Genomic DNA, 94,816 nt, shown 5'->3' with positions numbered 1-94,816 from the left:
CTGGATCTTGTCCCGCTCCTCGCGCGTCAACCGCGGTCCTGGCATGAGGATCTCCTATCAGCCGCCACCACTTGCAACAACCGATTGAGACCAGGGACCTTTCCTGGTGTTCAGGAGAGCAGGAAGTACATGGAGCTGGACAAGGCACTCGACCTGATCGCCGACGTGCCGGACTTCCCGGAACCCGGCGTGCTGTTCCGGGACCTGAGCCCGCTGTTCGCCGACGCGGCGGGCTTCAAGGCCGTCACCGACGCGCTGGCCGCCACCGTCGATCCCGAGGTCGATCTGCTGGCCGGGGTGGAAGCGCGCGGATTCCTGCTGGCGGCCGCCGTCGGTTACGCCCGTGGCCTCGGTGTCGCGCTGATCCGCAAGCCCGGCAAGCTGCCCCGGGTCGCGGGCAGGGTCGGGTACACGCTGGAGTACGGCACCGCGACCGTCGAACTGCCCGAAGGGGTCGTCGAGCCCGGCCAGCGTGTCGCGATCCTCGACGACGTGCTCGCGACCGGTGGCACGGTCGCGGCGACCTGCGAACTGCTGGAAGACGCGAAGGCCCAGGTCACCGGGGTTTCGGTGGTCATGGAACTCGGCGCGCTCGGTGGTCGTTCCGTGCTTGAGGGGCGCCGCGTGGAGGCCCTCCGGGTGTGTTGACCGGGCGTACCAAGTGAGCCGCGAGGGGGAGCGGTTACCCTTGATGTCCGAAGGCCGCACGAAGCGCAGGAGGTGCGGGTGAGCCAAGAGCTCGATGCCGCGGTGTCCTCGAAGGACGGCACCGAGCAGAACGGTGTGGCGCGACAGGGGGCAGCGCCGACGCCGTCCGCGACGCGCCGCGTGCGTGCCCGCCTCGCCCGCCGGATCACCGCGCAGCGTGCCGCACCGGTCAAGCAGGTTCTCGAGCCGCTCGCCGTCATCCACCGCGAGCTGCATCCCAACGCGGACCTCGCGCAGCTCCAGCGCGCCTACGACGTCGCCGAAGAGCTGCACCGGGAGCAGCGGCGCAAGTCCGGCGACCCGTACATCACGCATCCGCTCGCGGTCGCGACCATCCTCGCCGAACTCGGCATGGACACCACGACGCTGGTCGCGGCACTACTGCACGACACCGTCGAAGACACCGGCTACTCGCTGGAGAGCCTGAAGGCCGACTTCGGCGAGAAGGTCGGCGAGCTCGTCGACGGCGTCACCAAACTGGACAAGGTCAAGCTCGGCACGGCCGCCGAGGCCGAGACCATCCGCAAGATGGTCATCGCGATGGCGCGCGACCCGCGTGTGCTGGTCATCAAGCTGGCCGACCGGCTGCACAACATGCGCACGATGCGCTTCCTGCCGCCGGAGAAGCAGGCCCGCAAGGCGCGCGAGACCCTGGAGGTCCTCGCCCCGCTGGCGCACCGGCTCGGCATGGCGACGGTCAAATGGGAGCTGGAGGATCTGGCCTTCGCCATCCTGCAGCCGAAGAAGTACGACGAGATCGTCCGCCTCGTCGCCGATCGCGCGCCTTCGCGCGACACGTACCTGCGGTCGGTGATCACCGAGCTGACCAGCAATCTGGAAGGCTCGCGGATCACCGCCAAGGTCGAAGGCAGGCCGAAGCACTACTACTCGATCCACCAGAAGATGATCGTCCGGGGCCGCGACCTCGACGACATCCACGACCTGGTGGGTGTGCGGATCCTGGTCGAGGACGTCCGTGACTGTTACGCCGCGATGGGTGTCGTCCACGCGCTGTGGCAGCCGGTCCCGGGCCGGTTCAAGGACTACATCGCGCAGCCGCGTTTCGGTGTGTACCAGTCGTTGCACACCACGGTGATCGGCCCGGACGGCAAACCGCTGGAAGTCCAGATCCGGACCTACGAGATGCACCGCACCGCCGAGTACGGCATCGCCGCGCACTGGCGGTACAAGGAGACCAAGGGCACCCACAACGGGAACGCCATGGACGTCGACGAGATGGCGTGGATGCGCCAGCTGCTCGACTGGCAGCGTGAAGCGGCGGACCCGGGAGACTTCCTCGAGTCGCTGCGCTACGAGCTCGCCTCGCGCGAGATCTTCGTGTTCACGCCCAAGGGTGACGTGATCACGCTGCCGGTCGATTCGACGCCGGTCGACTTCGCCTACGCCGTGCACACCGAGGTCGGGCATCGCTGCATCGGGGCCCGCGTCAACGGCAGGCTCGTCGCGCTCGAGCGCAAGCTGGAGAACGGCGAGGTCATCGAGATCTTCACCTCGAAGGCCGAGACGGCGGGGCCGAGCCGCGACTGGCTGCAGTTCGCCGGTTCGCCCAAGGCCCGCGCGAAGATCCGGCAGTGGTTCGCCAAGGAACGCCGCGACGAGGCGATCGAAGGCGGCAAGGAGGCCATCACCAAGGAGGTCCGCAAGGTCGGCCTCCCGATCCAGCGGCTGGTCTCCGCCGAGTCGATGGGCGCGGTCGCCACCGAACTCCGGCACCCCGACATCAGTTCGCTGTACGCGGCCGTCGGCGAGGGCCACACCAGCGCGAAGCACGTCGTGCAGCGGCTGGTCGCGCTCATCGGCGGGGTCGACGAGGCGGAGGAGGAGCTCGCCGAACGCGCGACACCGTCCACGGTCACCCGCCGCCGCGGCTCGAACGACGTCGGTGTCGTGGTGAAGGGCGCCAGTGACATCTGGGCCAAGCTCGCCCGCTGCTGCACGCCGGTGCCCGGCGACGAGATCCTCGGTTTCGTCACCCGGGGCGGCGGCGTCAGCGTGCACCGGACCGACTGCACCAACGCCGACGACCTGCGGGCCCAGCCCGAGCGGCTCGTCGAGGTCGAATGGGCGCCGTCGGCGTCTTCGGTCTTCCTCGTCGCGATCCAGGTCGAGGCGCTGGACCGGCACCGCCTGCTCTCGGACGTCACGAAGGTGCTCGCGGACGAGAAGGTCAACATCCTGTCCGCGTCGGTCACGACTTCACGCGACAGGGTAGCGGTGAGCCGCTTCTCGTTCGAGATGGGCGACCCGAAGCACCTCGGGCACGTGCTGAAGGTGGTCCGAGGCGTCGAAGGTGTTTACGACGTGTATCGGGTCACTTCGGCTTCGTGATCTTCGGTGGGTCCCGGCTACACCCGGGCCCCGCCCCACCGCCGCCCTCAACGGACAGGCTTCGCCTGACTGATTGGATTCATGCATGACTGACGGGTTCGAGTTCACTCGCGACGGCGAGGTCGCGCGGCTGACGTTCACCAGGCCGGAGAAGATGAACGCGATCACCTACGGGATGTGGTCGGCGATCCCGGACGTGGTGGCGCGGGTGGAGGCGGATCCGGCGGTCAAGGTCCTCGTGCTGACCGGCGCGGGCGCGCATTTCTCGGCGGGCGCGGACATCAGCGAGTTCCGGGAGCTGCGCTCGACCGCCGACGCGGCCGAGACCTACGACAAGGCCGTCGACGGTGCCGTGGCGGCGCTGACGGCGTCGCGGAAGCCGACCGTCGCGATGATCCAGGGCAACTGCATCGGTGGCGGGTGCCAGATTTCGGTCGCCTGCGACTTCCGCTTCGCGGCGGAGGGCTCACGCTTCGGCATCACGCCGGCGAAGCTCGGGATCGTCTACCACTTCGGCTCGACACGGCAGCTGGTCTCGCTCGTCGGCCCGGCGCACGCGAAGTACTTCCTGCTCTCGGGTGAACTCGTCGACGCACGCCGCGCGAGGGAGATCGGGCTGCTGAACGACGTCTTCCCGGTCGATGAGCTGGAGGCCGCGACCGGGAAGTTCGTCGAGACGCTGGCTTCGCGTTCGCAGGCATCGGTGCGCGGGATGAACCGGATCATCGAGAAGATCGTGGCGGGACAACAGGAATCCGATGCAGAAGTCGACGAGATCCGGCTCGGTGCTCTGCACGGTGAGGACTACGCCGAGGGAGTGGCCGCGTTCCTGGCGCGGCGGCCGCCGAAGTTCACCTACCGCTGAGCCGGCCGCAGGCGTGAGGGCTGACGCGAGACTTGCCGTGTCGCGAGCCGGAGACCGGCCCGCAGGGGGCTGATCATGACCCAACCGTCCACAAGGGACATCAAGGCTCGCCCGATGCCCGATTTGAGCGCTTTGCGCGGGGGTCGTGAGTGGCAATGATCGTTCTAACCGTCATTACCGCTCACGAGACCCCGCGCTAGATCTCGTCCCACGGGTTGCTTTCGTACGCCTCGGTCAAGATCCGTCCCGTCTCCGGAGCGAACGGCAGCACGACGTCGTCCACCGACGCCACCGGCCACCCGACCGACTCCGAATTGGTCAGGAACATGGCGTCGAACCCGGGAAGATCGCCAGGGCGGACGTCGCGGATCTCTTGCGGGATCCCGTTCCGCTCGAGGCCGCGACGCACCAGCTGCCGGCTGATCCCGTCGAGCACCGGCGCCTGCGGCCAGACCACGGTGTCACCGTCCAGGAAACCGACGTTCCAGATCGACGCCTCGCTGACCCGGCCCTGGTGGTCGACGAACAGCGCGTCGTCGTATCCCGCCAGCTTCGCCTCGCGCGTGTGGTGGAGCAGCCCGAACGTGCCGACGTGCTTGACCTCCGGGAGAACCCGCTCGTAGCGCACGGATCGCAGGCGCAGCGGTGTCATCTCGTGCTCCCGGGGCGGCCCTGTCCGGACGAGGACATCCGGTGCCGCCGGTGCGCCGGGGCCGGCCCAGTCCAACGCCCGCGAGAAGATCAGCACCCGTACGGACAGCGCGTCCTCACCCCGGATGGCCTGCCGTACATACCCGCGCACCGCCTCGGTGTCGAGGTCGTGGGCGAACATGCGCCGCGTGCTCGTCGCGAGACGGCGAAGGTGGATGTCCAGCCCGCGGACCTTGCCGTCGCGGACCTGCATCGCGGTGAAGTGGCCATAACCGAACGCGCCCGCCAGGTCTGCCGACCGGGCGGGCGCGCCGTTGACTTCCAGCTTCACGTCAGGCGTCGACCGTGACGCCGGTGAACTTGACCTCGGTGTTGGGCGGGCCGGTGCCGTCGCCGTTGCCGGCCTGCGCGTTCGCGCCCGCCTTGGCGACCTTGTCGAGCACCTTCAGGCCCTCGTCGGAGATGCTGCCGAAGACCGAGTAGTCCGGGGACAGTTCGGCCTCGCCGTAGACCATGAAGAACTGGCTTCCGCCGGAGTTCGGCTGCTGCGTCTTCGCCATCGCGAGGATGCCGCGCCCGTACTTGATCTCCGGGAACGCCTCGTCCGGCATGGTGTAGCCCGGGCCGCCCATACCGCTGGCCTCGGGGTCACCGCACTGCAGCATCTGCAGGCCGGTGGTGCCGAGCCGGTGGCATTTGGTGTCGTTGAAGTAGCCCTGCTGGGAGAGGCTGATGAAGCTCTGCACGGCGCACGGGGCGAGCGCCCGATCGAGCGTCAGCGGGATGTCGCCCGCGGTGCTCTTCAGCACGACGTTCACCGTGCCGTTCGAGGAGACGTCCTTGCCTTCCGGCTTGTTCACCTTCTTCGAAGCGGGCTTGCTGGTGTCGTCCTTGTAGTCACAGGCCACCGGGTTCGCCAGCGGCGTCGGCCGCTTCGGCATCGGAGCGCGCTCCGTGGGGATGGTGACCTCGGGGGTCGGAGGAGCCGAGCTCGGGGAAGCGTCGGAGGCGGCATCGTCACCACTGTTGCTGCTGACGATCCACCACACCGCGCCCGCCACGATGGCGACGACACCGACGACCGCTACCGAGCCGACGATCCTGCGCCGCTTGGCCTGTTCGGCCCGTCGCACGATCTGTCGCTCGAGCTTGCGCTTCGCGGCTTCGCGGCGCTGCTGGTTGGTCGGCACCCGCCCTCCCGGTTTCCACTCGATGTCACACGTCTGAGGTAGCGGGAGTCTATTGGCACAGCCTGTGAGGCCCCCGTACAGGGGCCGCTAGGCTTACTTGATCGTGATCAGGACCATCCTGTCACCTGTTCGGCGGAAGAACTGAGGAGGCGTTTCGTGCTGGTTGTCGGTTTTCCGGCAGGCCCCCTCGAAGCCAACTGCTACCTGCTCGCCCCTGAAGGCGGTGGGGACTGCGTGATCGTCGATCCCGGGGAGGATGTCGCCGGGCCGCTCGAGGCCGCGCTTTCCACGCACGGCCTGACGCCGGTCGCGATGCTCGCCACCCACGGCCACCCCGATCACGTCGCTTCGGCGGACGAGATCGGCGTGCGCCACGGAATACCCCTCTATCTGCACGAGGCGGACCGGCCACTCCTCGGCCGGGACGCCGGAGAACGGAAGGACGGGATCGTGCCACTCGCCGATGGCCCGCTCGCGCTGGCCGGACTGGAGATCACGGTGTCGGCTACACCGGGGCACACCGCCGGTTCGGTGGTGTTCGGGCTGACCTCCGCCGAGGGCGGCCGGATCGTGCTCACCGGGGACAGCCTGTTCGCCGGTTCGATCGGCCGGTCCGCCGGGGACGGTGACGAACTCGTGCGGTCGCTCGGGGCCAAGGTGATGACTCTGCCCGACGAAACCGTCGTTCTCCCGGGCCACGGCCCGGCCACCACGATCGGGCAGGAGCGGGCGGGAAACCCGTTCCTGGCCGGGACGGGTGCGTGATGACCGAGCCGACCGGGACCCCGGAGACCCCCGAACGTCTCCCGCTGTTCCACGACGACCCCAAGCTGCGCCGCAAGCGGGGCTGCTCCAGTGTTGCCGGAGTCGTGATCTTCGCGGCCGCGTTCGGCGGGATCGCCGGGCTGATCGGCGGTGAGATCGCGGGGCTCGTGGTCGCCGGCGTGATCGCGATCCCGCTGCTCTACATCATGTTCTACAACCTCCGGCGCCGGGTCTGGCTCGAAGGCGACACCCTCATCGTGCGGACCTGGGGTGTGCGGCGGATCGACCTGAACGCGGCCGAGCGCATCGACCTGGTGATCAGCGACGTGCGTGGCACCCGGACGGTCAGCCTGCTGGTCAACGCCGGCAAGCGCCGCAAGGTCGTGAAGGTCGACCTGGCCGTCTACTCCGGCGCGGGCGGCCGGGAACTGGGCATCCTGCAGCTGCGCAAGCTGGCGAACGCGCTGCTGAACAACACCGAGGCGAACGGCCTGGTGTTCTCGGAACTGCTGGTGGCCCAGCTGAAATCGGAGGCGCGCGGGGACGCGGCGGCGGAGCGGCCGCTCTACCGGCTGGCGTCGGCGGCGCCCGCCGGGAAGTACATCCAGCGGTTCACGATGGAGGCGGTCAGCCGGTTCGTGGCGACGCTGGACTGATTGCGGACGGCGCTCTGCCTCGTGAGTGGTAAGGACGGTTAGAGCCAACGATGTCTTAGGTACCTGCCGAGGTGGGGGTCCGTGAAGGCCTCCTTGCCTACCCTGAAGGTAGGCAAGGAGGCCTTCACGGACTACGCGATCGCCATCCGCCGCCCAGGCTGCGCCACCTCCTCAGCCGAGGAAACTCTGGCTCAGTACATGAAGGCCCCCACCCTGTACCTAGGCGCAAGGGAGGGGGTCTTCATGTACTTCAAGGCGACCACAAGGCCGACGGCGGCATGGTCAGTCAAGTCTCGTGAGTGGTAAGGACGGTTAGAACCGTCCTTACCACTCACGAGGCGTCGGTGCGGGTCTCCAGCTTCTCCAGCCGCGCCTTGATCTCCTCCAGCTGGTAGACGATCTCCGGCAACTCGCCCGCGGCGAAGGTCGCCAGCCGCTCCGAGTGCTTGAGCGTCGACCGCACGTCGTCGAGCGCGACGGCGATCTTGGGTACCGCCTCGACGGCTTCCAACGTCGAGACGAGCACGCGCCGCGCGACGGCGGTCAGCTGTCTGGGGACGGCGAACACGTCGAACATGGCCCCTCCGATCACGCAGCGAACCTCGGGTGCGGCCTCTTCGTACCCGACTTCGGCCCGTGATCGCGCGGTGGGCTCGCACTTTGGGGCGTCTGTGGCTACAGGGACTCTTGGGGCTCCCGCGAGGCGATCAGCGCGGCCAGCACGGTGGTGACCGGGACCGCCGCGACGATGCCGACGCTTCCGGCCAGCGTCCGGACGATCTCCTGCGCGATGTCCTCCGCGCCGAGGATCGAACCGAGCCCGACCCCGGACAGCGACGTGTACAGCAGCACCGGCAGCGCGGCGCCCGCGTACGCCATCACGAGGGTGTTGACCGCCGAGCCGACGTGGTCGCGGCCGATCCGGAGGCCCGCGCCGTACAGCTCACGCCAGCCGAGCGACGGGTTCGCCCGCCGGAGCTCCCACACCGCGCTCGTCTGCGTCACCGTGACGTCGTCCAGCACACCGAGCGCGCCGATCACGACGCCGGCCAGCAGCAGGCCGCGCGCGTCGATCCCGTGCCCGAGCGAACCGATCAGCTGGGAGGTGCTGTCGTCGAGCCCGGTCAGTGACGCCGCGGCCGAGAAGATCGCGGACAGGACGCCGATCAGGACCAGGCTCACCAAGGTGCCCAGCACCGCCACCGACGTTCTCGCGGTCAACCCGTGCGTCAGGTACAGCGCGGCGAACATGATCGCGCCCGCGCCCGCGATCGCCACCAGCAGCGGGCTTTCCCCGGCGAGGATCGACGGCAGCACGAAGAACGCCAGCACCAGGAAGCTCAGCCCCAGCGCGACCAGCGCGGCGAGCCCCCGCCAGCGGCCCAGCACGATCACCGCGAGCGCGAACAACCCGGCGAGCAGCAGCAACGGGGTTCCGCGCTGGAAGTCGACTATCTGGAACGACGCGGGGTTGGCGACGTCGCCGCCGTTGTAGGACAGCACCACCTCGTCGCCCGCGGCGAACCGCGGCGTGCTCGGCTCGATGGGAAGCGTCAGTCTCAGCGACTTCCCGGCCCCGGGGCCGTCGGTCATCGTCAGTTCGCTGGTGAGACACGGCTTCGCGTCCGGCGGCGGCTCGCCGACCTGCACCTGCCCCTCGGCGAGACACGGGCCGGTGATCGTCCCGGTGATCGTCGCGTTCACCGGGACGCCCTGGGGGAAGACGCTCTTCGCCGGATCCTTGCCCCACGGGTAGAGCACGATCATCCCGACGACGGTGGCGACGGCGAGCGGGATCAGCAGCCACATCAGCAGGAGACGGACCCGTTTCGACGCCGGTGCGGCCGGCCCGTGGCCGTGCGAGTGCCCGTGACCGGCGGGTGGCTCGGGCTTCGGTTCGGGCTTCGGTTCCGGGGCGCGACGTCGGCCCGGCTCAGCCTGCCGCGGCCGCTGGGCCGGGGGACGGGGGCGCCGCGCTCCCTCGGGCGGCGGAGTCCGGCGCGGCGAACGGGACGTTCCGGGCGAACGATCGGACGGGGCGTCCGTAACCCGGCGAATCGGGCCGGTGTCGTCGTCGGAGATGTCGCGGCGGTTCACCCGCACATCCTCCACAGTCCACGGCGCGCGCCGCACACGGCCTAGCCGAACGCCTGCCGAAGGTGGACACGGCGATAGGCCGAAGGCGGGGTGTCGAAGTGATCGAGGAAGGCCTGGCGCAGTGTCTCGGTCGAGCCGAAACCGCATCGTCGCGCGATCGAGGTCAGCGGAAGTTCGGTGCCGCACAACAGTTTCGCCGCGTTCTCGGTCCTCGCCGCCCGTACGTACCTGCTGGGCGTGGTGCTCAGGTGCGCGTCGAACAGCCTGGTCAGCTGCCGGGTGCTGATCCCGGCCCGTTCGGCGAGGACGGTGGTGCCGAGATCGCCCGCCAGATGTTCCGCCACGTACGCGGTGATGTCGCGGACGAGCCGGTTCTCCGGCGGCGGCCCGGACAGGAACATGCTCACCTGCGCCTGGTTGCCCGGCCGTTGCAGGTAGGTCACCAGCATGCGGGCGACCTCCCTGGCCACACTCGGGCCGTGGTCGGCCTCGACGAACGCGAGCGTGAGATCGATCCCGCTGGTGACACCCGCCGCCGTGTAGACGTTGCCGTCGCGCACGTACAGCGGCACGGGATCGACGTTCACCTGCGGATAGCTCGTCGCGAGCCGGTTCGCGAACCGCCAGTGCGTGGTGGCACGCCGCCCGTTGAGCAGCCCGCACGCGGCGAGCACCGTGGCGCCGGTGCACACCGAAGCGACGCGACGGCTCTGCTGTGCGAGCCTGCGGACATGGGTGACGACCCTCGGGTCGGCGGCGGCCGCCTCGTGCCCGGTGCCGCCCGCGACGATCAGCGTGTCCAGTTCGCCGGTCACCTGGTCGAGCCGGTGCTGCGCCTGCAGCGTCAGCCCGGACTCGCAGCGGATGCCCCGCCCGTCGACGCTCGCGAGCATGATCTCGTACCCCGGCCTGCCACCGAGTTTGGTCGCGGCGTCCAGGACGTCCGACGGACCGGCGATGTCGAGCAACTCGGCGTTGCTGTAGCCGACGATCAACACTCGTCTGGGTGAACCCGGCATGATCGAACGCTACCAGTAGTGCCCGGCCGTCGGACGTTGTTCGCAGGAATCCGGACATCCGGGCCACCGCGGTCCCGCGCCTGCGACACCGTTGTCCCATGACAGACGACAAGAAGACGATCGCGTTCGTGGTGTACCCGGGGATGACCCCGCTGGACATGGTCGGGCCGCTGACCGTGCTGGACGGGATGGCGAGCACGGCGCAGGAGTACCGGACGGTCGTGGTCGGCGAGACGAAGGACCCGGTCACCACCGACAACCCGCTGAAGCTCGTGGCGACCCACACCTACGACGAAGTCCCGTCGCCGTACGCGCTGCTCGTACCCGGTGGCGCCGCGCCGACGCTGAAGGCGCTCGCCGACGAGAAACTGGTCGGATACCTGCGGACCGCCGGGGCGAACGCGGAACTCGTGACCTCGGTGTGCACGGGATCGCTGCTGCTGGGACAGGCCGGACTGCTGAAGGGCCGCAAAGCCACGACACACTGGATGTTCCGTGAGCTGCTGGGCGCTTTCGGCGCGGAGCCCGTCGCCGAGCGCTGGGTCGAGGACGGGAACGTGATCACCGCCGCCGGGGTGTCGGCGGGGATCGATCTCGCGCTGCATCTGGTCGAGCGGCTCGTCGGCGCCGAGATCGCCCGGACGATCCAATTCGTCATCGAGTACGACCCCGAGCCGCCGCAGGGGCCGCTCGACTGGTCGAAGCGGCCGTACGGGGATCTCAAGCCCCTGCTGGAGCACACGCTGAACGAAGCACTCGCGGACGAGCCCGCGTTACGGGACAAGCTGCTCGTGCACACCGGGAAGTAAGAGGCGGCCATCCGGGTGAGAAGCCGCTGTCACGGGGACGGCACCGGGTTACATTCTGGGTCATCCGTCCAGGTGATAGGTGGTTCGTGGAGTTCAAGGTGCTCGGCCCGCTCGCGGCCTCGGTCCCGCTGCCGTCGGCGGCTCAGCCCCGCCGGGTGCTCGCGGTGCTCCTGGCCCGGCCGAACGAGTTCGTCCACCGGGACACCCTCGTGGACGAACTCTGGCCGCAGGGGCCGCCTTCGAGTGCCGCCGCGGTCGTGCAGATGGCGGTCTCCAAGCTGCGCAAGGCGTTGTCGCCCGGTGTACCGGTGGACGACGCCCGGCAGCGGCTGCGGCCCGGCCGGAACGGCTACCGGCTGACGGTGTCGGACGGGGAACTGGACGTCACGGCCTTCTCCGAGCTGACCGCCGCGGCCGCGAAGGTGGCCGGTGCCGAGCGCAGGGCATTGCTCGAACAGGCGCTGGGGTTGTGGCGTGGGCGGGCGTTCGCCGACGTGCCTGCCGGTCCGCTGGTGGAGGCGCACCGGCTGTGGCTCGAGGACCGGCGGTGTTCGGTACTGGGCAAGCTCGTGGAGCTGGAACTGGTGGCGGGTGACCACAAGGCGGTCGCCGACCGGTTGGGACCCGAACTGGCCGCCCGGCCGGGTGACGAGCGCCTGGCCGGATCGCTGGCCGAGGCACTGGACGGGCTCGGGCGCCGGGACGCGGCGCTGGCCGTGCTGGACCGATGCCGCCAGGCGTTGTGGGAGCACGCCGGTGTCTCGCCGGGGGAGGATCTGCTCGCGGTCCGCCGCCGGATCGCGGGCACCGGCTGGTCCGCGGGCGGTGCGCCGTGCCGCCTGCCGTCGGCGACACCGGATTTCACCGGCAGGGTCAGGGAACTGGCGGAGGTGGGACGCGCGCTGCGCGGACCGGCGCCGGTCGTGCTCCATGGCGCGGCGGGATCGGGGAAGAGCGCGCTGGCCGTCCAGGTCGCGTGGCGGGTGCGCAAGCGGTTCCCGGACGGGCAGCTCGTCGCCGATCTGCGTGACACCGGCGACGTGCTCGCCGGGTTCCTCCGTGCGCTCGGCCTCGCGGATGCGGAGATCCCCGCCGACCGGGCCGGGCGGATCTCGTTGTGGCAGAGCCACACCGCGGACCGGCGGCTGCTGGTGGTCCTCGAGAACTGCCGGTCCGAGGCCGAGGTGCGGCCGTTGCTGCCGACCGGTCCCGGCTGCGCGGCGATCGTCACGACACGGCGGCGGCTGGCCGGGCTCGTCGGCGCCCGACCTGTCGAAGTCGGTGCGCTGACCGACGCGGAGTCACGGGACCTCCTCGGTGCGATCGCCGGAGAGGCCCGCCTGTCCGCCGAACCCGACGCGGCCGGCCGGGTGCTGGCCTGCTGCGACGGTCTCGCGCTGGCGGTGCGGGCAGCGGGAATGAAGCTCCTGCATCGGCCGAGGCTGAGCGTCGCCGAGTTCGCGGCGCGCCTGGAGAACGAGCGCCTGCGCCTCGACGAACTCGCCGCCGGAGACCTCGGCGTCCGCCCGGTGCTCGCCGACGCGCTCGCCGAGCTGTCGCCACGACAACGGAAATCCTTGCGGTTGCTCGGTTTCCCCGGTGCCACCGAGTTCGCCGGCTGGTTCGCGACGGCCGTGCTCGGCCGGTCGGCCGGCGAGGCGGCCGAACTGCTCGACGAACTGGTGGACGACCACCTGCTCCAGGCCGAGCCCGATCGAATGGGCGTCCTCCGGTACCGGCTACCGGGCCTGATCCGGCTCGCGCTCCGGGAACCGCCGGACCCCGGAGCCCTTCGGCGCGCACTGACGGTCATGGCGGCGTTGGCCGAACACGCTTCCGCGGCACTCGGCGCCGGGTACCCGCCGTCTAGACCGGCGGACGTCCCGGCGTCGGTTTCGGATCGCGTCGCGGCGGACCCGATCGGCTGGCGTGACGTGGAAACGGCGAACCTCGCGCTCGCCGTCCGCACCGCGAAGAACCACGGTTGGACCGAGCTGGCCATACGGCTCGCCGACGCCTACAGCGATCTCGTCGGCCCGGCGAAAGGCGGATCCCCGGCCTGGCTCGGGTTCGGCATCGTGCGCGATCGCGTCGATCTCCCGGCCGAGGCGGGAAAGCTGCTCAAGCTCGGGCACGCCCACGCCGACGCGGGCGATCTCGCCCGGGCGCGGACCTGTTTCTCGTTGGCGGAGAGCACGTTCCGCTCCGTGGGTGACCATCCCGGCACCGGGTCCGCGCTCATCGCACTAGCCGACGTCGACGCCGACACCGGGCGGACCGGCGCGGCGGTCCACGCGTTGAGGGAGGCACTGGACCTGTTGCGGGACTGCGGCGACCTCGCTGGGCAGGCGACGGCGTCGGCGCAGTTCGGCTCGCTGTGGGACGACCTCGGCGATTTCCGGCGGGCGAAGGAATGTTTCGACGCGAGCCTGCTGCTTTCGCTTCATTGCGAGGACGGGCGGCAGCACGACAGGTCCGCCAAACGGTACGCCGACGTCCTGCGCCGCAACGGCCGTATGGACGAGGCGGGCGAGCTGCTGACGAGCGCGCTGATCGGCACACGAACCTCGCGTGAACGCCACTGGGAGGCGCACGTCCTCCGGAGCTTCGGTGACCTCCACGCGAAGACCGGTGACGCAGGGGAGAGCGAACGATGCCTCTCGCGGTCGCTGGAGCTGTTCGAATACGTCGGACACCGGCATGCCGCCGCGTACACGCACCGGAGCTTCGGCGAATCGCTTCGTCTGGCAGGTGAACACGGCCGCGCCGCCGAGCACCTCGGCCTGGCGATGAGCACCTTCCGTGAACTCGGAGACCGCCGGGGCGGCGGATACGCCCTGCTCAGCTTCGGGCGTCTGCGGGCCGACGAAGGCGTCGCGACCGAAGCCGCCGACGGGCTCCGGACCGCGGCGGGGCTGTTCCGTGAGCTGGGCTTCCCGGTGTGGGAATTGCGCGCGCTCAAGGATCTTTCGGCCGTGGACCGGGGCGGACCCCAGCGAGATCGAGCTCGTGAAGCCTTGACGAAGATCCGCTCCGGGGTGAGACCGGCATAGCCCGGTGGACGACCGCCGGCCGCGGCGTTTGGCGAAGTTATGGCACCGGCGTGTTGACTCCAGCTCAAGTGAGCGGACTTCGCGCCGCCCCGGATTCGCGGCACTGGGGGTGGCGGCGCGTGCTCGTGGCCGGGTGACGCCTTCCGAGGGCAGGAGGCGTCACCCGGTTCGACGCCTAGGACCGGACGTGCAGGATCGCGTCGGCGTCGTTCAGGATTCCTTGGTCGAGCGGGAAGTAACCCTGCCGCGGGACCGGGTCGGTCCGGACGTTCGCGGGCGGGACCTCGGATGCGGTGAGCAGGGCCCAGTCCGTGGTGACGTGTTTCTGAAGGAACCCTTCGTAGGTATCGGGCTCCGGCTCATCCAGCGCTATTGCGTCGCTTCGGCCGAGGCTGGTCGCGACGAAGACGTAGCGGTCGCCGAGCAGCGGAGCCACCAGCGCGCCGGCGGGGAACCAGGTGGTCTCCGTTCCCGCCATCCGCATCGTGCTCGCCTGGCGGCGCAGGTGGAGATTGTGGGCGAAGACCAGCGTCCTGCCCCGGACGGCTTCGGCGGCGCGGATGTCCAGCAGATTCCGCGCCATGATGGCGTCCCTGGTCGCGACGAGAGGCGCGTAGCGCTCGTGTGGCTCCAGTGGTTCGGCGCATTGCCGGTGATAGCGCAGCAGGTCGATACCCGCCATGAGGTGGATCTCCGCCCGCGACCAGTCGTCCGTGACCGGTTCCGGTTTCCGGGAGCGAAGTGCGGCGAGCAGGTCGGCCGCGATCGCGCGCAGCCGGTAAGCGTCGGCCGAGGCGCCGGGCGACGAAGCCGCGTCCAGGACGGCTTCCGTGCGGCCCCAGCGTTCGTCGTCGCCCGCCGGGCCCGCGATATCCACGTCGAGGCCCAGGAAGTCCCGGGCGTGTTCGAGGTAGGGCCGCGGGCTGGGCGCGGAGGTGTTCTCGGTCTGGGTGTCGAAGCCGTGGAACGCAAGCCGCTCTTCGGGAGGCCGGTTCTCGTTGAACTCGCGCATCCAGGCGATCAGCCGCCTGTTCGCCTCCACGGTGCCCAAGACGTGTGAGAAGCCTTCGCTCATCGCGAGGTCGAGGGTTCCGGTGGCGTCGCGGACGAAGTCGTTCGCGGCGAGCGCGGCCACGCGATCCGTTTCGAGGGCGATCGAGCGGAAGCCGCGGTCGACCAGCTGCGCGAACAGTGCGTTGCGGACGTCCGCGAAGACCGGGGTCGCGTGCGTGGGCTCGCCCAGGGCGAGCAGGTCGCAGGAGGGGGTCACGAAGTCTCGGATGTCTTGACTCATGAGGTTCAAGCGTATCGTTGATTACTCGGTTGAAAGTTTTCCCGCCCTCTCTAGCTCATTACTTGCGAAAGTCTCAAACAGCGCTTTAGGTGCCGGGGTTCGGGTGTCGGTCCGTGAAGGCCTCCTTGAGGGACCCAGAGTCCCTCAAGGAGGCCTTCACGGACCTCGCGCCTGCCGCGACTACTCGCCGCTGGCGCTCGGCTCGCGGACCCGCGAAGGGCCCCTCAGGGTGGCAGGGAGGAATACGCGGACCAAGAGCGCGCCCGGAGCCCGGGTGCCGTGTCGCAAGAAATCCACTTCCGGACGACTCGCTCCCATTCCTTTCGTCCGCTATAAAGTTTAAGAACGCTTCGCGCGCGAAGGTGCTTCGCTTGCGAAGTGGCCCTTCGCGGAAATGCGCGAGCGCAAGTTATCAGCAGTTGAGGTGAATCACCGCGTGGCAATCACCGCGCGGCCGGAGTTCGGCCCTATTTTGGCCCGCATGGTTGAGAAGGATTCGACGGCGCGGACCCGGGAACTGGGCCACCGCATGAAGGCGTTCCGGCAGCGCAGGCACTTCAGCGGAGCCGACGTCAGCCGCCGTAACGGCTGGTTGCAGAGCAAGGTCACGAGGTGGGAACAAGGGCTGCGCGAGCTGTCCGTGGTGGACGCGGCGCTGTATCTCGCGACCTGCGGCGAGGCGGAGCCCGAACGTGACCTGCTGCTGGAACTGACCCAGCCCGGCGGAGACCTGTACTGGGTTCGGCCGTACTTCGACGAACTCGTCGACCCGATGAAATCCCTTGCCATCCAAGAGAATCTCGCGCACACGTTGGTGCGTTACGAGTCGTTGACCCTGCCAGGGCTGCTCCAGACCGAACAGTACGCCCGCACTGCCTTCGAGCTGATCGGCAACCGCGACCAGGCTCAGCTGGACCGGGTCGTGAACGCCCGGATGGAGCGGCAGCGGTTGCTGCAGCGCGATCGTCCGCCGCGGTGCCGGTTCTACGTCCACGAGCGCGCGCTGCGTTCGGTCGTCGGAGGCCCCCGGATCATGCACGAGCAACTGCTTCACCTCGTCCTGTCGGCGAACCTGCCGTATTGCTCCATTCGTATCGTCCCGGAAAGCGACGGCGTCGGCATGGTGCTCGAGAATTCGTTCTCCATCATGGAATTCACGGAACATCCGGCGGTGGTGTACACCGATTCCTATGCGGCCGGGGTGTTCATCGACGACCGGGTCGCGGTCGAGGCTTATTACTCCCTTGTCGCGAGGCTGGAAAGCGATACCCTCTCCGAGGAGAGGTCACGTCAAACACTCGCCGAATGGGCGGACCGGTACGACCGGATGGACGAGTGAACCGTCCGAGGTTTCCCTCGGCCGCTTCCTGGGGTAATCCTTCCTGGTAGCCAAGGAGAAGGAGTTCGTGGTGACGAAGACGCAGGGTGGTGCCCCGGTCGCCGAGACGGAGATCGAGCGGAAGTACGACCTGGCGGCCGATCGGCCCATCCCGCCGCTGGTCCCGGTCGGTCCCGTGGCGAACCAGGCTGAACCGAGGGTCGACGTCCTCGACGCCACGTACTTCGACACCTCCGACTTCCGGCTCGCCCAGGCCGGTATCACGCTGCGGCGCAGGCTGGGCGGGAGCGACGAGGGCTGGCACCTCAAACTCCCGGTCGGCGAAGACCGGCGAGAGGAACTTCGCCTTCCGCTGGCCGGTAAGCCGGACAAGGTGCCGGGCGCGCTGGCGAAGCTGGTCCGGGCGCACACCCTCGGCGCCAAACTCGTGCAGGCCGCGCATCTGCGCACCGAGCGCACCTCGTATGCCTTGCTGGACGTGGAGGGCCGTGAGGTCGCGACACTGACCGACGACGTCGTCACCGGGGAAGCGGGCGGGGAGAAGGCGCACCTCGACCGCTGGCGGGAGATCGAGATCGAACTCTCGCCCGGTGCCGATCCCGAAGTGCTCGACAGGTTGGACCACGCGGTCCTGGAAGCGGGCGCGGAGCGGTCGAGGTGGCCGTCGAAGCTCCGGCGGTTGACCGACGAGCTCGTGCCCTCCGCGAGGGGAGAGTCGGGGTCGGTGCTGGCGGACTACCTCGCCGCGGAGCTGGACGCGTTGCGCCGCAACGACATCGGGGTCCGCCGCGACGCCGAGGACGCGGTGCACCAGATGCGGGTCTCGAGCAGGCGGTTGCGCAGCGCGCTGCGGACGTTCCGGCGGTCACTCGATCCGGACGTCGCGGAAGGGCTGGCCGCCGAACTTCGCTGGCTCGGGGGTGAACTCGGGCCGGCGAGGGACACCGAGGTGATGTCGGCGCGCCTGCGCGACGAGGTCGAGGCGCTGCCGGCCGAGCTGGTGCTGGGCAACGTCGAGCAGCTGATGACCCGGCATTTCGCGCGCGAGGCCGAAGAGGCCAAGGCGCGGGCGATCCGGGCGCTGGACAGCAAGCGGTACACGGAGCTGTTGCGCGCACTGGAAAAGCTCGTTCGCAAACCCCGGAAGATCAAGGACGGCAAGAAGGAACTATGCGAGGCGGTCGCCCGCTCTGGCCGGAAGCTCGGCAAGGCCGTCGCCGCGGCGCGCCGGCTGGAGCCCGGCGCGGAGCAGGACGCCGCACTGCACGAAGTACGCAAGAAGGCCAAACGAGCGCGGTATGCCGCGGATACGGTCCGTCCGGTGACCGGCAAGAAACTTCGAAAATGGCGAAAGAACGTCAAGGCGGTGCAGTCCACGCTCGGCACGCATCACGACATCGTGGTCACCCGGGATGTGCTGCGGCTTCTCGGCCTGCGCGCGTACGCCGAGAATGAAAACGCCTTCACCTTCGGGGTCCTGCACGGACGCTCGGTCGCCGCGGCCGAGTCCGCGCACCGGCGCTTCCTCGGAGAATGGCAAGACTTGGGTAAAGGTTCTCGGCCGAAATGGCTCAAATGAGGTAGCCCGGGTTGACCTCTCGCCGTCGCTGAGTACCGTCGAGGGAACTTGGTGGTCTGGAGAGAGGCGCCCCCAATGTTGCCTGGCCAGCGCGTACCCGGCGAAGTACCGCCCCTGGCCGTCACCACCAGCCGCCGCAAGGACGGCGTCCTCGTCCTCACCGCGGTGGGGGAGATCGACGCCGCCACGGTCGGCCGGTTCCGTACCGAGCTCAGCGGTGCGTGTGTCAAAGGAAAGCACGTGATCCTCGACCTCTCCGGCGTCCGCTTCCTCAGCTGTGCCGGGGTGCAGGCGCTCGAGGAGGCGAACGCGGTGTCCCCCCGGTTCTCGGTGATCGTGAAAACCGCTTTGGTGTCAAGGATTCTGGACGTCAGCGGGGTCGGAGCAGATCTCGACGTCCGGTGGGACCTCGAAGACGTGCGAATCCAGCGCTAGTCGAGTTCGACCTCGTCGGCGTCGACGTCCGGCAGGAGTCCGCGCCAGCGTGGATTGCGCAGGCAACCCGCGTCGGTCCAGCCGCCGAAGACGACCTCGCCGACGATGGTCGGCCGCGACCAGCGGGCGTCCCGCGCCTGTTTGTCCGGGACGGAGTGGAACGGGGATGTCTTGCGCTCCAGGCTGAACAGCCGCCTGGAGAGCTCCGCCAATTCGTCGCCCGCGAAGCCGACGCCGACGTTTCCGATATATCGCAGGCCATCCCCGTGCGGAACGCCGAGCAGCAATGAGCTGAACGTGTCCGCCCGGCTGCCGCCACCCGGCCGCCAGCCGCCCAGAACCACTTGCTGTACCAGGGTTCCGGTGATGGCGAGCCATTCCCCGGTGCGCCTTCCCGGGTGGTACGCGGAGCCGGCCCGTTTGGCGACGATACCGGCGAGCCCGTGTTCGCGGGCCGCCCGCGCCACCACACCGCCGTCCCCGAGGTAGTAGCGCGGCACCTGCCAATGCGGCCCGGCGAGCCCGAGTTCGTCGAGGAGTTCCCGTCGTTCGACATAAGGCGTCCCGACACAGGAGCGGCCGTCGAGATGCAGGAGGTCGTTCACCAGGTAGAACGCCGGATACCGGGACGTGAGCCGTTTCGCGGAGTTCTTCGTCGCCCGTGCGCGGTGCCCGAGCCCTTCCGGACTCGGCTTCCCGCCGTCGAAGACGACGATTTCCCCGTCCAGAAACGCTTCCGTGGCACCGAGTTGTTCACCGAGGCCGCGGAACTCGGGATACAGCCCGGTGACGTCGTCGCCCGAATCGTCGTAGGCGGTGATCCGGCCCCCGGACACCCGGATCAGGGTCCGGCGTCCGGACCAGTCGAATTCGTAGGCCCAGTCCGCGTCTTCGCTCGTCGAAGGAAGCCGCCCCGGTTTGCTCAGCATGGGGGCGAGGAAAGAGGGGAGTTCCGCGCGGCCGGGGTCTGCCGGGTCGAGCCTTTTGAGCAGCCAGCCGTTGTCCCTGCCGTCCTTCTTCACGTTGAGGAACAGGTACTTCCCGCGTGCTCGTTCACCGTGGAAGACGACTTCGACCTTGTGGTCGTTGAAGTGCAGCGTTTCGTACCGGCCGGTGTCCCAGATCGTCATGGTGCCGCCGCCGTATTCGCCCGCGGGTATCTCGCCTTCGAAGGTGAGGTATTCCATCGGGTGGTCTTCGGTGTGCACGGCGAGCCGTTCGACATCCGGCGTCATCGGAAGGCCCTTCGGCACCGCCCACGAGACGAGCACACCCTCCCGTTCGAGGCGGATGTCCCAGTGCAGGCTGCTCGCGTGGTGTTCCTGGATGACGAAGAGATCGTCGGCCCCGGTGTCCCCGTCGCGGTCCGGAAGAGGTTCGGGAGTTCGTCCCGGTTTGCGCTTACGGCGGTATTCGCCGAGTTTCTCCGCCATGGCCGGCCAGCGCACCCCTCTTTCGGATCGGGTCCCGCAAGCCTAGCGCCGTCCACGCTCCTTTCGTGCGATGAAGGCCCCTTTTCCCACGGTTACAGCAGGAAAAGAGGCCTTCACGCCGATGTGGCTCAGTCGGTCTCCGCCAGTGCCTCCGCGAACTGCGCGGCGTAGAGCCGGGAGTACGCACCGCCGGTGAGCAGCAGCGTTTCGTGGTCGCCCTGCTCGACGATCGACCCGTTCTCCATCACCAGGATGACGTCCGCGTCACGGATGGTGGAAAGCCGGTGCGCGATGACGAAACTCGTCCGCCCTTCGCGCAGCGAATTCATCGCCCGCTGGATCAGCACCTCGGTCCGCGTGTCGACGGAACTGGTGGCCTCGTCGAGGATGAGGATCGCGGGTTTCGCCAGGAACGCCCGGGCGACGGTGATCAGCTGTTTCTCGCCGGCGCTGACCGTGCCGCCCTCGTCGTCGATCACCGTGTCGTACCCGTCCGGAAGGGTGCGGACGAAGCGGTCGACGTGGGTCGCCTTGGCCGCCGCGACGACCTCGTCGTGCGTGGCGCCCTCCGAACCGTAGGCGATGTTCTCCGCGATGGTGCCGCCGAACAGCCACGCGTCCTGCAGCACCATGCCGGTCTTGGCCCGCAGGTCCTCGCGATCCATCGCGGCGATGTCGACGCCGTCGAGGGTGATCCTGCCGCCGTCGAGTTCGTAGAACCGCATGAGCAGGTTGACCAATGTGGTCTTCCCCGCGCCGGTCGGGCCGACGATGGCGACGGTGTGCCCCGGTTCGACGGTGAGCGACAGGTCCTCGATGAGCGGCGTGTCCTCGGTGTACCGGAACGACACGTGCTCGAACTCGACCTGCCCCCGCACGTCCCGGACCCGCGCGGGTTCGGCGGGCTCGGGTTCCTGCTCGTCCGCGTCGAGCAGCGCGAAGACCCGCTCCGCGGACGCGATCCCGGACTGCAGCAGATTCGCCATGCTGGCGATCTGCGTGACCGGCTGGCTGAACTGCCGCGAGTACTGGATGAACGCCTGCACGTCGCCGAGCGACAGCGTCCCGGACGCCACTCGCAGCGCGCCGATCACGGCCACCAGCACGTAGCTCAGGTTGCCGATGAACATCATCGCGGGCTGGATGGTGCCCGAGATGAACTGCGCCTTGAAGCTCGCGCCGTAGAGCGTGTCGTTGTGCTCGCGGAAGACCTCTTCGGCCTCCTCGCGGCGGCCGAACACCTTGACCAGCGAGTGCCCGGTGTACATCTCCTCGATATGCGCGTTGAGCCGTCCGGTGGTGGACCACTGCTTGATGAACTGCGGCTGCGCTTTCTTGCCGATCTTGGCCGCGACGAGCACCGACGCCGGCACCGACAGCAGCGCGACGAGCGCCAGCAGGGGCGAGATGACGAACATCATCACGAGCACGCCGACGACCATCAGCAGCGACGACACGATCTGCGCGAGGGTTTGCTGAAGGGACAGCGCGAGATTGTCGATGTCGTTGGTGGCCCGGCTCAGCACCTCACCGCGCGGCTGGCGGTCGAAGTAGCTCAGCGGGAGCTTGGCGAACTTCTCTTCGATCCGCTCCCGCAGGTCGAACACCGCCCGCTGGACCAGGTTCGTGGTCAGCCTGGCCTGCAGCAGCGAGAAGAACGACGCCACGATGTAGAGCAGCAGCACCCACAACAGGACCTGGCCGACGGCGTCGAGGTCGATGCGCTGGCCGGGGACGAAGTCGATCCCCGAGTACAGGTCGGCGACGGTGTTGTCGCCCGCAGCCCGCAGCCCGGCGATGACCTGTTCCTTGCTTACGCCCGCGGGCATGTCCTTCGCGACGACGCCCGCGAAGATGAGGTCCGTGGCCATCCCGAGGATCTTCGGGCCGATGACGCTCAGCGTGACACTGGCGACGCCGAAGACCAGGATTCCGTACAGCACGGCGCGTTGAGGTTGCAGCAGGCGCAGGAGCCGTTTCAGGGATCCCTTGAAGTCCAGGGCCTTCTCGGCGGACTGACCACCCATGAAGCCGGCCGGACCGCGGCCGAAACCGCCGCCGCCGGGGCCGGGCCCCCGCGCGGCGCTCGCGCGCTCGCCCACCGGTTTGGCCGGGGTGTCCGAAGAAGACTGTGTGGATTCGGGCGCGCTCATCAGGCGGCCTCCTGCTCGGTCAGCTGGGACAGCACGATCTCCCGATAGGTCTCGTTCGTGTCCATGAGTTCGGTATGGGTTCCGCTGCCGACGACGCGGCCTTCGTCGAGCACGACGATGCGGTCGGCGTGGCGGATCGTGCTGACCCGCTGCGCGACGATGACCACGGTCGCCTCGGCGGTCTCGGCCGCGAGGGCCCGCCGCAGCGCGGCGTCGGTCGCGTAGTCGAGCGCGGAGAAGGAATCGTCGAAGAGGTAGATCTCGGGACGCCGCACCAGCATCCGCGCGATCGCGAGCCGCTGCCGCTGCCCGCCCGAGACGTTGGTCCCGCCCTGGGAGATGGGGGAGTTCAGCCCGTCCGGCATCCGTTCGACGAAGTCCTTGCCCTGGGCCACCTCCAGCGCGTGCCAGAGCTCCTCGTCGGTGGCGTCGGACTTGCCGTAGCGAAGATTGCTCGCCACCGTCCCGGCGAACAGGTACGGCTTCTGCGGCACGAGCCCGACGGCGTCGGACAGCACGGTCGCGTCCAGTTCCCGGACGTCGACGCCGTCGACCCGCACCGAGCCGTCGGTGGCGTCCATCAGCCGGGGGATCAGGTTGAGCAGCGTGGTCTTGCCGCTGCCCGTGCTGCCGATGATCGCGGTGGTCTCGCCGGGCAGCGCCAGCAGCGAGATCTCCTGCAGCACCGGCTTCTCCGCGCCGGGGTAACGGAATTCCACATCGGACAGTTCGAGCCGTCCGTGCACCTCGCCGGGGCTGACCGGGTTCTCCGGGAGGACGACGCTGGTGTGCGTGTCGAGCACCTCGGTGATGCGTTCGGCGCTGACCTCGGCGCGGGGCACCATCATGAACATGAAGGTGGCCATCATGACCGCCATCAGGATCTGCATCAGGTACGACAGGAACGCGGTGAGCGCGCCGATCTGCATGCTGCCGTCGTCGATGCGCAGTCCGCCGAACCACAGCACGGCGACGCTGGAGGCGTTCATCACGAGCATGACGATGGGGAACATCAGGGCCATCAGCCTGCCGACGACGAGCGAGACGTCCAGCAGTTCGGTGTTGGCCTTGGTGAACCGCCGCCGTTCGTGCGTGTCCTTGACGAACGCCCGGATCACGCGGATGCCCATGATCTGCTCGCGCAGCATCTGGTTGATCTTGTCGATGCGCTCCTGCATCAGCCGGAACGCGGGCCGCATCTTCGCGATGATGACCCCGACCGAGACACCCAGGATCGGCACCGCGAGCACGAGCAGCCACGAGAGGGTGACGTCCTGGTTCAGCGCCATGATGATGCCGCCGAAGCACATGATCGGCGCGGACACCATCAGGGTGAAGGCCATCAACGTCAGCATCTGCACCTGCTGGACGTCGTTGGTGGTGCGGGTGATCAGCGACGGCGTGCCGAACTGGCCGACTTCACGGGCGGAGAAGTCCTGGACCCGGTGGAAGACCGCGCCGCGGACGTCCCGGCCGACCGCCATCGCGGTCCGGGCGCCGTAGTAGACGGCGCCGATCGAGCAGGCGATCTGCACCAGCGACACCAGCAGCATGACGCCACCGACCTCGAGAATGTAGTCGATGTCGCCCTTGACCACACCGCCGTCGATGATGTCGGCGTTCAGCGTGGGGAGGTAGAGCCCGGCGAGGGTCTGGACGAACTGCAGCAGCACGATGAGCCACAGGTCTCGCCGGTACGGGCGCAGGTGAATGCGCAACAGCTTGGTCAGCACAACGGTTTCTCCCCAGTGGTGGGTACGGTGTTACTTCGGGTTCGGGCCGGTGAGCGAGGGGATGCCCGCCGCGGCCTCGTGCAGGAGGACGTCGAGCGTCTCCAGGAACGGCCTGGAGCCCTCGTCGATCAGCCAGCTGAAGAACGCGGTCTTCACCGCGGACTCCACGATCGCCGCCATGAGCCGCGCGTTCAACGCGTTTTCCACCCCGGCGCCCGCACGTTCCAGGATGGCGTCCGCCAGCACCTGTTCGACCTTGGCGTGCGCCTTGAGGAACTCGCCCTGCACGGACGGGTGCAAGAGCAGTGACCGCGCCAGCTCCACCGAGCCGCGGTTCGGTTCTCCCAGGCTGCCGTAGGCCTCCAGTGTCGCGGTACCGACAGCCTCCCACAGTGCTTCTCCCGAAGGCCGCTCACGCAGCGCCTCCCGCAGGAGTTCCTGCCGTTCGACGATGAACGAGCAGATCGCCTCCTCCTTGCTGGAGAAGTAGTTGTTGAACGTGCGTGGCGAGACCCCGACGGCGGTGGCGATGTCCTCGACGCGGACCTGTTCGACGCCCTTCTCCATGGCGAGCTTGAGCGCCGCCTCGCTCATGGCGCGACGGGCCGCGCGCTTCTTGCGTTCGCGCAGCCCCATGGGCGCGGCCGGGTCCGGGGTCATGCCGCCAGCCTAGAGAAAAGTTGCGTGCCGCGCAAATTAGTGCGCGCTCCGCACTTTTTGCCGATCACTCGTGGCGCGAAACACGCAGATGCAGCCGAATGGCCTAGCGCGCCGCGCTCACCAGCCGTAACGCGTTCGTGACCACGTCACTGCCAGCGGTTGAACGGAGACCGACTGTGGACACGGATAGTGACTTCTGCTTGCATGGCCGTCGTTGTGCTGGGGAGTGCGACACGGGTCCGGGTATGCGAAGAGAAAGAAGTGGAAGCACATGGTGACGCGGGCTCGAGGCTTGCTTGACCGCTCACGGGTTCTTCTGGACCGTTCCAGGGTCGCCGCGGCGCAGTTCCTCGCCGCCCCGCCCCGGCACGCTCCGTCGGCTCCGCCGGCCGAACCGGAGGTGGAGCAGAGGCCGGCCGTGGAGGCGCCGGACGCCGGCGCGCTGGCCGGGGTCTGCTCCAACGTCGCGCTGCGCGACCTCAATCTGCTCGACCAGTTGCTCGCGCAACTGGAGACGATGGAGGCGGGGGAGGAGAATTCCGACCGCCTCGCCGAGCTCTACCGGCTCGACCATCTGGCGACCCGGTTGCGGCGCAACGCCGAGAACCTGCGCGTCCTCGCCGGCCGCGACGCCGACGACACGACGGCCGGGATCTCGTCCGTGCTCGACGTGATGCGGGCCGCGATGTCGTCGATCGACCACTACTCGCGGATCACGATAGGCCGTGTCGTTTCGCTCGGCGTTGTCGGCTTCGCCGCCGAAGACGTCAGCCGGATCCTCGCGGAACTGTTCGACAACGCGGCGAACCAGTCTTCGCCGAGTTCGCCGGTCAGCGTCAGCGCGCACCTCACCGAGCAGGGCAGCGTGCTGATCCGCATCGAGGACGAGGGCATCGGCATGCCGCCCGACCGTCTCGCGGCACTGAACGAGCGGCTGGCGGCCGGTCCGGTGCTCGACGACGATTCCGTGCGGCATATGGGACTCGCGGTCGTCGGCAGGCTCGCCGACCGGCACGAGATCACCGTCAAACTCGACCGCCGCACCCCGCACGGCACGGTCGCGACCGTGCTGCTGCCGGTCCCGGTGGTGTCGGAACTGGCCGAGAAGCAGTGGTCCGGTTCGCAGACCGTCGTGCTGCCGCAGACCAGGATCACCAACGGGGCACCCGTGGGCGCCCCGGTCGCGACGCCGTCCGGGCTGCCGAGGCGGCGCCCGGCCCCCTCCGCGCTCCCGGAGCCGGAACGGAAGCCCAGCCCGCGTCCGCGCACGGCCTTCCAGCCGCCCGCCGACGGCGGCACCACGGCCAGCGGTCTGCCGCGCCGGGTTTCCCGCAGTATCAGGACTTTGCCCGACGAGCCGGCCCCGCCGACCACCCCGCCCGCCGACACGGCGGACGGGCACGAGGCGCTGCTGGCCGACCTCGATGCCTTCGCCGACGGCGAGCGTGCCGCCCTTGACGACCGGCACGAGCGTGAGACCGGAGGAAACACCCAGTGACCGCCCAGGACGCGACCACGGATTTCACCTGGTTGCTCGACGACTTCGTGCGCAAGGTGCACGGTGCCAGCCACGCGCTGATCATGTCCGTCGATGGTTTTCCTTTGACCGCCTCGGAATCGGTGTCCAGTGACGACGCCGAGCAGCTCGCGGCCATCGCGAGCGGCCTGCTCAGCCTCGCGGGCAACAGCGCCGCGCTGTTCGGCAAGGGCAACTGCGAGCAGATCATCATCCGGCTCACCCGCGGGTACTTCCTGTTCATGGGAATCGGTGCCGAGGCGGGCCTCGCGGTGCTCACCGAACCGGACTGCGACATGAAGGTCGTCGCCTACGAGATGACCCAGTTCATCACCAACGCCGGTCACGCCCTCACCCCCGAGGTGCGAGCGGGACTCCGGCAGGTCCTGACCGCCCGACGGCCGCAGGCCTGAGAATCCGGAGAAGAAGGGATGACCGTGTCCAGCGACCAATCTCCGGACCGGCCGGTCAAGATGCGCAGCCGCAGAATCCGGCCGTACGCGCTGACCGGCGGCCGTACCAAGAGCAGCCAGCTGCTGCTGGTGGAGACCCTGATCTCGGTCCCGCGCTACGACCCGTCACTGGCCGAGGCGCTGATGCCGGAATCGCGTTCGCTGTACGAGCGCGCCAGGGATCGCTCGTCGATCGCCGAGCTTTCGGTGGGACTGGATCTGCCACTGGGCGTGGTCCGGGTGCTCGTCGGCGACCTTGCCACCCAGGGCGCCGTCTTCGTGCACCCGACGGCCCACGCCTACAACCACGATACGAACGTGCTCGAGAGGATCCTCGATGGACTCAAGCGCCTCCCGGTCTGACCCCAGTCTGCTGGCGATTTCCGCCAAGATCGTGGTCGCCGGTGGATTCGGCGTTGGCAAGACGACCTTCGTCGGCTCCGTCTCCGAGGTCCCGCCACTGAGCAACGAGGCCTGGATGACCGAGGCGGGCGCCGGCGTCGACGAGCTGGTGCCGCCCGGAACCAAATCCACCACCACGGTCGCGATGGACTTCGGCCGGATCACCCTGCGTGAAGACCTGCTCCTGTACCTGTTCGGCACCCCCGGCCAGGCCCGGTTCTGGTTCCTCTGGGACGACCTCTCGCGTGGCGCGCTCGGCGCCGTCGTACTGGTCGACACCAGCCGGATCGACCAGTCGTTCGCCGCGATCAACTACTTCGAGAACGACTCCGAGCTGCCGTTCATCGTCGCGGTCAACCAGTTCGAGGGCATGCCGGTGCACGACCTCGAAGAGGTGCGCGACGCGCTGGCGCTGTCCCCGGACATCCCACTGGTCACCTGCGACGCCCGCGACCCGAAGTCGGCGGTCGCGACGTTGCAGGAACTGGTGTCGCACACGCTGTCCCTCGCCGTGGTCTCCGGACCGGGGCGGGAATTCGCCGCACTCGGCTGAACGGGTTCTGGGAGGAACACAGAGGATGCGCAAGGTTCTTATCGTCGGTGCCGGGCAGTCGGGGTTGCAGCTGGCGTTGGGCCTGCTCGCCCACGACTACGACGTCACGGTGATGTCGGCCCGGACGCCGGACGAGATCCGGTCCGGCAAGGTGATGTCGACCCAGTGCATGTTCCACTCCGCTCTGCAGCACGAGCGGGACCACAAGCTGAACCTGTGGGAGGAAGAGACCGTCAAGGTCGAGGGGCTCGGCGTTTCCATCGCGGGACCGGACTCCAGCCGCGTGCTGGACTGGTTCGGGCCGCTGGAGCACTACGCGCAGTCGGTGGACCAGCGGGTGAAGATGGCCGCCTGGCTCGAACTGGTGGAGGACCGCGGCGGCAAGGTCGTCATCCACGGCGTCACCACCTCGGATCTGGCGCCGCTGGCGAAGCTGTACGACCTGGTCGTCATCGCCGCGGGCAAGGGAGAGCTGGTCCAGCTGTTCGACCGGATCCCGGAGCGTTCGCCCTACACCGAACCCCAGCGCGCGCTTTCGCTGGCGTACGTGCACGGACTCGAGCGACGGCCCGAGCACCCGGACAAGGCGGCCGTGCGGTTCAACATCATCCCCGGCGTGGGTGAGCTGTTCATGATCCCCGCGTACACGCTGAGCGGGAACTGCGACATCCTCTTCTTCGAGGGGATCCCCGGCGGCCCGCTCGACTGCTGGGACGACCGGCCGACGCCGCAGCAGCATCTCGACCGGATCCTCTCGCTGATGAAGCAGTTCCTCCCGTGGGAGTACGAGCGGTCCCGGAACGCCGTGCTGACCGACGACAAGGCGACGCTGGCCGGCGGGTACACGCCGGTCGTGCGGAACGCGGTCGGCAAGCTGGACTCGGCGACCGCGGTGCTCGGCATGGCCGACGTCGTGGTGGCCAACGACCCGATCACCGGCCAGGGTTCCAACAACGCGAGCCACTGTGCGGCGTCCTATCTGGACTCGATCCTCGAACGCGGCGACAAGCCGTTCGACGAGGAGTGGATGTCCGCGTCGTTCGAGAAGTACTGGGAGTACGCCCAGCACGTGACGATCTGGACCAACGCGATGCTGCAGCCGCCGCCCCCGCACGTGCTCCAGATCATCGGCGCGGCGGGGGAGAAGCCGGCCGTGGCGCGGCGGTTCGCGAACGGGTTCTCCGATCCGACCGATTTCCAGCACTGGTTCCTGGACCCCGCGAAAGCCGAGAAGTACCTGGCCGAGGTCTGATTCCAGGAGCGCGACGGTCCCGCGATCGGGTTCGCGGGGCTGTCGCGGTGCGCCGTTTCGGGCTACCGTGGTCACCGTGTGTGAGTACGGTCGGTGACGGCAGCGGAGGTGCGGCTCGATGCGTTCGATGTGGAAGGGCTCGGTGTCCTTCGGGCTGGTGAGCATCCCGATCCAGCTCTACGCGGCCACCGAGAACAAGAACGTCTCGCTGCGCCAGGTGCACGAGGCCGACGGCGGCCGGATCCAGTACAAGCGGTTCTGCACGATCGACGGCGAGGAAGTGCCCTACGCCGAGATCGCCAAGGGCTACGAACTGCCCGACGGCGAGATGGTCGTGCTCACCGACGAGGACATGTCCGAGCTGCCGCTGGCGTCGTCGCGGGCGATCGACGTGCTCGAGTTCGTGCCGCTGGAGTCCATCGACCCGATCCAGTTCGACAAGACCTATTACCTCGAACCGCAGAAGAACGCCGTCAAACCGTACGTGGTCCTGCGTGACGCGTTGCAGAAGGCGAGCCACGTGGCGGTCGCGAAGGTCGCCATCCGGCAGCGGGAGACGCTCGCGATCCTGCGGGTCCACAGCGATGTCCTGACGATGACGACGATGTTGTGGCCCGACGAGGTCCGCGTCCCGGATTTCGGGTTCCTGCACGAGGATCCGCCGCAGGTGCGGCCGCAGGAGCTGACGATGGCGGGTTCGCTGATCGACTCGCTCTCGGAGCCGGTGTTCGAGCAGGAGAAGTACAGCGATTCCTACCGCGAGGCACTGGAAGCCATGATCGAGGCCAAGGCCGCGGGCAACCAGACGACGAAACCGAAGGCGGTCGGCGCGAAGGCCGACGTCGTCGACCTCATGGAAGCCTTGCAGGCCAGTGTGAGCGAGGCGAAGAAGAGCCGGAAGCCCGCGGCCGCGAAGAAGGCCACGGCGGCGAAGAAGCCCGCCTCGGCCAAGCGAACCCCGAAGAGCGCCTGACTCTCCCTTGTGGACGGTTGTGCCCGGTGTCACCGCACCGGGTGTCACGACACGCCGCGCGTATGTCAGGATTTGTCGTCCCTCGGTGGTAGTAAGGCAATCGAGGAGAACTTTCCTGATCGCGGGAGGCGGTATGAGCATGGAGTGCGCGTTCTGCGCCGTCGGACTCGACCACTGCCACGGCACCCTGGTGGTCCACCTCGACGGTGGTTTCACCGAATGCAGCGAAGACGGCTGCGTCGACTTCGACTTCTCCCGGCACACGCTGACGATCGACTGTTTCGACGTCGACGGAGGCTGCTCGTGCGCGGAGGTCTCGGCCCAGTCGCTCCTCCGCGCTTCTTGACCGGCGGCCAATACACCACATCGGTCTGATTCGGGCGATCGTGCCCGATTCCCACTCGAAGGTGTATGCGTTCGTGTACATCCCGGCCGGGAATGTGTTAACTATGACGGGGTCCTCCGGCTCTCCCTCCCCCTCGGAGCCGGGGGACCCCTTCATGTCACGGTGCTTCCTTCGCGGTGTCGTGGATCGGCGCCCCGTTGCAGGAGCGTACGGCCTCCCAAACGCCTTCCCCGTCCGCGTAGTCATGGGCGGGCAGCGTGCCCAAGGGGCCCAGGACGTCGTCGCCCGCCCCGGCCGCCGCGGCGGCTCGCAGGAGTTCGTCGCGTCCACACGGGTACTTCGCGTCCGTCAAGTACGGGCGAGGGTCCGTCCCTGCCATCGGCTCTCCCTCCTTCTCCTCGTCCGAGATGGATACCCGGCGGGCGGAGAACGAAAACGGCCCGGGCACCCGGCGTGAGGGGGAACGCCGGGCGCCCGGGCCGTTTTTCAGCGCCGGTACCGGGGGCTCGGTACCGGTTCGGTCCGGTGCTCAGTACCAGTGGGCGCGACCGCCGATGGCCTTCCCGGTGTTCCCGAGAACGGCCAGGATGATGCCGATGACCGCCAGCGCGATCCCGATCGAGTACAGGACGGGGATGCTGGCGATGACACCGACGACAATCAGGATGACGCCGAGAATGATCACGGGAACACCTTCTCCTTCGTAGTCGCCCGGCTCGCGTGCCGCCGGGGTGTGGCTACTAGGGGGATTCCCGCCCAGATCGGTGAGAAACAGGTCCATCCGGCCGAAGTTTTCACGCATTCGGCCTAACGGCTCCACTGGGCGCCAAGACAACGGCGCACCCAATGTGGCATCGGAGACGCTCAGCGTCCCCAATGCCACATTGGGTGCAGTCGGCCGCCGACCACGGACAAGTCCTGACCGACGGAAAATCAGTACCGGTAGTGGTCCAGCTTGTACGGGCCCTCGACGTCCACGCCGATGTACTCGGCCTGGCGCTTGGTCAGCTTCGTCAGCCGGACGCCCAGCGCGTCGAGGTGCAGGCGGGCCACCTTCTCGTCGAGGTGCTTCGGCAGCACGTGGACGTCGGTGGTGTACTCGCCCTGCTTCGTGAACAGCTCGATCTGCGCGATCGTCTGGTTGGTGAAGGAGTTCGACATCACGAAGCTCGGGTGGCCGGTCGCGTTCCCGAGGTTCATCAGCCTGCCCTCGGACAGCACGATGATCGAGTGCGCCTCGCGGTCCGCCGTCGCGGGGCTGTGTCCATCCCGGGGGGCGGCCCCCGGACCCCCGGCAGGGAAGATCCACTCGTGCACCTGCGGCTTGATCTCGATCTTCTGGATGCCCGGGATCTTCGCGAGGCCGGCCATGTCGATCTCGTTGTCGAAGTGCCCGACGTTCGCGACGATCGCGTTGTGCTTCATCTTGGCCATCTGGTCGGCCATGATGATGTCGAAGTTGCCGGTGGTGGTGATGAAGATGTCGCCGCGCTCGACGACGTCGTCGAGTTCGACGACGTCGAGGCCCTCCATCGCCGCCTGCAGCGCGCAGATCGGGTCGATTTCGGTGACGACCACGCGGGCACCCTGGCCGCGCAGGGATTCCACGGCGCCCTTGCCGACGTCGCCGTAGCCGCAGACGACCGCGACCTTGCCCGCGATCATCACGTCGGTGCCGCGGTTGAGACCGTCGATGAGCGAGTGGCGGATGCCGTACTTGTTGTCGAACTTCGACTTCGTCACCGAGTCGTTCACGTTCATCGCCGGGAAGAGCAGCTCGCCATCCTTGGCGAGCTTGTAGAGCCGCTTGACGCCGTTGGTGGTCTCCTCGGTGACCCCGCGGACCTCCTTGGCGATCCGGGTGAACCGGCTGGTGTCGCGGCCGAGGCTTTCGCGCAGCGTCTCCAGCACGAGGTGGTACTCCTCGGGGTCTTCCTCGGTCGCCTGGGGAACGGCGCCGGCGGCCTCGAACTCGACGCCCTTGTGGATCAGCAGGGTCGCGTCGCCGCCGTCGTCAAGGATCATGTTCGGGAGGCGGCCGTCGCCGAAGTCGAAGAGCTGGTCGGTGCACCACCAGTACTCGGCGAGCGTCTCGCCCTTCCACGCGAAGACCGGCGAACCCGACGGCTTCTCGACGGTGCCCTCCGGGCCGACGACGACGGCCGCGGCCGCCTCGTCCTGGGTGGAGAAGATGTTGCAGGACACCCAGCGCACCTCGGCGCCCAGTGCGACGAGTGTCTCGATCAGCACGGCGGTCTGCACGGTCATGTGCAGCGAACCCGCGACCCGCGCGCCCTTCAGCGGCTGCGAGCCGGCGTATTCGCGGCGCAGCGCCATCAAACCGGGCATCTCGACCTCGGCGAGGCGCAGCTGCTTGCGGCCGGACTCGGCCAGGGAAAGGTCGGCGACGGCGAATTCGATCCCGTTGACCTTGGACAGGGTCGGGCTCATGGGTTCTCCAATCATCAAGGAAGGCAGGGCGGAGCGGTCCTTTTCGCCGGTGGCGGGAAGGACGGTGTCAGTGCGGGGTTTCAGTGCTCGGCCTCGAAGGCCGGAAAAGGGTTCAGACGCAACAAAGGCACCTCCACAGTGGGAGGCGCCCTTACGTCCGTCGCGGCGGGCCGAGCGTGGCGGAAGAATTCCGTCGCAGCGCCTCTCGACCCGGAACCCAGAATGGCAAAACGCCGCGAGCGCTGTCAAGGCGACACGGATCGCTCCGCAGCCGAGAGGAATTCGGCGCGGACACCCAGCAGCCGGACCGGTCTCCCGAGGTCGAACATGCCGAGCACGGCCAGCGCCGCCTTCTCGATCTCGGCGGGATCGGAGGTCCGTGCGGGCAGGGTCATGCTGTGCGTATGGGTCTGGAACGGGGCGAACCGCACCTTGACCGCGATCCGAGCGGCCGGCCTGCCTTCCTCGGCGACGTCCTGTGAGACACGTTTCGCCAGCGCGACGACCTCCGCGGCCATGGCCTCGGGATCGGTGATGTTCTGCTGGAAGGTCGTCTCGCGGCTACGGGATCGCGCGACGTACGGCGTCGCGGTGACCTCGGCGTCGCCGATACCACCGGCGAGGATCCGATACCAGGGGCCGAGCTTCGGGCCGAACCGGGCCGCGAGGTCCGCCGGATCGGCGCCCGCCAGTTCCAGCACCGTGTGGTAGCCGGCCTCGGCGAGCTTCTTCGTGGTCTTGGTGCCGATGCCCCACAGGGCGTCCGTCGGCCGCGCGGCCATGACGTCCCACCAGTTGTCTTGGACGAGCCGGAAGATCCCCGCCGGTTTGGCGAACCCGGTGGCGAGTTTGGCGCGCAGCTTGTTGTCCCCGATGCCGACGGAGCACGAAAGCCCGGTCTCTTCGGCCACTTCCCGCCGGATGTCGGCGGCGAGGGCTTCGGGATCGTCGGTGGTGACGCCGAGGAACGCCTCGTCCCAGCCGATCACTTCGACCACCACGGGGAATTCCCGCAGCGTCGCCATCACCCGATCGGAGACCTCTTGGTACGCGGGTGCGTCCGTGGCGAGGAAGATCGCGTCAGGGCAGCGTTTCGCGGCGGTTCGCAGGGGCATCCCGGACCGGATGCCGAACTCCCGCGCCTCGTACGACGCCGTCGCCACCACGGCCCGTTCCGTGGGATCGCCCGTGCCGCCGACGACGACGGGCTTACCGCTCAGCTCAGGCCGCCGGGCGACCTCGACCGCCGCGATGAACTGGTCGAGGTCGACGTGAAGTACCCACTCCCCGGCGGCCATGAAACCGAGCTTAGGACCGTTCGGCGATCTCGTCGCGCATCCGCTGCTCGTTCTCCTGCAGTTCGGGGGTGAAGTTCTCGCCGAAGTCCTCGGCTTCGAGGATCTTGCGAACCTCGAGCACGGTGTCGCCGGTCGGGGGAGTGGGGCAGCGCTTCGCCCACTCGATCGCTTCGGCGCGCGAAGGGACATCGACGATCCAGAAGCCGCCTACGAGTTCCTTGGCTTCGGTGAACGGGCCATCGGTGACGGTGGCCCCGGCCGCGTTGAGCGTGACCCGCGCGCCCTTCGAGCTTTCCTGCAGCCCTTCGCCGCCGACCAGCACCCCGGCGTCGAGCATCTCCTGGTTGAACTTCGCCATGGCGGTCAACGCCTCCATCGGCGGCATCTTCCCGGCTTCGGAATCCTCGTCCGCCTTGATGATGATCATGAAACGCATGCGTCTTCCTCCCAGTGAACCGGACGTATCGCCCGGACCCTACCGGTGCACGGGAAGACGATCAGTCGCGCCCGAACCGGGAAAGATGCACGATCACCGCCGCGGTCACGGTGATCATTCCCATCAGGAGCAGGGCGGGGCTGTTGACCACGATGCCGAGCAGCATCAGCAGCCCCGCGGTGATGTCGAGGGTGAGAACGAGGGCCAACCGAAGCAGGGGAGGCCGGGCGGGCCTGCCGGACCGGAGCCGTGCGGCCAGCGCCGGCTCGGTGAGCTCGAACCAGCGCTCGATCTTCTCCAGCTCTTGCCGATCATGATGGCTCAGCATCGGTTTCTCCTTCGGCGCGCCCCGGCCGTCGACACCCACGGAATACCCAGGGGGAGGACCGGATAAGCATCGAATTTCGCCGAGCGTCGTATAACGACCTATACGGCTCGCGAACGAAGATCCTTTGCGGCCCTAAGCATTGCGCCATTAGGGGTTTCGGCGAGCCGAAAGATCGTCAAGGAAGGGAAGGGCTCGGTAGTTTCCACGCTTGTGGCCAGGGCGGCCGCGGTGCACCATCTGGGAGGACGCGAGCGATGACCATACCCACCGAACCGATCGGCAGTATTCCCCGTCCCGGTTATCTCATCGAAGCGCTCGGTGAGCACGCGGCCGGACGGCTCGACGCCGACGGACTCGGCGAGCTGCGGGAAAAAGCCCTCGCGGAGACCATCGGGCGGATGGAGGAGACCGGCTCCCCGGTCATCACCGACGGCGAACAGGGCAAGCCGAGTTTCGCCACGTATCCCTTGGCGGGCCTCACTTCGCTGGCGCCGGACGGCGTCGTCATCCCGTTCGCCGACGGGCACACCCGGCAGCTTCCGAGGCTGACCGCCGGGCCGTTCCGCTATCAGACCTATGCCGACACCTACCTGCGTGAAGCCAAGAAGTACGCGACCCGGCCGGTGAAACAGGCGGTGATCGCGGCTTCGGCGATCAGTCTGGTCTATCCCGGTGAAGAATTGGCCGGATACGACAAGGAACAGTTCCTCGCCGACCTGGTGAACGAAGCCGAGGCCGACATTCGCCGCAGTCTCGACGCGGGTGCGGACAGCGTCCAGATCGACTTCACCGAAGGCCGGTTGTCACTGAAGCTCGATCCGTCCGGCGGACTGCTGAAGTCCTTTGTGGACTTGAACAACACCGTGCTGGACCGGTTCTCCGAGGAGGAGCGGAAGAAGATCGGCGTGCACACCTGCCCCGGTGGGGACCAGGACTCCGTGCACAGCCTGGACGTCGACTACGCCGGCCTGCTGCCGACGTTGTTCCGGCTGAACGTGGGCAACGTCTATGTCCAGCTGGCCAGCGAGGCGGATCCTGAGCGGGCACTACGGGTGATCGCCGAGCATTCCCGTCCGGAGCAGCGGGTGTTCGTGGGCGTGACCGACCCGATCGACCCTCGCGTCGAAACCGCCGAAGAGGTCCGGGACAGGGTTCTCCAGGCGGCGCGGTACATCCCGCCGGACCGGCTGGGCACCTGTGACGACTGCGGCTTCTCACCGTTCGCCGACGACACCTCGACGTCGCGGGACACCGCGTTCGCCAAGATCGCCGCCCGCGTCGAAGGTACGCGCCTCGCCGCCGGATCACTCTGACGCCGGGTGATGGGCGCCTTCGGTCAGTTCTGCACCGCGACCCGGATGCCGAGGCCGACCAGGAAGGTGCCCATCACCGCGTCCATCGTGCGACGTACCCTGCCGGAGCTGAAGAACCTCCGCAGCGAACCGACCAGCGTCGCCAGGACGACGGTCCAGACGACGGCCACCGTGGTGGCCAGCACGGCCAGCTGCAAGGTTTGCGCGGTCGAGGCCGAATGCGGAAGGAACTGCGGGATCAGCGCGAGAAAGAACATCGCGACCTTCGGGTTGAACAGATTGGTGAGCAGTCCCTGCCGGAACGCCTCCCTTGGCGCGACGACGGGCGCCACCCTGTCCTTGAGCTCGCTGTAGTCGCCGCGGCGCACCGCCAGCCACGCCTTGACGCCGAGGTGGATGAGATACCCGGCGCCGAGCAGCTTCACCACGGTGAAGGCGATGGCCGACGCGGTGAGGATCGCCGCGACCCCGAGCGCGATCGCGACCACCCAGACGAAGACGCCGAGTGCGATACCGAGCCCGGCGGCGATCCCGGCCTTGCGCCCGCCGAGGATCGCGCTGCGGGTCACCACAAGGAAATCCGGGCCTGATGCCATCGCGCCGAGCAGGCAGATCATCACGAACGAGAGTGCGGTGGCCCCGGAGATCATGTCCGGATGCCCTCCGGCTCGTCGACGCCCCTGGCCATCACGGCGCCCGGTACGCCGACGCCGTCGGGTGTCGTGACGGTCACCCGCTCCACTTCGGTGAAGCCGAACGACCGGTACAGCGGGACACCGGGCAGGGTCGCCGTCAGGGTCAGCGACGTGAAGCCCTCAGCCTTCGCCGCGAGCCGGCAGGACTCGAGGATCGCGCGCCCGAGACCGCGGCGGGTCCAGTCGCCTCGGACGAACATGGCGCGTACGCGCGCGGGTTCGGTGGCCGGATCGAGCGGACGGTCGTCGTCCGAAGCGTCGCCGGCGCCCGCGTGGGTTTTGTTGCGTCTGCTCCAGCCCCCGCAGGCGACGATCTCGCCGTCCGCCTCGTGCACGAAGTAGGTGCCGTCTTCGATCAACCGCAGGTCGAGGCGCCCGATGTGGTCCGCCGCGCTCGCGGTCTGCCGCTCGTCGTAGAACCGGGGGAACAACTCCAGCACCGAGGCCCGCATCAGCGCCGCGATGGCGGGAGCGTCGGCGAGGGTGGCCGTCCGCTGCGGTGGCGTGTACGTCGTCATGTCGCGGAAGATAGCCAACGACCGCGCCCCCGCCTACCGGATAATCACGTGATGATCACCGACGACGGCTGCGAGCTGTGGACCTCGGCGAGCGGCCGGGGCGAACCGGTCCTGTGCTGTCACGGCGGCCCCGGTCTGTGGGACATGTTCGGCACCCTCGATCTCGGACCGCGTTTCCGGTTGATCCGGTGGGATCAGCGGGGTGCCGGGCGTTCGGAGGCACGCGGCCCGTACACCCTCGAACGGATGGTCGCCGACGTCGACGCCGTCCGCGAGTGGCACGGTCTCGACCGCGTCCCGGTTCTCGGGCACTCGTGGGGTGCGCACCTCGGTCTCCTCTACGCGCTCGCGCGACCGGAACGGGTGAGCGCGCTCGTGTACGTGTCGGGCGTCGGCCTCGGTCACGACTGGCACGCGGAGTTCCAACGGAACTTCGAGCGGGTGGCGGGGGAGAAGCCTCGCGCCGACGGGCGCGAACGCGCGATCTGGCAGTGGACGGCCGATTTCGTGACCGACGGCGCGCGCCATGCCGAAGCGATGGCGACCCCCTGGTTCCCGGTGAACTTCGAGGCGAACACGGCACTCGGCGAGGAGATGCGGACCGTGCCGGAGCCGGAACTCGTCTCGGCCTGCGAGTCGTCGGGGGTGCCGACGCTGATCGTGGACGGCATGGCCGACAACCGGCCCCGGTGGGCAGTCGACTCCTTGGAGCGGGCCCTGCCGTCGGTGAGGCGGGTCCGGTTCGCCGACGTCGGGCACGTGCCGTGGCTGGAGGCGCCGGACGAGTTCCGTTCTGCCGTGAGCGAGTTCCTGACCGCCCGTCGCTGCTCGGGGTGAAGGGGACTTTCCCCGCAACAGAGGCGGGGAAAGTCCCCTTCGCGCCACCTTTGCCGTGCCTCTCACGGAGAGCCGAGGTTGGTCTCTGGTGCCGTGCTCCTGGAGGCGAACGGGTTGCGAAAGCCACTTTCGCAACCCTCAACGTTGCGAAAGTGGCTTTCGCAACATCGGCGGGGCGGGTAGCCGATGAGGCGGGCGTCGATCGTGACGTCAGGTTCCGACACCGCTCGACGACTCACACCGGTCAGGCCTTGACGATCGGCTGCTGCAGCTCGGTGACCCACTTGTCCCCGTCCTCCGGGCACTCGAGGTAGAACTCCCGCGCCGGGCCGCTCGCGCGGTACCCATGGGTGTCGACCCACTTCGCCAATGCCTGGTAGCTGGAGAGCACGGTCTCCATCGAACCTCGGTGCAGGATCGTCGCCGCGGTCGCGACTTCGGCGAGGCGGACCGTCGAGAATCCTTCCGTGCCATCGGTTTCTGCCGAGATCGGGACGGCGGCGTGGATCAGCACTCGCTCGCCGTCGGCGTCGTCTTCGTAGTAGGCGATGAGCGGTCCGGACGGCGTGATCGGGCCGAGCGCGCCGAACAACTCCTGGTAGAGCCCTTGGACGACGGGCCCGATCTCTTCGTTCACGTAACCGCTCGCCGTCCCGGTCAGTTCGGCGACGCGCACCGCGGGCAGGCTTTTGACGACGACGTCTTCGGAAGGCATGGTTCCCTCGCTTTCGATGGACCGGAGTCTCGCTTCGACGGCCTTGAGCCGCGCCTCGTCGGCCTCGATGGCCGCTTCGAGTTCGGCGCGGCGCAGCCTCAGCATGCCGCGCAATTCGTCCGCGCCGATCTCCGCGTCGAGGATCTCCTGCACCTGGGTGAGGGTGAAGCCCAGATCCTTGAGCGCGATCACCCGGTTGAGCCGGGCCAGCTGCTCGCCGGTGTAGGACCGGTAGCCGCTGAACGGGTCGACGTGGGCGGGGCGCAGCAGCCCGATGGCGTCGTAGTGACGCAGCATCCGAACCGATACCCGGCCGTGCTTGGCGAAGTCTCCGATACTGAACATGAGGCCTCCAGCTCATAGCCTGACACGGTGTCACGGTCAAGCGGTTAGCGCACGAGCCGGAAGAACGAGCGCACCTCCTCGGTGAACACGCCGGGCTGTTCGAAGGCCGCGAAATGACCGCCCCGGTCGAGTTCGTTCCAGTACCGGATGTCGGTGAAGCGGCGTTCCGCCCAGCGGCGGGACGGGCGCGGGATCTCACGCGGGAAGATCGAACAGCCGGCCGGCACGGTGATCGTGTCCACAGTGGATTCGGCGAACCAGCTCGACACCTCGGCGAAACTCTCCCAGTACAGCCGGGCGGACGAGGCGCCGGTGCCCGTCAGCCAGTAGAGCGTGATGTCGTCGAGCATCGCGTCGCGGCTCAGCGCGTTCTCCGGATGGCTGCCGCAGTCCGTCCACGCCTGGAACTTCTCGACGATCCACGCGCACAGCGCGACCGGCGAGTCAGCCAGCGCGTAGCCGATCGTCTGCGGCCTCGTCGCCTGCTGGATCGCGTAACCCGAACCGTCGGCCTTGGCGTTTTCGAGGTCGGCGAGCGATTTACGTTCGGATTCGGTCAGGTCGTCGAACGTCGCCGGGTCCGGCGCCGCCAGCGGTGGGTTGAGGTGGATCCCGGCCAGCCGCTCGGGCGCTGTCCTGCCCAGGAGCGTGGTGACGCTGGTGCCCCAATCGCCGCCTTGGGCGCCGTACCGCTCGTATCCCAGGCCCTCCATGAGGCGAATCCACGCGTCGGCGATGCGCTGGATCGACCAGCCGGCACGTGCGGGTTTGTCGCTGAAGCCGTACCCCGGTAGGGAGGGGACGACGACGTGGAAGGCGTCCGCCGCGGCACCGCCGTGGGCGACCGGATCGGTGAGCGGGCCGAGCACGTCGAGGAACTCGAAGACCGAACCGGGCCAGCCATGGGTGAGGATCAGCGGCAGCGCGCCGGGATGTGGGGAGCGGACGTGCAGGTAGTGGATGCCGAGCCCGTCGATCCCGGTCCGGAACTGGGGGAACGTGTTGAGCCGCGACTCGGCGGCCCGCCAGTCGTAGGACTCGGCCCAATAGGCGCACAGCTCACGCAGGTAGGCGGCGGGTACGCCCTGTGACCAGTCGTCGACGGTCTCGTCTTCGGGCCAGCGGGCACGGCGGAGCCGATCGCGGAGGTCTTCGAGATCGGCCTCCGGGATCCGGGCTTGGAACGGCGTGCTGTCCATGCCGGCTGACGCTAACGAGGGGGTCCGACAATTCGTGGACTTCCGGAGGTCAGAGTGCTATAACCAGACTACATACTGTATACAATCTGCCGTGAGCGGGGTGGGAGCCATGCCCGATCCTCGAATCCTGCGAGACCACTACGGCCGCCGGTATCGCGTCGGCGAGAGCGACGTGGACCTGATCGGCAAGCCCCGGTCGTGGATGCTCTGGCTCGGCTGGACCGCGATGTTCGCCGCCGGGATCCAGCAATACGGCTTCGGTGTCGTCGCGCCGGTCCTGATGGACACCTACGGTTGGACGTTCCCCGAACTGATCGCCTCCTTCGCGCTCTGGACGGTGTGCCAGGCGTGCGCGGTGTACCCGGTCGCCCGCTTGCGCGAGCGCGGGATGTTCCCGCCCGCGGTCGCGGTGATCGCCGGCGGGGTGCTCTGTGCCACCGGGATGTTCACCCTGGGGCACGCGAGCAACCTGGCCGCGATGTTCATCGGCTACTCGGTGCTCGGCGGGATCGGGACGGGCGTCGTCTACGCGACCTGCGTCGGCACGGTGATGAACTGGTTCCCCGACCGGGTGCCGGCGCGGGTGGGCGCGGTCAGCGGCGCTTTCGCCTACGGCAGTGTGCTTTTCGTGCTGGGGGCGGGATTCTGGCTGTCGGAGGCCAACCGCCGCCCGCTACTGGACGTCGTCGCGGTGGCCGTGCTCATGATGATCGCCGGCACCGCGGTCCTGTTGCGCGATCCGCCGCCCCGCTGGTGGCCGGAACGGCCGGATCCGCGTGCGTGGGCGGCTGACAAGGTGCGCAATCGCGGGGTCGCGGTGAACCGGCCCGCCCTGCGCGAGTACCGGCCGGGGGAGGTGCTCCGCTGCCCGGCCGCGGTGGCGATGTACCTCATCGTCGTGCTGGCCGCCGCGGTCCTCCTGTTCGACGTCGCCTATCTCGCGACTTTCGTGGCCGCGCAAGGAGGTGGGCCGGAACTCGCCGCCGTCGCGCTCGCGGTGCTCGCCGGGGTGACCGGTGCGGGCCGGGTCCTGCTCGGCAGGCTCTCCGACCGGCTCGGCAGGCGCCGGATCCTGCGACTGGCGCTGGCCACGGGCGGGATCGCCCAGTTCGTCCTGCTCTACTCGGGTGAGCACGCGGTGGGACTCGTCGCGGGTGCCGCGCTGGCGGGGCTCGGGAACGGGAGCTGCTACTCGCTGCTGGTGTCGCTGGTCCGCGACTACTTCGGCGAGGAGTCGGCGCTGCAGAACTTCGGGGTGCTGTACAGCGCCAAGGCGGTCGGCGCGTTGCTCGGGGTCGGTCTGGCCGCGTTCGTCGTGACCACGCACGGGTATCTCGGCGCGTTCGCGGTGGCGGGCGCGCTCAGCGTTCTCGGTGCGCTGCTCGGAGGCCGGCTTTCCCAGCCGGGTCGGCCGAAGTCGTTGTTGCCGGCGATCCGCTGATGGGCCGGGTGACGAGCAGACGGCGCGTTGTCCGCGTGGTCGAAGGTGTGCCGGGCGCCCGCCCGGACACGCTGACCGTCGAAGAACCACTGGAGATCCGCGTCGGCGGGAAGCCGTTGACGATCACGATGCGGACCCCCGGGCACGACTTCGACCTCGCCGCCGGATTCCTTGTCGGCGAAGGGGTTTCGCGGTCCGCGAAGGACATCCACTCGATCCGCTACTGCGCGGGCGCGACCACCGAAGGCGCCAACACCTACAACGTGCTGGACGTCGTCCTCGCCGACGGCGTGGCCCCGCCCGACGCCTCCCTGGAGCGGAACTTCTACACCACGTCTTCCTGCGGCTTGTGCGGGAAGGCCAGTCTCGACGCCGTCCGGACCACCGCGACCTGGCCGGTGGACGGCGACGAGCTGGCGATCACACCGTCCACAGTGGCCGAACTGCCGGATCGGCTCCGGACGGCGCAGCTGGTCTTCGACCGCACGGGCGGGCTCCACGCGGCCGGGCTGTTCACCGCCGCCGGGGAGCTGTTGTGCCTGCGGGAGGACGTCGGCAGGCACAACGCCGTCGACAAGGTGGTCGGCTGGGCGGCGCGCGACGGGAGACTGCCGTTGTCCGGGACGGTGCTGATGGTCAGCGGACGAGCGTCGTTCGAACTGGTGCAGAAGGCGGTGATGGCCGGGATCCCGCTGCTGGCGGCGGTTTCCGCGCCGTCGTCACTGGCGGTGGACCTCGCCGCGGAGATGGGCCTGACCCTGGTGGGCTTCCTGCGGGGCACTTCGATGAACGTGTACACCCGCCCGGACCGCCTCGGCCTGTCCTGACCCCATGCGTTTAGTCCTCTGGATGCGGTACTTGCACACGCAAGTACCGCATCCAGAGGACTAAACGCATGAGGGGCTAGGAGACCTCGGCGAGCGTCCCCGTCCGCTCGTCGTACACGAAACCCCGCACCGAGGCGGTGTGCAGCAGGAACGGTGACGTCCGCAGCCGGGCGATGCACTGCCGGACGTCCTGTGCCGAATCGGTGAACGTCTCCGCCGCCCACGGCGGCCGGATGCCCGTGCTCGCCTCGATCTGCCGGGCGAAGTCGGTGTCGGTGAACGTCCGCATCCCGCAGTCGTGGTGGTGGATGAGCACGATCTCGCGGGTGCCGAGCAGCCGCTGGCTCACCGTCAGCGACCGGATGGCGTCCTCGGTCACCGCGCCGCCGGCGTTCCGGATGACATGCGCCTCGCCCTCGCGGAGCCCGAGTAGCCGGTACACGCTGATCCGCGCGTCCATGCACGCCACCACCGCGATCCGCCGTCTCGGCCGGCGCGGCGCCGTGCCCATGAGCTCCTTGTAGCCGCGCGCGTTCACCAGTAGCGCGTCGATCTCGCTCACCGGACGAGGACTTCCCGGACGAGCGAAGCTGTCTCGCTCGGGGTGCGGCCGACCGCGATCCCGGCCGCTTCGAGCGCCTTCTTCTTCGCCTCGGCGGTGCCGCTCGAGCCGGACACGATCGCGCCCGCGTGTCCCATCGTCTTCCCCGCCGGCGCGGTGAACCCGGCGATGTAGCCGACGACGGGTTTGCTCACCCTCGTGCGGACGTACTCGGCCGCGCGTTCTTCCGCGTCGCCGCCGATCTCGCCGATGAGCACGATCACGTCGGTCTCGGGGTCCTTTTCGAACTCCTCGACGACGTCGATGTGCGTGGTGCCGATGACCGGGTCGCCGCCGATGCCGACACAGGTCGAGAATCCGTGTTCGCGCAGTTCGTGCATCAGCTGGTAGGTCAGGGTGCCGGATTTCGAGACCAGCCCGATCCGGCCGGGTTTCGTGATCCCGTCCGGGATGATCCCGGCGTTGGACCGGCCGGGGCTGATCACACCGGGACAGTTCGGCCCGATGACTCGGGTCGGACTTTCCTTGGCGTGGGCCCAGAAAGCGGCCGCGTCATGCACGGGGACGCCCTCGGTGATGACGACCGCCAGACCGATGCCGGCATCGACGGCATCGATGACGGCGTCCTTCACCGCGGGCGGCGGCACGAACAGCACCGACACGTCCGCGCCGGTCGCGGCGACGGCTTCCGCGGTACCGCCGAACACCGGCAGAGTTCGTCCGCCGAGGGAGAGCTCCTGCCCGGCCTTGCGCGGATTGATCCCGCCGACGACGTTCGTTCCCGCGGCCAGCATGCGCGTGGTGTGTTTGCGGCCTTCGGCGCCGGTCATGCCCGCGACGACGATCCTGCTGTGTTCGTCGAGGAAGATCGCCATTTCACGCCTCCGGTTCCGCGGCCGCCAGTTTCGCCGCCGCGCCCGCGGCGTCGTCCATCGTGTCCGCCAGGGTCACCAGGGGATGCGCGGCCTCGACGAGGATCCGCCGTCCCTCGGTGACGTTGTTGCCGTCGAGCCGCACCACGATCGGTTTGGCGGCGCGGTCGCCGAGCTGGGCGAGCGCGCGCACGATCCCGTCGGCGACGGCGTCGCAGGCGGTGATCCCGCCGAAGACGTTGACGAAGACGCTGCGCACCTGCGGATCGCCGAGGATGACGCCGAGCCCGGCCGCCATGTCCTCAGCCGACGCGCCCCCGCCGATGTCGAGGAAGTTCGCGGGCCCGACGGCGCCCGCGTCCACCGCCGCGGCGGCGACGACGTCCAAAGTGGACATCACCAGTCCCGCCCCGTTGCCGATCACGCCGATGTCGCCGTCGAGTTTGACGTAGTTGAGCCCGGCTTCGCGGGCACGTCGTTCGAGCGGTTCCTCGTCCGGCGAGTCGACGAAGAGGGCGTGGGCCGGATGCCGGAACGCGGCGTTGGCGTCGAGGGTGACCTTCCCGTCGACCGCCACGACCGTCCCCTCCGTGGTCAGCACCAGCGGGTTGACCTCCACCAGCGTCGCGTCTTCGGCGACGAAGACGTTCCACAGTGCGACGACGGCGTCGGCCGCGGCCTTCGGCAACCCGGCGGTTCCGATGATCCGCCTCGCCAGGGTGCGGTCCACGCCGGCCCTCGGATCGACCGGGATCCGTGTCAGGGCCTCGGGTTTCTCGGCCGCCACCGTCTCGATGTCCATCCCGCCTTCGGCCGAGGCCATCGCGAGGAACGTCCGGTCGGCGCGGTCGAGCAGGAACGAGAGGTAGTGCTCCTCGGCGATCGCGCTCGCCTCGGTGACGAGCACCTTGTGTACGCGGTGTCCCTTGATGTCCATGCCGAGGATGTCTTCGGCCGCCTGCTCGGCGTCGTCGGGGGAGCGGACCACCTTCACGCCGCCGGCCTTGCCCCGTCCGCCGGTCTTCACCTGCGCCTTGACCACGACGGATCCGCCCAGCTCGACGGCGATCGCCCTCGCCTGTTCCGGGGTGGCGGCGACCTTTCCCCGGGGGACCGGGACGTGGTGCCGCTCGAAGAGATCTCGTGCCTCGTGTTCGAAAAGGTCCACGCGAAGTCCTTTCGCGAAGGGAGAGGAAACCTGCTTGCGGCCCTGGACACCGGGGCGTTCGAAGAGTAACTATATGCCTACCTCATACGGTATGCAATCTACAGTCCGCTGCGACCAGGGGCTTCGGACAGGGGCCGGGCGGACGGAGCAGATCCGGAAACGAGCGCACGGATCAGAGAGGTCCGGCGTGCGACAAAGAGGAGTTGAACGATGGCGCCAACGACCGGCACCGCTGCGGGGGACACCGCGACGAAGGCCACCACCAACGGTTCCGAACCCGCCCCGGACCTGATCTCCGGCGGCCACCTGGTGGCCAAGGCGCTCAAGGCGGAGGGCGTCGACACGATCTTCACGTTGTGCGGCGGCCATATCATCGACATCTACGACGGCTGCGTCGACGAGGGCATCGAAGTCATCGACGTCCGGCACGAACAGGTCGCGGCGCACGCGGCCGACGGCTACGCGCGGATCACCGGCCGTCCAGGCTGCGCGGTCGTCACCGCGGGACCGGGCACGACGGACGCCGTCACCGGGGTCGCGAACGCCCTGCGCGCGGAGAGCCCGATGCTGCTGATCGGCGGGCAAGGAGCGCTCACCCAGCACAAGATGGGCTCACTGCAGGATCTGCCGCACGTCGACATGATGGCGCCGATCACCAAGTTCTCCGCGACCGTCCCGGACACCGCGCGGGTGGCGGACCTGGTTTCGATGGCCTTCCGCGAGTGTTACCACGGCGCGCCCGGACCGTCCTTTTTGGAGATTCCCCGCGACGTCCTCGACGCGAAGGTGCCGGTGGAGAAGGCGAGGGTCCCCTCGGCGGGCCGCTATCGGGCGTCCACCCGCAACGCCGGCGACCCGGCCGACATCGAGAAACTCGCGGATCTCCTGGTCCATTCGAGGAAGCCGGCCATCTTGCTGGGCAGCCAAGTCTGGACGACCCGCGCGACCGGGCCCGCGGCCGAACTCGTGCGCGGGCTGAACATCCCGGCCTACATGAACGGTGCCGGGCGCGGCACACTGCCGCCCGGCGATCCGCACCACTTCCAGCTCTCGCGCCGGTACGCGTTCGACAACGCCGACGTGATCGTCATCGTCGGCACCCCGTTCGACTTCCGCATGGGCTACGGCAAACGGCTCTCCCCGGACGCGACCGTCGTGCAGATCGATCTCGACTACCGCACCGTCGGGAAGAACCGGGACGTCGACCTCGGCATCGTCGGCGACGCGGGTCAGGTGCTCGCCGCGGTCGCCGAGGCGGCCACCGGCCGGGTCGACAACGGCGCCGTGGCGCGCAAGGTCTGGCTCGAGGAACTCCAGGACGTCGAGACGAAGGCGAAGCAGAAGCGCTTGCCGTTCCAGCACTCCGACGCGAGCCCGATCCACCCGTACCGGCTGGTGCACGAGATCAACGAGTTCCTCACCGAGGACTCGCTCTACATCGGCGACGGCGGCGACATCGTGACCTTCTCCGGGCAGGTCGTCCAGCCGAAGGCGCCGGGGCACTGGATGGATCCCGGCCCGCTCGGGACCCTCGGCGTGGGGATCCCGTTCGTCCTCGCCGCGAAGCACGCGCGGCCGGAGAAGGAGGTCGTCGCGCTCTTCGGCGACGGCGCGTTCAGCCTGACCGGCTGGGACTTCGAGACCTTGGTGCGGTTCAACCTGCCGTTCGTCGGGATCGTCGGCAACAACTCCTCGATGAACCAGATCCGCTACGGCCAGGCGGCGAAGTACGGCCTCGGCCGGGAACGTGTCGGCAACACGCTCGGCGATGTCCCGTACGACGAGTTCGCCCGCATGCTCGGCGGGTACGGCGAGGCGGTGCGCGACCCCGCGGACATCGGACCCGCGTTGCTGCGCGCCCGCGAGTCCGGAAAGCCGTCACTGATCAACGTTTGGATCGACCCGGACGTCTACGCGCCCGGAACCATGAACCAGACCATGTACAAGTAGCCGGGAGGGATCACCGATGGGAAAGGCACTCGACGGCGTCCGCGTCCTCGACATGACGCATGTCCAATCAGGACCTTCGTCCACGCAGATCCTGGCCTGGCTCGGCGCGGACGTGATCAAACTGGAGACGCCCGGCCGCGGTGACATCACCCGCGGCCAGCTCCGGGATCTCCCCGGGGTGGACAGTCTCTACTTCACGATGCTCAACGCCAACAAGCGCAGCATCACCCTCAACATGAAGAGTGAGCAGGGGAAGCAGGTCTTCGAGCAGCTCGTGTCCAGTGTGGACGTGCTGGTCGAGAACTTCGGCCCCGGGGTGGTCGACCGCTTCGGCTATCCCTGGGACCGGCTCGCGGAGCTGAACCCGCGGCTGATCTACGCCTCCATCAAGGGTTTCGGCCCCGGACGGTACGCGGATTTCAAGGCATACGAGGTCATCGCGCAGGCGATGGGCGGGGCGATGAGCACCACCGGTTTCGAGGACGGCCCGCCCACCGCGACCGGCGCGCAGATCGGCGATTCGGGTACCGGGATCCACCTGGTCGCCGCGATCCTGGCCGCGCTGTACCAGCGGACGAACACCGGCCGAGGGCAACGGGTCCAGGTCGCGATGCAGGACGCGGTGCTGAACCTGTGCCGCGTCAAGCTCCGTGACCAGCAACGGCTGGCGCACGGCCCGCTCGGCGAATACCCGAACGACGTCTTCGGCGACGAGGTCCCGCGTTCGGGCAACGCCTCCGGCGGCGGGCAACCGGGCTGGGCGGTGAAATGCGCGCCGGGCGGGCCGAACGACTACATCTACGTGATCATCCAGCCGGTCGGCTGGGCACCGATCACCCGGCTGATCGGGAAACCCGAACTCGCCGAGGACCCGGACTGGTCCACTCCGGAAGCGCGTCTGTCCAAACTGGACAAAGCCTTCGGGATGATCGAGGAGTGGACCGAGAAGCACACCAAATGGGAGGTGATGGAGGCGCTCAACGCCCACAACATCCCCTGCGGCCCGATCCTGTCCACCAAGGAACTCGCCGAGGACACGACCCTGGCCGAACTGGGCTCGGTCGTCGAGGTCGAGCATCCCGAACGAGGAGCCTTCAAGACCGTCGGCTGCCCGTTGAAGCTGTCGGATTCGCCGGTCGAGGTCGAACGCTCGCCCCTGCTCGGTGAGCACAACGCCGAGGTCTTCGGCGAACTCGGCTACGGCGAGGACGACCTGGACCGGCTGCGCGCGGCCGGCGTGATCTGAGCACCGACTGGCGGAGCTGCGCGGGCTCGTCCGAAAACCAGGAAGGAAGCTTCATGGCAGACAAAGAGATCGTCGAGAAGATCCTCGGGAAGGTGGCCGCCGAGGGACGGACGTCGCTCACCGCGCCGGAAGGACGGCAGGTGTGCGAGGCGTACGGCATCCCGACCCCGGCGGAACGGCTTGCCACCACCGCGGAGGAGGCCGTCGCGCAGGCAGCGGAGATCGGCCTCCCGGTGGTGCTGAAGATCGTCTCGCCGGACATCCTGCACAAGACCGAGGCCGGCGGCGTGCTGGTCGGCCTGGCGACGGCGGACGCGGTCGCGGACGGCTTCCGGTCGATCGTCGCCAACGCCAAGGCATACGACGCCGACGCCGAGATCACCGGCGTCCAGGTGCAGCGGATGCTCAGCGGCGGACAAGAGGTGATCGTCGGCGCCACCACGGACCCCACCTTCGGCAAGATCGTCGCGTTCGGGCTCGGCGGGGTACTGGTCGAGGTGCTCAAGGACGTCACGTTCCGGCTCGCCCCACTCGACCGTGACCAGGCGTTTTCGATGATCGACGGTATCGCGGCCGCCGAGATCCTGCGCGGCGTCCGCGGTGCGGAGCCGGTGAGCCGGGACGCGCTGGCCGACGTGCTCACCCGCGTCGGTGCCCTGGTCACCGACTTCCCGCAACTGGCCGAGGTCGACCTCAACCCGGTACTGGCCACACCCGGCGGCGCCACCGCCGTCGACGTCCGGATCCTGGTGGATCCCGAGGCGGCGCGGGAGCCCGTGCGGTTCAGCCAGGAGGAGATCCTGGCGTCGATGACCCGGATCATGAAACCGGCGTCGATCGCCGTCATCGGCGCGTCGGCCGAGGCGGGCAAGATCGGCAACTCGGTGATGAAGAACCTCGTCGACGGCGGGTTCGCGGGCGAGATCCATCCCATCAACCCCAAGGCCGCCGAGATCCTTGACCGCAAGGCCTATGCGAGCATCGCCGACGTGCCGGGCGACGTCGACGTCTCGGTGTTCGCCATCCCCGCCAAATTCGTGCCCGCCGCGCTGGAAGAAGCGGGCCGGAAGGGCGTGGCCGGAGCGATCCTGATCCCGTCCGGTTTCGGCGAGACGGGCAACATCGAACTGCAGGACCAGGTCGTCGCGATCGCCCGGGAGCACGGCGTCCGGATCCTCGGCCCCAACATCTACGGCTACTACTACACGCCGGAGAATCTGTCGGCGACGTTCTGCACGCCGTACGACGTCAAGGGCGGGGTCGCGCTTTCCTCGCAGAGCGGCGGCATCGGGATGGCGATCCTCGGGTTCAGCCGGTCGGCGAAGATGGGAGTCTCGTCGATCGTCGGGGTCGGCAACAAGGCCGATATCGACGAGGACGATCTACTCACATTCTTCGAACAAGATGAAAACACCGACCTCATCGCGATGCATCTCGAAGATCTCAAAGACGGGCGGGCGTTCGCGGAAACGGCGAAACGGGTTTCGGTGCGGAAGCCGGTCGTCGTGCTCAAAGCGGGCCGCACCTCCCAAGGCGCGAAAGCGGCGGGCTCGCACACCGGGGCGCTCGCCGGCGACGACAAGGTCTACGACGACATCCTGCGCCAGAGCGGTGTCATCCGGGCGCCCGGGCTCAACGATCTGCTCGAGTACGCGCGCGGCATCCCGCTTCTCCCGACCCCCAAGGGCGAGAACGTCGTCATCATCACCGGCGCGGGTGGCTCCGGCGTTCTGCTTTCCGACGCCTGTGTGGACAACGGGCTGAACCTGATGGAGATCCCGCCCGATCTCGACGCGTCGTTCCGGGAATTCATTCCGCCGTTCGGCGCGGCGGGCAATCCGGTGGACATAACCGGCGGCGAACCACCTACCACCTACCGGAACACGATCGCGCTCGGTTTGGAGGACGAGCGAATCCATGCCTTGATCCTCGGCTATTGGCATACTATCGTCACCCCGCCGATGATCTTCGCGGAACTCGTTTCGGAAGTCGTATCCGAATATCGCGCGAAAGGGATCCACAAGCCCGTCGTCGCCTCGCTGGCAGGCGATGTCGAGGTCGAACAGGCCAGCGATTTCCTGTACGAGCACGGCGTCGTGGCCTATCCGTACACGACGGAGAAACCCGTTGCCGTGCTCGGCGCGAAGTATCGCTGGGCCCGTTCAGCGGGACTGCTCGGCTGACTTTCCGGACCAACCCGACCAAGGAGAATGACAATGACGTCATCGACCGCGGCTCAACCACCCGGAGCGTACAAGGAAGTAATCGATTCGAACGGCCGGATCTATCGCGTCGGCGAAAGCGATCGAGACATCATGGGCCGTCCACGATGGACGATGGTGATCCTGCCCTGGGTCGCCATGATGGCCATCAGTTCGTCGGAGTACGCGTTCACGTCGGCGGAGAAGACGCTGGCCGACGCGCACGGCTGGCACGGGGCGACCATCTTCTGGTTGCTCGGCGTCTGGGTGTTCTTCCAGGCGATCGTCGCCTTCCCCGCCGGGAAGATGCGAGAGAACGGGAGGTTGCCTGCCAAGGCGGCGATGCTGCTGGGCGCGACCGGCACCCTTCTGTCCTATCTGGCCCTCGCCTACGCACCCAGCGAGATCTGGGCGTATCTGGGCTTCGGGTTCTTCGGCGGTGGCGGGGCCGGCCTGGTCTACGCGACCTGCGTGAACATGGTGGGGAAGTGGTACCCGGAGCGCAGGGGCGGGAAGACCGGGTTCGTCAACGGCGGCTTCGCCTACGGTTCGGTGCCCTTCATCTTCATCTTCACGTCCTATATGGACCTTTCCAACTTCTCGGGCGTCCTGCTCGTGGTCGGCCTCTTCCTGGCGGCGACCGTCGCGGTCAGCGGCTTCTTCTTCAAGGACCCGCCGAAGAACTGGTGGCCGTCGCATGTGGACCCGTTGAAGGTGTCCGACGACCCGCGGGTCCGCCGATCCCTGCAGAAGAACCCGCCGGCGGTCCGGCAGTACACGCCGAAGGAAGCACTCCGGACCGGGATGCTGCCGCTGATGTGGTTCTGCCTGCTGTGCACGGCCGGGGTGAACATCTTCGGCATCGCGATGCAGGTCCCGTTCGGCAACGAGATGGGGTTCGCGGGCGGGATCGTCGCGCTGGCGATGAGCCTGAAGGCGATCATCAACGGCACCGGCCGCGGCGTGATCGGCTGGATCTCCGACCGCTACGGGCGACGGCAGACCTTGTTCATGGTCTGCGTGGTGCTCGGCCTCGCGCAGTTCGCCGTCTACCTGTCCGGCTCGATCGGCAGCATGCCGCTGTTCCTGCTCGCCTCGATGATCTCCGGTTTCGGCGGCGGCGCGATCTTCCCGCTGTTCGCGGCGATGACGGCGGACTTCTACGGCGAGAACAACAACGCCAGCAACTACGGCCTGGTGTACAGCTCGAAGCTGATCTCGGGTCTGGTCGGTTCCGGCGTCGGGGCGATGGTCGTGGTGGCTTGGGGCTACGGCGGCGCGTTCTTCCTCGCCGGTGCGACGAGTCTGTTCGCGGCCGCGCTCAGTCTGTTGCTACGCCAGCCGGGACGTTCGCGCACGCGTACTCCGCGTCGTGAGCAGGAGCTGAACCCGGCTTAGTCCTCCTTCGGACGTTCGTGGAACGCCTGCCGGGTGCGCTCGGTGTGCTGGTTCATGATCTTTTCGGCGGCGGCGGGGTCACCGGCGGCGATGGCCTTGATCAGTTCCTCGTGTTCCTGCCAGGCGTCGTGGCTGCGGGGACGGGCGATCGGCGTGTAGTACCAGCGGACCCGGCGATCGACCATGCCGATCATTTCGGCGAGGACCGCGTTGCCGGACAGTTCGGTGATGAACGCGTGGAGCGCGGCGTTGGCCGCGACGAGGCCTTCGGTGTCGTCGGCGGCCAACGCCTCCAGCCCGCTCTTCTGTAGTTCCCACAAACGCTCGACGTCCTCTTCGCCGGCCCTGTCGGCGGCGAGCCGGGCGGAGTGCGCCTCCAGCACGGTGCGCACGCTGAGCAGCTGGTCGGCTTCCTCGTCGGTGGGCATGTGCACGAAGGCGCCCTGCGCCGGGCGGAGGTCGACCCAGCCTTCGCTCTGCAGTCGCTGCAACGCCTCCCGGACCGGCTGCCTGCTGACGCCCAGGTATTCGGCGAGGTCCGCCTCGACCAGGTGCTGGCCGGGTTCGAGTGTCCGGTTGATGATCAGCTCCGCGAGCGCGTCGTAGACGACCTGGCGCAGGGGAGCGGGCCGCTCGACGCGTTTGGCCGTCGCCGGGTTGAGCGTGCCCTTCGTCCTGCGGCCGGTGGGGCCGCGGTCGGGAAGGGGTGAAACGGGCTGGCTCACAGGACCTCCGGATGACTCGTCCGGTTCAGGATACAGGTTTTGGTATGCAAAATCCCGACATTCCCCGCTTCGCTCCGCATTTCGTCCTCTGAATGCGGGGTCGCAAGGCGCGACTCGCGTGCTTGGAGCCGTAACTCGCGTGCTTGGAGGCGTAACTCGCCGGGCTCCGACCGCTCGGCGTGTTACGGCTTCGCGCACGCGAGTTACGGGTTAGAGCACGCGAGTTACGGGTTAGAGCACGCGAGTTACGGGTTGGAGCACGCGGACCTCCCGCATTTAGGGGTCCTAACAGAATTATCTTGGGGTGTGGTTTGATGTCGTGTCTCGGTGATTGTCTGTGAGGGGTGGGCTGGTGGGGCAGCGGCGTCCGTGGGAGGTCGATGACGGTCTGTGGGAGCGGATTGAGCCGTTGTTGCCGCGGGTGGAGCGTCGGTTTCGGCATCCGGGGCGTAAGCGGCTGGATGACCGTAAGGCGTTGTGCGGGATCATGTTCGTGCTCTACACGGCGATTCCGTGGGAGTTCCTGCCGCAGGAGCTGGGGTATGGGTCGGGTATGACGTGCTGGCGGCGGTTGCGGGACTGGACCGAGGCCGGGGTGTGGCAGCAGCTGCACGAGCTGCTGTTGGCGGAGTTGCACGCGGCGGGCCAGCTGGATTGGTCGCGTGCGTCGGTCGACGGATCGCATGTGCGGGCGTTAAAAGGGGGCCGAAAACCGGCCCCAGCCCGGTAGATCGAGCCCGCATCGGGTCGAAACACCATGTGATCACCGACGGTACCGGCATCCCGCTCGCAGCCACCCTGACCGGCGGGAACCGGCACGACGTCACCCAGCTGATGCCGCTGATCCACGCGATCCCGCCAGTGCGAGGCCGGCCCGGGTCCCCGCGGCGACGGCCACAACGGCTCTACGCCGACCGCGCCTACGACCACGACAAGTACCGCAACCTTGTCCGCGCCGCCGGAATCACGCCTCTCATCGCCCGCCGAGGCCAGGAACACGGCTCCGGCCTCGGCGTTCACCGCTGGGTCGTCGAGGGCGCCTTCGCCTTACTGCACTGGTTCCGGCGGCTACGCATCCGATGGGAGATCCGTGACGACAGCCACGAAGCCTTCCTCACCCTCGGCTGCGCCATCATCTGCTGGCGCAGACTCAAAGCCCACTCAATCTGTTAGGACCCCTTAGAGGACGAAATGCGGGAGGTCTGGCGCGCCGACCATATACAGGATACTGTATGCAATCTGGTCTTCGGGTGAGCAGGAGGCACGTCATGAAGGTCGCTGTTCTGGGTGCGGGGGCGATCGGCGCCTACGCCGGGGCCGCGCTGCACCGCGGCGGGGCGGAGGTCCACCTCATCGCGAGACGGGCGCACGGCGACGCGATGCGCGAGCACGGCGTGCGGGTGCTCAGCCCGCGCGGGAACTTCACCGCCCGGCCCCACGTCACCGACGATCCGGCTCAAGTCGGTCCCGTCGACTTCGTCTTCCTCGGCCTGAAGGCGAACTCGTACGCCTCGTGCGGACCCCTGATCGCACCCTTGCTCGGCGAGGACACCGCGATCGTGGCCGCGCAGAACGGGATCCCGTGGTGGTATTTCCACGGTCTCACCGGGCATCCGCTGGAGAACCGGCGCATCGAGACGGTCGACCCCGGTGGAGCGGTCAGCGAGGTCCTCGAACTGCGCCGCGCGGTCGGCTGCGTCGTCTACTGCTCGACGGTGATCGAGGAGCCCGGCGTGATCCGGCATCTCGAAGGGACCCGGTTCGCTTTGGGCGAGCCGAAGGGCGGCGTCTCGTCCCGGTGCGCGGCACTGGCCGACGCGATGATCGCCGGCGGATTGAAGGCGCCGGTCGAACTCGACCTGCGCGACGAGATCTGGGTCAAGCTCATGGGCAACGTCGCCTTCAATCCGCTCAGCGCGCTCACCAGGGCGACCATGGTCCAGATCTGCGAGCACCCGGACACCCGGGAGCTCGTCGCCGCGATGATGAACGAGACCCTCGCGATCGCCCGCGCCGCCGGCTGCGACCCGAAGGTGTCGGTCGAGAAACGCATCGACGGCGCCTGGCGCGTCGGCCACCACAAGACGTCGATGCTCCAGGACCTCGAAGCGGGCAAGCCGCTGGAGATCGACGCGATCATCGGCGCCGTCGTCGAGCTCTCGGAGCTGACCGGCGTGCCCGCACCGGCGCTGCGGCACGTCCACGCGGCGATCGGCCTGCTCGACCAGACCGTGAACGCCGTTCCCGTCGGAGCGCACTGAATCGGAGGGACCCGATGAAGCGCAAGAACACCGAACCGTACGTCCGCCTCACCCAGCCGCTGGTCCGCGACTCGGGTGAGCTGCGCCCGGCGAGCTGGGAGGAGGCGCTGGAGCGGGCCGCCGCCGGGTTCCGGCGCACGCTCGAAACCAAGGGACCCGAGGCCTTCGGCATGTTCTCGTGTGCCAGGGCGACCAACGAGATGAACTACGTGGCGCAGAAGTTCACGCGCTCGGTGATCGGCACCAACAACGTCGACTCGTGCAACCGCACCTGTCACGCGCCGAGTGTCGCCGGGCTGGCGCGGGTGTTCGACAGCGGCGGCGGGACGTCGTCGTACCAGGAGATCGAGGACGCCGACGTCATCGTCGTCTGGGGCGGCAATCCGCGTGAGGCGCACCCGATCTTCTTCCAGCACGTGCTCAAGGCCGTCCATCGCGGCGCCAAGCTGTTCGTCATCGACCCGCGCCGGACCAGCACCGCGAGCTGGGCACACCGGCAGCTCCAGCTGCACGTCGGCACGGACATCCCGCTGGCGCACGCGGTCGCCCGCGAGATCATCCACTCCGGACTGGCCAACACCGCCTTCATCGAACGGGCCACCGAGGGGTTCGCCGAGTTCGCGGCCTCGGTCGAGCCCTGGACGCTCGAGGCCGCCGAGGAGGTCACCGGCGTCCCGGCCGAGCTGATCCGCGAACTCGCGCACACCTACGCCCGCGCGGATCGCGGCCAGCTGTCGTGGACGCTCGGGATCACCGAGCACCACAACGGCACGGACAACGTGCTGTCCCTGATCAATCTCGCGCTGCTGGCCGGACACGTCGGCCGGTACGGCGCCGGGCTGAACCCGTTGCGCGGGCAGAACAACGTCCAGGGCGGCGGGGACATGGGCGCGATCCCGGACCGGCTGCCCGGTTTCCAGAACATCCTCGACGCGGACGTCAGGGCGAAGTTCGACGCGGCGTGGGGCTCGGCCATCCCGCCGCACAAGGGGCTCAACCTCACCCAGATGCTCGACGCGATGGAGCGGGGAGAGCTGACCTGCGTCTACATCATCGGGGAGAACCCGGTGCAGTCCGAGGCGGACTGCGAGCACACGATCAAACGTCTGTCCAATGTGGAGCATCTGGTGGTGCAGGACATCTTCCTCACCAAGACCGCGCGGCTGGCCGACGTCGTGCTGCCGGCATCGGCCGCCTGGTGCGAATCCGACGGCACCTTCACCAACAGCGAACGCCGGGTCCAGCGCGTCCGCAAGGCGCTCGAACCACCGGAGGGGGCTCGCGACGACATCCAGTTGCTGTGCGAACTGGCCCGGCGCCTGGGCCACGACTGGGACTACCAGGGTGGCGAGGACGTCTGGAACGAGCTCCGAACGCTGTCGCCGATGCACGCCGGCATGAGTTACGCGCGGCTGGAGGAGCTCGGCGGCATCCAGTGGCCGTGCTATCGCGAGGACGAACTCGAGCCGACCTTCCTGCACGGGCGCCTGTGGGAGGAGGATCCGGCGAAACGCGGCCGTCCGGCGCCGTTCACCGTGATCGCGCACAGCCCGCCGGTGGATCTGCTCACCGAGGATTTCCCGATCCGGCTGACCACCGGCAGGCGGCTGGATTCCTACAACACCGGCGTCCAGTCCGGCGGGTTCCCCTCGCCACTGCGTCGCGGGGAGACGCTCGACCTGTGCCGGGCCGACGCCGCCGAACTCGGTGTCGTCGAGGACGAGGTCGTGCGGATCTCTTCCCGTCGTGGCGAGATCGAGGCGCCGGTCCGGATCGACGAGGGACTGCGCCCGGGGCTGGCGTTCATGACCTTCCACTTCCCGGACGAGATCGACGTCAACGTCATCACCATCGAGGCGACCTGCCCGGTCGCGGGCACCGCCGAGTACAAGGCCGCCGCGATCCGGGTCGAGAAGCTGTCCGCCACCGTGTGAGGAGTCCGGAATGGACCTGCGCTTCCTGAACGCCGAACCGACGGACGCCGAGCGGGCCGCGATCGACGCGCTCGGCGACGGGAGCCGCGACCAGCTGCTTCCCGCGTTGCACGCCGTGAACGACCGGATCGGCTGGATCAGCCAGGGAGCGCTGAACCATATCTGCCGACGGCTGAACGTCCCTCCGGCCGAGGCGTACGGTGTCGCCAGCTTTTACGCGTTGTTCTCGCTCAAGGAGCGGCCGCCGCGGGTCGTCCACATTTGCACGGACCTGGCGTGCCGGGTCAACGGCGCGGATGCGCTGGCCGAGGCCGCCGACGCGGCGGGGCACCCCTGGCATCGCAGCCCGTGCCTCGGTGTCTGCGAGCGGGCCCCCGCGGCGATGGCCTTCGAGGCGGGTGATCCCGCCGAGTACCGAGTCCTCGCTCCGGCCACGCCGGACGAATTCGCCCGTGGAACGTCCGAAGTGGACGAACCGCCGGCATCGGTGCCACAGCGAGGCGAGCCAGGGCTGCGGTTGTTGCGCCGCGTCGGCGTGGTCGACCCGGAGAGCCTGGACGCCTACCGGGCGTCCGGTGGGTACGCGGCGCTGAGGAACGCGCTGCTGCTCGGACCGGCCGGGGTCATCCGCGAGGTGACCGATTCCGGGCTGATGGGCCGCGGCGGGGCGGCGTTCCCGACCGGCCGGAAGTGGGACGCCACCGCGAGGCAACCGGTGCGAACCCGGTACCTCGTCTGCAACGCCGACGAGAGCGAGCCGGGCACCTTCAAGGATCGCGTGCTGATCGAGGGCGACCCGTTCGCGCTCGTCGAGGCGATGACGATCGCCGCTTTCGCCATCGGGGCGCGGAAGGGCTACGTCTATCTTCGCGGTGAATATCCACGTGCGCTGAAGCTGCTGCGCAACGCCATCGAGATCGCCCGCGAACGAGGGTACCTGGGCGAGGACATCATGGGACGTCGAGGTTTTTCGTTCGACATCGAGATCAGACGGGGTGCGGGCGCCTACATCTGCGGCGAAGAAACGGCGATCTTCAACTCCATCGAAGGCTTCCGCGGCGAGCCGAGGACCAAACCGCCGTTCCCGGTGGAGAAGGGGTTGTTCGGCAAGCCGACGGTGGTGAACAACGTCGAGACCCTGGTCAACGTCCCGCTGATCCTCAGCGAGGGAGGCGAGGCCTACCGCCGCATCGGGACGGAACGCTCGTCCGGGCCGAAACTGTTCTGCCTGTCCGGCAATGTCCGGCGTCCCGGTGTGTACGAGGTGCCGTTCGGGACGACGCTGGGCGAACTGATCGACCTGGCCGGGGGAGTGCCGGAGGGCCGTGAACTCCGGGCGATCCTGCTCGGCGGGGCGGCGGGTGGTTTCGTGCGCCCGGACGAGACCACCTTGCCGCTGACCATGGAGGACGCCCGCGCGGCGGGCACCACCCTCGGTTCGGGTGTCGTGCTGATGCTGGACGATCAGGCCGACCTCGGCGGGTTCCTGCTGCGGATCGCGGCCTTCTTCCGGGACGAGTCGTGCGGGCAGTGTGTGCCGTGCCGGATCGGGACCGTGCGGCAGGAGGAGGCACTGCACCGGATCGTCGGCGGACGCGAGCTCGGTACGGGTGGGGACGATCTCGTGGTGCTACGCGAAGTCGGCCAAGTGATGCGTGATTCGTCCATCTGCGGACTGGGCCAGACCGCCTGGAACGCCATCGAGTCGGCGATCGACCGGCTGGGCGCACTGGAGGAGCGGTCATGACCATCGTCGAAATAGGACTCCCGCGACGGCTCGTCGAGTTCACTGTGGACGGTGAGGTCGTCCGGGTTCCGGAGGGCGCCACGATCCTCGACGCGTGTACCGCGGCGGGCAAGGAGATCCCGACACTCTGCTATGGAGACACCCTCGAACCGGCCAACGCCTGCCGCGTCTGCATGGTGGAGGTCGAGGGTTCGCGCACGCTCGTGCCGTCGTGCTCCCGCAAGGCGGAACCGGGCATGGTGGTGCGGACCGAGACCGATCGGACGCGGCTCAGCCGCAAGGTGGTGCTCGAACTCCTCGGTTCGGCGACGGATTTGTCCACCACGCCCGGTGTCGCGGACTGGATGGCGGAAAGCGGCGCGGCACCCGAGCGGTTCGGGCCACCCGCGCCGCCCGCGGATGACCGGGACGAGCGGCGCCCGGGAGAGCACGAGATCCCGGACGGGATGACGGCGGCGACGGTGCGCCAGCCGGTCAAAGTGGACAACGAGCTGTACGTCCGCGACTACGGGAAATGCATCCAGTGCTACAAATGTGTCGACGCGTGCGGCGAGCAGTGGCAGAACACCTTCGCCATCACCATGGCGGGGCGGGGTTTCGACGCGCGGATCTCGACGGAGTTCGCGAACCCGCTGCCGGACAGCGCGTGTGTCTACTGTGGAAACTGTGTCGAGGTCTGCCCGACCGGCGCGCTGAGCTTCAAACGCGAGCACGACAAGCGCGAGGACGGCACCTGGGACGAGTCGCGGCAGACCGCGACGACCACCGTCTGCACCTTCTGCGGCGTCGGCTGCAACCTCACCCTGCACGTCCAGGACAACGAGATCGTCAAGGTCACCTCTCCGCACGAGAGTTCGGTGACCCACGGGAACCTCTGCATCAAGGGCCGCTTCGGCTGGCAGCACGTGCAGAACCGCTGAGGTCGTGAGCGGCGCCTGGTGGCGTGCCGCGAAAGCCACTTTCGCAACCTTCAACGTTGCGAAAGTGGCTTTCGCAACGCGTCGGTGGGCGGGGTCGGCAGGGCCGGTCGTGACGTGAGCGGTGGCGGCGCGTCGCGAAAGCCACGTTCGCGACTTCTGATGTCCCGAAAGTGGCTTTCGGGACATCAGCGCCGGAGGCTCGACCGCCTACTCGAACGCGACACGCGTACCCCCATCGCCGCGATACAGCCCGTTGACCGAGGACAGGTCAGCGGGCTATTCTCGATATACGAAAGAAAGTTTCCGCATAGCGAAATTACAGAGGTTTCGATGGCTGATCTTGCCGGTTCGCGCCACGCGCTGCCCTACGTGCTGAACCTGTCGCTGGTCTTCACCGAGTTGCCGCTGCTCGACCGTGCGGAGGCGGCGCGCGCGGCGGGCTTCACCGCGGTCGAGTACTGGTGGCCGTTCGAGACGCCGGCGCCGGACGACGCCGAGGTCGACGCCTTCGTGGCGTCGGTCGAGCGGGCGGGCGTGGCGGTGACCGGGCTGAACTTCTTCCCCGGTGACATGGCGGGCGGCGATCGCGGCCTGGTCACCTGGCCCGGCCGTGAGGACGAGTTCGCCCGCGGTATCGCCTCCGCGATCGACCTGGGCGAGCGGCTCGGCTGTCGCCGGTTCAACGCGCTCTACGGCAACCGGGTCGACGGCGCGGACCCGGCCGCTCAGGACAAGCTCGGCCTCTCGAACCTGGCGCTCGCGTCGGACGCGGCCGCGCGCATCGGCGCGGAGATCGTGCTGGAGCCGTTGTCGGGAGCGGAGAAGTACCCGCTCAAGACCGCGGACGACGTACTGAAGGTGCTCGACGAACTCGGGCGGGACAACGTGAAGCTGCTGGCCGACCTGTACCACCTGGCGGTCAACGGTGACGACCTCGACACGGTCACCACCGTCCACACCGGACGGATCGGCCATGTGCAGATCGCCGATGCCCCAGGGCGCCACCAGCCGGGGACCGGAACGCTGGACATCGAGGGATACCTGGAAAAGCTGCAGACGGCGGGCTACCGCGGGCAGGTCGGCGTGGAATACAAACCGGACGGGCCGAGCGCGGAATCGCTGTCGTGGCTGCCTTTCGAACGAAGGGGACTGGCATGACCAAGCTGGGATTCATCGGCCTGGGGATCATGGGCGGGCCGATGGCGGGACATCTCGTCGCCGCCGGCCACGAGGTGAGCGGATTCGACACGAACGCCGAGGCGCTCGCGAGGCTGGAAGCCGCGGGCGGCCGGGCCGCGAACGGGGTGACGGACGCCGTGGCGGGCGCGGAGGTCGTCATCACCATGCTGCCGAACCACCCGCAGGTCGAGGCCGTCGTGCTCGCGGCGGGCGGGGTGCTGGAGTCGGCGAAACCGGGCACCCTGCTGATCGACATGAGCACCATCCGGCCGGAGACCTCCATCGAGGTGACCGAGCGGGCGGCCGAACGGGAGATCCGGGTGCTGGACGCGCCCGTTTCCGGTGGCCAGGCCGGGGCCGAGCAGGCTTCACTGTCCATTATGGTCGGTGGCGATACCGAGGACTTCGCCGCGGCGCTCCCGATCCTGGAGTCGGTCGGCAAGACGATCGTCCACGTCGGGCCGCACGGTGCCGGCCAGGTCGTCAAGGCCGCGAACCAGCTGGTGGTCGGCGGAACCTACGGGCTGATCGCCGAAGCCATCGTGCTGCTCGAAGCCTCCGGCGTGGACGCCGGTGTCGGGCTGGACGTCCTCGCGGGCGGCCTGGCGGGCAGCCGGATCCTCGAACTGAAGCGGAAGTCCATGGTGGCGCGGGAATTCGCGCCGGGCTTCCGGATCGATCTGCACCACAAGGACATGGGCATCGCACTCGCCGCCGCCAGGCAGGCCGAGGTCGCGCTGCCGCTCACCGGGCTGGTCGCCCAGCTCGTCGCCGCCGGACGGGCGATGGGCCACGGCTCGCTCGATCACTCCGCGCTGCTGAAGGTCGTCGAAACGCTGTCCGGCGCGGAAAACAAGGAGTGACGCATGCCCAGAATCCCCGCCATGCAGGCCGTCGTCGACGTCCTGGTCAGTGAGGGCGTCGACACCGCGTTCGGCTGCCCCGGAGCCGCGATCCTCCCGCTGTACCACGCGATGCAGGACAGCGGTATCGAGCACCTGATCGTGCGCCACGAAGAGGGCGCGACCCATATGGCCGACGGCTGGGCGAGGACCACCGGCAACGTCGGCGTCGCGATCGGCACCTCCGGGCCGGCCGGGACGAACATGATCACCGGCCTCTACACCGCGCAGGCCGACTCGATCCCGATCCTGTGCATCACCGGGCAGGCCGACTCGCGGAAGCTGCACACCGAGGCGTTCCAGGCCGTCGACATCGTCGAGATCGCCAAACCGGTGACGAAATGGGCCGTGCAGGTCAAGGAGGCGGCTCAGCTGCCGTGGGTGTTCCGGGAGGCGTTCCGGATCGCGCGGTCCGGCCGTCCGGGGCCGGTGCTGATCGACCTCCCGATCGACGTCCAGCGGCAGGAGATCGAGTGGGACTCCAGTATCGATTCGCCGCTGCCGGTCACCAGGGCGACGCCGTCACCGGCCAGGGTCGAGCGAGCGCTGGACCTGCTGCTCGCCGCCGAACGGCCACTGATCCTCGCCGGTGGCGGCGTGGTGCTCGGCGACGCGAGCGACCGGCTGCGCACCGCGGCCGAACTGCTGGGCGTCCCGGTCGGCGTGACGTTGATGGGCAAGGGGAGCTTCCCCGAGGACCACGAACTGTTCGCCGGCATGGCGGGTATCCAGACCTCGCAGCGATGGGCGAACGCGGCCTTCCTCGAAGCGGATCTGGTGCTGGCGCTGGGCGCGCGGTTCGGTGACCGGCACACCGGTGACCTCGACGTCTACCGCGGGAACCGGAAGTTCATCCACGTCGACATCGAGCCGACGCAGCTGGGCAAGGTCTTCGGGCCGGATCTCGGCATCGTGTCGGACACGGGCGCTTTCCTGGACGCGCTGATCGAGGCGGCGTCGAAGCGTTCGCCGGCGCGGGATCGCGCGTGGCCCCGGCGGATCGGCGAGCTCAAGGAGAGCCTGCCGCGCCGCGAGGACTTCGAGGACACGCCGATCAAGGCGCCCCGGGTGTTCAAGGAGATCAACGAGTTCTACGGCGAGGACGCCTACTTCGTCACCGCGATCGGGCTCTACCAGATCTGGTCCGGGCAGTTCCAGCGTGCGCACAAGCCGCGGCACTACCAGGTGTGCGGCCAGGCGGGACCGCTCGGCTGGGAGATCCCGGCGGCGATCGGGGTCAAGAAGGCGAAACCGGAGGCCGAGGTCGTCGGCGTCGTCGGGGACTACTCGTTCCAGTTCCTGGTGGAGGAGCTGGCGGTCGCCGCGCAGTACGACGTCGGGTTCGTGCTGATCATGCTGAACAACGAGTACCTCGGGCTCATCCGGCAGGCCGAGACCGGGTACGAGATGAACTTCGAGGTCGACATCCACTACGACAAGATCGGCACGGACAACGTGAAGGTCATGGAGGCCTACGGCTGCTCCGGCACCCGCGTCACCGAGCCGGGCGAGATCCGGACGTCGCTCGAGTGGGCACGTAAGGAGGCCGAGCGGACGTCGCGGCCGGTGCTGGTGGAGATCATGATCGAACGCGAAGGGAACGCCGCGATGGGCAAGGCGCTCGACAGCGTCGTCGAGTTCGAACCGATCGCGGGCTGATGACGGTGTCCCGGCGGCCCGCCCGCCGGGACACCGTCATCCAATCAGGCCTTGCTCTGATCGTTGCTCAGCCACTTCTCCGGCCGGACGCGGACCAGCACGGAGTTGTCGCTGAGCGCGCCGTCGACGTACTTCGTGCCCTCTTCGCCGGGCAGGTAGCGGTGCGCGATCTTCAGCGCCTGCTCCCTGGTCGGCGGCGCGTCGTTGGCGATGACCGGACCCTCGGCCGTCACGTACTTGTAGGGGAAGGTCTCCGTCTGGGCGACCAGGCTGAGCCTGCCCGCCTTCTTGATCGCCTTGTCCTTGACCGAACCGCCGTCCATCCAGATCAGGAGTTCGCCGCCGGGCTCGTAGTCGTACCAGACCGGCACGGCCAGCGGGGCCCGGCCTTCCCGCTCCACGGCCAAGACCCCGATGTGGACCTCGCTCAGGAAGGCTTCCCGTTCTTCGGCGGTCATGACGAAAGACGACATCCGTGTCTCGCTTCTCTCGGTTGGTGATCTACGAGAAGCCACAACGCGGCCTGTCTTCAGGACATTCCGGGCGCTCGGACTCGTGAGTGGTAAGGACGGTTAGAACCGTCCTTACCACTCACGAGGCGTTACGGGGTCGGGGAAGTGGTGGTGCTGGTCGGGCTCGTCTCACCGGTGTTCTCGGCAGGCGTCGAGGACGGCGGCGCGGAAGACGTGCTGGACGGAGGAGGCGTCGTCGAGGACGGAGGCGTGCTCGAAGGCGGTGTCGACGAGGGAGGTGTCGACGAAGGCGGGGTGCTGGTCGGCTTCGAGGGCGAAGTGCTGCTCGGCGGCGTGGTGCTGCTCGGCGGGAGCGACGTGCCGGGCTGCGGGGTCGGCGGCGGCGTGGTCGTGCCGGGCGGGGGTGTGCCGGGCAGGGTCGGCACCGGGACCTCGCCGCCGGGCGTGCCGGCGGCGACGTCCGCGGAGTCGGGCGCACCCACGGGCACCTGGCTGTCCGGCGTGGTCGCGACGCCGCCGCGGTAGGCGACCGCCCAGCGGATCACGGTGTCCACATAGGACAGTGAGTGGTTGTAGCGGTACACGGCCACGCGCTGGGTCTGCTCGGATGTCAGGTCGACGCCGCCGGAGCAGAGGTACCGGCCCGAGGCCAGCGTCGCGTCGTAGATGTTGTTCGGGTTCGACTCGCCGTCGCCGTTGCCGTCGGAGGCGTAGCCCTTCCACGTCGACGGGATGAACTGCGTCGGGCCCACGGCGCGGTCCCACACCGTGTCGCCGTCGTACTTGCCGCCGTCGGTGTCCGGGATGGCCGCGAACGGCCCGGCGCCGTTGAGCTGCGGACCGAGGATCGGTTCGAGGGTGTTGCCCTTCGCGTCGACGTAGCCGCCGCGCGCGTGATTGGACTCGATGCGGCCGATACTCGCGATCAAAGCCCAGTCGATGTGACAGCCGGGCAGTTCCTTCGCGAGGATGTCGGCCGCGTTCTTGTACGCCTTCATCATGCTGGCGGGGATGCCGAGCGCGCCCGACGGCGCGAACGCGCCGCCGACGTTGCCGCTGTGGCCGGGGACGGTCAGCGGGTCCGGCGTGGGTGGCTGGGGGAGGCTGCCGTCGACGGCGATCTCCGGGACCGTGCCCGCGGGCGGCTGCCAGGCCGACGCCTGGTTCTGCGGTGCGGCCGGTTTCGGCGCGGCGATCGGGGCGTCCGGGCCCGCCGACGCGGTGACCGCGGGCAGCACGGCGAGCGCACCACCGGCGAGCGCGAAGGCCGTCCGGTGCCGGGCGGACAACTTGTCCGTCTGTCGAGGGCGGTGCTTCGGCATGTTCTCTCCCGCTAGGTCGACTCCGGGCAAAACTATCCGATACAACCGAATTTCGGGGACGACGCAACGAAAAACCCGCGAACCTGTCGAGTTTTCGTCCGCCCGGCACAAGACCTTCGTAGTGAAGTTGTCAATTTCACGCTGAGTTCACCGAACCGTCAGCAGAATCCTCGACCGCTCCGCGAGGGTGGTCTGAACCGCGTGCAAAGAGTCCTTTGCACAATCGCCTTTGCACGGCTACGGTGGAGCCATGACCGGTCCACCGCCACCCGAAGAGATCGCCGACGCCGCCGTGCTGAAGGCGGTGATGCACCCGCTGCGTCGCCGGATCATGGAGGCGCTGGGCCGCGGGCCCGCGACGGCGACGAAGCTGGCCAAGGAACTGGGCGAGAGTTCGGGCGCGACCAGCTACCACCTGCGGGAACTGGCGAAATACGACTTCGTCGACGAGGCGCCGGAGCTCGCGCACGGCAAGGAGCGCTGGTGGCGCGCCCGTCCACGCGACATCCGCTGGCCCCGGCACAGCGAGCAGAACGACGAGATGCGCGCCGTGTTCGACGAGGCGCAGCGCGCCGCGTTCACCGAGGACCTCGAACAGCTGGCGCGTTTCCTCGAGCGGCGCGGTGAGCTGGGCGAATGGGGTGACGCGCTGGTGTTCTCCCGTGGCTCGGTCCACCTGAACCTCGAAGAGCTCAAGGAGTTCTTCGACGAGTACCTGGACCTGCTGCGCCGCTACTGGCGGCCGGAACCGGGCCCGGACGCGCGGAAGGTGCTCGTGCGCTGGACCGCGTTCCCGGACGCCGACGGGGAGGTGAGGGAAGGGAAGTGAACAACCGGTGGGAGAGCGGCCACTCGACCACCGGTGTCGCGTCACCACGCCGGACGGCGTGTCTTCACGAACGACTCCACAGACAAGGGGGAGCAGCATGCTGCTCTGGAAGAGAACCGCGGCCGTCTGCGCCGTGGCCGGCCTGCTCGCGGCGGGGACCGCGACGGCCGCGCAACCGCCGGACGGGGCATCCCGGCCGGACGCCACCATCCGCTACACCGAATACGGCATCCCGCATATCGTCGCGGACGGCTGGGTGAATCTCGGCTTCGGGCAGGGGTTCGCCGCGGCCAAGGACAACATCTGCGCGATCGCGGACGTCGCGATCACCACGCGGGCCGAGCGTTCCCGCTGGCTGGGGCCGGACGCGCCGCCGACGAGCGGGGTGAGCCAGGCGAGCACGAACCTCGCGAGCGACCTGTACTTCCAGGGGCTGAACGAAAGCGGGGTGATCGAGCGGCTCCTGTCGGCGCCCGCGCCGCGCGGGCCGTACCGGGAGGTCCGCGAACTGATCCGCGGCTACGTCGAGGGGGTCAACAAGTACCTCCGCACCGGTGAGATCACCGATCCGGCCTGCCGGGGCGCCGGCTGGCTGAAGCCGATCACCGAACTCGACGTCCACCGGCACAGCCATGCGGTCGGCATGATCTTCGGACAGGGCGGTGTCGCGGACTCGATCACCGCGTCGCTGCCGGGTGCCCCGCCCGCGGGCGGCGGTACCGAACAGATGCTCGGCGAGACCGGGATCGGCAGCAACGCGATCGCGATCGGCTCGGCCGCCTCGGCGAACGGACGCGGCGTCTCGCTGGCCAACCCGCACCTGCCGTGGCAGCTGAGCGGGACCAGGCTGTGGCAGTCGCAGCTGACGCTGCCCGGCAAGCTGAACGTCAGTGGCGCCGGTATCCCCGGCATTCCGCTCATGTGGCTGGGGCACAACGAAACCGCCGCATGGAGCGGCACCGCCACCGACACGACTCGTACGTACACGCTGTTCGAGCTGAAGCTCGTGCCCGGCTCGCCGACGACGTATCTGGTCGACGGGAAGCCCGAGCGGATGCGCCGCCACGACGTGAGTGTCCTGTCGCGCAAGGCCGACGGTACCTTGGAGCGGGTTGTTCGTCCACAGTGGACGACGCGGTACGGCCCGGTGGCGACCCGGCTCGGGCAGCGGGAACTGCCGTGGACGACGTCGGCCGCGTTCGCCATCGCGGACGCCAACGCCACGAACCTCGGCATGACGAACTCGATGTTCGCGATCGCCCGCGGCCGGACGGCGGGGGAGATGATCGGCGCGGTCCGCGAGACGCAAGGGCTGCCGTGGATGAACATCCTCGCCACCGACGACCGGGGCCGGGTGGAGTTCAGCCAGATCCACGGGGTCCCGCACGTCACCGACGAGAAGGCCGCGCGCTGCAACACGCCGCTGGGCAAGGAAATGTTCGAGGCTGACGGCGTCGCGGTGCTCGATGGCTCCAAGATTGCCTGCGCGTGGGGCCGGGATCGCGACGCGCTGCGGCCTGGGGTCTTCGGCCCGTCCAGCCTGCCGAGTCTGAGCCGCACCGACTACGTGGCGAACTCGAACGACAGCTACTGGCTGCCCAATCCCGCGGTGCCGAAGACCGGTTTTCCCAGGATCGTGGGCCCGGTCCGCTACGAACAGAACCTGCGGACGCGGGGCGGCTTCGTCGAGATCGCCGATCAGCTGAAGAAGGGCGGCTTCACGGGGCAAGCGATGCGGGACCTGATGTTCTCGCACCGGGACCACGCCGCCGAACTCGTCCGTGCCGACGTCGTCGCGATGTGCCGGACGATGCCGGGAATGGGGGCCGCGTGCGCCGCGCTGGCGGATTGGGACGGCCGTTCGGACGTGGACAGCCGGGGCGCGCTGCTGTTCGACCGGTTCTGGGCCGCTGTGGATCGAATGGGGCCGTCGATCTGGAAGGTCCCGTTCGACGCCAAGGATCCGGTCCACACGCCGAACACCCTCGACACGGGTGTCGCGGCGATCCGCGAGGCGCTTTCCGGTGCCGTCGCGGAGCTGCGAGCGGCGAAGATCCCGCTCGACGCGCCGTACGGAGACAATCACTACGTCGTCCGTGACGGCCGGAAGATCCCGCTGGGCGGGGGAACCGCGGGCCGAGGTGTCTACGATTCGCTGGGCGGGCCGTGGGATCCGGCCCGTGGGTACACCGAGTTCACGCACGGCGGGACGTATCTGCACGTCGTGGCGTTCAACGGGACCGGGTGCCCGGACACGACGACGCTGCTGACCTACTCGCAGTCCGCGAACCCGGAGTCCGCGCACCACGGCGACCAGACGGAGCTGTACTCGCGTAAGCAATGGGTCACCGAACGGTACTGCGAGAAGGACATCCTCGCGTCGCCGTCGCTGGAGGTCGTCCGGGTGAGCAGGCGATGATCGCGGCACTGCTCGCGGCCGTCGTGGCGGTCTCGTCACCGCTGCCCGCCGCGACTCCGGACGGCGAAGCCTCGTTCACCAGCCACGGGGTCACCCTGCGGGGAACGGTGGTCGAGCCGGAGGGCGGCGGTCCGGCACCGGGCATCGTCATGGTGCACGGATCCGGCGAACACGACCGGGACGACTACCGCGCCGAGGCGGAATCCTTCGCCAAGGCGGGGATCGCGACCCTGATCTACGACAAGCGGACCGAGGGCTATTCGCTGTTCGAACGGGACTACTCGGTCCTGGCGGACGACGCTCTTGCCGCCGTCCAGGCGCTGCGATCGCGTCCGGGGGTGGATCCGTCCCGCGTCGGCGTGTGGGGCCTGAGCGAAGGAGGCTGGGTCGCGCCGCTGGCGGCGTCGAAGTCGAAGGACGTCGCCTTCGTGGTCACCGTCGGTGCCAACGGCGTTTCGCCCGATCGTCAGCAGTCGTGGGCCTTCGAGACCTACCTGCGCCGCGGCGGGGTCACCGGTTCGATGGTGGACATGGTGTCGTCGACGAACATGCGCACCCTCGCGGGCGCGGGCGTGTTCCCCGAGGCCGGATACGACCCGGTTCCGGTGCTGGAGAAGGTGCGGCAGCCGGTGCTCGGTCTGTGGGGTGAGCTGGATCGGCTCACCCCGCCCGGCGAGGCCGTCCGGATCTTCCGGGAGACGCTGGACCGAACCGGGAACCGGCAGTACACGCTGAAAGTGTTCCCGCAGGCCCAACACGGGCTCCGGCGGACCACCGACGGTTTCGACAAGCTCGACGGCTTCGCTCCCGGCTACCTCGACCTCGTCGCGAACTGGGTGAATGGAGCGAAGGCCGGCCCGTCCGCCGACCCGCCTCCGGTCCAGGCGAGCCAAAGCGCCGCGTTGGCGCCGCTCGCCTGGTACGAGGCGCCGTGGGTGCAGATCGGGGTCTGGGCGCTGGCGCTGCTGGCGTTCGCGGCCTACCCGGTGACAGCGTTGTTCCGCCGTCGCAAGGAGGTTCCGCTCGCCAGGCCCGCGCGCTGGCTGACGTCGGCCGGTCTGCTCGGCACGGTGGGATTCCTCGTCTACTACGTCGTGCTGACGACGGGGGCGGCGATGGCGCCGGGACCGGTCCTTTTCGGACGGACGTTGCCGTGGCTCGCGCTGCAGCTGATCGCGGTGGGGGTCGTCGCCGCCGGGGCGGCGACCGCGGTCTCGTGGTGGCGGAAGAAGGAACGCGGGGGAGTGCGCGTCGGCCTGCTGCTGGCCGGAGCCGTGCTGTTCGTCCCGTGGGCCGTCCATTGGGGACTGCTGGTGCCGTGAAATGAGCCTGGGTGCCGGGCGGCCACCCGGCACCCAGGCGAACGGAAGTCGCGTCACCACGCCCGAGGGCGTGTCTTCACGAACGGACCTCCGGGTCAGAAGATACTCAGGACCTCGGGGTGACGGCGAACCGACGCAGTTCCAGCGCCGGGTTCTTGGCGCGTACCTCGGAGATCCGCTCGGCGGAGACCTCGCCGGTCGCGGTGCCCGTGCGCTCACCGAGCGAGGCGACTACGACGCCCATCGGGTCGACGATCATGCTGTGGCCCGAACCCGCCGGCGCGGCCTGCCCCGCCGCGACGAGGTAGATCGTGTTCTCGATCGCCCTTGCCCTGACCAGGGTGGTCCAGTGGTCCTCCTTGAGCGGACCGGGCATCCACTCGGCGGGCAGCAGCACCGCGTCCGCGCCCGCGTCGACCAGGCGGCGGGTGACCTCCGGGAACCTCAGGTCGTAGCAGGTCTGGAGACCGAAGGTGATCCCGTCGACCTCGAACGTCTCCGGGGCTTCGATGTCGCCGGGCCGCACCAGTTCCGATTCGCGGAAACCGAAGGCGTCGTACAGGTGCAGCTTGCGGTAGAGCGCGGCGATCGCGCCGTCGGGGCCGGCCGCGACCAGCGTGTTCGAGATCCGCTCGCCGCCGGGGAGCGCTTCGTTGATGCCTGCGACGACGGTGATCCGCCGGTCCTTGGCGAGGCCGCGCAGTTCGGTGACGAACGGTCCGTCGAGTTCTTCGGCCGAGGTCACGAATTCCCGGCTCATCGTCGGTACGGTGAACAGCGAGTACTCGGGCAGGACGACCACCCGCGCACCGCGGTCGGCCGCTTCGCCGACGAGGGAGGCGACTCGGGCGAGGTTGGCCTCTTTGTCGTTGCCGGGCGCGAACTGCGCCACCGCGACGTGCACCATGGGACCCCTTCCAATAAGTGGAACTCTTGTATACATGATGGATACTTGGCTGGTCCAGGTGTAGGCTCTGTCGCGGAAAGTGACGGAATAGAGGGGGAACGAGATGACTGTGACCGCCGAAGGGGGCGGCCCGGCGCGCGAGCGGGTCTACACGTGGCTGCGCGACGGAATCATCTCGGGTGAGCTGGAAGGCGGCCGGTTCCTCGACGAAATGTGGGTTTCCGGCGTCGTCGGCGTCTCCAGGACCCCGGTGCGCGAGGCGTTCCACCGCCTGGCCGCCGAGCGGTTCATCAGCCTCCTGCCCCGCAAGGGCGCGCAGGTGCGCACGGTCACCGCCAGGGAACTGGAGGAGGTCTACCAGAGCAGGCGGCTGATCGAAGGGCACGCCATCGCCGCGCTCTGCGCGAACCGGGCGGGCGCCCCCGTCGAGCTGCCGGAACTCATCGAAGCGATGGCGAACTCCGGCGCCGAACGCGACTGGTTCGCCGTATCCGGGTTCGATCGGCGGTTCCACCGCGCCATCGTGAACGCCGCGGGCAACACCGTCCTGACCGAGCTGTACGACACGCTCCGGTCACGGCAGCAGCGGGTCACGGTCCGCGCGCTGGAAGCCCGCCCGGAACGGCTGACGGTGATCAACAAGGAACACCGGGCGCTGGTCGCCGCCCTGAACGACCACGACGCCAAGGAAGCGTCGCGGCTGCTGGAGGAGCATCTGCGCCCGGTGTCCGAAGTGATGTCGGCGCTGCCTCAGGAGGGCTGACCCGGCTGGTCGTGCGTCGAGCAGTGGATCCCGCCGCCGCCCGAGGCGATGACGGGGATCTTCACCGGCACGACCTCGCGGCCGGGGAACTGCTCGCGCAGGATCCGCTGGGCGCGCTCGTCCGCCTCGGTGTCGCCGAATTCCGGCATGAAGACCGACTTGTTCGCGACGTAGAAGTTGGCGTACGAGATCACGCTGTCCTCGCCGTAGCCCTCGACCTTGCCCGGATCCGGCTGGGTGAGCTCGATGACCTCGAAGGGCCTGCCGTCGGCGTCGGTGGTGCTCGCGAGCACCGACCTCGCCTGGTCGGCCGCGCGGGACCACGAATCGGGCGGCGTGCCGGGGGCCGCCTTGTCCAGGAGGACGACGCCGGGCGCGGCGAACCGGGCCAGGCAGTCGACGTGGGCGTCGGTGATGTCTTCGCCGCGTACGCCGGCGAACCAGATGACCTTCCGGACGCCGAACACCTTCTTCAGTTCGTCTTCGATCTCCTGGCGGCTCCTGCCCTTGTTGCGGTTGTCGTTGACGAGCGAGCTTTCGGTGACCATCAGGGTGCCCGCGCCGTCGGTCTCGAATGCGCCGCCCTCGGCGGTGATCCAGGTTTCGGTGCGGGCCAGGCCGTACTTGGCCAGCACGGACTTCGCGACGGCGTTGTCGTTGTCGTGCGGCTTCTGTTTGTTCCCCCAGCCGTTGAAGTTGAAGTCGACGCCCGTGACCTTGCCCGCCTCCTCCACGAAAACCGGGACGGTGTCGCGCGCCCACAGGTCGTCGACCGGGATCGGGACGACCTCGACGGTGTCGCCGCACGCCTGCCGAGCGGTGTCGGCGTGCTCGGGCCCGGCGAGGAGCACCACCGGTTCGAAGTCGGCGATCGCCTTGGCCAGACCCGCGATCTCCTCGCGGACGGCGGGGAGATCCTCCGCCCAGATGGACTTCGACGCAGGCCAGGACAGGTAGGTGCGGGCGTGACTTTCCCATTCGGCGCCCAGCCTGCGGGCCGCCGCCGCGCCGGCGGCGGGTTCGGATGAGCATCCCGCGTTCCCGGCGGCGACGGCGCCGACCGCTGTCACCGCGCGCAGGACCGTGCGACGGGGAAGGGACGAATCGAACACTCTGCACTCCTTGGTCGGGCCGATGAAAACACGATAGCATCCTGACTGAAAATTCAGTCAGGATGCCGTCGCTAAGGTGATCACCCGTGTTCGAACGTCAGCAGAAGATCTTGGAAGCGGCCGTGCGGGTGATCGCACGCAGCGGTGTGCGTGGCCTGCGGGTCGAGAAGATCGCGGCGGAGGCCGGGATCTCGACGTCGCTGATCTACTACCACTTCACGAACCGCGCCGGGCTCCTGCGGAAGACGCTGGAGTTCGTCAGCGATCGCGCCGCGGCGTACACCGAGGAGGCCGCGGCCGAGGCGGCGGACCCCCGCGCCGAACTGGAACTCCTGCTGTTCGGTGAACTTCAGGACACCCAGGCCGTGCGGGAGAACAGCACGGCCTGGGGCGAATTGCGGGCCAGCGCCGTCTTCGCCCCGGAACTGCGTGAACCGCTGGCGGAGTCGACCCGGATCTGGGTGGGCGAAGTCGCCGAGGTGATCGGACGTGTCGACGGTGCCGGGGTCGACGCCGAGGACGCCGCGGAACGGCTCACCGGGCTCGTCGAAGGACTCAGTGAGCGGTGGCTTTCTGGTTCGATGGACCTGGACAGGGCGCGGGACCTCCTGCGAGGTGCGATCGCGCTGGAACTGGACAAGGCGGGGGGCTGATGGGACTCGAAAAGGTCGTCGGCGTCATGCGCGACAACCTCACCGTCCGGCGCGTCTACGGCGAGCCCGTCGAGAAGGACGGCGTCGTGGTCGTCCCGGCCGCGAGCGTGATCGGCGGCGGAGGCGGCGGGCACGGCTCCGAACAGGACAAGGAGGGCGAGGGTGGCGGTTTCATCCTCGCCGCGCGACCTGTCGGCGCGTACGTCCTCAAAGGTGGCGAGGTGCGCTGGGTCCCGGCGGTGGACGTGAGCTTCCTCGGTGCGGTGTTCGCGATCATGGTCGCCGTGATCCACCGGCGCCGGCGAGGATCAGATCGATCCCGGTGAGGAACTGTTCCCGGTCGTCGTGATCGCGCGCGTCGCCGGCGATGGACCGGAGGAAGGGGAATTCGCCGGGATCGAGCTCCTCCCAGGCGTTCGCCGCCGCGTGGAGGAATTCGGCGCGGTCCACTCCGGGCCCGAGCACCCGGGAGTTCGCCGCGTTCTGGCCCGCGGCGCCGAAGATGTAGTGCACCAGCGCCGAAGTCGCCGTGAACCAGGTGGTTTCGGGGACGCCCAGCGCGCTGACCCGCTGTCCGATGCCTTCGAAGATCCGCGGCGTCACCGAACCCCAAGGGCTGCGGGAGAGTTGTGCGGCGAGCTGCGGGGAAAGCCACGGGTGCCGCTCGATCGCTTCGAACAGACCGAGTCCGATGGCCCGGATCTCGTCCTCCGGTGAGCCGTCGGCCTCGACGCTCAGCGCGGTCGCGATGACGGACGCGGTCGCGGCGTCGAGCAGCGCACCCTTGTTCGGCACGTGCCAGTAGATCGCCCCGGGGCCGGTGGCGAGGCGTTCGGTCAGCGTCTTGAAGGTCAGTCCTCGCTCGCCCGCCGCGTCGAGGAGTTCGACGGCGGCTTCGACGATGCGCTCGCGGGTCAGTGCCTCCGCGCGTGCCCGTGGTGCCATGTCGCTCATCCTGACAGAGCGAGGATCGCCATCGAGCGGACGCGGACCGGCGGCTTTCGGGTTAGTTTCCCTGTATGGCGAAAAGCTCGGCGGTGGAGATCGAGGTCGGCGACCGGACGGTGCGCGTCTCGAACCCGGATCGCGTCTACTTCCCGGCACGGGGCGAGACCAAGCTCGACCTCGTCCGGTACTACCTCGCCGTCGGCGACGGGATCGTGCGGGCGCTGCGGGAGCGGCCGTGCATGCTGCACCGGTTCCCGTCCGGCGTTTCGGGGGAGAAGGTCCATCAGAAGCGGGTGCCGAACGGCGCTCCCGACTGGTTGCAGACCGTCCGCGTCGACTTCCCCTCCGGCAGACACGCCTACGAGCTGTGCGTCACCCATCCCGCGGACGTGATCTGGGCGGTGCAGATGTCGACCGTCGAGTTCCACCCGTGGAACTCCCGCCGCGCCGACACCGAACGCCCTGACGAGTGGCGGATCGACCTCGATCCGATGCCCGACTGTCCGTTCTCCACCGTGCGGAAGGTCGCCGGCACGGTCCGCGAGATCCTGGACGAACTGGGGATCATCGGCTGGCCGAAGACCTCCGGCGGGCACGGCCTGCACGTCTACGTCCGGATCGAGCCACGCTGGGGTTTCCAGGAGGTCCGCCGGGCGGCGCTCGCCTTCGCGCACGAGGTCGAGCGCCGGATGCCCGACGAGGTCACCACCACCTGGTGGCGCAAGGACCGAGACCCTTCGAAGCTGTTCGTGGACTACAACCAGAACGCGCGCGACCACACCATCGCGAGCGCGTACTCGGTTCGCGGCGTGCCCGAAGCCGTCGTCTCGACCCCGATCCGGTGGGACGAGATCGACGATGTCGAACCGCGTGAGTTCACCATCGCCACCGTGCCCGCGCGCTTCGCCGAACTCGGCGACCTGCACGCGGGCATCGACGACACGGCGTACTCGCTCGACACCCTGCTCGAGTGGGCGGATCGCGAAGGCCTCGACGCCGACTGACTTCCCCGCATTTAGTCCTCTAAATGCGGGCCGGGTGGGGTCGAGTGAGGGTTGCGAAAGCCACTTTCGCAACGTTGAAGGTTGCGAAAGTGGCTTTCGCAACGTGCCCTGCCCCCGTGAAGCCCGCACCTCACCTCGGCGCCGACTTCGGCTGTAGCGAAAGCCACTTTGGAGACACCTGGTGTCCCGAAAGTGGCTTCGCGACGCGGGCGAGCCCGCGACCCTCCGCATTTAGAGGACTAAATGCGGAGGGTAGGGCTCACTTGCCGACGTAGGCCGCCAGGTGTTCACCGGTGAGCGTCGAAGCGCTCGCGACGAGGTCGGACGGCGTGCCCTCGAAGACGATCTTGCCGCCGTCGTGGCCGGCGCCAGGGCCGAGATCGATGATCCAGTCGGCGTGCGCCATGACCGCCTGGTGGTGCTCGATCACGATCACGGATTTGCCCGCGTCGACGAGCCGGTCCAGCAGGCCGAGCAGGTTCTCGACGTCGGCGAGGTGCAGACCGGTGGTCGGCTCGTCGAGGACGTAGACGCCGCCCTTGTCACCCATATGCGTCGCGAGCTTCAGCCGCTGCCGTTCGCCACCGGAAAGCGTGGTGAGCGGCTGGCCGAGGCTGAGGTAGCCGAGCCCGACGTCGTCGAGCCTGCTGAGGATGGCGTGTGCGGCCGGGATGCGCCCATCGCCCTCACCGAAGAACTTCACGGCCTCGGAGACCGGCATTTCGAGCGCTTCGCTGATGTTCTTGCCGCCGAAGGTGTACTCCAGCACCGACGCCTGGAACCGCTTGCCGTCGCATTCCTCGCAGGTCGTCGCGGTGCCCGCCATGATGCCGAGGTCGGTGTAGATGACGCCCGCGCCGTTGCAGTTCGGGCAGGCACCCTCGGAGTTGGCGCTGAACAGCGCGGGCTTCACGCCGTTGGCCTTGGCGAAGGCCTTGCGGATCGGTTCGAGCAGACCGGTGTAGGTGGCCGGGTTGCTCCGCCGCGAGCCGCGGATGGGGGTCTGGTCGACCGAGACCACGCCTTCGGCGGCGGGGATGGAGCCGTGGATCAGCGAACTCTTGCCGGAACCCGCGACACCGGTGACCACGCAGAGGACGCCGAGCGGGACGTCGACGTCCACGTTCCGGAGGTTGTGGCGGTCCGCGCCGCGGATCTCCAGTTTGCCGGTCGGCTTGCGGACGCTGTCCTTGAGCGACGCCCGGTCGTCGAGGTGCCTGCCGGTGATGGTGTCGCTGGCGCGCAGGCCTTCGACGGTGCCTTCGAAGCAGATCGTCCCGCCCGCGGTACCCGCGCCGGGCCCGAGGTCGACGACGTGGTCGGCGATGGCGATGGTCTCCGGCTTGTGCTCGACGACCAGCACCGTGTTGCCCTTGTCGCGCAACTGCTGGAGCAGGTTGTTCATCCGCTGGATGTCGTGCGGGTGCAGCCCGATGGTGGGTTCGTCGAAGACGTACGTGACGTCGGTGAGCGAGGAACCCAGGTGCCGGATCATCTTCGTGCGCTGCGCCTCGCCGCCCGAAAGCGTGCCGGACGGCCGGTCGAGGGAGAGGTAACCGAGCCCGATGTCGACGAACGAGTCGAGGGTGTGCAGGAGCTTCTCCAGCAGCGGCGCCACCGACGGCTCCTTGAGTCCGCGGACCCAGTCGGCGAGGTCGCTGATCTGCATCTTGCCGGCGTCGGCGATGTTGATCCGCTTGATCTTCGACGAGCGCGCGAGCTCGCTGAGCCTGCTCCCGTCGCATTCGGGGCAGGTGGCGAAGGTGACCGCCCGGTCGACGAACGCGCGGATATGCGGCTGCATCGCCTCGCGGTCCTTGGACAGGAACGACTTCTGGATCGTGGGGATCAAACCCGAGTAGGTCAGGTTGATGCCCTCGATCTTGAGCTTGACCGGCTCCTTGTACAGCAGGTCGTTCATCTGCCGCTTGGTGTACTTCTTGATCGGCTTGTCGGGGTCGAAGAAGCCGCAGCCGCGCAGGATGCGGCCGTACCAGCCGTCCATGGAGAAGCCGGGGATCGTCAGCGCGCCCTCGTTGAGGGACTTCGTGTCGTCGTACAACGCGGTGAGGTCGATGTCGTTGACCTGCCCCCGGCCTTCGCAGCGGGCGCACATGCCGCCGGTGATGCTGAACTCGCGGCGCTCCTTCGTGGTCCGCCCGCCCTTCTCGACGGTCACCGCGCCCGCGCCGGAGATCGACGCGACGTTGAAGGAGAAGGCCTGCGGGGAGCCGATATGCGGCTTCCCGAGCCGGCTGAACAGGATGCGCAGCATGGCGTGGGCGTCCGTGGCGGTGCCGACCGTGGAGCGCGGGTCGGAGCCCATCCGCTGCTGGTCGACGATGATCGCGGTGGTCAGGCCGTCGAGCACGTCGACCTCGGGCCGGGCCAGCGTCGGCATGAAGCCCTGCACGAAGGTGCTGTACGTCTCGTTGATCAGCCGCTGCGATTCGGCCGCGATCGTGTCGAAGACCAGGGAGCTCTTACCTGATCCGGAAACCCCGGTGAACACCGTCAGCCGTCGCTTCGGCAGCTCGACGGCGACGTTCTTGAGGTTGTTCTCGCTCGCGCCCAGCACCCGGATCAGGTCGTGGCTGTCGGCGGGGTGCTGCTCGGGCGGCTGCGGCCGGGTGGTCTTGCGCATCTTCTCTCCATCCTCAGGGGGGCCGCGTGTACTGACCGTCAGCCTCACCGGGCTCGATCTAACCAGCTTCGAGCCGTTCGTCCTCGACGATGGTCACGCTAGGTGAGTTCGGGCGTCTTGTGCTTCTCGATTCCTGATCCGTCTTCGCGAAGCAGGGGCGCGAGGAGCATCTCGCCCTCGGGCCACGGCCCGTGCGCTCCGGTGAGGTGCCCGACGAGACCGGCGTCGGCGAACTCGGCACCCCAGCTTCCGGCGAAGGATCGCGCGCGGGCCGGGGTCATCCAGCGGTCGTTCGCGCTCGCGGCGACGACGGCCGGGAACGGGAGCCGCAGGCGGGGGATCGGGCCGAACCCGGCCAGCGCGGGCTCGGGATTCTCCTCGACGTCGGGAGGAGTGACGAACAGGGCGCCGCGCACGGGGCGGTCACCCCCGGCGGCGAGCCAGTGCAGCACGGTCAGGCAGCCGAGACTGTGCGCCACCAGCACCGGAGGGGTGGTCGTACCCGCGAGCGCCTCGTCGAGTCTCGCGACCCAGTCCTCGCGAACCGGCGAGTCCCAGTCGTCCTGCTCGAACCGCCTCGACCCCGGATAGCGGTCACACCACACCGACTGCCAGTCCCCGGGCTCCGGGCCGAACCATCCGTCCACGAACAGAAGTGCCATGGGCACCAGTATTCAGACGCTCCAGCCCTCGCTCTTCGTCGCCTTCAGATAGTCCTCGACCGGCGGGCCGACCGGCCTGCCCTCGTACTGCGTCGACAGCACCACCGACGACCGGAGCTCACCGTGTTTGCCCAGCCGTTCGAAGAGGCCTTCGAGGTGTTCGAGCGACACGGCCCGCACCTTCAGCATGGTGCAGCGGTCGCCGCTGAGCCGATGCAGCTCCACCACCTCGGGATAGTCCTCCGACTTGCTGGTGCGCAGCAGGCAACTGCCGAGCGAGCAGCGCATCTCGACGAACGCCTGCAGGCCGTACCCGGCACGGTGGGCGTCGACCTGGGCGCGATACCCGGTGATGACACCAGCCTCCTCCAGCCGCCGGACCCGTTCGGCGACGGCGGGGGCGGAGAGGTTCACGCGGCGGCCGAGTTCCTTGAACGAGAGCCGCCCGTCGCTCTGGAGCGTTTCGAGGAGCCGCCAGTCGAGGTCGTCCAGCGCCCTTTCCGATCGTAAGGTCATACCGCCCGGATTCCTTCCATCCAGTGCCTCGTACCCCCGCGAGGCCTTCGTCAGCCTATTCGCCGCGGCGCCCGGAATCCTTAGGTTTGAATCATGAAACCGATGTTGGCGCTCTTCATGGGCGTCGCCTGCCTCAGTACCGCCGTCGTCGGCCTGTCCACCACGGCGGCATTGATCGTGGCCGAGCACGCCGGCGCCGCGTGGAGCGGGCTGCCGAGCGCCGTGCTGGTACTCGGTTCCGCGGCGGGTTCGCTGTGGTCCGGGGCGCTGGCCGCCCGTTTCGGCAGGCGGCTCGTCCTGGTACTGATGTACGGCGCCGCGGTGGTCGGCGCGCTGATCTCCTTCGCCGGCGTGCTCGGCGGATCCGTGCTCGCGCTGGTGGCGGGGATGCCCTTGATCGGCTTCGGCAACAGCGGCGCACAACTGTCCCGCTACACCGCCGCCGACCTGTCGCCCGAGCACCGCAAGGGATTCGCACTGTCCACAATGGTCTGGGCGGGGACCGTCGGCGCGGTCGCGGGGCCCGCGCTGATCGCACCGGCCGCGGCGAAGGCGGAAGCCGCGGACCTGCCCGCCCTGTCCGGCCCGATCGTGGCGGGCGCGATCGTCGTGGCCATCGCCGTGGTAGCCGTCGCCACTCTGCCGCGAGGCCTCGCCGCTCCGGCGGAAGGGGTGCCGAAGCGGGAACGGATGTCCGTGCGGAACCCGGCCATCTTCGGGCCGCTCGTGGCGATGGTCGGCGCGCAGCTGGCCATGGTGGCGGTGATGACGATGACACCGGTCCAGCTGCACCAGCACGGTCAGGGACTCGACGTCGTCGGCTGGGTGCTGAGCGCCCATCTGGCCGGGATGTTCGCGCTGGCGCCGTTGTCCGGCTGGATCGCCGACCGCTGGGGCGGCCGCGCGACCATCTTCGGCGGGATCGGCACGCTCACCGTCGCGGCGGTGACGGTCATCGGCGCTCCCGATTCGCATCACGTGGGAATCCCGGTCGCGCTGTTCCTGCTGGGCTACGGCTGGAACCTGGTGTTCGTCGGCGGCAGCAGCCTGCTCAGCCGCGATCTCCCGCCCGCGCAGCGGACGAGGGCACAAGGCACCGTCGACGCCTTCGTCTGGGGGACCTCGGCCGCGGCGAGCCTGCTCGCCGGGCAGCTGTTCGGCCTGGGTGGATACGTTCTGGTCGCCGTCGCGGGGGGATTGTGCGCACTCGCTCCGCTCGCGGTGATCGGCCGCCGGGTGCCCGCGCCGGAACCCGTCGAAGAAGCCGGGCTCCGCTGATCTGCGAAACCCGGGGCCTGCCGTCATACTGCTTCACTCCGACACGAACGAACCCGTGATGACGCAGATCACGTGGGTGACCGATTCGGAGGGTCCTAGGGTGAAAGCAGACAAGGTGCGGGAGATCGGGGGTGCACGATGAGCGAGTTCGCGGTGAATCTGCGGGACCGGGTACGGCAGGCGAGGGAGGACGTCCAGATCGCCAAACAGGCCTCGGACGAGGACAGGGCCTCGGCCGTCGGCGCCGATCTGGCCAACCTGGAGCGGCTGGCCGCCGAGCACGGCGTCGAACTTCCGGAGCAGTCATCGGGTGACGTCCGGGCGTGACCCCGGGTTCCCGGCCGGTGATCGGGCTTTGACACCCTGGGGTGTGTGACCGCAAGCCTGAACCGGATCCGCGCCTTCCTGGCGGACCGTGAGCCGCCGACACCGTGCCTGGTCGTCGACACCGACCTGGTCGCGGAGCGTGCGGCCGCGGTCTCGGCGGCGTTCCCGGACGCGCTGATCCGCTACGCGGTCAAGGCGAATCCGGCTCCCGAGGTACTCGACGCCGTGGCGTCGGCCGGCGCGGGATTCGACGTGGCGGGCACGGCGGAGATCGAGCTGTGCCTGTCCCGGGGCGCGTCGGCGGAAGACCTGGCGTACGGCAACACGATCAAGAAACCGGCGGACATCGCCTTCGCCCACCGGCGCGGGATCCGTGAGTTCACCACGGATTCCGCCGGTGATCTGGCGAACCTGGCCGAGCACGCGCCCGGTTCGCTGGTCTCGGTCCGTCTCCTGACCGGCGGCCCGGACTCGGTCACGCCGTTCGGGCACAAATTCGGGTGCGAGCCCGCGGTGGCCGCCGTCCTGCTCCGCCAGGTCGCGGAAGCCGGGCTGCGGCCGGGGATCGCGTTCCACGTCGGCTCGCAGCAGCCGGATCCGGCCGCCTGGGAGATCGGGATCGCGACCGCGGCCAAGGTCGCCGCCGACGCCGGCGTCGTACTGGAGCGGCTCAACATCGGCGGCGGGTTCGCCACCGAGCACCGGGAGCCCGTGCCGTCGCTGACGGACTACGCCGCGGTGATCCATGACGCCCGCCGCGAGCATCTACCGGGGCCGGAGTTGCTGCTGGAGCCCGGTCGCGTGATCGTCGGTGACGCCGGGCTCATCAGGACCGAGGTCGTCCTGGTGACGACCCGCGCCGCCGCCGACGAACGCCGCTGGGTCTACCTCGACGTCGGCAGGTACAACGGAATGGCGGAGTGCGAGAACGAAGCCGTCGCGTATCGGCTGGAGGCCGTCGGCGTCAAGGGACCGCAAGGACCGGTGGTCCTCGCGGGGCCGACCTGCGATGGTGACGACGTGCTGTACCAGCGGACGCCGTGCGCGCTGCCGCTGTCGTTGAAGGCGGGCGACCGGCTGGACATCCCGGGCACCGGTGCGTACACCGCCAGCTATTCGTCCATCGCGTTCAACGGAATCGAGCCGTTGCGTACTTATTGTGTGGGGAGGTTCGCCGATGCCGGGTGAAGTACCACTTGTCGGCCGGTTCGCCGGCCGCCACGTACTCGCGGAGTTCGAGGGGATCGAGCCGTCGTTGCTCGACGATGCCCTGCTCCTCAAGAAGACACTCGCCGAAGCGGTGACCGAGGCGGGGGCGACGGTCTGCGAAGTCGTGTCGCATTCCTTCGCCCCGCAAGGGGTCACCGTGCTCGCGCTGCTGGCGGAATCGCACGCGTCGGTGCACACCTATCCGGAGATCGGTTCGGTGTTCGTGGACGTGTTCACCTGCGGGGACCGGGCGGATCCGGAACGCGCGGTCGCACTGCTGGCGAAGATGCTGGGCGCCGGGACCGTCCGGATGTCCACCGTGGAACGAGGAGAGAACTGATGGCGCAGCGAGTGATCGTCGAGCCGATGGGCGCGGGGCTCACCCGGAACTGGGACGTCGAGGAGGTCCTGTTCGAGGGCCGCACCGCGTTCCAGAACGTCCTCATCGGACGGACCGCGCAAGGGATCTCCCTGTTCTGCGACGACGAACGGCAGAGTACCGAGCTGAGCCAGCTCGTCTACCACGAAGCGCTGATGCTTCCCTCGCTGCTGCTCGCCGAGCGCGTCGAGCGGGTGCTGATCATCGGCTCCAGCGAAGGGGTCGCCTCCGAGCTCGCGGTCGCCGCGGGCGCCGAAGTGGTCGACCACGTCGACATCGACGCCGAGGCGGTGCGCGCCTGCGCCGAGCATCTTCCTTACGGCTACACCCTCGACGATCTGGCCCGCGCCGAGCGCGGGGAGGGGAAGATCCGGATCCACTACCGCGACGGCTGGGAGTTCCTCGCCGAGGCGCGTGAGCGCGGGGACTCCTACGACGTGGTCGTGATCGACCTGCCGGACGAGAACGACGATCCCGAGGCCCAGCACAACCGGTTGTACGGTACCGACTTCCTGACCAGGTGCACGGAACTGCTCACCGACGGCGGAGTGGTCGGCTGTCAGGCGGGCTGCCCGACGTTGTGGCGCAACCAGACGCTGATCTCGTCGTGGCGCCGGTTCACCGAGTCGTTCGGGACCGTTCTCTACTACGGTTCGGACGAGCACGAGTGGGCGTTCCTGAGCGGCAGGGCCGACGCTCTCGAAGATCACGGCGCGCTCGTCGCGGAAAAGCTCGGCAAGGCGGGAATCGGAGAGTCCACAATGGACGAGGACGCGCTGAGGGCGAACACGGTCCCGCCGTTTTCCTTGCGGCGGAACTGAGAGTCCGTCGCCGTTATCCCACCGAGATCAACGGTGGTCGCCGTGCGTGACGCCGTCGGTGCAGGATCCTCCATCTGGTCGTTGCCGCTGGTCGCGGTGGGGGCCAGAATCGCTCGGGTGAGCAGCTGGCGAGCGGACCGGGAACCCGCGGTCTGTGCCGCCTTCGCGAGTTTGACCGCGAGTGTCGCGGAAGACCTCGGACCGGATCGGGTGGTGGACACCTTGTCCAGCGAATGCGCGCGCCTGCTCCCGATCGATTCCACGGAGATCTTCCTGCCGGGCCTGGAACTCGAACGTCATCCCGCGGTGGTGGCGGAAGGGCCCGCGCGTGAGTCGTTCGAAACCGGGAACGACATCGCCGTTCACGATCTTTCCGCGGAGGCTTCGCGCTGGCCGGGTTATGCCGCCAGGATGGCGGGGCAGGGCTACGCCGCGGTTTCCGCGCTGCCGCTGCGGGCGATGGACGAAACCGTCGGCGCGATCGCCTTCCTCAGTGCCGAAACCGTGGTCCTGAGTGCCGAAGACCGCCGTCTTGGCCGGGCGCTCGCCGACGTCGCGACGTCGTGTCTCCTGCAGCAGCGGGAGTTGCGCCACTATCGGACGCTTTCGGAGCAGTTGCAGACCGCCCTCGACAGCCGGGTCGTCATCGAACAGGCGAAAGGCATGCTCGCCGAACGCGGCGGTGTCGACGTCGGCACCGCCTTCCATCGCTTGCGTTCCTTCGCCCGCGGTACGAACAGGAAGCTGGCGGAGGTCGCGCGTGGCATCGTCGATGGCACGCTGGACACCCGGGAACTCCGGCCGCGAGACCGGTGAGGACCGCCGGAACCGGCGCGCGGACGCCGGTAGGGCCGTTGGTCACCGGAACCGGGGACTTGTCCCGGGCGACGCGCGACCGTGCGGCCCTAGGGGCCGAGGGGGTAATCGGAAAGGCTTCACGCAGCAGAAGGGTGCGGTGAAGTCATGGCGTTGCTGGGAAGTCTGCGTGGGCGGGGCCGGTCGGTGCGGCCGAGCCTGCTTCCGTTGCTGGAACTGAGGTCCGCGGCGCTGGCACTGCGGTCCGGGCATGGGCTGGCGCCCACCGGGGCGGGGACGGTCTGCTTCGTCGCGGAAGGCCGGCCGAGCCGGGGGACGGATGCGGAGATCGTCGCCGGGCTCGCCGGGGATCCCGTCCGCCGTAACGTCGTCGATCACGACGCGGTCGGGCGGACGATCGTGCGGTGCTGGCGGGAGAACGGTGATCTCGGCTGGTTGCTCGACGACCTCGCCGACGTCAACGAGCGGTTGGCTCAGGCCGGGTTCGCGTCCTGGTTGCTGCACACGACGGTGGACTTCGCCGAGCTGCGGGACATGCGTCATCCGAAGCTGACCATGGTCTACCGGCGGGAGCGCGGCACTTTCTACCCGTACGCGCCTCGCGGATCCCGGGGCAGGGACCGGGCGATGGAACTGAAGATCCGCTCGTCGCTGACCCGGATCGTGCCGATGGAGTCCGACATCGGCCGATGGCGCCCGGTGTGACGGGCGCCCGCCAGGTCAGCCGGGTGCGCCGCTGAGCCAGCCGCGTAGTCGCTGGACGCGCCGGTCCCGCGGGTTCCACCCCGGGAGACGACGTCGCGACCGCGTGGCCAGGGCCGCGCCGTCGAGATGCCGGATGGCGGTGAGGACGTCGTCGAGCAGCGAGGCGTGCGTATCGGGTTTCGTCACCACCCTCGGCGGCCGCTCGGGTTCGGCCGCGACCCGATCCCGGCGCGGGACGACGTGCGTGCCGGGACGGCGGCGGGTCTCGCAGATTCTCGTGGTCACGTCCCGGTCACCCTTCCCCGCGCTCTCGGTCCGGTCGTCACGTACGACGATGAGCCACGGAGGGCCGTTCCGGTCACCGCCGAAGGTTGTGCCCTCGAGGGCACAAAGACCCCACTCGGTCGCCAGGCGGGTACGGCGGGTCACGGGTTGGCCTCGAAACGATGGCCGGGGCCGGAGCCGGTGGGACAATGCGCCGGTCTCCAACCGGACCACCCCGTGCGCCTGGACGGAACTCACGTGCTTGAAGCCGTAACACGCGTGATTGAAGCCGTAACACGCGTGATTGAAGCCGGAAGACACGGTGCGATCCGGCTTCGGGTGTGTTGCGCCTCCAAGCACGCGAGTTCCGCCTTTGATCACGCGAGTTCCGTCTCCAAGCACGTGTGTTCCGGCTCCAGACACGCGAGACCCGCGAATTCGCACCCGGGTGAATGCGGCCGCTGGCGGGATCGATTTCCGGGAATCCGCCGGACAATGGTCCGGCGAGACCACGATCGACGGAGAAGGTGCATGCCGAACCCGACCTCCCCGCGGCCCGTGCCCGCTCCGACGACACGACCGATCCGGGTGCTGCTCGTCGAGGACCACAAGATGGTGGCGGAAGCGCTGGGCGCGGCCTTCGAGGAGTTCCCGGAGATCGACCTGGTGGCGTCGGTGGAGTCCTTGGCGCACGGGATGATCGCGGCAGGGGAGCACCATCCCGACATCGTGCTGCTCGATCGGCGGCTGCCGGACGGAGACGGGATCGAGGCGATCGCCGGGTTCCGCGCGATCTCGCCCTCGAGCAGGGTGCTGGTGCTGACCGGTGACGCCAACAGCGCCATCGCCGCCAGGATCCTGGAGGTCGGCGGGGCCGGGCTGCTGCTGAAGTCCGGGCTTCTCGACGAACTGGTCACGGCGATCCGGACCATCGCGGCGGGCGACGTGGTCATCGACCCCGAACTGCTCAGCGGCGCGCTGGCCATGCTGGCGGGCGGCCCGGGCAGGCTGGGGCCGGTACTGACCCTGAGGGAACGACAGGTGCTGGGGCTGATCGCCGAAGGGGCGGGAACCGACCGGATCGCCGAAGAGTTGCGGCTGGCGCGGAACACCGTGCGGAATCACGTGCAGCGGATCCTGGTGAAGACCGGGACCCATTCGAAACTCGAAGCCGTGGCGCACGCGCGCAAGAACGGCCTCCTCGAACGGCCGTAGCGGCGAGACGTATCCGAGTGCCAAGCTGCACTATGGCCATGCTGCCATCGGAACAGGCGCCTGATCACCGCAGCGCTGTGCTCTTCGAGTTGTTCATGCACAGCGTCGTCGATTACGCCATTTACCTGCTGGACGTCGAGGGCAGGGTGATCAGCTGGAATCCGGGTGCGGAGCGGATCAAGGGCTATTCCGGGGAGGAGATTCTCGGCCGTCATTTCTCGGTTTTCTACACCGAGAACGACGTCGACGGCGGCAAACCCGCCTCGGAACTGCTGATCGCCGCCGAAATGGGGAGCCACGAGGACGAGGGCTGGCGCGTCCGGCGCGGCGGCGAGCGGTTCTGGGCCAACACCGTGATCACCGCCTTACGGGACGAACAAGGCGACCTCGTCGGTTTCGGCAAGGTCACCCGTGATCTCACCGAACGCCGGAAAACTCAGGAGGAAAGGGCCGAACGCCGCCAGGCCTTCGCGCATTTGGTCCGGGCACAGGAAACCGAACGTCGCCGTATCGCGTGGGATGTTCACGACGATTCCATTCAGTCGATGATAGCGGTGAGCATGCGGTTGCAGATGCTCGCCGCGCAACGGCGGGATCCCGCGTTGAAGCAACTCGACGAAGCGATTCAAGGGGCGATTCGGCGGTTGCGAATCCTCGTCGCCCAATTGCGGCCGCCCGCGTTGAACGACGAGGATCTGATCGCTTCCGTCCGCGACTACCTCGACGAGGTCGTCGCGGGCTGGGGCCTCGACTGCACGCTGCGGCACGATCTCGCCGTCAGGCCGCCGCCCGATCTCGTCGTCACCGCCTTCCGGATCCTGCAGGAGGCGTTGGTGAACGTGCGTAAGCACGCGAACGCCACGTCGGTCGTGGTCTCGCTGACCGGACAGGACGGCGGTCTGCTGGTGACGGTCGCCGACGACGGCGACGGGATGAAACCGGACGGCGAGAGTGGGCACGAATCGTTGTCGGGCGAGCACATCGGCATGGCGTCGATGCGAGAACGTGCTGAAGCGGCACAAGGCTGGTTCCGGATCTCCAGCAGACCCGGCGAAGGTACGTCGGTGACCTTCTGGATCCCGCTGGGTCCTCCCCGCGGGTAGCCACGACGAAGGAGGCATTTCGATGCCGGAGCCGGGAAGCAAGCGCGGGGCGATCGACGACCAAGGCCTGCAGCGGCTGCTGGAAGGGCTGAAAGCCGTTCGCGACGGTGATTTCAGCACCCGGCTGCCCCAGGTGGACGACGTCCTGATGGACGAGATGGCGCTCGTCTTCAACGGGATGGTCGATCAGCTGGCGCTGTTCACCTCCGAGGTCACGCGGGTCGCGCGCGAGGTCGGTACCGACGGGAAGCTCGGCGGCCAAGCGGCGGTGCCCTCGGTTTCGGGGACGTGGAAGGACCTCACCGATTCGGTGAACGCGATGGCGGGCAACCTCACCGGCCAGGTCCGCGACATCGCCGAGGTCGCCACGGCGGTGGCGAAGGGTGATCTCTCCCAGAAGATCACCGTCGACGTCAAGGGCGAGATGCTCGAGTTGAAGAACACGATCAACACGATGGTGGATCAGTTGTCGTCGTTCGCGGACGAGGTCACGCGGGTGGCGCGGGAGGTCGGCAGCGAAGGACGGCTGGGCGGGCAGGCGGAAGTCCCCGGCGTGGCGGGGACCTGGCGGGATCTGACGACGTCGGTGAACTTCATGGCGGGCAACCTGACCGATCAGGTGCGGTCGATCGCCGAGGTCACGACGGCGGTGGCGAAAGGCGACCTGTCGCAGAAGATCACCGTGGACGCGCGGGGCGAGATCCTGGAGTTGAAGAACACGATCAACACGATGGTGGATCAGTTGTCGTCGTTCGCGGACGAGGTCACGCGGGTGGCGCGGGAGGTCGGCACCGAAGGAGCGCTCGGCGGGCAGGCCCAGGTGCCCGGGGTGGCCGGCACCTGGCGGGATCTGACGACGTCGGTGAACTTCATGGCGGGCAACCTCACCGCGCAGGTCCGCTCCATCGCCCAGGTCGCCACGGCGGTGGCGAAGGGTGATCTGTCGCAGAAGATCACCGTGGACGCGCGGGGCGAGATCCTGGAGTTGAAGAACACGATCAACACGATGGTGGATCAGTTGTCGTCGTTCGCCGATGAGGTCACGCGGGTGGCGCGGGAGGTCGGCACCGAGGGACGGCTGGGCGGTCAGGCGGACGTCAAGGGCGTGTCCGGGACGTGGAAGGGCCTGACCGAGTCGGTGAACGTCATGGCAGACAACCTCACGGATCAGGTGCGGTCGATCGCCGAGGTCACCACCGCGGTCGCGAAAGGCGACCTGTCGCAGAAGATCCGCGTCGACGCCCGCGGCGAGATCCTGGAGCTCAAGGACACCATCAACACGATGGTCGGTCAGTTGTCGTCGTTCGCCGATGAGGTCACGCGGGTGGCGCGGGAGGTCGGCACCGAGGGACGGCTGGGCGGTCAGGCGGACGTCAAAGGCGTGTCGGGTACCTGGAAGGGCCTGACCGAGTCGGTCAATGTCATGGCCGACAACCTGACCGACCAGGTGCGGTCCATCGCGCAGGTCGCGACCGCGGTCGCCAGGGGCGATCTGTCGCAGAAGATCACCGTCGAGGCCAAGGGCGAGGTCGCCGCGCTCGCGCAGACGATCAACACGATGGTCGACACGCTGTCGGCCTTCGCGGACGAGGTCACGCGGGTGGCGCGCGAGGTCGGTACCGAAGGCATCCTCGGCGGGCAGGCCAGGGTGCCGAACGTCGCCGGGACCTGGAAGGACCTCACCGACAACGTCAACTCGATGGCGAACAACCTCACCGGCCAGGTCCGCAACATCGCGCAGGTGACCACCGCGGTCGCGCAGGGAGACCTCTCCCGCAAGATCGACGTCGACGCGCGGGGCGAGATCCTGGAGCTCAAGACCACCATCAACACGATGGTCGACCAGCTTTCCGCGTTCGCCGCGGAGGTCACCCGCGTCGCGCGCGAGGTCGGCAGTGAGGGACGGCTCGGCGGCCAGGCGGAGGTCGAAGGCGTTTCGGGTACCTGGAAGCGGCTGACGGAGAACGTCAACGAGCTGGCCGGGAACCTGACCCGCCAGGTGAGGGCGATCGCCGAGGTCACCAGCGCGGTGGCCACCGGCGACCTCACGCGGTCGATCTCCGTCGAGGCGCAGGGCGAGGTCGCGGAGCTGAAGGACAACATCAACGCGATGGTCCAGTCGCTGCGCGAGACCACGCGCGCGAACGAGGAACAGGACTGGCTCAACACCAACCTGGCGCGGATCTCCGGCCTCATGCAGGGGCACCGGGATCTGCGGGTGGTGGCCACGCTCATCATGAACGAGCTGACCCCGCTGGTCGGCGCCCAGCACGGGACGCTGTTCCTCACCGAAGCCGGCGAACACGGCACCCGGCTGCGGTTGATCACCAGCTACGGGCACAGCGAGGACCCGGACACGCCCTCGGATTTCGCGATGGGGCAGTCGCTGATCGGCCAGGCCGCGCAGACCAGGAAACCGATCGTGGTCGACCGGACGCCGCCGGGTTTCGTGAATATCTCGTCGAGCCTCGGCTCCGCCCCGCCGGTCACCCTGATCGTGTTGCCGATCGTCTTCGAGGACCAGGTGCTCGGCGTCATCGAACTGGCGTCGTTCGGCGAATTCACCGCCGTCCGCAAGGATTTTCTCGCACAACTGATGGAGACCATCGGGGTCAACGTCAACACGATCATCGCCAACGCGCGGACCGACTCCCTGCTGGAGGAATCCCAGCGGCTCGCCCAGGAGCTGCAGACCCGCTCCGAGGAGCTTCAGGCGCAGCAGGCGAAACTCCAGGTGTCCAACGCGGAACTGGAAGAGAAGGCCGAACTCCTCGCGCGGCAGAACCGCGACATCGAGGTGAAGAACTTCGAAATCGAGCAGGCGCGCCAGGAAATCGAGGAACGTGCGCAGCAGCTCGCGCTGGCATCGAAGTACAAGTCGGAGTTCCTGGCGAACATGTCACACGAACTCCGTACCCCGTTGACCAGCCTGCTGATCCTCGCCGGGGTCCTCTCGCAGAACTCGACCCAGAACCTGACCCCCAAACAGGTCGAGTTCGCCAAGGTGATCCAGTCCGCGGGCACCGACCTGCTGCAGCTGATCAACGACATCCTCGACCTGTCGAAGGTCGAGGCCGGGAAAATGGACATCCATCACGAGCCGTTCCCGCTGCGCCAGCTGCTCGACTACGTCGGCACGACGTTCCGGCCGCTGACCGCGGAGAAGGGGCTCGACTTCCAGGTCACCGTCGAACCCAACGTGCCGGAACTGCTCTTCACCGACGAGCAGCGGCTTCGGCAGGTGCTGCGGAACCTCCTGTCGAACGCGGTCAAGTTCACCGAACGCGGCGGCGTCGAACTGCGGGTCGAATTGGTCGACACCGTCGTTTCGCCGTCGGGCGCGCTCCCGCACGAAGCACTGGTGGCGTTCAGCGTCATCGACACCGGGATCGGGATCGCGGAGGAGAACCTCGAATCGATCTTCGGGGCCTTCCAGCAGGCCGACGGCACCACCAGCCGCAAATACGGCGGCACGGGGCTTGGCCTGTCGATCAGCCGTGAGGTCGCGTATCTGCTCGGCGGCGAGATCCGGGCGGACAGCGTGCTGGGGACGGGCAGCACGTTCACCCTGTACCTGCCGGTGGCCAGGTTCGCCGCGCCGGCCAGCCTCGACGAGTCCACTGTGGACAACGTCGGCGCGGAGCGGCGGGTCCTGGTAGTGGAGGGCGAGCGGAACAGCCTGCTGACCCTCCTCGCCCGCGGTGTCGCGGCCGACGTCGCGGACAGTCACGGCTCGGTCCAGGTCCGGGCGGTGGCCGATCCGGCGGAAGCGTTCGAGGAGGTGAAGCGGGAGAGCTACCGATGCGTCGTCCTCGACGCCAGCATCCCCGGGACGAGCGCGTTGAGCTTCCTCAAACGGCTCGCCGAGGGGCCGGACCCCGTCGAGGTCCCGGTGCTGGCGCACGCGACCCGCAAGCTCAGCGCGGCGCAGGAGCGGTTGCTGCACGGGCACGCGAAGGTGCATCCGGTCGAGCTGCTGCCGTCGCTGGACATGCTGCGGGAACGCATCATGCTGCACATCTCGGCCAGCGAGCTCGAAGGCATCCTGCCGCTGATGCAGCAGCCGGAGGAGACGGTGCCGTCGTCGGACCCCCAGCCGTCCGGCCTGCCCGCCGGACCGCCGCGGCTGCGGGGCCGCAAGGTGCTGCTCGTCGACGACGACCCCCGCAACGTGTACGCGATCTCGGGGATGCTCGAACTGCACGGCCTGTCGGTCGTGCACGCGCCCAACGGCCGCAAGGGTATCGAGGAACTGCTGTCCGACGACGGTATCGACCTGATCCTGATGGACGTGATGATGCCCGAGATGGACGGCCGCGCGACGACCGCCGCGATCCGCGAGATGCCGAAGTTCGCCGGCCTGCCGATCATCACGGTGACCGCGAAAGCGATGGAGGGGGACCGGGAGAAGAGTCTCGCCGCCGGGGCGAGCGACTACGTCACCAAACCCGTGAACGCGGAGGAATTGCTGGCGTGCATGGAACGCTGGCTCGCGGACTGAACGGCGGGCTACTCGGTCCCGTTGGCGCCGCGCGCGCAGACACGGCGGATGGCCGCGACGATCTCCGTGTTGGGGCTGCCCTTCACGAGGTATTCGGTGACACCCGCGGACGCCATCTGGGCGATGGACCGGGTGTCGCTGTGCGCGGAGAACGCCATCAGCCGTGTATGGGGCACCCGCCGCCGGATCTCCCGCGCCATCCACGCACCGCCTCCACCGGGGATCCGCACGTCCAGCAGCGCGACCTCCGGGGCCAGCAGTTCCGCGAGCGCGACCGCCTCACCGGCGTCGACCGCGACGGCGACCACCTCGATGTCCGGTTCGGATTCCAAGAGGGCCCGCAGGGCGTCCCCGATGACCGGGTTGTCGTCCGCGACGAGCACCCGGAGCCTGAGGGGCGGCGTTCGGTTCATCACCCGGTCCGAGCCCGCGCTGTCTGCGGTGCCGGTGGTGGTCGCGGGCCCCCCGCCGAACTCGGCGTGACTCAGCAAGAGATCCGGTGGTCGCCTTCGCTCGGCTGCTCGATGAGCGTCCTGGCGACGTCGTGGATCTTCATGTTGTTGTTGCGGCAGAACGAGCGCAGCAGTTCGAATGCCGCGTCGACGTCGATCTGGTAACGCTCGGCGAGGATCCCCTTCGCCTGTTCGATGGGCAGCCGGTGGTCGAGCGCGTACTGGAGTTGCTCGGCACGGGCCCGGTAGAAGCGGATGCGGTCGCGCATGGCCACGAGGTCGTCGGCCGGGTCGGCAGATCCGGCCGGCGGGGCCGGCGAAAGCGTGGTCTCGGACATGAGGTGATCGTCGCAGCGGCCGGACTGCTCCGGAAGAACAGAACGTCCTGACTCGAATGATGCAAATGAACCTGGTCCGGTCGGCGGCGGCCACTCGAACGGGCGCCGAACAGGGCCCATTGGCCTGTCGCAGTGACCGGCCGTGCGCCGTACGCTCACATCCGAGGAGGGAAACCGTGGAGGTCGGAATGCTCCGGGTGTTTCTGGTCGACGATCACGAGGTGGTCCGCCGAGGGGTCGCGGACATGCTCGAGGAGGACGCCGGCCTGTGTGTCGTCGGTCAGGCCGCGACGTTTTCCCAAGCGCTGGCGAGGATTCCTGCTTTGCGGCCGGATGTCGCCGTGCTCGACGTCCGGCTGCCGGACGGCAACGGTGTCGAGCTCGCACGCGAACTGCGCTCCAAGGTGCCCGAGCTGAAATGCCTGATGCTCACCTCCTACACCGATGAGCAGGCGATGCTGGACGCGATCATGGCGGGCGCGAGCGGGTACGTCATCAAGGACATCCGGGGGATGGACCTGGTCGCGGCGGTCAAGGAGGTCGGTCTCGGCCGGTCGTTGCTGGACACGCGGGCCGCCGCGACGCTGATGGCGAAGTTCCGCGACGACGCCGCCAAGAAGGGGCCGCTCGCCGGACTTTCCGACCAGGAACGCACCCTGCTGGAACTGATCGGCGAGGGACTGACCAACCGGCAGATCGCCGAGCGGATGTTCCTCGCGGAGAAGACCGTGAAGAACTACGTGTCCCGGCTGCTGACGAAACTCGGGATGCAGCGGCGGACCCAGGCGGCCGTGCTCGCCACGGAACTGCGGCGGCAGTGAAGGCTAACGTCCTTGTGCCGTCCGGCTGAACACACGTGTCGTCCATCCAGTCACGCGTGTCGTCCGTTCAATCACGCGAGATCGCCGTTCACGCGAGGTTGATGGCCGTGACGGAGCCTGTCTCAAGCGGAAATGAGCGTGTCGAGCAGCATGTCCTCCAGCGGGCGGCGCGGCGTCCACGGCAGCTGCGACCCGTAGCCGACCCGCAGCAGCACCTGCGGCCACACCCCGCAGCCGAGGAGGCGCCGGAGTTCGGCCCGGGCAGCACGGACCATGATCGGCGGCGAGATGAACGACGCGTCCAGGCCCGCGCAGGTCGCGGTCAGCAGCACCCGTTGCATCGCCTGGCCGGCTTGCAGCCGGTCGAGCCGTTCGTCGGTCAGCGATCCGATCACCACCACCAGTGGAAGAGGGAGTGTGCCGCTGTGGCCTTCGCCGAATTCGCCGAGTAGCCAGCTTTCGTCGGCGGGGGTGCCTTCGGTCGCGTAGGACGGCACCCCGTCGCGAGTGCCCGCGCCCAGCCTGGTCCAGCGGTCGAGCTCGGCGAGGAACGCGGGATCGGAGAGTTGCTCCCGCCGGGCGCGGGAGGTGAGGTCGTGCAACAGACGGCACTGGTCGGCGTCGAGACTCGACATCCACGCGTGCTCGAGCTCGGTCGCGTGGCGGAGCGCGGTGAGCGTGGTTTTCGGGACGACGTCGGACACGAACGGCCGCCGGTTGGTCCGGCGGCGGGGGATTGCGCGGGCCAGCCGGACGACCTTCGGATCCGGGGTGCGCTCGGCGAGCGGACGGACGACCGCCAGCAGATCGGGATCGGCGCGGCTCGGCATCAGGGTCGTCGCCGGATGGAAACCCAGTGCGTGAATCGCCGTCCGGAGGGTGAACAGGGCGGCACCGCACGAGAGAACGATTTCCCGGCCGTCCGGATCCGTGGCGGGCAGGATCCGGCGCGGATCGGCGTGGACTTCGATTCCCGTGCCGGTGCAGCGGAAGAGCCACGGCTGGGTGTTGTGCGTCGACGGGGCCAGGGTGGCCGACCGGAGCACGGAATTCACCTGTTCGGAGTTCAAACGCCCGACTCCGGTGACTTGTATGGTCATGGTTTCCCCCGTCGCCGCGCCACGGGCAATAAGGTTGTCTCGTGAGACGGTCCCCGCCCACGGTGCGGGGCCGAAAGAGGAGAAAGTCACCACGGCAGCGAGTCGTCCCGATCTTCGGAGGCGCAGCAGGATGTCGGCTCAAGACCGGCTGGGCGGAAACGACGACCGGATCACCGGCGCCCTTTCCCAGCTGCGGATTCGTGAGGTGCTGCGGGATCTTCAGGAACGCATCGAACGGCTCATCGGCACCCGCGACAAGATGGACGGCCTGCTCGAAGCGGTGCTCGCGGTCGCGTCGGGGCTGGAACTGGACGCGACGCTGCGCCGGATAGTGCAGGCGGCGATCGACCTCGGTGAAGCCACTTATGGCGCGCTCGGCGTGATCGCGGACGACGGATCGCTCGCCGAATTCGTCTATCTCGGCATCGACAGCGAGACGAAGGAACAGATCGGGCATCTCCCGAAAGGGCACGGACTGCTGGGTTTCGTCATCGACGAGGCGAA

Annotated in this window: 88 protein-coding genes (1 of these 88 running past the window's edge); 52 read left to right on the top strand and 36 right to left on the bottom strand. The window is 68.5% G+C overall.

The genetic code is table 11. The annotated features are described in order from the left end of the window. Positions 1-129: 129 nt before the first annotated feature. The 3 genes from ACZ3HL_RS37045 (at position 130) to ACZ3HL_RS37035 (ending at position 3,922) form a co-directional block, all read left to right on the top strand. The gene (locus tag ACZ3HL_RS37045; protein WP_465536061.1) at positions 130-648 is read left to right on the top strand and encodes an adenine phosphoribosyltransferase; all 519 of its coding nucleotides are present in this window, start codon (positions 130-132) and stop codon (positions 646-648) included. A 78-nt stretch (positions 649-726) separates the two neighbouring features. Then, entirely contained in the window at positions 727-3,057 is a 2,331-nt protein-coding gene (locus ACZ3HL_RS37040; RefSeq protein ID WP_465411675.1) for a RelA/SpoT family protein, read from the top strand. An 85-nt stretch (positions 3,058-3,142) separates the two neighbouring features. Beyond that, on the top strand, positions 3,143-3,922 hold the full coding sequence (locus tag ACZ3HL_RS37035; protein WP_465536059.1) for an enoyl-CoA hydratase/isomerase family protein: 780 nt from the start codon (positions 3,143-3,145) through the stop codon (positions 3,920-3,922). 196 nt (positions 3,923-4,118) lie between these two features. Here the strand turns inward: ACZ3HL_RS37035 and ACZ3HL_RS37030 are convergent, their stop codons facing one another. Beyond that, a complete protein-coding gene (locus ACZ3HL_RS37030) occupies positions 4,119-4,904 on the bottom strand; it encodes an aminotransferase class IV family protein (RefSeq protein ID WP_465536057.1) in 786 nt (261 codons plus the stop codon). A 1-nt stretch (position 4,905) separates the two neighbouring features. Beyond that, positions 4,906-5,763: a peptidylprolyl isomerase gene (locus ACZ3HL_RS37025; protein WP_465411672.1), complete on the bottom strand. Its 858-nt coding sequence runs from the start codon at positions 5,761-5,763 to the stop codon at positions 4,906-4,908. A 156-nt stretch (positions 5,764-5,919) separates the two neighbouring features. Between ACZ3HL_RS37025 and ACZ3HL_RS37020 the strand changes: the two genes are divergently transcribed. Beyond that, positions 5,920-6,528: an MBL fold metallo-hydrolase gene (locus tag ACZ3HL_RS37020; RefSeq protein ID WP_465536055.1), complete on the top strand. Its 609-nt coding sequence runs from the start codon at positions 5,920-5,922 to the stop codon at positions 6,526-6,528. Further along, complete coding sequence (locus ACZ3HL_RS37015; protein WP_465411670.1) at positions 6,528-7,184, top strand: hypothetical protein; 657 nt, start codon at positions 6,528-6,530, stop codon at positions 7,182-7,184. The genes ACZ3HL_RS37020 and ACZ3HL_RS37015 overlap by 1 nt, the downstream gene beginning before the upstream one ends. 331 nt (positions 7,185-7,515) lie before the next feature. Here ACZ3HL_RS37015 and ACZ3HL_RS37010 read toward each other — a convergent pair whose 3' ends face one another. From ACZ3HL_RS37010 to ACZ3HL_RS37000, 3 genes are all read right to left on the bottom strand, one after another. Continuing rightward, on the bottom strand, positions 7,516-7,776 hold the full coding sequence (locus ACZ3HL_RS37010; protein ID WP_465411669.1) for a hypothetical protein: 261 nt from the start codon (positions 7,774-7,776) through the stop codon (positions 7,516-7,518). Between the two features lie 83 nt (positions 7,777-7,859). Then, positions 7,860-9,281, bottom strand: a complete 1,422-nt coding sequence (locus tag ACZ3HL_RS37005; protein ID WP_465536053.1) for a YibE/F family protein — start codon at positions 9,279-9,281, stop codon at positions 7,860-7,862. A 41-nt stretch (positions 9,282-9,322) separates the two neighbouring features. After that, entirely contained in the window at positions 9,323-10,300 is a 978-nt protein-coding gene (locus tag ACZ3HL_RS37000) for a GlxA family transcriptional regulator (protein WP_465536051.1), read from the bottom strand. Between the two features lie 98 nt (positions 10,301-10,398). Between ACZ3HL_RS37000 and ACZ3HL_RS36995 the strand changes: the two genes are divergently transcribed. Together ACZ3HL_RS36995 and ACZ3HL_RS36990 are read left to right on the top strand one after the other, a co-directional pair. Next, entirely contained in the window at positions 10,399-11,109 is a 711-nt protein-coding gene (locus tag ACZ3HL_RS36995; RefSeq protein WP_465536049.1) for a DJ-1/PfpI family protein, read from the top strand. Positions 11,110-11,195: 86 nt separating this feature from the next. Beyond that, positions 11,196-14,162 carry an AfsR/SARP family transcriptional regulator gene (locus ACZ3HL_RS36990; protein WP_465536047.1) on the top strand — a complete coding sequence of 989 codons (2,967 nt, stop codon included), beginning with the start codon at positions 11,196-11,198 and terminating at the stop codon, positions 14,160-14,162. A 175-nt stretch (positions 14,163-14,337) separates the two neighbouring features. Here the strand turns inward: ACZ3HL_RS36990 and ACZ3HL_RS36985 are convergent, their stop codons facing one another. Continuing rightward, positions 14,338-15,456 (bottom strand): erythromycin esterase family protein, encoded by a 1,119-nt coding sequence (locus ACZ3HL_RS36985; RefSeq protein ID WP_465536045.1) that lies wholly within the window; start codon positions 15,454-15,456, stop codon positions 14,338-14,340. 481 nt (positions 15,457-15,937) lie between these two features. Here ACZ3HL_RS36985 and ACZ3HL_RS36980 point away from each other — a divergent pair, with 481 nt between their 5' ends. The 3 genes from ACZ3HL_RS36980 to ACZ3HL_RS36970 all read left to right on the top strand — a co-directional run bounded on the left by ACZ3HL_RS36980 (position 15,938) and on the right by ACZ3HL_RS36970 (position 18,809). Then, complete coding sequence (locus tag ACZ3HL_RS36980) at positions 15,938-16,795, top strand: helix-turn-helix domain-containing protein (protein ID WP_465536043.1); 858 nt, start codon at positions 15,938-15,940, stop codon at positions 16,793-16,795. Between the two features lie 70 nt (positions 16,796-16,865). Continuing rightward, positions 16,866-18,374 (top strand): CYTH and CHAD domain-containing protein, encoded by a 1,509-nt coding sequence (locus ACZ3HL_RS36975; RefSeq protein WP_465536041.1) that lies wholly within the window; start codon positions 16,866-16,868, stop codon positions 18,372-18,374. Between the two features lie 75 nt (positions 18,375-18,449). Next, a complete protein-coding gene (locus tag ACZ3HL_RS36970; protein ID WP_465536039.1) occupies positions 18,450-18,809 on the top strand; it encodes an STAS domain-containing protein in 360 nt (119 codons plus the stop codon). On the opposite strand, the gene ACZ3HL_RS36965 is transcribed toward ACZ3HL_RS36970, so the two are convergent. The 4 genes from ACZ3HL_RS36965 to ACZ3HL_RS36950 all read right to left on the bottom strand — a co-directional run bounded on the left by ACZ3HL_RS36965 (position 18,806) and on the right by ACZ3HL_RS36950 (position 24,788). After that, a complete protein-coding gene (locus ACZ3HL_RS36965) occupies positions 18,806-20,242 on the bottom strand; it encodes a DNA polymerase ligase N-terminal domain-containing protein (protein WP_465411660.1) in 1,437 nt (478 codons plus the stop codon). The genes ACZ3HL_RS36970 and ACZ3HL_RS36965 overlap by 4 nt on opposite strands. A gap of 128 nt (positions 20,243-20,370) precedes the next feature. Further along, positions 20,371-22,395 carry an ABC transporter ATP-binding protein gene (locus ACZ3HL_RS36960; RefSeq protein ID WP_465536037.1) on the bottom strand — a complete coding sequence of 675 codons (2,025 nt, stop codon included), beginning with the start codon at positions 22,393-22,395 and terminating at the stop codon, positions 20,371-20,373. Next, a complete protein-coding gene (locus ACZ3HL_RS36955) occupies positions 22,395-24,128 on the bottom strand; it encodes an ABC transporter ATP-binding protein (RefSeq protein WP_465536035.1) in 1,734 nt (577 codons plus the stop codon). Before ACZ3HL_RS36955 ends, ACZ3HL_RS36960 begins: the two co-directional genes overlap by 1 nt. A gap of 30 nt (positions 24,129-24,158) precedes the next feature. Further along, positions 24,159-24,788, bottom strand: coding sequence for a TetR/AcrR family transcriptional regulator (locus tag ACZ3HL_RS36950; RefSeq protein ID WP_465411657.1), 630 nt, complete (start codon positions 24,786-24,788; stop codon positions 24,159-24,161). A 271-nt stretch (positions 24,789-25,059) separates the two neighbouring features. Here ACZ3HL_RS36950 and ACZ3HL_RS36945 point away from each other — a divergent pair, with 271 nt between their 5' ends. The 7 genes from ACZ3HL_RS36945 (at position 25,060) to ACZ3HL_RS36915 (ending at position 30,282) form a co-directional block, all read left to right on the top strand. Then, positions 25,060-26,286 (top strand): sensor histidine kinase, encoded by a 1,227-nt coding sequence (locus tag ACZ3HL_RS36945; RefSeq protein WP_465536033.1) that lies wholly within the window; start codon positions 25,060-25,062, stop codon positions 26,284-26,286. Then, positions 26,283-26,717 carry a roadblock/LC7 domain-containing protein gene (locus ACZ3HL_RS36940; RefSeq protein ID WP_005159022.1) on the top strand — a complete coding sequence of 145 codons (435 nt, stop codon included), beginning with the start codon at positions 26,283-26,285 and terminating at the stop codon, positions 26,715-26,717. The genes ACZ3HL_RS36945 and ACZ3HL_RS36940 overlap by 4 nt, the downstream gene beginning before the upstream one ends. 18 nt (positions 26,718-26,735) lie before the next feature. Further along, positions 26,736-27,119 (top strand): DUF742 domain-containing protein, encoded by a 384-nt coding sequence (locus tag ACZ3HL_RS36935; RefSeq protein ID WP_125683188.1) that lies wholly within the window; start codon positions 26,736-26,738, stop codon positions 27,117-27,119. After that, complete coding sequence (locus ACZ3HL_RS36930) at positions 27,094-27,711, top strand: GTP-binding protein (RefSeq protein ID WP_457953894.1); 618 nt, start codon at positions 27,094-27,096, stop codon at positions 27,709-27,711. The genes ACZ3HL_RS36935 and ACZ3HL_RS36930 overlap by 26 nt, the downstream gene beginning before the upstream one ends. A gap of 25 nt (positions 27,712-27,736) precedes the next feature. Further along, the gene (locus ACZ3HL_RS36925; RefSeq protein ID WP_465536031.1) at positions 27,737-28,963 is read left to right on the top strand and encodes a styrene monooxygenase/indole monooxygenase family protein; all 1,227 of its coding nucleotides are present in this window, start codon (positions 27,737-27,739) and stop codon (positions 28,961-28,963) included. Positions 28,964-29,081: 118 nt separating this feature from the next. Next, positions 29,082-29,936: a non-homologous end joining protein Ku gene (gene ku, locus ACZ3HL_RS36920; RefSeq protein ID WP_465536029.1), complete on the top strand. Its 855-nt coding sequence runs from the start codon at positions 29,082-29,084 to the stop codon at positions 29,934-29,936. A gap of 133 nt (positions 29,937-30,069) precedes the next feature. After that, positions 30,070-30,282, top strand: coding sequence for a hypothetical protein (locus ACZ3HL_RS36915; protein WP_465411653.1), 213 nt, complete (start codon positions 30,070-30,072; stop codon positions 30,280-30,282). Between the two features lie 157 nt (positions 30,283-30,439). Here the strand turns inward: ACZ3HL_RS36915 and ACZ3HL_RS36910 are convergent, their stop codons facing one another. The 6 genes from ACZ3HL_RS36910 to ACZ3HL_RS36885 all read right to left on the bottom strand — a co-directional run bounded on the left by ACZ3HL_RS36910 (position 30,440) and on the right by ACZ3HL_RS36885 (position 34,795). Further along, positions 30,440-30,661 carry a DUF2795 domain-containing protein gene (locus tag ACZ3HL_RS36910; RefSeq protein ID WP_465411652.1) on the bottom strand — a complete coding sequence of 74 codons (222 nt, stop codon included), beginning with the start codon at positions 30,659-30,661 and terminating at the stop codon, positions 30,440-30,442. A gap of 150 nt (positions 30,662-30,811) precedes the next feature. Then, positions 30,812-31,084 carry a hypothetical protein gene (locus ACZ3HL_RS36905; RefSeq protein ID WP_465536027.1) on the bottom strand — a complete coding sequence of 91 codons (273 nt, stop codon included), beginning with the start codon at positions 31,082-31,084 and terminating at the stop codon, positions 30,812-30,814. A gap of 131 nt (positions 31,085-31,215) precedes the next feature. Beyond that, positions 31,216-32,733, bottom strand: a complete 1,518-nt coding sequence (locus tag ACZ3HL_RS36900) for an adenosylhomocysteinase (RefSeq protein WP_465536025.1) — start codon at positions 32,731-32,733, stop codon at positions 31,216-31,218. Positions 32,734-32,978: 245 nt separating this feature from the next. Beyond that, positions 32,979-34,031, bottom strand: a complete 1,053-nt coding sequence (locus ACZ3HL_RS36895; protein ID WP_465536023.1) for a DNA polymerase IV — start codon at positions 34,029-34,031, stop codon at positions 32,979-32,981. A 10-nt stretch (positions 34,032-34,041) separates the two neighbouring features. Beyond that, complete coding sequence (locus tag ACZ3HL_RS36890) at positions 34,042-34,467, bottom strand: YciI family protein (RefSeq protein WP_126734583.1); 426 nt, start codon at positions 34,465-34,467, stop codon at positions 34,042-34,044. Positions 34,468-34,528: 61 nt separating this feature from the next. Then, positions 34,529-34,795, bottom strand: coding sequence for a DUF3040 domain-containing protein (locus tag ACZ3HL_RS36885; RefSeq protein WP_465536021.1), 267 nt, complete (start codon positions 34,793-34,795; stop codon positions 34,529-34,531). 254 nt (positions 34,796-35,049) lie between these two features. Between ACZ3HL_RS36885 and ACZ3HL_RS36880 the strand changes: the two genes are divergently transcribed. Continuing rightward, positions 35,050-36,108: a cobalamin-independent methionine synthase II family protein gene (locus ACZ3HL_RS36880; protein ID WP_465411647.1), complete on the top strand. Its 1,059-nt coding sequence runs from the start codon at positions 35,050-35,052 to the stop codon at positions 36,106-36,108. Positions 36,109-36,131: 23 nt separating this feature from the next. Here ACZ3HL_RS36880 and ACZ3HL_RS36875 read toward each other — a convergent pair whose 3' ends face one another. Continuing rightward, on the bottom strand, positions 36,132-36,758 hold the full coding sequence (locus ACZ3HL_RS36875) for a LysE family translocator (RefSeq protein ID WP_465536019.1): 627 nt from the start codon (positions 36,756-36,758) through the stop codon (positions 36,132-36,134). Next, positions 36,755-37,321 carry a GNAT family N-acetyltransferase gene (locus ACZ3HL_RS36870; protein WP_465536017.1) on the bottom strand — a complete coding sequence of 189 codons (567 nt, stop codon included), beginning with the start codon at positions 37,319-37,321 and terminating at the stop codon, positions 36,755-36,757. Before ACZ3HL_RS36870 ends, ACZ3HL_RS36875 begins: the two co-directional genes overlap by 4 nt. Positions 37,322-37,372: 51 nt before the next feature. On the opposite strand from ACZ3HL_RS36870, the gene ACZ3HL_RS36865 reads away from it, so the two are divergent. Beyond that, entirely contained in the window at positions 37,373-38,158 is a 786-nt protein-coding gene (locus tag ACZ3HL_RS36865) for an alpha/beta fold hydrolase (protein ID WP_465536015.1), read from the top strand. Positions 38,159-38,402: 244 nt separating this feature from the next. Here the strand turns inward: ACZ3HL_RS36865 and ACZ3HL_RS36860 are convergent, their stop codons facing one another. Together ACZ3HL_RS36860 and ACZ3HL_RS36855 are read right to left on the bottom strand one after the other, a co-directional pair. Then, positions 38,403-39,218, bottom strand: a complete 816-nt coding sequence (locus ACZ3HL_RS36860; RefSeq protein ID WP_465536013.1) for a MerR family transcriptional regulator — start codon at positions 39,216-39,218, stop codon at positions 38,403-38,405. A 44-nt stretch (positions 39,219-39,262) separates the two neighbouring features. After that, a complete protein-coding gene (locus ACZ3HL_RS36855; RefSeq protein WP_465536011.1) occupies positions 39,263-40,417 on the bottom strand; it encodes an epoxide hydrolase family protein in 1,155 nt (384 codons plus the stop codon). 109 nt (positions 40,418-40,526) lie between these two features. On the opposite strand from ACZ3HL_RS36855, the gene ACZ3HL_RS36850 reads away from it, so the two are divergent. Together ACZ3HL_RS36850 and fdhD are read left to right on the top strand one after the other, a co-directional pair. Beyond that, complete coding sequence (locus ACZ3HL_RS36850; RefSeq protein WP_465536009.1) at positions 40,527-41,858, top strand: OFA family MFS transporter; 1,332 nt, start codon at positions 40,527-40,529, stop codon at positions 41,856-41,858. Beyond that, positions 41,858-42,685 carry a formate dehydrogenase accessory sulfurtransferase FdhD gene (fdhD, locus tag ACZ3HL_RS36845; protein WP_465536007.1) on the top strand — a complete coding sequence of 276 codons (828 nt, stop codon included), beginning with the start codon at positions 41,858-41,860 and terminating at the stop codon, positions 42,683-42,685. The genes ACZ3HL_RS36850 and fdhD overlap by 1 nt, the downstream gene beginning before the upstream one ends. A 76-nt stretch (positions 42,686-42,761) precedes the next feature. Here fdhD and ACZ3HL_RS36840 read toward each other — a convergent pair whose 3' ends face one another. From ACZ3HL_RS36840 to sucC, 3 genes are read right to left on the bottom strand one after another with little or no spacing between them, the layout of a single operon-like run. Next, a complete protein-coding gene (locus ACZ3HL_RS36840) occupies positions 42,762-43,247 on the bottom strand; it encodes a beta-class carbonic anhydrase (RefSeq protein WP_465411638.1) in 486 nt (161 codons plus the stop codon). Next, positions 43,244-44,122, bottom strand: coding sequence for a succinate--CoA ligase subunit alpha (sucD, locus tag ACZ3HL_RS36835; RefSeq protein WP_465536005.1), 879 nt, complete (start codon positions 44,120-44,122; stop codon positions 43,244-43,246). The genes ACZ3HL_RS36840 and sucD overlap by 4 nt, the downstream gene beginning before the upstream one ends. 1 nt (position 44,123) lies before the next feature. Further along, on the bottom strand, positions 44,124-45,287 hold the full coding sequence (sucC, locus tag ACZ3HL_RS36830; protein ID WP_465536003.1) for an ADP-forming succinate--CoA ligase subunit beta: 1,164 nt from the start codon (positions 45,285-45,287) through the stop codon (positions 44,124-44,126). Positions 45,288-45,497: 210 nt separating this feature from the next. On the opposite strand from sucC, the gene ACZ3HL_RS36825 reads away from it, so the two are divergent. Genes ACZ3HL_RS36825 through ACZ3HL_RS36810 form a run of 4 tightly spaced genes read left to right on the top strand, consistent with a single transcriptional unit; the run spans position 45,498 to position 52,082 of the window. Beyond that, the gene (locus ACZ3HL_RS36825) at positions 45,498-47,237 is read left to right on the top strand and encodes a thiamine pyrophosphate-binding protein (RefSeq protein ID WP_465536001.1); all 1,740 of its coding nucleotides are present in this window, start codon (positions 45,498-45,500) and stop codon (positions 47,235-47,237) included. 16 nt (positions 47,238-47,253) lie between these two features. After that, a complete protein-coding gene (gene frc / locus ACZ3HL_RS36820) occupies positions 47,254-48,483 on the top strand; it encodes a formyl-CoA transferase (RefSeq protein WP_465535999.1) in 1,230 nt (409 codons plus the stop codon). 53 nt (positions 48,484-48,536) lie between these two features. After that, positions 48,537-50,666, top strand: coding sequence for an acetate--CoA ligase family protein (locus ACZ3HL_RS36815; RefSeq protein ID WP_465535997.1), 2,130 nt, complete (start codon positions 48,537-48,539; stop codon positions 50,664-50,666). A 33-nt stretch (positions 50,667-50,699) separates the two neighbouring features. Beyond that, the gene (locus ACZ3HL_RS36810; protein WP_465411632.1) at positions 50,700-52,082 is read left to right on the top strand and encodes an OFA family MFS transporter; all 1,383 of its coding nucleotides are present in this window, start codon (positions 50,700-50,702) and stop codon (positions 52,080-52,082) included. Here ACZ3HL_RS36810 and ACZ3HL_RS36805 read toward each other — a convergent pair. Further along, positions 52,079-52,807, bottom strand: a complete 729-nt coding sequence (locus tag ACZ3HL_RS36805) for a GntR family transcriptional regulator (protein WP_465535995.1) — start codon at positions 52,805-52,807, stop codon at positions 52,079-52,081. The genes ACZ3HL_RS36810 and ACZ3HL_RS36805 overlap by 4 nt on opposite strands. A gap of 352 nt (positions 52,808-53,159) precedes the next feature. Here ACZ3HL_RS36805 and ACZ3HL_RS36800 point away from each other — a divergent pair. The 8 genes from ACZ3HL_RS36800 (at position 53,160) to gcl (ending at position 63,409) form a co-directional block, all read left to right on the top strand. After that, a protein-coding gene (locus tag ACZ3HL_RS36800) for an IS5 family transposase (protein WP_465535993.1) occupies positions 53,160-53,980 on the top strand; the annotation gives its coding sequence in 2 pieces (ribosomal slippage) (positions 53,160-53,514 and positions 53,514-53,980; 822 coding nt in all). Between the two features lie 95 nt (positions 53,981-54,075). Next, positions 54,076-55,068, top strand: a complete 993-nt coding sequence (locus ACZ3HL_RS36795; RefSeq protein ID WP_465411630.1) for a 2-dehydropantoate 2-reductase — start codon at positions 54,076-54,078, stop codon at positions 55,066-55,068. Between the two features lie 14 nt (positions 55,069-55,082). Then, positions 55,083-57,002, top strand: a complete 1,920-nt coding sequence (locus ACZ3HL_RS36790; protein ID WP_465535991.1) for a molybdopterin oxidoreductase family protein — start codon at positions 55,083-55,085, stop codon at positions 57,000-57,002. 10 nt (positions 57,003-57,012) lie between these two features. After that, positions 57,013-58,749, top strand: coding sequence for an NAD(P)H-dependent oxidoreductase subunit E (locus ACZ3HL_RS36785; protein WP_465535989.1), 1,737 nt, complete (start codon positions 57,013-57,015; stop codon positions 58,747-58,749). Next, the gene (locus ACZ3HL_RS36780) at positions 58,746-59,669 is read left to right on the top strand and encodes a 2Fe-2S iron-sulfur cluster-binding protein (RefSeq protein WP_465535987.1); all 924 of its coding nucleotides are present in this window, start codon (positions 58,746-58,748) and stop codon (positions 59,667-59,669) included. The genes ACZ3HL_RS36785 and ACZ3HL_RS36780 overlap by 4 nt, the downstream gene beginning before the upstream one ends. 330 nt (positions 59,670-59,999) lie before the next feature. Continuing rightward, complete coding sequence (locus ACZ3HL_RS36775; RefSeq protein WP_465535985.1) at positions 60,000-60,827, top strand: hydroxypyruvate isomerase family protein; 828 nt, start codon at positions 60,000-60,002, stop codon at positions 60,825-60,827. Further along, a complete protein-coding gene (locus ACZ3HL_RS36770) occupies positions 60,824-61,711 on the top strand; it encodes a 2-hydroxy-3-oxopropionate reductase (RefSeq protein ID WP_465535983.1) in 888 nt (295 codons plus the stop codon). Before ACZ3HL_RS36775 ends, ACZ3HL_RS36770 begins: the two co-directional genes overlap by 4 nt. A gap of 3 nt (positions 61,712-61,714) precedes the next feature. Further along, the gene (gcl, locus tag ACZ3HL_RS36765) at positions 61,715-63,409 is read left to right on the top strand and encodes a glyoxylate carboligase (RefSeq protein ID WP_465411624.1); all 1,695 of its coding nucleotides are present in this window, start codon (positions 61,715-61,717) and stop codon (positions 63,407-63,409) included. 44 nt (positions 63,410-63,453) lie between these two features. Here the strand turns inward: gcl and ACZ3HL_RS36760 are convergent, their stop codons facing one another. Together ACZ3HL_RS36760 and ACZ3HL_RS36755 are read right to left on the bottom strand one after the other, a co-directional pair. Continuing rightward, on the bottom strand, positions 63,454-63,882 hold the full coding sequence (locus tag ACZ3HL_RS36760; RefSeq protein WP_465411623.1) for a pyridoxamine 5'-phosphate oxidase family protein: 429 nt from the start codon (positions 63,880-63,882) through the stop codon (positions 63,454-63,456). Positions 63,883-64,010: 128 nt separating this feature from the next. Continuing rightward, a complete protein-coding gene (locus ACZ3HL_RS36755; RefSeq protein WP_465411622.1) occupies positions 64,011-65,204 on the bottom strand; it encodes a lytic transglycosylase domain-containing protein in 1,194 nt (397 codons plus the stop codon). Between the two features lie 250 nt (positions 65,205-65,454). On the opposite strand from ACZ3HL_RS36755, the gene ACZ3HL_RS36750 reads away from it, so the two are divergent. The 3 genes from ACZ3HL_RS36750 to ACZ3HL_RS36740 all read left to right on the top strand — a co-directional run bounded on the left by ACZ3HL_RS36750 (position 65,455) and on the right by ACZ3HL_RS36740 (position 69,774). Continuing rightward, entirely contained in the window at positions 65,455-66,033 is a 579-nt protein-coding gene (locus ACZ3HL_RS36750; protein WP_465371954.1) for an ArsR/SmtB family transcription factor, read from the top strand. Between the two features lie 97 nt (positions 66,034-66,130). Further along, complete coding sequence (locus ACZ3HL_RS36745) at positions 66,131-68,452, top strand: penicillin acylase family protein (protein WP_465535982.1); 2,322 nt, start codon at positions 66,131-66,133, stop codon at positions 68,450-68,452. Then, positions 68,449-69,774, top strand: coding sequence for an alpha/beta hydrolase family protein (locus ACZ3HL_RS36740; RefSeq protein WP_465535980.1), 1,326 nt, complete (start codon positions 68,449-68,451; stop codon positions 69,772-69,774). The genes ACZ3HL_RS36745 and ACZ3HL_RS36740 overlap by 4 nt, the downstream gene beginning before the upstream one ends. A 106-nt stretch (positions 69,775-69,880) precedes the next feature. Here the strand turns inward: ACZ3HL_RS36740 and ACZ3HL_RS36735 are convergent, their stop codons facing one another. Then, positions 69,881-70,681 carry a carbon-nitrogen hydrolase family protein gene (locus tag ACZ3HL_RS36735; protein WP_465535978.1) on the bottom strand — a complete coding sequence of 267 codons (801 nt, stop codon included), beginning with the start codon at positions 70,679-70,681 and terminating at the stop codon, positions 69,881-69,883. 103 nt (positions 70,682-70,784) lie between these two features. Here ACZ3HL_RS36735 and ACZ3HL_RS36730 point away from each other — a divergent pair, with 103 nt between their 5' ends. Next, on the top strand, positions 70,785-71,444 hold the full coding sequence (locus ACZ3HL_RS36730; RefSeq protein WP_465535977.1) for a GntR family transcriptional regulator: 660 nt from the start codon (positions 70,785-70,787) through the stop codon (positions 71,442-71,444). On the opposite strand, the gene ACZ3HL_RS36725 is transcribed toward ACZ3HL_RS36730, so the two are convergent. Then, the gene (locus ACZ3HL_RS36725; RefSeq protein ID WP_465535975.1) at positions 71,432-72,556 is read right to left on the bottom strand and encodes an agmatine deiminase family protein; all 1,125 of its coding nucleotides are present in this window, start codon (positions 72,554-72,556) and stop codon (positions 71,432-71,434) included. The genes ACZ3HL_RS36730 and ACZ3HL_RS36725 overlap by 13 nt on opposite strands. A gap of 86 nt (positions 72,557-72,642) precedes the next feature. Here ACZ3HL_RS36725 and ACZ3HL_RS36720 point away from each other — a divergent pair, with 86 nt between their 5' ends. Next, the gene (locus ACZ3HL_RS36720; RefSeq protein ID WP_465535973.1) at positions 72,643-73,209 is read left to right on the top strand and encodes a TetR/AcrR family transcriptional regulator; all 567 of its coding nucleotides are present in this window, start codon (positions 72,643-72,645) and stop codon (positions 73,207-73,209) included. Continuing rightward, positions 73,209-73,535, top strand: a complete 327-nt coding sequence (locus ACZ3HL_RS36715) for a sporulation protein (RefSeq protein ID WP_465411616.1) — start codon at positions 73,209-73,211, stop codon at positions 73,533-73,535. Before ACZ3HL_RS36720 ends, ACZ3HL_RS36715 begins: the two co-directional genes overlap by 1 nt. On the opposite strand, the gene ACZ3HL_RS36710 is transcribed toward ACZ3HL_RS36715, so the two are convergent. Continuing rightward, positions 73,483-74,154, bottom strand: coding sequence for a TetR/AcrR family transcriptional regulator (locus ACZ3HL_RS36710; protein ID WP_465411615.1), 672 nt, complete (start codon positions 74,152-74,154; stop codon positions 73,483-73,485). The genes ACZ3HL_RS36715 and ACZ3HL_RS36710 overlap by 53 nt on opposite strands. A 74-nt stretch (positions 74,155-74,228) precedes the next feature. On the opposite strand from ACZ3HL_RS36710, the gene ligD reads away from it, so the two are divergent. Beyond that, positions 74,229-75,161 carry a non-homologous end-joining DNA ligase gene (ligD, locus tag ACZ3HL_RS36705; protein WP_465535971.1) on the top strand — a complete coding sequence of 311 codons (933 nt, stop codon included), beginning with the start codon at positions 74,229-74,231 and terminating at the stop codon, positions 75,159-75,161. 259 nt (positions 75,162-75,420) lie between these two features. On the opposite strand, the gene ACZ3HL_RS36700 is transcribed toward ligD, so the two are convergent. The 3 genes from ACZ3HL_RS36700 to ACZ3HL_RS36690 form a co-directional block, all read right to left on the bottom strand. Further along, complete coding sequence (locus ACZ3HL_RS36700) at positions 75,421-77,805, bottom strand: ATP-binding cassette domain-containing protein (RefSeq protein ID WP_465535969.1); 2,385 nt, start codon at positions 77,803-77,805, stop codon at positions 75,421-75,423. A 98-nt stretch (positions 77,806-77,903) separates the two neighbouring features. Next, entirely contained in the window at positions 77,904-78,467 is a 564-nt protein-coding gene (locus tag ACZ3HL_RS36695) for an alpha/beta hydrolase (protein WP_465535967.1), read from the bottom strand. A gap of 12 nt (positions 78,468-78,479) precedes the next feature. Continuing rightward, positions 78,480-78,983 (bottom strand): Lrp/AsnC family transcriptional regulator, encoded by a 504-nt coding sequence (locus ACZ3HL_RS36690; protein ID WP_465535965.1) that lies wholly within the window; start codon positions 78,981-78,983, stop codon positions 78,480-78,482. 93 nt (positions 78,984-79,076) lie between these two features. On the opposite strand from ACZ3HL_RS36690, the gene ACZ3HL_RS36685 reads away from it, so the two are divergent. From ACZ3HL_RS36685 to pspAB, 7 genes are all read left to right on the top strand, one after another. Then, positions 79,077-80,261, top strand: coding sequence for an MFS transporter (locus ACZ3HL_RS36685; RefSeq protein WP_465535963.1), 1,185 nt, complete (start codon positions 79,077-79,079; stop codon positions 80,259-80,261). Positions 80,262-80,399: 138 nt separating this feature from the next. After that, entirely contained in the window at positions 80,400-80,588 is a 189-nt protein-coding gene (locus tag ACZ3HL_RS36680; protein ID WP_125683248.1) for a hypothetical protein, read from the top strand. Between the two features lie 45 nt (positions 80,589-80,633). Then, positions 80,634-81,776, top strand: a complete 1,143-nt coding sequence (locus ACZ3HL_RS36675; RefSeq protein WP_465535961.1) for a type III PLP-dependent enzyme — start codon at positions 80,634-80,636, stop codon at positions 81,774-81,776. After that, entirely contained in the window at positions 81,766-82,137 is a 372-nt protein-coding gene (speD, locus tag ACZ3HL_RS36670) for an adenosylmethionine decarboxylase (RefSeq protein WP_465411609.1), read from the top strand. Before ACZ3HL_RS36675 ends, speD begins: the two co-directional genes overlap by 11 nt. Further along, on the top strand, positions 82,137-82,997 hold the full coding sequence (locus tag ACZ3HL_RS36665; protein ID WP_465535960.1) for a spermidine synthase: 861 nt from the start codon (positions 82,137-82,139) through the stop codon (positions 82,995-82,997). The genes speD and ACZ3HL_RS36665 overlap by 1 nt, the downstream gene beginning before the upstream one ends. A 117-nt stretch (positions 82,998-83,114) precedes the next feature. Continuing rightward, entirely contained in the window at positions 83,115-83,813 is a 699-nt protein-coding gene (locus ACZ3HL_RS36660; protein ID WP_465535958.1) for a GAF and ANTAR domain-containing protein, read from the top strand. A 147-nt stretch (positions 83,814-83,960) separates the two neighbouring features. Then, positions 83,961-84,518: a PspA-associated protein PspAB gene (pspAB, locus tag ACZ3HL_RS36655; RefSeq protein WP_465535956.1), complete on the top strand. Its 558-nt coding sequence runs from the start codon at positions 83,961-83,963 to the stop codon at positions 84,516-84,518. Positions 84,519-84,533: 15 nt separating this feature from the next. Here pspAB and ACZ3HL_RS36650 read toward each other — a convergent pair whose 3' ends face one another. After that, positions 84,534-84,803, bottom strand: a complete 270-nt coding sequence (locus tag ACZ3HL_RS36650; protein WP_465411605.1) for a hypothetical protein — start codon at positions 84,801-84,803, stop codon at positions 84,534-84,536. Between the two features lie 510 nt (positions 84,804-85,313). Here ACZ3HL_RS36650 and ACZ3HL_RS36645 point away from each other — a divergent pair. The 3 genes from ACZ3HL_RS36645 to ACZ3HL_RS36635 are packed head-to-tail and all read left to right on the top strand — an operon-like array spanning position 85,314 to position 91,601. Then, positions 85,314-85,997 carry a response regulator gene (locus tag ACZ3HL_RS36645; RefSeq protein WP_465411604.1) on the top strand — a complete coding sequence of 228 codons (684 nt, stop codon included), beginning with the start codon at positions 85,314-85,316 and terminating at the stop codon, positions 85,995-85,997. Positions 85,998-86,029: 32 nt separating this feature from the next. Next, positions 86,030-87,100, top strand: a complete 1,071-nt coding sequence (locus tag ACZ3HL_RS36640; RefSeq protein ID WP_465535954.1) for a PAS domain-containing sensor histidine kinase — start codon at positions 86,030-86,032, stop codon at positions 87,098-87,100. 22 nt (positions 87,101-87,122) lie between these two features. After that, positions 87,123-91,601, top strand: coding sequence for a HAMP domain-containing protein (locus tag ACZ3HL_RS36635; RefSeq protein ID WP_465411602.1), 4,479 nt, complete (start codon positions 87,123-87,125; stop codon positions 91,599-91,601). Positions 91,602-91,609: 8 nt separating this feature from the next. Here ACZ3HL_RS36635 and ACZ3HL_RS36630 read toward each other — a convergent pair whose 3' ends face one another. Further along, a complete protein-coding gene (locus ACZ3HL_RS36630; protein ID WP_465411601.1) occupies positions 91,610-92,014 on the bottom strand; it encodes a response regulator in 405 nt (134 codons plus the stop codon). A 71-nt stretch (positions 92,015-92,085) separates the two neighbouring features. Continuing rightward, the gene (locus tag ACZ3HL_RS36625) at positions 92,086-92,391 is read right to left on the bottom strand and encodes an ANTAR domain-containing protein (RefSeq protein ID WP_465411600.1); all 306 of its coding nucleotides are present in this window, start codon (positions 92,389-92,391) and stop codon (positions 92,086-92,088) included. A gap of 188 nt (positions 92,392-92,579) precedes the next feature. Here ACZ3HL_RS36625 and ACZ3HL_RS36620 point away from each other — a divergent pair, with 188 nt between their 5' ends. Next, positions 92,580-93,212, top strand: a complete 633-nt coding sequence (locus tag ACZ3HL_RS36620) for a response regulator (RefSeq protein WP_465411599.1) — start codon at positions 92,580-92,582, stop codon at positions 93,210-93,212. 122 nt (positions 93,213-93,334) lie between these two features. On the opposite strand, the gene ACZ3HL_RS36615 is transcribed toward ACZ3HL_RS36620, so the two are convergent. Continuing rightward, positions 93,335-94,312: an Acg family FMN-binding oxidoreductase gene (locus tag ACZ3HL_RS36615; protein WP_465411598.1), complete on the bottom strand. Its 978-nt coding sequence runs from the start codon at positions 94,310-94,312 to the stop codon at positions 93,335-93,337. A 130-nt stretch (positions 94,313-94,442) separates the two neighbouring features. On the opposite strand from ACZ3HL_RS36615, the gene ACZ3HL_RS36610 reads away from it, so the two are divergent. Continuing rightward, positions 94,443-94,816: the beginning of a GAF domain-containing sensor histidine kinase gene (locus ACZ3HL_RS36610; RefSeq protein ID WP_465535953.1), read on the top strand. The gene runs 1,369 nt beyond the window's last position; the window shows 374 of its 1,743 coding nt (coding positions 1-374); the start codon lies at positions 94,443-94,445; its stop codon lies beyond the right edge, outside the window.

It is taken from the genome of Amycolatopsis sp. NPDC000009 (assembly GCF_055563465.1).
This window is presented reverse-complemented; position numbering and strand designations above follow the sequence as displayed.

What these genes read in the sequence shown, in the direction of transcription:
- ACZ3HL_RS37045 (WP_465536061.1), top strand. Translation starts at nt 130, where the DNA reads ATGGAGCTGGACAAGGCACTCGACCTGATCGCCGACGTGCCGGACTTC.
- ACZ3HL_RS37035 (WP_465536059.1), top strand. Translation starts at nt 3,143, where the DNA reads ATGACTGACGGGTTCGAGTTCACTCGCGACGGCGAGGTCGCGCGGCTG.
- ACZ3HL_RS37015 (WP_465411670.1), top strand. Translation starts at nt 6,528, where the DNA reads ATGACCGAGCCGACCGGGACCCCGGAGACCCCCGAACGTCTCCCGCTG.
- ACZ3HL_RS37000 (WP_465536051.1), bottom strand. Translation starts at nt 10,300, where the DNA reads ATGCCGGGTTCACCCAGACGAGTGTTGATCGTCGGCTACAGCAACGCC.
- ACZ3HL_RS36995 (WP_465536049.1), top strand. Translation starts at nt 10,399, where the DNA reads ATGACAGACGACAAGAAGACGATCGCGTTCGTGGTGTACCCGGGGATG.
- ACZ3HL_RS36985 (WP_465536045.1), bottom strand. Translation starts at nt 15,456, where the DNA reads ATGAGTCAAGACATCCGAGACTTCGTGACCCCCTCCTGCGACCTGCTC.
- ACZ3HL_RS36980 (WP_465536043.1), top strand. Translation starts at nt 15,938, where the DNA reads ATGGTTGAGAAGGATTCGACGGCGCGGACCCGGGAACTGGGCCACCGC.
- ACZ3HL_RS36970 (WP_465536039.1), top strand. Translation starts at nt 18,450, where the DNA reads ATGTTGCCTGGCCAGCGCGTACCCGGCGAAGTACCGCCCCTGGCCGTC.
- ACZ3HL_RS36965 (WP_465411660.1), bottom strand. Translation starts at nt 20,242, where the DNA reads ATGGCGGAGAAACTCGGCGAATACCGCCGTAAGCGCAAACCGGGACGA.
- ACZ3HL_RS36960 (WP_465536037.1), bottom strand. Translation starts at nt 22,395, where the DNA reads ATGAGCGCGCCCGAATCCACACAGTCTTCTTCGGACACCCCGGCCAAA.
- ACZ3HL_RS36950 (WP_465411657.1), bottom strand. Translation starts at nt 24,788, where the DNA reads ATGACCCCGGACCCGGCCGCGCCCATGGGGCTGCGCGAACGCAAGAAG.
- ACZ3HL_RS36945 (WP_465536033.1), top strand. Translation starts at nt 25,060, where the DNA reads ATGGTGACGCGGGCTCGAGGCTTGCTTGACCGCTCACGGGTTCTTCTG.
- ACZ3HL_RS36935 (WP_125683188.1), top strand. Translation starts at nt 26,736, where the DNA reads ATGACCGTGTCCAGCGACCAATCTCCGGACCGGCCGGTCAAGATGCGC.
- ACZ3HL_RS36930 (WP_457953894.1), top strand. Translation starts at nt 27,094, where the DNA reads ATGGACTCAAGCGCCTCCCGGTCTGACCCCAGTCTGCTGGCGATTTCC.
- ACZ3HL_RS36925 (WP_465536031.1), top strand. Translation starts at nt 27,737, where the DNA reads ATGCGCAAGGTTCTTATCGTCGGTGCCGGGCAGTCGGGGTTGCAGCTG.
- ku (WP_465536029.1), top strand. Translation starts at nt 29,082, where the DNA reads ATGCGTTCGATGTGGAAGGGCTCGGTGTCCTTCGGGCTGGTGAGCATC.
- ACZ3HL_RS36915 (WP_465411653.1), top strand. Translation starts at nt 30,070, where the DNA reads ATGAGCATGGAGTGCGCGTTCTGCGCCGTCGGACTCGACCACTGCCAC.
- ACZ3HL_RS36910 (WP_465411652.1), bottom strand. Translation starts at nt 30,661, where the DNA reads ATGGCAGGGACGGACCCTCGCCCGTACTTGACGGACGCGAAGTACCCG.
- ACZ3HL_RS36905 (WP_465536027.1), bottom strand. Translation starts at nt 31,084, where the DNA reads ATGCGTGAAAACTTCGGCCGGATGGACCTGTTTCTCACCGATCTGGGC.
- ACZ3HL_RS36900 (WP_465536025.1), bottom strand. Translation starts at nt 32,733, where the DNA reads ATGAGCCCGACCCTGTCCAAGGTCAACGGGATCGAATTCGCCGTCGCC.
- ACZ3HL_RS36895 (WP_465536023.1), bottom strand. Translation starts at nt 34,031, where the DNA reads ATGGCCGCCGGGGAGTGGGTACTTCACGTCGACCTCGACCAGTTCATC.
- ACZ3HL_RS36890 (WP_126734583.1), bottom strand. Translation starts at nt 34,467, where the DNA reads ATGCGTTTCATGATCATCATCAAGGCGGACGAGGATTCCGAAGCCGGG.
- ACZ3HL_RS36885 (WP_465536021.1), bottom strand. Translation starts at nt 34,795, where the DNA reads ATGCTGAGCCATCATGATCGGCAAGAGCTGGAGAAGATCGAGCGCTGG.
- ACZ3HL_RS36880 (WP_465411647.1), top strand. Translation starts at nt 35,050, where the DNA reads ATGACCATACCCACCGAACCGATCGGCAGTATTCCCCGTCCCGGTTAT.
- ACZ3HL_RS36875 (WP_465536019.1), bottom strand. Translation starts at nt 36,758, where the DNA reads ATGATCTCCGGGGCCACCGCACTCTCGTTCGTGATGATCTGCCTGCTC.
- ACZ3HL_RS36870 (WP_465536017.1), bottom strand. Translation starts at nt 37,321, where the DNA reads ATGACGACGTACACGCCACCGCAGCGGACGGCCACCCTCGCCGACGCT.
- ACZ3HL_RS36865 (WP_465536015.1), top strand. Translation starts at nt 37,373, where the DNA reads ATGATCACCGACGACGGCTGCGAGCTGTGGACCTCGGCGAGCGGCCGG.
- ACZ3HL_RS36860 (WP_465536013.1), bottom strand. Translation starts at nt 39,218, where the DNA reads ATGTTCAGTATCGGAGACTTCGCCAAGCACGGCCGGGTATCGGTTCGG.
- ACZ3HL_RS36855 (WP_465536011.1), bottom strand. Translation starts at nt 40,417, where the DNA reads ATGGACAGCACGCCGTTCCAAGCCCGGATCCCGGAGGCCGATCTCGAA.
- ACZ3HL_RS36850 (WP_465536009.1), top strand. Translation starts at nt 40,527, where the DNA reads ATGCCCGATCCTCGAATCCTGCGAGACCACTACGGCCGCCGGTATCGC.
- fdhD (WP_465536007.1), top strand. Translation starts at nt 41,858, where the DNA reads ATGGGCCGGGTGACGAGCAGACGGCGCGTTGTCCGCGTGGTCGAAGGT.
- sucD (WP_465536005.1), bottom strand. Translation starts at nt 44,122, where the DNA reads ATGGCGATCTTCCTCGACGAACACAGCAGGATCGTCGTCGCGGGCATG.
- ACZ3HL_RS36825 (WP_465536001.1), top strand. Translation starts at nt 45,498, where the DNA reads ATGGCGCCAACGACCGGCACCGCTGCGGGGGACACCGCGACGAAGGCC.
- frc (WP_465535999.1), top strand. Translation starts at nt 47,254, where the DNA reads ATGGGAAAGGCACTCGACGGCGTCCGCGTCCTCGACATGACGCATGTC.
- ACZ3HL_RS36815 (WP_465535997.1), top strand. Translation starts at nt 48,537, where the DNA reads ATGGCAGACAAAGAGATCGTCGAGAAGATCCTCGGGAAGGTGGCCGCC.
- ACZ3HL_RS36810 (WP_465411632.1), top strand. Translation starts at nt 50,700, where the DNA reads ATGACGTCATCGACCGCGGCTCAACCACCCGGAGCGTACAAGGAAGTA.
- ACZ3HL_RS36795 (WP_465411630.1), top strand. Translation starts at nt 54,076, where the DNA reads ATGAAGGTCGCTGTTCTGGGTGCGGGGGCGATCGGCGCCTACGCCGGG.
- ACZ3HL_RS36790 (WP_465535991.1), top strand. Translation starts at nt 55,083, where the DNA reads ATGAAGCGCAAGAACACCGAACCGTACGTCCGCCTCACCCAGCCGCTG.
- ACZ3HL_RS36785 (WP_465535989.1), top strand. Translation starts at nt 57,013, where the DNA reads ATGGACCTGCGCTTCCTGAACGCCGAACCGACGGACGCCGAGCGGGCC.
- ACZ3HL_RS36780 (WP_465535987.1), top strand. Translation starts at nt 58,746, where the DNA reads ATGACCATCGTCGAAATAGGACTCCCGCGACGGCTCGTCGAGTTCACT.
- ACZ3HL_RS36775 (WP_465535985.1), top strand. Translation starts at nt 60,000, where the DNA reads ATGGCTGATCTTGCCGGTTCGCGCCACGCGCTGCCCTACGTGCTGAAC.
- ACZ3HL_RS36770 (WP_465535983.1), top strand. Translation starts at nt 60,824, where the DNA reads ATGACCAAGCTGGGATTCATCGGCCTGGGGATCATGGGCGGGCCGATG.
- gcl (WP_465411624.1), top strand. Translation starts at nt 61,715, where the DNA reads ATGCCCAGAATCCCCGCCATGCAGGCCGTCGTCGACGTCCTGGTCAGT.
- ACZ3HL_RS36760 (WP_465411623.1), bottom strand. Translation starts at nt 63,882, where the DNA reads ATGTCGTCTTTCGTCATGACCGCCGAAGAACGGGAAGCCTTCCTGAGC.
- ACZ3HL_RS36755 (WP_465411622.1), bottom strand. Translation starts at nt 65,204, where the DNA reads ATGCCGAAGCACCGCCCTCGACAGACGGACAAGTTGTCCGCCCGGCAC.
- ACZ3HL_RS36750 (WP_465371954.1), top strand. Translation starts at nt 65,455, where the DNA reads ATGACCGGTCCACCGCCACCCGAAGAGATCGCCGACGCCGCCGTGCTG.
- ACZ3HL_RS36745 (WP_465535982.1), top strand. Translation starts at nt 66,131, where the DNA reads ATGCTGCTCTGGAAGAGAACCGCGGCCGTCTGCGCCGTGGCCGGCCTG.
- ACZ3HL_RS36740 (WP_465535980.1), top strand. Translation starts at nt 68,449, where the DNA reads ATGATCGCGGCACTGCTCGCGGCCGTCGTGGCGGTCTCGTCACCGCTG.
- ACZ3HL_RS36735 (WP_465535978.1), bottom strand. Translation starts at nt 70,681, where the DNA reads ATGGTGCACGTCGCGGTGGCGCAGTTCGCGCCCGGCAACGACAAAGAG.
- ACZ3HL_RS36730 (WP_465535977.1), top strand. Translation starts at nt 70,785, where the DNA reads ATGACTGTGACCGCCGAAGGGGGCGGCCCGGCGCGCGAGCGGGTCTAC.
- ACZ3HL_RS36715 (WP_465411616.1), top strand. Translation starts at nt 73,209, where the DNA reads ATGGGACTCGAAAAGGTCGTCGGCGTCATGCGCGACAACCTCACCGTC.
- ACZ3HL_RS36710 (WP_465411615.1), bottom strand. Translation starts at nt 74,154, where the DNA reads ATGGCACCACGGGCACGCGCGGAGGCACTGACCCGCGAGCGCATCGTC.
- ligD (WP_465535971.1), top strand. Translation starts at nt 74,229, where the DNA reads ATGGCGAAAAGCTCGGCGGTGGAGATCGAGGTCGGCGACCGGACGGTG.
- ACZ3HL_RS36700 (WP_465535969.1), bottom strand. Translation starts at nt 77,805, where the DNA reads ATGCGCAAGACCACCCGGCCGCAGCCGCCCGAGCAGCACCCCGCCGAC.
- ACZ3HL_RS36695 (WP_465535967.1), bottom strand. Translation starts at nt 78,467, where the DNA reads ATGGCACTTCTGTTCGTGGACGGATGGTTCGGCCCGGAGCCCGGGGAC.
- ACZ3HL_RS36690 (WP_465535965.1), bottom strand. Translation starts at nt 78,983, where the DNA reads ATGACCTTACGATCGGAAAGGGCGCTGGACGACCTCGACTGGCGGCTC.
- ACZ3HL_RS36685 (WP_465535963.1), top strand. Translation starts at nt 79,077, where the DNA reads ATGAAACCGATGTTGGCGCTCTTCATGGGCGTCGCCTGCCTCAGTACC.
- ACZ3HL_RS36680 (WP_125683248.1), top strand. Translation starts at nt 80,400, where the DNA reads ATGAGCGAGTTCGCGGTGAATCTGCGGGACCGGGTACGGCAGGCGAGG.
- speD (WP_465411609.1), top strand. Translation starts at nt 81,766, where the DNA reads ATGCCGGGTGAAGTACCACTTGTCGGCCGGTTCGCCGGCCGCCACGTA.
- ACZ3HL_RS36665 (WP_465535960.1), top strand. Translation starts at nt 82,137, where the DNA reads ATGGCGCAGCGAGTGATCGTCGAGCCGATGGGCGCGGGGCTCACCCGG.
- pspAB (WP_465535956.1), top strand. Translation starts at nt 83,961, where the DNA reads ATGGCGTTGCTGGGAAGTCTGCGTGGGCGGGGCCGGTCGGTGCGGCCG.
- ACZ3HL_RS36645 (WP_465411604.1), top strand. Translation starts at nt 85,314, where the DNA reads ATGCCGAACCCGACCTCCCCGCGGCCCGTGCCCGCTCCGACGACACGA.
- ACZ3HL_RS36640 (WP_465535954.1), top strand. Translation starts at nt 86,030, where the DNA reads ATGGCCATGCTGCCATCGGAACAGGCGCCTGATCACCGCAGCGCTGTG.
- ACZ3HL_RS36635 (WP_465411602.1), top strand. Translation starts at nt 87,123, where the DNA reads ATGCCGGAGCCGGGAAGCAAGCGCGGGGCGATCGACGACCAAGGCCTG.
- ACZ3HL_RS36630 (WP_465411601.1), bottom strand. Translation starts at nt 92,014, where the DNA reads ATGAACCGAACGCCGCCCCTCAGGCTCCGGGTGCTCGTCGCGGACGAC.
- ACZ3HL_RS36625 (WP_465411600.1), bottom strand. Translation starts at nt 92,391, where the DNA reads ATGTCCGAGACCACGCTTTCGCCGGCCCCGCCGGCCGGATCTGCCGAC.
- ACZ3HL_RS36620 (WP_465411599.1), top strand. Translation starts at nt 92,580, where the DNA reads ATGCTCCGGGTGTTTCTGGTCGACGATCACGAGGTGGTCCGCCGAGGG.
- ACZ3HL_RS36615 (WP_465411598.1), bottom strand. Translation starts at nt 94,312, where the DNA reads ATGACCATACAAGTCACCGGAGTCGGGCGTTTGAACTCCGAACAGGTG.